The organism is Leclercia sp. G3L (genome assembly GCF_021117075.1).
Taxonomy (GTDB): domain Bacteria; phylum Pseudomonadota; class Gammaproteobacteria; order Enterobacterales; family Enterobacteriaceae; genus Enterobacter; species Enterobacter adecarboxylatus_C.
Map to the genome: position 1 here is coordinate 401,404 of NZ_CP088265.1, position 115,343 is coordinate 516,746.

At 56.9% G+C, this 115,343-nt stretch carries 105 protein-coding genes, 3 tRNA genes, 4 pseudogenes, 1 riboswitch and 1 other annotated feature (2 of these 114 only partly in view); of the genes and pseudogenes, 48 read left to right on the forward strand and 64 right to left on the reverse strand.

Features of this window, described 5'->3' with window-relative positions; genetic code table 11:
• Nucleotides 1-369: the final stretch of a 3-isopropylmalate dehydratase large subunit gene (gene leuC, locus LRS40_RS03315; RefSeq protein WP_156262907.1), read on the forward strand. It extends 1,032 nt beyond the left edge of the window; 369 of the gene's 1,401 nt are visible here — the last part of the coding sequence; its start codon lies beyond the left edge, outside the window; it ends in the stop codon at nt 367-369.
• A gap of 10 nt (nt 370-379) precedes the next feature.
• On the forward strand, nt 380-985 hold the full coding sequence (gene leuD, locus LRS40_RS03320) for a 3-isopropylmalate dehydratase small subunit (protein ID WP_156262906.1): 606 nt from the start codon (nt 380-382) through the stop codon (nt 983-985).
• An 89-nt stretch (nt 986-1,074) separates the two neighbouring features.
• Here leuD and LRS40_RS03325 read toward each other — a convergent pair whose 3' ends face one another.
• From LRS40_RS03325 to sgrT, 3 genes are all read right to left on the reverse strand, one after another.
• Nucleotides 1,075-1,227, reverse strand: a complete 153-nt coding sequence (locus LRS40_RS03325; protein WP_142488218.1) for a Hok/Gef family protein — start codon at nt 1,225-1,227, stop codon at nt 1,075-1,077.
• A gap of 197 nt (nt 1,228-1,424) precedes the next feature.
• Nucleotides 1,425-2,630 (reverse strand): sugar efflux transporter, encoded by a 1,206-nt coding sequence (locus LRS40_RS03330; RefSeq protein WP_231313076.1) that lies wholly within the window; start codon nt 2,628-2,630, stop codon nt 1,425-1,427.
• A gap of 103 nt (nt 2,631-2,733) precedes the next feature.
• Complete coding sequence (sgrT, locus tag LRS40_RS03335; protein WP_142488216.1) at nt 2,734-2,886, reverse strand: glucose uptake inhibitor SgrT; 153 nt, start codon at nt 2,884-2,886, stop codon at nt 2,734-2,736.
• An 87-nt stretch (nt 2,887-2,973) separates the two neighbouring features.
• On the opposite strand from sgrT, the gene sgrR reads away from it, so the two are divergent.
• From sgrR to thiQ, 4 genes are all read left to right on the forward strand, one after another.
• On the forward strand, nt 2,974-4,629 hold the full coding sequence (gene sgrR, locus LRS40_RS03340; RefSeq protein ID WP_231313077.1) for an HTH-type transcriptional regulator SgrR: 1,656 nt from the start codon (nt 2,974-2,976) through the stop codon (nt 4,627-4,629).
• 36 nt (nt 4,630-4,665) lie between these two features.
• Nucleotides 4,666-4,765: riboswitch (TPP riboswitch) on the forward strand.
• A 34-nt stretch (nt 4,766-4,799) separates the two neighbouring features.
• A complete protein-coding gene (gene thiB / locus LRS40_RS03345) occupies nt 4,800-5,783 on the forward strand; it encodes a thiamine ABC transporter substrate binding subunit (RefSeq protein WP_231313078.1) in 984 nt (327 codons plus the stop codon).
• On the forward strand, nt 5,759-7,369 hold the full coding sequence (thiP, locus tag LRS40_RS03350) for a thiamine/thiamine pyrophosphate ABC transporter permease ThiP (protein ID WP_142488213.1): 1,611 nt from the start codon (nt 5,759-5,761) through the stop codon (nt 7,367-7,369). Before thiB ends, thiP begins: the two co-directional genes overlap by 25 nt.
• A complete protein-coding gene (gene thiQ, locus LRS40_RS03355; protein ID WP_231313079.1) occupies nt 7,353-8,048 on the forward strand; it encodes a thiamine ABC transporter ATP-binding protein ThiQ in 696 nt (231 codons plus the stop codon). The genes thiP and thiQ overlap by 17 nt, the downstream gene beginning before the upstream one ends.
• 6 nt (nt 8,049-8,054) lie before the next feature.
• Here the strand turns inward: thiQ and LRS40_RS03360 are convergent, their stop codons facing one another.
• Both LRS40_RS03360 and araC read right to left on the reverse strand, forming a co-directional pair.
• Nucleotides 8,055-8,822 carry a DedA family protein gene (locus LRS40_RS03360; RefSeq protein ID WP_231313080.1) on the reverse strand — a complete coding sequence of 256 codons (768 nt, stop codon included), beginning with the start codon at nt 8,820-8,822 and terminating at the stop codon, nt 8,055-8,057.
• Between the two features lie 129 nt (nt 8,823-8,951).
• Nucleotides 8,952-9,797, reverse strand: a complete 846-nt coding sequence (gene araC / locus LRS40_RS03365) for an arabinose operon transcriptional regulator AraC (RefSeq protein ID WP_142488210.1) — start codon at nt 9,795-9,797, stop codon at nt 8,952-8,954.
• A gap of 335 nt (nt 9,798-10,132) precedes the next feature.
• On the opposite strand from araC, the gene araB reads away from it, so the two are divergent.
• The 6 genes from araB (at nt 10,133) to rluA (ending at nt 20,289) form a co-directional block, all read left to right on the forward strand.
• Nucleotides 10,133-11,842 carry a ribulokinase gene (gene araB / locus LRS40_RS03370; RefSeq protein ID WP_231313081.1) on the forward strand — a complete coding sequence of 570 codons (1,710 nt, stop codon included), beginning with the start codon at nt 10,133-10,135 and terminating at the stop codon, nt 11,840-11,842.
• Nucleotides 11,843-11,852: 10 nt separating this feature from the next.
• Complete coding sequence (gene araA / locus LRS40_RS03375) at nt 11,853-13,355, forward strand: L-arabinose isomerase (protein ID WP_231313082.1); 1,503 nt, start codon at nt 11,853-11,855, stop codon at nt 13,353-13,355.
• Nucleotides 13,356-13,406: 51 nt separating this feature from the next.
• Complete coding sequence (gene araD, locus LRS40_RS03380) at nt 13,407-14,102, forward strand: L-ribulose-5-phosphate 4-epimerase (RefSeq protein ID WP_142488207.1); 696 nt, start codon at nt 13,407-13,409, stop codon at nt 14,100-14,102.
• Nucleotides 14,103-14,223: 121 nt separating this feature from the next.
• Nucleotides 14,224-16,581, forward strand: coding sequence for a DNA polymerase II (polB, locus tag LRS40_RS03385; protein WP_231313083.1), 2,358 nt, complete (start codon nt 14,224-14,226; stop codon nt 16,579-16,581).
• A gap of 129 nt (nt 16,582-16,710) precedes the next feature.
• On the forward strand, nt 16,711-19,617 hold the full coding sequence (rapA, locus tag LRS40_RS03390) for an RNA polymerase-associated protein RapA (RefSeq protein WP_231313084.1): 2,907 nt from the start codon (nt 16,711-16,713) through the stop codon (nt 19,615-19,617).
• A 12-nt stretch (nt 19,618-19,629) separates the two neighbouring features.
• On the forward strand, nt 19,630-20,289 hold the full coding sequence (gene rluA / locus LRS40_RS03395; RefSeq protein ID WP_231313085.1) for a bifunctional tRNA pseudouridine(32) synthase/23S rRNA pseudouridine(746) synthase RluA: 660 nt from the start codon (nt 19,630-19,632) through the stop codon (nt 20,287-20,289).
• Nucleotides 20,290-20,328: 39 nt separating this feature from the next.
• On the opposite strand, the gene djlA is transcribed toward rluA, so the two are convergent.
• Nucleotides 20,329-21,147, reverse strand: a complete 819-nt coding sequence (gene djlA, locus LRS40_RS03400; RefSeq protein WP_032616478.1) for a co-chaperone DjlA — start codon at nt 21,145-21,147, stop codon at nt 20,329-20,331.
• Between the two features lie 239 nt (nt 21,148-21,386).
• Between djlA and lptD the strand changes: the two genes are divergently transcribed.
• From lptD to apaH, 6 genes are read left to right on the forward strand one after another with little or no spacing between them, the layout of a single operon-like run.
• Nucleotides 21,387-23,735 (forward strand): LPS assembly protein LptD, encoded by a 2,349-nt coding sequence (gene lptD / locus LRS40_RS03405; protein WP_231313086.1) that lies wholly within the window; start codon nt 21,387-21,389, stop codon nt 23,733-23,735.
• A gap of 53 nt (nt 23,736-23,788) precedes the next feature.
• A complete protein-coding gene (surA, locus tag LRS40_RS03410; protein ID WP_142488201.1) occupies nt 23,789-25,075 on the forward strand; it encodes a peptidylprolyl isomerase SurA in 1,287 nt (428 codons plus the stop codon).
• Nucleotides 25,075-26,061: a 4-hydroxythreonine-4-phosphate dehydrogenase PdxA gene (pdxA, locus tag LRS40_RS03415; RefSeq protein WP_231313087.1), complete on the forward strand. Its 987-nt coding sequence runs from the start codon at nt 25,075-25,077 to the stop codon at nt 26,059-26,061. Before surA ends, pdxA begins: the two co-directional genes overlap by 1 nt.
• A complete protein-coding gene (gene rsmA, locus LRS40_RS03420; RefSeq protein ID WP_142488199.1) occupies nt 26,058-26,879 on the forward strand; it encodes a 16S rRNA (adenine(1518)-N(6)/adenine(1519)-N(6))-dimethyltransferase RsmA in 822 nt (273 codons plus the stop codon). The genes pdxA and rsmA overlap by 4 nt, the downstream gene beginning before the upstream one ends.
• A 3-nt stretch (nt 26,880-26,882) precedes the next feature.
• On the forward strand, nt 26,883-27,260 hold the full coding sequence (apaG, locus tag LRS40_RS03425; RefSeq protein WP_142488198.1) for a Co2+/Mg2+ efflux protein ApaG: 378 nt from the start codon (nt 26,883-26,885) through the stop codon (nt 27,258-27,260).
• Between the two features lie 2 nt (nt 27,261-27,262).
• Complete coding sequence (gene apaH / locus LRS40_RS03430) at nt 27,263-28,111, forward strand: bis(5'-nucleosyl)-tetraphosphatase (symmetrical) ApaH (protein WP_142488197.1); 849 nt, start codon at nt 27,263-27,265, stop codon at nt 28,109-28,111.
• A gap of 43 nt (nt 28,112-28,154) precedes the next feature.
• Here apaH and folA read toward each other — a convergent pair whose 3' ends face one another.
• The 4 genes from folA to LRS40_RS03450 form a co-directional block, all read right to left on the reverse strand.
• On the reverse strand, nt 28,155-28,634 hold the full coding sequence (folA, locus tag LRS40_RS03435; protein ID WP_039030411.1) for a type 3 dihydrofolate reductase: 480 nt from the start codon (nt 28,632-28,634) through the stop codon (nt 28,155-28,157).
• Between the two features lie 114 nt (nt 28,635-28,748).
• Entirely contained in the window at nt 28,749-30,614 is a 1,866-nt protein-coding gene (kefC, locus tag LRS40_RS03440; protein ID WP_231313088.1) for a glutathione-regulated potassium-efflux system protein KefC, read from the reverse strand.
• On the reverse strand, nt 30,607-31,137 hold the full coding sequence (gene kefF, locus LRS40_RS03445) for a glutathione-regulated potassium-efflux system oxidoreductase KefF (protein WP_231313089.1): 531 nt from the start codon (nt 31,135-31,137) through the stop codon (nt 30,607-30,609). The genes kefC and kefF overlap by 8 nt, the downstream gene beginning before the upstream one ends.
• 363 nt (nt 31,138-31,500) lie before the next feature.
• The gene (locus LRS40_RS03450) at nt 31,501-32,112 is read right to left on the reverse strand and encodes a hypothetical protein (protein WP_231313090.1); all 612 of its coding nucleotides are present in this window, start codon (nt 32,110-32,112) and stop codon (nt 31,501-31,503) included.
• Between the two features lie 211 nt (nt 32,113-32,323).
• Here LRS40_RS03450 and LRS40_RS03455 point away from each other — a divergent pair, with 211 nt between their 5' ends.
• A complete protein-coding gene (locus tag LRS40_RS03455; protein ID WP_231313091.1) occupies nt 32,324-34,357 on the forward strand; it encodes an autotransporter outer membrane beta-barrel domain-containing protein in 2,034 nt (677 codons plus the stop codon).
• A gap of 51 nt (nt 34,358-34,408) precedes the next feature.
• Here the strand turns inward: LRS40_RS03455 and LRS40_RS03460 are convergent, their stop codons facing one another.
• The 11 genes and pseudogenes from LRS40_RS03460 to LRS40_RS03510 form a co-directional block, all read right to left on the reverse strand.
• Complete coding sequence (locus LRS40_RS03460) at nt 34,409-34,642, reverse strand: YgdI/YgdR family lipoprotein (protein WP_142488194.1); 234 nt, start codon at nt 34,640-34,642, stop codon at nt 34,409-34,411.
• A 92-nt stretch (nt 34,643-34,734) separates the two neighbouring features.
• Nucleotides 34,735-35,223 (reverse strand): toxin-antitoxin system YwqK family antitoxin, encoded by a 489-nt coding sequence (locus LRS40_RS03465; protein ID WP_142488193.1) that lies wholly within the window; start codon nt 35,221-35,223, stop codon nt 34,735-34,737.
• Between the two features lie 126 nt (nt 35,224-35,349).
• Complete coding sequence (carB, locus tag LRS40_RS03470; RefSeq protein ID WP_142488192.1) at nt 35,350-38,574, reverse strand: carbamoyl-phosphate synthase large subunit; 3,225 nt, start codon at nt 38,572-38,574, stop codon at nt 35,350-35,352.
• Between the two features lie 18 nt (nt 38,575-38,592).
• Nucleotides 38,593-39,741 (reverse strand): glutamine-hydrolyzing carbamoyl-phosphate synthase small subunit, encoded by a 1,149-nt coding sequence (carA, locus tag LRS40_RS03475; RefSeq protein ID WP_142488191.1) that lies wholly within the window; start codon nt 39,739-39,741, stop codon nt 38,593-38,595.
• A 455-nt stretch (nt 39,742-40,196) separates the two neighbouring features.
• Nucleotides 40,197-41,018 (reverse strand): 4-hydroxy-tetrahydrodipicolinate reductase, encoded by an 822-nt coding sequence (dapB, locus tag LRS40_RS03480; protein WP_231313092.1) that lies wholly within the window; start codon nt 41,016-41,018, stop codon nt 40,197-40,199.
• Between the two features lie 192 nt (nt 41,019-41,210).
• The gene (gene ispH, locus LRS40_RS03485; protein ID WP_231313093.1) at nt 41,211-42,161 is read right to left on the reverse strand and encodes a 4-hydroxy-3-methylbut-2-enyl diphosphate reductase; all 951 of its coding nucleotides are present in this window, start codon (nt 42,159-42,161) and stop codon (nt 41,211-41,213) included.
• The gene (gene fkpB, locus LRS40_RS03490) at nt 42,142-42,612 is read right to left on the reverse strand and encodes an FKBP-type peptidyl-prolyl cis-trans isomerase (protein ID WP_231313094.1); all 471 of its coding nucleotides are present in this window, start codon (nt 42,610-42,612) and stop codon (nt 42,142-42,144) included. The genes ispH and fkpB overlap by 20 nt, the downstream gene beginning before the upstream one ends.
• A gap of 95 nt (nt 42,613-42,707) precedes the next feature.
• A complete protein-coding gene (lspA, locus tag LRS40_RS03495; protein WP_039030431.1) occupies nt 42,708-43,208 on the reverse strand; it encodes a signal peptidase II in 501 nt (166 codons plus the stop codon).
• Nucleotides 43,208-46,024, reverse strand: a complete 2,817-nt coding sequence (gene ileS / locus LRS40_RS03500; protein ID WP_231313095.1) for an isoleucine--tRNA ligase — start codon at nt 46,022-46,024, stop codon at nt 43,208-43,210. The genes lspA and ileS overlap by 1 nt, the downstream gene beginning before the upstream one ends.
• 33 nt (nt 46,025-46,057) lie before the next feature.
• A complete protein-coding gene (gene ribF / locus LRS40_RS03505; RefSeq protein WP_231313096.1) occupies nt 46,058-46,996 on the reverse strand; it encodes a bifunctional riboflavin kinase/FAD synthetase in 939 nt (312 codons plus the stop codon).
• Between the two features lie 7 nt (nt 46,997-47,003).
• A pseudogene (locus LRS40_RS03510) lies at nt 47,004-47,222 on the reverse strand (DUF2575 domain-containing protein).
• A 101-nt stretch (nt 47,223-47,323) separates the two neighbouring features.
• Here LRS40_RS03510 and rpsT point away from each other — a divergent pair.
• A complete protein-coding gene (gene rpsT / locus LRS40_RS03515) occupies nt 47,324-47,587 on the forward strand; it encodes a 30S ribosomal protein S20 (protein ID WP_012015991.1) in 264 nt (87 codons plus the stop codon).
• Nucleotides 47,588-47,644: 57 nt separating this feature from the next.
• On the opposite strand, the gene nhaR is transcribed toward rpsT, so the two are convergent.
• From nhaR to dnaK, 4 genes are all read right to left on the reverse strand, one after another.
• Nucleotides 47,645-48,544, reverse strand: coding sequence for a transcriptional activator NhaR (nhaR, locus tag LRS40_RS03520; protein WP_231313097.1), 900 nt, complete (start codon nt 48,542-48,544; stop codon nt 47,645-47,647).
• 59 nt (nt 48,545-48,603) lie between these two features.
• Entirely contained in the window at nt 48,604-49,779 is a 1,176-nt protein-coding gene (nhaA, locus tag LRS40_RS03525) for a Na+/H+ antiporter NhaA (protein ID WP_142488184.1), read from the reverse strand.
• Nucleotides 49,780-49,951: 172 nt separating this feature from the next.
• The gene (gene dnaJ / locus LRS40_RS03530) at nt 49,952-51,088 is read right to left on the reverse strand and encodes a molecular chaperone DnaJ (protein WP_142488183.1); all 1,137 of its coding nucleotides are present in this window, start codon (nt 51,086-51,088) and stop codon (nt 49,952-49,954) included.
• 86 nt (nt 51,089-51,174) lie between these two features.
• Nucleotides 51,175-53,094, reverse strand: a complete 1,920-nt coding sequence (gene dnaK, locus LRS40_RS03535; RefSeq protein WP_142488182.1) for a molecular chaperone DnaK — start codon at nt 53,092-53,094, stop codon at nt 51,175-51,177.
• A gap of 296 nt (nt 53,095-53,390) precedes the next feature.
• On the opposite strand from dnaK, the gene satP reads away from it, so the two are divergent.
• The 4 genes from satP to LRS40_RS03555 all read left to right on the forward strand — a co-directional run bounded on the left by satP (nt 53,391) and on the right by LRS40_RS03555 (nt 57,215).
• The gene (gene satP, locus LRS40_RS03540) at nt 53,391-53,960 is read left to right on the forward strand and encodes an acetate uptake transporter (RefSeq protein ID WP_231313098.1); all 570 of its coding nucleotides are present in this window, start codon (nt 53,391-53,393) and stop codon (nt 53,958-53,960) included.
• Between the two features lie 253 nt (nt 53,961-54,213).
• Nucleotides 54,214-55,287, forward strand: coding sequence for an iron ABC transporter permease (locus LRS40_RS03545; RefSeq protein ID WP_231313099.1), 1,074 nt, complete (start codon nt 54,214-54,216; stop codon nt 55,285-55,287).
• The gene (locus LRS40_RS03550) at nt 55,284-56,060 is read left to right on the forward strand and encodes an ABC transporter ATP-binding protein (RefSeq protein WP_142488179.1); all 777 of its coding nucleotides are present in this window, start codon (nt 55,284-55,286) and stop codon (nt 56,058-56,060) included. The genes LRS40_RS03545 and LRS40_RS03550 overlap by 4 nt, the downstream gene beginning before the upstream one ends.
• An 18-nt stretch (nt 56,061-56,078) precedes the next feature.
• Nucleotides 56,079-57,215 (forward strand): ABC transporter substrate-binding protein, encoded by a 1,137-nt coding sequence (locus LRS40_RS03555; protein ID WP_231313100.1) that lies wholly within the window; start codon nt 56,079-56,081, stop codon nt 57,213-57,215.
• A gap of 33 nt (nt 57,216-57,248) precedes the next feature.
• On the opposite strand, the gene LRS40_RS03560 is transcribed toward LRS40_RS03555, so the two are convergent.
• From LRS40_RS03560 to tal, 3 genes are all read right to left on the reverse strand, one after another.
• Nucleotides 57,249-58,538, reverse strand: a complete 1,290-nt coding sequence (locus LRS40_RS03560) for an MFS transporter (RefSeq protein WP_142488177.1) — start codon at nt 58,536-58,538, stop codon at nt 57,249-57,251.
• A gap of 123 nt (nt 58,539-58,661) precedes the next feature.
• Complete coding sequence (gene mog, locus LRS40_RS03565; protein WP_077227125.1) at nt 58,662-59,249, reverse strand: molybdopterin adenylyltransferase; 588 nt, start codon at nt 59,247-59,249, stop codon at nt 58,662-58,664.
• Between the two features lie 110 nt (nt 59,250-59,359).
• Nucleotides 59,360-60,313 carry a transaldolase gene (tal, locus tag LRS40_RS03570; protein WP_142488176.1) on the reverse strand — a complete coding sequence of 318 codons (954 nt, stop codon included), beginning with the start codon at nt 60,311-60,313 and terminating at the stop codon, nt 59,360-59,362.
• A gap of 261 nt (nt 60,314-60,574) precedes the next feature.
• On the opposite strand from tal, the gene LRS40_RS03575 reads away from it, so the two are divergent.
• Together LRS40_RS03575 and yaaA are read left to right on the forward strand one after the other, a co-directional pair.
• Nucleotides 60,575-62,005, forward strand: a complete 1,431-nt coding sequence (locus tag LRS40_RS03575) for a sodium:alanine symporter family protein (RefSeq protein WP_142488175.1) — start codon at nt 60,575-60,577, stop codon at nt 62,003-62,005.
• A gap of 66 nt (nt 62,006-62,071) precedes the next feature.
• Complete coding sequence (gene yaaA, locus LRS40_RS03580) at nt 62,072-62,845, forward strand: peroxide stress protein YaaA (RefSeq protein ID WP_156262880.1); 774 nt, start codon at nt 62,072-62,074, stop codon at nt 62,843-62,845.
• A gap of 30 nt (nt 62,846-62,875) precedes the next feature.
• On the opposite strand, the gene LRS40_RS03585 is transcribed toward yaaA, so the two are convergent.
• From LRS40_RS03585 to yjjY, 7 genes are all read right to left on the reverse strand, one after another.
• Nucleotides 62,876-63,163, reverse strand: a complete 288-nt coding sequence (locus LRS40_RS03585; RefSeq protein ID WP_142488173.1) for a DUF2502 domain-containing protein — start codon at nt 63,161-63,163, stop codon at nt 62,876-62,878.
• 282 nt (nt 63,164-63,445) lie between these two features.
• On the reverse strand, nt 63,446-64,732 hold the full coding sequence (gene thrC, locus LRS40_RS03590; RefSeq protein ID WP_156262879.1) for a threonine synthase: 1,287 nt from the start codon (nt 64,730-64,732) through the stop codon (nt 63,446-63,448).
• A 3-nt stretch (nt 64,733-64,735) separates the two neighbouring features.
• On the reverse strand, nt 64,736-65,665 hold the full coding sequence (gene thrB, locus LRS40_RS03595; protein ID WP_142488171.1) for a homoserine kinase: 930 nt from the start codon (nt 65,663-65,665) through the stop codon (nt 64,736-64,738).
• Nucleotide 65,666: 1 nt separating this feature from the next.
• Nucleotides 65,667-68,129, reverse strand: coding sequence for a bifunctional aspartate kinase/homoserine dehydrogenase I (gene thrA / locus LRS40_RS03600; RefSeq protein WP_142488170.1), 2,463 nt, complete (start codon nt 68,127-68,129; stop codon nt 65,667-65,669).
• Nucleotides 68,130-68,154: 25 nt separating this feature from the next.
• Nucleotides 68,155-68,272, reverse strand: a sequence feature (Thr leader region).
• Nucleotides 68,211-68,279 (reverse strand): thr operon leader peptide, encoded by a 69-nt coding sequence (gene thrL, locus LRS40_RS03605; protein ID WP_103181027.1) that lies wholly within the window; start codon nt 68,277-68,279, stop codon nt 68,211-68,213. (Overlaps the previous feature by 62 nt.)
• Nucleotides 68,280-68,490: 211 nt before the next feature.
• Nucleotides 68,491-69,177, reverse strand: coding sequence for a tRNA/rRNA methyltransferase (locus LRS40_RS03610; protein WP_156262877.1), 687 nt, complete (start codon nt 69,175-69,177; stop codon nt 68,491-68,493).
• A 398-nt stretch (nt 69,178-69,575) separates the two neighbouring features.
• The gene (gene yjjY, locus LRS40_RS03615; RefSeq protein WP_001541509.1) at nt 69,576-69,716 is read right to left on the reverse strand and encodes a protein YjjY; all 141 of its coding nucleotides are present in this window, start codon (nt 69,714-69,716) and stop codon (nt 69,576-69,578) included.
• 95 nt (nt 69,717-69,811) lie between these two features.
• Between yjjY and arcA the strand changes: the two genes are divergently transcribed.
• Nucleotides 69,812-70,528, forward strand: a complete 717-nt coding sequence (arcA, locus tag LRS40_RS03620) for a two-component system response regulator ArcA (protein ID WP_231313101.1) — start codon at nt 69,812-69,814, stop codon at nt 70,526-70,528.
• 45 nt (nt 70,529-70,573) lie between these two features.
• Here the strand turns inward: arcA and creD are convergent, their stop codons facing one another.
• From creD to creA, 4 genes and pseudogenes are all read right to left on the reverse strand, one after another.
• Nucleotides 70,574-71,923 carry a cell envelope integrity protein CreD gene (gene creD / locus LRS40_RS03625; RefSeq protein WP_231313102.1) on the reverse strand — a complete coding sequence of 450 codons (1,350 nt, stop codon included), beginning with the start codon at nt 71,921-71,923 and terminating at the stop codon, nt 70,574-70,576.
• A gap of 58 nt (nt 71,924-71,981) precedes the next feature.
• Complete coding sequence (gene creC / locus LRS40_RS03630; protein WP_231313103.1) at nt 71,982-73,406, reverse strand: two-component system sensor histidine kinase CreC; 1,425 nt, start codon at nt 73,404-73,406, stop codon at nt 71,982-71,984.
• A pseudogene (gene creB / locus LRS40_RS03635) lies at nt 73,406-74,095 on the reverse strand (two-component system response regulator CreB). Before creB ends, creC begins: the two are co-directional and overlap by 1 nt.
• A 14-nt stretch (nt 74,096-74,109) precedes the next feature.
• Nucleotides 74,110-74,580: a protein CreA gene (gene creA, locus LRS40_RS03640; RefSeq protein ID WP_231313104.1), complete on the reverse strand. Its 471-nt coding sequence runs from the start codon at nt 74,578-74,580 to the stop codon at nt 74,110-74,112.
• 213 nt (nt 74,581-74,793) lie between these two features.
• Between creA and robA the strand changes: the two genes are divergently transcribed.
• On the forward strand, nt 74,794-75,663 hold the full coding sequence (gene robA / locus LRS40_RS03645; RefSeq protein ID WP_142488164.1) for an MDR efflux pump AcrAB transcriptional activator RobA: 870 nt from the start codon (nt 74,794-74,796) through the stop codon (nt 75,661-75,663).
• Here robA and gpmB read toward each other — a convergent pair.
• The gene (gpmB, locus tag LRS40_RS03650) at nt 75,660-76,307 is read right to left on the reverse strand and encodes a 2,3-diphosphoglycerate-dependent phosphoglycerate mutase GpmB (protein ID WP_142488163.1); all 648 of its coding nucleotides are present in this window, start codon (nt 76,305-76,307) and stop codon (nt 75,660-75,662) included. The two genes, robA and gpmB, sit on opposite strands and share 4 nt — an antisense overlap.
• Before the next feature lie 49 nt (nt 76,308-76,356).
• Between gpmB and yjjX the strand changes: the two genes are divergently transcribed.
• Nucleotides 76,357-76,872, forward strand: coding sequence for an inosine/xanthosine triphosphatase (yjjX, locus tag LRS40_RS03655; protein ID WP_231313105.1), 516 nt, complete (start codon nt 76,357-76,359; stop codon nt 76,870-76,872).
• Nucleotides 76,873-76,913: 41 nt separating this feature from the next.
• Here the strand turns inward: yjjX and trpR are convergent, their stop codons facing one another.
• Together trpR and sltY are read right to left on the reverse strand one after the other, a co-directional pair.
• A complete protein-coding gene (trpR, locus tag LRS40_RS03660) occupies nt 76,914-77,243 on the reverse strand; it encodes a trp operon repressor (protein WP_142488161.1) in 330 nt (109 codons plus the stop codon).
• A gap of 56 nt (nt 77,244-77,299) precedes the next feature.
• Nucleotides 77,300-79,237: a murein transglycosylase gene (gene sltY / locus LRS40_RS03665; protein WP_231313106.1), complete on the reverse strand. Its 1,938-nt coding sequence runs from the start codon at nt 79,235-79,237 to the stop codon at nt 77,300-77,302.
• 220 nt (nt 79,238-79,457) lie between these two features.
• Here sltY and ettA point away from each other — a divergent pair, with 220 nt between their 5' ends.
• Entirely contained in the window at nt 79,458-81,125 is a 1,668-nt protein-coding gene (gene ettA / locus LRS40_RS03670) for an energy-dependent translational throttle protein EttA (RefSeq protein ID WP_231313107.1), read from the forward strand.
• Between the two features lie 96 nt (nt 81,126-81,221).
• On the opposite strand, the gene nadR is transcribed toward ettA, so the two are convergent.
• The 3 genes from nadR to serB are packed head-to-tail and all read right to left on the reverse strand — an operon-like array spanning nt 81,222 to nt 84,855.
• Nucleotides 81,222-82,454 carry a multifunctional transcriptional regulator/nicotinamide-nucleotide adenylyltransferase/ribosylnicotinamide kinase NadR gene (nadR, locus tag LRS40_RS03675; protein ID WP_142488159.1) on the reverse strand — a complete coding sequence of 411 codons (1,233 nt, stop codon included), beginning with the start codon at nt 82,452-82,454 and terminating at the stop codon, nt 81,222-81,224.
• Between the two features lie 35 nt (nt 82,455-82,489).
• Nucleotides 82,490-83,875, reverse strand: coding sequence for a DNA repair protein RadA (radA, locus tag LRS40_RS03680; protein WP_231313108.1), 1,386 nt, complete (start codon nt 83,873-83,875; stop codon nt 82,490-82,492).
• Between the two features lie 11 nt (nt 83,876-83,886).
• Nucleotides 83,887-84,855, reverse strand: a complete 969-nt coding sequence (gene serB / locus LRS40_RS03685; protein ID WP_231313109.1) for a phosphoserine phosphatase — start codon at nt 84,853-84,855, stop codon at nt 83,887-83,889.
• Nucleotides 84,856-84,976: 121 nt separating this feature from the next.
• Here serB and LRS40_RS03690 point away from each other — a divergent pair, with 121 nt between their 5' ends.
• Together LRS40_RS03690 and lplA are read left to right on the forward strand one after the other, a co-directional pair.
• Nucleotides 84,977-85,621, forward strand: coding sequence for a YtjB family periplasmic protein (locus LRS40_RS03690; RefSeq protein ID WP_142488157.1), 645 nt, complete (start codon nt 84,977-84,979; stop codon nt 85,619-85,621).
• Nucleotides 85,622-85,660: 39 nt separating this feature from the next.
• Complete coding sequence (gene lplA / locus LRS40_RS03695) at nt 85,661-86,677, forward strand: lipoate--protein ligase LplA (protein ID WP_231313110.1); 1,017 nt, start codon at nt 85,661-85,663, stop codon at nt 86,675-86,677.
• 74 nt (nt 86,678-86,751) lie between these two features.
• On the opposite strand, the gene deoD is transcribed toward lplA, so the two are convergent.
• The 4 genes from deoD to deoC all read right to left on the reverse strand — a co-directional run bounded on the left by deoD (nt 86,752) and on the right by deoC (nt 91,011).
• Entirely contained in the window at nt 86,752-87,474 is a 723-nt protein-coding gene (deoD, locus tag LRS40_RS03700) for a purine-nucleoside phosphorylase (RefSeq protein WP_010427122.1), read from the reverse strand.
• A 104-nt stretch (nt 87,475-87,578) separates the two neighbouring features.
• Entirely contained in the window at nt 87,579-88,802 is a 1,224-nt protein-coding gene (gene deoB, locus LRS40_RS03705) for a phosphopentomutase (RefSeq protein ID WP_142488155.1), read from the reverse strand.
• Between the two features lie 51 nt (nt 88,803-88,853).
• Nucleotides 88,854-90,176 carry a thymidine phosphorylase gene (gene deoA, locus LRS40_RS03710; protein WP_231313111.1) on the reverse strand — a complete coding sequence of 441 codons (1,323 nt, stop codon included), beginning with the start codon at nt 90,174-90,176 and terminating at the stop codon, nt 88,854-88,856.
• 55 nt (nt 90,177-90,231) lie between these two features.
• Complete coding sequence (gene deoC, locus LRS40_RS03715; protein WP_197090557.1) at nt 90,232-91,011, reverse strand: deoxyribose-phosphate aldolase; 780 nt, start codon at nt 91,009-91,011, stop codon at nt 90,232-90,234.
• A gap of 261 nt (nt 91,012-91,272) precedes the next feature.
• Here deoC and LRS40_RS03720 point away from each other — a divergent pair, with 261 nt between their 5' ends.
• Together LRS40_RS03720 and LRS40_RS03725 are read left to right on the forward strand one after the other, a co-directional pair.
• A complete protein-coding gene (locus LRS40_RS03720; RefSeq protein ID WP_231313112.1) occupies nt 91,273-92,823 on the forward strand; it encodes a YjjI family glycine radical enzyme in 1,551 nt (516 codons plus the stop codon).
• Nucleotides 92,795-93,655, forward strand: coding sequence for a YjjW family glycine radical enzyme activase (locus LRS40_RS03725; RefSeq protein WP_231313113.1), 861 nt, complete (start codon nt 92,795-92,797; stop codon nt 93,653-93,655). The genes LRS40_RS03720 and LRS40_RS03725 overlap by 29 nt, the downstream gene beginning before the upstream one ends.
• Here LRS40_RS03725 and LRS40_RS03730 read toward each other — a convergent pair.
• From LRS40_RS03730 to LRS40_RS03765, 8 genes are all read right to left on the reverse strand, one after another.
• On the reverse strand, nt 93,650-94,432 hold the full coding sequence (locus tag LRS40_RS03730) for a metal-dependent hydrolase (RefSeq protein WP_142488150.1): 783 nt from the start codon (nt 94,430-94,432) through the stop codon (nt 93,650-93,652). The genes LRS40_RS03725 and LRS40_RS03730 overlap by 6 nt on opposite strands.
• Complete coding sequence (locus LRS40_RS03735) at nt 94,429-95,499, reverse strand: patatin family protein (protein ID WP_231313114.1); 1,071 nt, start codon at nt 95,497-95,499, stop codon at nt 94,429-94,431. The genes LRS40_RS03730 and LRS40_RS03735 overlap by 4 nt, the downstream gene beginning before the upstream one ends.
• Before the next feature lie 149 nt (nt 95,500-95,648).
• Nucleotides 95,649-95,810, reverse strand: coding sequence for a DUF1328 domain-containing protein (locus tag LRS40_RS03740; protein WP_002887716.1), 162 nt, complete (start codon nt 95,808-95,810; stop codon nt 95,649-95,651).
• A 124-nt stretch (nt 95,811-95,934) separates the two neighbouring features.
• Nucleotides 95,935-96,552, reverse strand: coding sequence for a molecular chaperone OsmY (osmY, locus tag LRS40_RS03745; RefSeq protein WP_142488148.1), 618 nt, complete (start codon nt 96,550-96,552; stop codon nt 95,935-95,937).
• A gap of 304 nt (nt 96,553-96,856) precedes the next feature.
• Nucleotides 96,857-98,446, reverse strand: coding sequence for a peptide chain release factor 3 (prfC, locus tag LRS40_RS03750; RefSeq protein ID WP_142488147.1), 1,590 nt, complete (start codon nt 98,444-98,446; stop codon nt 96,857-96,859).
• 90 nt (nt 98,447-98,536) lie between these two features.
• Complete coding sequence (gene yjjG, locus LRS40_RS03755; protein ID WP_231313115.1) at nt 98,537-99,214, reverse strand: pyrimidine 5'-nucleotidase; 678 nt, start codon at nt 99,212-99,214, stop codon at nt 98,537-98,539.
• 17 nt (nt 99,215-99,231) lie between these two features.
• Nucleotides 99,232-99,675 (reverse strand): ribosomal protein S18-alanine N-acetyltransferase, encoded by a 444-nt coding sequence (gene rimI, locus LRS40_RS03760; protein ID WP_156262867.1) that lies wholly within the window; start codon nt 99,673-99,675, stop codon nt 99,232-99,234.
• Nucleotides 99,644-100,057, reverse strand: coding sequence for a DNA polymerase III subunit psi (locus tag LRS40_RS03765; RefSeq protein WP_142488144.1), 414 nt, complete (start codon nt 100,055-100,057; stop codon nt 99,644-99,646). The genes rimI and LRS40_RS03765 overlap by 32 nt, the downstream gene beginning before the upstream one ends.
• 102 nt (nt 100,058-100,159) lie before the next feature.
• Between LRS40_RS03765 and rsmC the strand changes: the two genes are divergently transcribed.
• The 4 genes from rsmC to LRS40_RS03785 all read left to right on the forward strand — a co-directional run bounded on the left by rsmC (nt 100,160) and on the right by LRS40_RS03785 (nt 101,647).
• A complete protein-coding gene (gene rsmC, locus LRS40_RS03770; protein ID WP_142488143.1) occupies nt 100,160-101,188 on the forward strand; it encodes a 16S rRNA (guanine(1207)-N(2))-methyltransferase RsmC in 1,029 nt (342 codons plus the stop codon).
• Between the two features lie 140 nt (nt 101,189-101,328).
• Nucleotides 101,329-101,414: transfer RNA gene (locus tag LRS40_RS03775), tRNA-Leu, on the forward strand.
• A gap of 29 nt (nt 101,415-101,443) precedes the next feature.
• Nucleotides 101,444-101,529, forward strand: a tRNA-Leu gene (locus LRS40_RS03780).
• Nucleotides 101,530-101,561: 32 nt separating this feature from the next.
• A tRNA-Leu gene (locus tag LRS40_RS03785) sits at nt 101,562-101,647 on the forward strand.
• 39 nt (nt 101,648-101,686) lie between these two features.
• On the opposite strand, the gene LRS40_RS03790 is transcribed toward LRS40_RS03785, so the two are convergent.
• Nucleotides 101,687-101,917 (reverse strand): DUF1435 domain-containing protein, encoded by a 231-nt coding sequence (locus LRS40_RS03790; RefSeq protein WP_156262866.1) that lies wholly within the window; start codon nt 101,915-101,917, stop codon nt 101,687-101,689.
• 156 nt (nt 101,918-102,073) lie between these two features.
• Here LRS40_RS03790 and fhuF point away from each other — a divergent pair, with 156 nt between their 5' ends.
• On the forward strand, nt 102,074-102,862 hold the full coding sequence (gene fhuF, locus LRS40_RS03795; protein ID WP_231313116.1) for a siderophore-iron reductase FhuF: 789 nt from the start codon (nt 102,074-102,076) through the stop codon (nt 102,860-102,862).
• Nucleotides 102,863-102,922: 60 nt separating this feature from the next.
• Here the strand turns inward: fhuF and LRS40_RS03800 are convergent, their stop codons facing one another.
• Nucleotides 102,923-104,266 (reverse strand): PTS sugar transporter subunit IIC, encoded by a 1,344-nt coding sequence (locus tag LRS40_RS03800; RefSeq protein ID WP_142488140.1) that lies wholly within the window; start codon nt 104,264-104,266, stop codon nt 102,923-102,925.
• A gap of 328 nt (nt 104,267-104,594) precedes the next feature.
• Here LRS40_RS03800 and LRS40_RS03805 point away from each other — a divergent pair, with 328 nt between their 5' ends.
• Nucleotides 104,595-105,053: a YbaK/EbsC family protein gene (locus LRS40_RS03805; RefSeq protein WP_142488139.1), complete on the forward strand. Its 459-nt coding sequence runs from the start codon at nt 104,595-104,597 to the stop codon at nt 105,051-105,053.
• Between the two features lie 44 nt (nt 105,054-105,097).
• Here the strand turns inward: LRS40_RS03805 and bglJ are convergent, their stop codons facing one another.
• The 4 genes and pseudogenes from bglJ to LRS40_RS03825 all read right to left on the reverse strand — a co-directional run bounded on the left by bglJ (nt 105,098) and on the right by LRS40_RS03825 (nt 107,952).
• Nucleotides 105,098-105,733, reverse strand: a complete 636-nt coding sequence (gene bglJ / locus LRS40_RS03810) for a DNA-binding transcriptional activator BglJ (RefSeq protein WP_142490054.1) — start codon at nt 105,731-105,733, stop codon at nt 105,098-105,100.
• A pseudogene (locus tag LRS40_RS03815) lies at nt 105,733-105,906 on the reverse strand (DNA-binding response regulator); the annotation flags it as partial. The gene bglJ and the pseudogene LRS40_RS03815, both read right to left, overlap by 1 nt.
• Nucleotides 105,907-105,945: 39 nt before the next feature.
• Nucleotides 105,946-107,152 (reverse strand): annotated as a pseudogene (locus tag LRS40_RS03820) (IS3 family transposase).
• A gap of 100 nt (nt 107,153-107,252) precedes the next feature.
• Nucleotides 107,253-107,952 (reverse strand): IS1-like element IS1B family transposase gene (locus tag LRS40_RS03825; RefSeq protein ID WP_001390281.1). Its coding sequence is split into 2 segments (ribosomal slippage): nt 107,253-107,711 and nt 107,713-107,952, totalling 699 coding nucleotides; the frame shifts between segments, so codons are not numbered across the junction.
• A gap of 229 nt (nt 107,953-108,181) precedes the next feature.
• On the opposite strand from LRS40_RS03825, the gene LRS40_RS03830 reads away from it, so the two are divergent.
• The 8 genes from LRS40_RS03830 (at nt 108,182) to opgB (ending at nt 115,069) form a co-directional block, all read left to right on the forward strand.
• Nucleotides 108,182-108,958: a threonine/serine exporter ThrE family protein gene (locus LRS40_RS03830; protein WP_142488138.1), complete on the forward strand. Its 777-nt coding sequence runs from the start codon at nt 108,182-108,184 to the stop codon at nt 108,956-108,958.
• Entirely contained in the window at nt 108,949-109,422 is a 474-nt protein-coding gene (locus LRS40_RS03835; protein WP_156262865.1) for a threonine/serine exporter, read from the forward strand. The genes LRS40_RS03830 and LRS40_RS03835 overlap by 10 nt, the downstream gene beginning before the upstream one ends.
• 66 nt (nt 109,423-109,488) lie before the next feature.
• The gene (locus tag LRS40_RS03840; RefSeq protein WP_142488136.1) at nt 109,489-110,130 is read left to right on the forward strand and encodes a TetR family transcriptional regulator; all 642 of its coding nucleotides are present in this window, start codon (nt 109,489-109,491) and stop codon (nt 110,128-110,130) included.
• Nucleotides 110,131-110,162: 32 nt separating this feature from the next.
• The gene (locus tag LRS40_RS03845) at nt 110,163-110,591 is read left to right on the forward strand and encodes an organic hydroperoxide resistance protein (protein WP_142488135.1); all 429 of its coding nucleotides are present in this window, start codon (nt 110,163-110,165) and stop codon (nt 110,589-110,591) included.
• Nucleotides 110,592-110,696: 105 nt separating this feature from the next.
• Nucleotides 110,697-111,236 carry a primosomal protein DnaT gene (gene dnaT / locus LRS40_RS03850; protein WP_231313117.1) on the forward strand — a complete coding sequence of 180 codons (540 nt, stop codon included), beginning with the start codon at nt 110,697-110,699 and terminating at the stop codon, nt 111,234-111,236.
• Between the two features lies 1 nt (nt 111,237).
• On the forward strand, nt 111,238-111,975 hold the full coding sequence (gene dnaC / locus LRS40_RS03855; RefSeq protein WP_156262863.1) for a DNA replication protein DnaC: 738 nt from the start codon (nt 111,238-111,240) through the stop codon (nt 111,973-111,975).
• A gap of 84 nt (nt 111,976-112,059) precedes the next feature.
• Nucleotides 112,060-112,566 carry a DUF2501 domain-containing protein gene (locus tag LRS40_RS03860; protein ID WP_156262862.1) on the forward strand — a complete coding sequence of 169 codons (507 nt, stop codon included), beginning with the start codon at nt 112,060-112,062 and terminating at the stop codon, nt 112,564-112,566.
• A gap of 211 nt (nt 112,567-112,777) precedes the next feature.
• Nucleotides 112,778-115,069: a phosphatidylglycerol--membrane-oligosaccharide glycerophosphotransferase gene (opgB, locus tag LRS40_RS03865; protein WP_231313118.1), complete on the forward strand. Its 2,292-nt coding sequence runs from the start codon at nt 112,778-112,780 to the stop codon at nt 115,067-115,069.
• Nucleotides 115,070-115,185: 116 nt separating this feature from the next.
• Here the strand turns inward: opgB and tsr are convergent, their stop codons facing one another.
• Nucleotides 115,186-115,343 carry the end of a methyl-accepting chemotaxis protein gene (tsr, locus tag LRS40_RS03870; protein WP_231313119.1) on the reverse strand. The gene runs 1,507 nt beyond the window's last position, so only the last 158 of its 1,665 coding nucleotides appear in the window; its start codon lies beyond the right edge, outside the window; its stop codon occupies nt 115,186-115,188.

The following is a 115,343-nucleotide window of genomic DNA, read 5'->3' on the forward strand; positions in this document are numbered from 1 at the left end:
GGCTCCTGCACCAACTCGCGTATCGAAGATTTGCGCGCGGCGGCAGAAGTGGCGAAAGGCCGTAAAGTGGCCCCGGGCGTGCAGGCGCTGGTGGTGCCAGGTTCCGGCCCGGTAAAAGCGCAGGCGGAGGCCGAAGGCCTGGATAAAATTTTCATTGAAGCGGGCTTTGAATGGCGTCTGCCAGGCTGCTCCATGTGTCTGGCCATGAATAACGATCGCCTGAATCCGGGCGAGCGTTGCGCCTCTACCAGCAACCGTAACTTTGAAGGTCGTCAGGGGCGCGGCGGGCGCACACACCTGGTCAGCCCGGCGATGGCCGCGGCAGCCGCAGTGACCGGCCATTTCGCCGATATTCGCAGCCTGAAATAAGGAGACCATCATGGCAGAGAAATTTACCCAACATACTGGCCTGGTGGTCCCTCTGGACGCGGCCAACGTCGATACCGACGCTATTATTCCGAAGCAGTTTTTACAGAAGGTCACCCGCACCGGTTTTGGCGCCCACTTGTTTAACGACTGGCGTTTTCTGGATGACAAAGGCGAAGTGCCGAATCCGGAGTTCGTGCTGAACTTCCCGGAATTCAAAGGCGCGTCGATCCTGCTGGCGCGGGAAAATTTCGGCTGCGGCTCATCCCGTGAGCATGCGCCCTGGGCCCTGACAGACTACGGTTTCAAAGTGGTGATTGCGCCGAGCTTTGCCGATATCTTCTATGGCAACAGTTTCAACAACCAGCTGCTGCCGGTGACCTTAAGCGATGAGCAGGTCGACGAGCTGTTTGCGCTGGTACAGAGCAACCCAGGGATTCGCTTTGTGGTGGATCTGGAAGCGCAGGAAGTGAAAGCCGGGGATAAAACCTATGGCTTTAACATCGATGCGTTCCGTCGCCACTGCATGATCAACGGTCTGGACAGCATCGGGCTGACGCTGCAGCACGAAGATGCCATTGCGGCCTACGAGAACAAGCAGCCGGCCTTTATGAGTTAAATTAATGGCCCGCGATGCGGGCCATTAAAAAGGTGCCTGAGCCAACCAACCACTCTGGAAAGGCGGGGAAACATCTCCCCGCCCTCGCCTTAACGTTTCACTTCGCAAGCTAACACTGCCGCCAGCTCTGTATGGTCCTGTCTGAATCGCAGCTCACACAGCGAGTCGCGAACCATCCAGGTGAAGATCAGTAACGTCATACAGATCATCAACAAACCTAACAGCAGAGTACGTTTTGGCATTCCAGCCTCCTTATTGCTTTCCAGCGATGAAGAGGCTACCCTCATAGGGTCAAGTATGTTTGTTTGGGTAGCCTCACATCAATGTTAAGTTGAGTGGGGCTTTCTTCTGTCTACCCTTCCAGCAATGCCTCAGGCAAACAGCCTCAAGCACCCGCGTGAACTCTATGCGTTATCCGTCCTGCTGTCAGAATGGGCTCTCAATTCGTGAAGCCGCCTTCCAGAATTTCACTCTCTTTTACCCGCCAGGTCAGCACCAGCGCCACCAGCGAAATGGCCGCAATTACCCAGTAAACCACGTAATGACCATAGCTTTGCGCCACCGCGCCCTGAATAATCCCCGCCAGAATCACCCCGGTTGAAATGCTGTTGGTAAACAGGGTAGTGGCCGAACCTGCCCGCCCCGGCATCAGATCCTGAAACCAGAGCATGCCAATCCCGGCAACAATGCCGATAAAGACCGCGTTAAACAGCTGCAGGGCAAGTAACGCTTCGCGGCTGTGAAAGAGGATCAGCCCCAGATAAAACAGCACGCCCGCCGCCACCGCAATCACCATCATCCGCCGTTTACCGAAGTGTTTGACGTAATAACCGGCGAGGATCATCGCCGGGATTTCCAGCCCGGCGGCGGTGCCCATTAAGATCCCGGCGAGCTTGTCCGGCAGGCCCAGATCGCTGCTGATCCACAGCGGCATATCGATGATGTACATGGTGTTGCAGGTCCACATCAGAGTGGAGGCGATAAACAGCCTGCGGACATTTTTGTCTTTCCAGCCGCTGACCTGGGTCACCGGTATCGCACCTGCAGAGTCCACCCGGGAAACGGAGGGCAGCGCGAAGGCGATCAGCCCCAGGCTAACGGCAAAAATGGCCGCCGCAATGGAGAACATGGCGGTAAAGCCATAGTTGAGCGCCAGCATAAAGGCCAGCGGCGGGCCGATAACCCACGCCAGCGACAGCTGGGCACGCATCACCGAGCTGAACATCACGACTTCCCGCGCCGAGCTGTCGGCGTATTCCCGCGCGAGGGCAAACAGCTGCGGCATGGCGGTGTTGGCAAGCGCTGCCAGCAGCACGCCGCAGGTGAGCAAGGTCAGATAGTGACGGTTAAAGGCAAACAGCAGCGCGTTGCCGATCGCCATCGCGCAGCAAAAGAGGATCAGCTTGCGGCGGTCTCCCTGGCTGTCCGATCGCTTCGCCAGCCACAGGCTGACCAGGATCCCGGCGACAGCATTGACGGTGTAAAAAATCCCCACCCAGAAGGGTTGGGCACCCACCTCACGGCTCAGGAACAGGCTCAGGGTCGGGGCCTGCAGCGCACCGGCGACGCCCATCATAAAAGCCACCATTAAAAAGGCGGCATACACACCGTTGAGCCGGCGTCCCATCGTCATTAACCAGAGCATTACCTGTTCCCTTTAGCGCAAGTGAAAACGAAAAAAGCCAGCAGATAATACCTGCTGGCGTGGTGATTCGCACCAATACTCAGTCACACATGATCGAAGCAATTCAGCGTTCCGAGGTCGACGTTGTCACCTCCCACTGCATCAGATCTTCCAGTATTTTCAGCCGCTGCTCTGCACACCGGCGGGCCAGCCAGGACACTCCCTTTGTCGCTGAGAAGTACTGTTGGTAAAACTGATTCGCGGTAGACCTCTTCATATTCACCTCCTCGCTTCATCGAAGTGAATTATTGGCTTAATATAGGGATTAATAAATTGCTGATTTTTTGTCAGGAGTTCCTCTTTTATGCCCTCTGGTCGTCTGCAACAACAATTTATCCGCCTGTGGCAGTGCTGTGACGGCCAGACCCGGGACACCACGCTCAGTGAACTGGCCGAGCTGCTCAGCTGCTCGCGCCGCCATATGCGCACCCTGCTCAACACCATGCAGCAGCAGGGCTGGCTGAACTGGGAAGCCGAAGCCGGACGCGGCAAGCGTTCCCGCCTCACCTTTCTTTATACCGGTCTGGCGCTACAGCAGCAGCGGGCGGAAGATCTGCTTGAACAGGATCGCATCGAACAGCTGGTGCAGCTGGTGGGTGACAAGGCCGCGGTGCGCCAGATGCTGGTCTCCCACCTGGGCCGCAGCTTCCGCCAGGGCAGGCATATCCTGCGGGTGCTCTATTATCGTCCGATGAAAAACCTGTTGCCGGGCAGCGCATTACGGCGCTCCGAAACCCACATGGCGCGGCAGATTTTTAGCGGACTGACGCGCATAAATGAGGAAAACGGGGAACTGGAAGCCGACATTGCCCACCACTGGCAGCAACTTTCCCCGTTGCACTGGCGTTTTTTCCTGCGGCCCGGCATCCACTTCCACCACGGACGCGAGCTGGAGATGGCCGACGTCATCGCCTCGCTGCAGCGCGCCCGTGAGCTGCCGCTCTATTCACATATCACCCGGATCCAGTCGCCCACCGCCTGGACCCTGGATATTCAGCTTTCGCAGCCCGACCGCTGGCTGCCGTGGCTGCTGGGATATGTCCCCTCGATGATCCTGCCGCGCGAATGGGAAACGATGCATAGCTTTGCCAGCCTGCCGGTGGGCACAGGGCCTTACGCCGTCTCGCGCAACAACAATAACCAGCTCAAGATCCGCGCCTTCGATGACTACTTTGGCTACCGGGCGCTGATTGATGAGGTGAACGTCTGGGTCCTCCCGGATATCAACGAAGAGCTTAGCGTCGGCCTGACGCTGGAAGGGCCCACCGAGGGGGAAAAGGCGGTGGAAAGTCGGCTTGAAGAGGGCTGTTACTATCTGCTGTTCGACGCCCGCTCCCACCGCGGGGCTAGCGCCGAAGTGCGTCAGTGGGTAAGCCGGATCCTCTCTCCGGCGAACCTGATCTATCAGGCTGAGGAGGTCTATCAGTCCTACTGGTTCCCGGCGTATGGCCTGCTGCCGCGCTGGCACCACGCCCGCCCGGGACGCGGCGATAAACCGGCCGGACTGGAGAGCCTCACCCTGACCTTCTACCGCGAGCATATCGAACACCGGGTGATCGCCCGAATGATGAGCGAACTGCTGGCCGCCGAGCAGGTGACGCTCAACATTCGGGAGGTCAGCTACGAGGAGTGGTATCGTGGTGAGACGGTGAGCGACATCTGGCTCAACAGCGTCAATTTCACCCTGCCCCTCGACTTCTCGCTGTTTTCACATCTGTATGAAGTCCCGCTCCTGCAGCACTGCATTGGGCGCGACTGGCAGCAGGATGCCGCCGAGTGGCGTGCGGGCGAGATGAACCTTGCTGTCTGGTGCCAGCAGCTGTTGTCCCAGCAGGCGATTGTCCCGCTGATCCACCACTGGCTGATGATCCAGGGGCAGCGCAGCATGCGTGGTTTGCGCATGAACACCCTCGGCTGGTTTGACTTTAAATCCGCGTGGTTTGCGCCGCCGGAACCATAATACTTTCGTAATATTCACCAAATCATTACAATACCGCCGTTCTCAACGGGGTGCTGCGCGCAAGCGTGTGCTGAGAAAATACCCGTCGAACCTGATCCGGATAACGCCGGCGAAGGGATTTGAGGCTGTCGCTCAAAATCCTTTGCCACTCTCAAATACAGAGGTGCAAAGTGTTCAAAACTGTTCTTCCCCTGCTGGCGCTGATCGCGCTGCCTGCCGTTGCCAGCCCTGTCCTGACGGTCTACACCTATGACTCTTTCGCCGCCGACTGGGGCCCTGGCCCGGCGGTCAAAAAAGCCTTTGAAGCCGACTGTAACTGCGAGCTGAAATTCGTGGCGCTGGAGGATGGCGTCTCGCTGCTCAATCGCCTGCGTATGGAAGGTAAGAACAGCAAAGCCGACGTGGTGCTGGGTCTGGATAACAACCTGCTGGAAGCGGCAACGCAAACCGGGCTGTTCGCTAAAAGCGGCGTGGCGACCGATGCGGTTAACCTCCCTGGCGGCTGGAAGAATGACACCTTTGTGCCGTTCGATTACGGCTACTTCGCCTTCGTGTATGACAAAAACAAGCTGAAAAACCCGCCGAAGAGCCTGAAAGAGCTGGTTGAGAGCGATCAAAAGTGGCGCGTGATCTACGAAGATCCGCGCACCAGCACCCCGGGGCTGGGTCTGCTGCTGTGGATGCAAAAAGTGTACGGGGATAAAACCCCGGAAGCCTGGCAGAAGCTGGCGGCCAAAACCGTCACCGTCACCAAAGGCTGGAGCGAGGCTTACGGCCTGTTCCTGAAAGGGGAAAGCGACCTGGTGCTGAGCTACACCACCTCTCCGGCGTATCACATTATTTCGGAGAAAAAAGAGAACTACGCCGCGGCTGATTTTGCCGAAGGCCACTACCTGCAGGTCGAAGTCGCCGCCCGGACCTATGCCAGCAAACAGCCGGAACTGGCGGAGAAGTTCCTGAAATTTATGGTCTCGCCGTCGTTCCAGAATACGATCCCCACCGGCAACTGGATGTACCCGGTCACGAACGTGGCTTTACCGGCCGGTTTCGATGCTCTGGTGAAACCGCAAACCGCACTGGAATACTCCCCGCAGGAAGTAGCCGGGAAACGTGCCGCCTGGGTCAGTGAATGGCAACGCGCCGTCAGCCGCTGATCGCCGGCTGGTTACTCCCGGGGCTGATCGCCGCCATCTTAATGGTGGCCGTCGCCCTGGGGGCATTTCTGGCGCTGTGGTTTAACGCGCCAGCCACCGACGTTACGGCGCTGCTACACGACAGCTATCTGTGGCACGTCATCCGCTTCTCGTTCTGGCAGGCGTTTCTTTCCGCCCTGCTCTCCGTCGTGCCCGCCATATTTCTTGCCCGCGCCCTCTACCGGCGTCGTTTCCCCGGACGGCAGGCGCTGCTGCGCCTGTGCGCCATGACCCTGATCCTGCCGGTGCTGGTGGCGATATTTGGCATCCTCAGCGTCTACGGACGTCAGGGCTGGCTTGCCGCGATCTGCCAGGCCCTCGGGCTGGAGTGGACCTTCTCGCCATATGGCCTGCAGGGCATCCTGCTGGCACACGTCTTTTTCAACATGCCGATGGCGACGCGGCTGCTGCTGCAGGCGCTGGAGAACATCCCCGGCGAGCAGCGCCAGCTTGCCGCCCAGCTCGGGATGCGCGGCTGGTCCTTTTTCCGCTTCGTTGAGTGGCCATGGCTGCGCCGCCAAATTCCGCCCGTTGCCGCGCTGATCTTTATGCTCTGCTTTGCCAGCTTCGCCACCGTGCTCTCGCTGGGCGGCGGGCCGCAGGCCACCACCATTGAGCTCGCCATCTATCAGGCCCTCAGCTACGACTACGATCCGGGCCGCGCGGCGCTGCTGGCGATGGTGCAGATGTTCTGCTGCCTGGGGCTGGTGATGCTGAGCCAGCGGCTGGGTAAAGCCATTGCCGTGGGCAGCAGCCAGCTTGCCGGCTGGCGCGATCCACAGGACAGCCTGCACAGCCGCCTGACCGATGGCCTGCTCATCACCCTCGCCCTGCTGCTGTTGCTCCCGCCGCTGCTGGCGGTGGTGGTGGATGGCCTGAATCTTAATCTGCTGTCGGTGCTCCAGCAGCCGGTGCTGTGGCAGGCGCTCGGCACCTCGCTACGCATTGCGCTGGGGGCGGGGCTTCTCTGCGTGCTGCTGACCATGATGCTGCTGTGGACCAGCCGCGAGCTGTATGCCCGGCAGGCAATGGTGGCCGGGCAGGCGCTGGATCTGAGCGGAATGTTGATCCTGGCGATGCCCGGCATCGTACTGGCGAGCGGGTTTTTCCTGCTGTTCAACAGCACTATCGGCCTGCCCGAGTCGGCCGATGGCATCGTCATCTTCACCAACGCCCTGATGGCCATTCCGTATGCGCTGAAGGTGCTGGAAAATCCGATGCGCGACCTCAGCGCCCGCTACACTCTGCTCTGCGATTCGCTTGGGATGCACGGCTGGCAACGGCTGAAGGTGGTGGAACTCCGCGCCCTGAAACGCCCCCTGGCGCAGGCGCTGGCCTTTGCCTGCGTGCTGTCGATCGGAGATTTCGGGGTGGTGGCGCTGTTTGGCAATGATGATTTCCGCACCCTGCCGTTCTGGTTGTATCAGCAGATTGGCTCGTATCGCAGTCAGGATGGCGCCGTTACGGCGCTGCTGCTGTTGCTGCTGTGCTTTGCGTTATTTACCGTTATCGAAAAAATCCCGGGGCGTGATGCTAACTCTCACTGATGTAACCTGGCTTTATCAGCACCTGCCGATGCGCTTCACGTTGTCCGTGCGCCAGGGCGAACTGATCGCCGTGCTCGGCCCCAGCGGCGCGGGGAAAAGTACGCTTCTCAATCTGGTGGCCGGTTTTCTGCAACCGGCCAACGGCCGCATCACCATTGAGGGCCAGGACCACACCCACACGCCGCCTGCCGCGCGCCCGGTGTCGATGCTGTTTCAGGAAAACAATCTCTTTACTCACCTGAGCGTGCGCCAGAATATCGGTCTCGGTATGCATCCGGGCCTCAGGCTGAACGCCGGGCAACAGCAGAAGCTGGGTGATATCGCAACGCAAATGGGGATTGGCGATCTGCTGGACCGGCTGCCGGGCGAGCTCTCGGGCGGTCAGCGTCAGCGCGTCGCCCTCGCCCGCTGTCTGGTACGCGAGCAGCCGATCCTGCTGCTGGATGAGCCCTTTTCAGCGCTCGACCCGGCGTTACGTCAGGAGATGCTGCTGCTGGTCAAAGAGGTGTGTGAACGCCAGAACCTGACGATGCTGATGGTGTCCCACAGCGTGGAAGATGCGGTTAAAATTGCCCCTCGATCGGTGGTGATTGCCGATGGCCGTATCGCCTGGGACGGCGATACGGAACAGCTGGTTAGCGGCAAGGCCAGCGCGTCGCGCCTGCTGGGGATCCACTGACAGCGGTCAGCGGCTGACGACCTTCAATAAGATCTCGCCGTAGACCGGCATTAGCGGGTGGCGGATCAGCGCCACCAGCGCCGCCACAGCGATACCCAGGGTGACGGGTGCCAGCCAGAACAGGCGCCCGCGCGGCAGGTAATTGCTCAGACGATCCGCAGAGGCTTTTTTGCTGCGCCACAGCCGCCAGCAGAGCCATGCCGCCAGCCATAGAAGCAGCGCGCTCGCCAGCAGCAGCCACTTAAAGCCGCCGCTCTGAACCCCGGCAGGAATATCAATGGCCGCCCCGGCCAGAATGCCTGGCAGGAAGTAGATCGGCGGCCAGAACAGGCAGCCCAGCAGGTTCGGCACGATGAACTTGGTCACTGGCAGATCCAGCATCCCCGCCACCATCGGCACCAGCGGACGCGTCGGACCAACAAAGCGGCCCACCAGAATGGTAAACATGCTGTGCTGGTGCAGGGCATGCTCGGTTTTATCGAGCAGGGCTTTGTTCTTCTTCATGAACGACCAGCGGTGAAGCGGCTTTTTAAAGCGCCAGCCCAGCCAGAATGAGATCCAGTCCCCCAGCAGACACCCGACGATCCCCGCCAGCCACGCCTGCCAGAAGTTAACCTCGCCGCTGCCGATCAGGGCGCCGAGCCCGCTCATCATCACCGTGCCGGGTAAAATCAGTCCGACCAGCGCCAGGGATTCAAGAAAGGCCACTAACGCCACAGCGACAAGCGAGTAAGTAACGGACTGGGTAATGAAATGTTCCAGCAATGCCTGCATAACAGTTCCGGTCAGGTGACGAAGCAGGGATTCTGCGAAGAGAGGCCTGCTGCGTCAAGACAACAATTGTCTGAATAGTTTACCGGGTGTGAACGGCATTCAGCGAATATGTTTAGTTTTATTTACCTTCTATTCACAACCGGCGCGAAATTCGCTCGGGCTGGCGCCTGTGCATTTTTTGAAGACCCGGGAAAAATAGAGCTGATCCTCAAAGCCGACGTTGCGCCCGACGGTAGCAATCGGCATCCGGGTGGTGCTGAGCAGCAGCTTGGCCTGACTGATGCGCTGATCCTCGCGCCAGCTCAGCACGCTTACCCCCAGCTGCTGGCGGAACAGGTGCGACAGACGCGACGGCGACAGGCAGACGTGCTGGGCAACGCTGGCAATATCAAACTGGCTGTCCGCCAGATGATCGCTGATGTACTGGCAGGCTTCGCGCACCCGGTGATCCAGCGGCGGGTTCAGGGATTCGTTGATCGCCTCCATCCGGCGCAGCAGGAGCTGCTCCAGCAGGTTGATTGCCAGCAGCTCGGCATAGCGCCCCCCGGCCTGCCCGGCCTCGATGATCTGGGCGAAGAGTTCACGAAACTGCGGCTGATGGACCTCATCCGGGCGATAAAAGCCGGTATGGGCAAACATCGACGGCCAGGCCAGCCACTCGTGCCAGTAGGCACGGGGACGGAAGTAGACCCACTGGTGATACCACTCCCGGGCATCGGGATGGCGGCCATAGTGGTGAATTTCGCCCGGCGGAAAGAGCAGGATATCTCCCGGACGGCAGACGAAGGTCCGATCGCCATTCTTGATCACCCCCTCCCCGCGCACGGTCAGGTTGAGGATATAGCCCTTCATCCCCAGCGGTCGGTCAACGTAAAAGTCGAGATAGCCTTCGGCCTCAATGGGCGTCAGCCCCGCCACCAGATGCGCGTTAAATGAGTAGCCCGGCAGCAGGGGATCACTTTGCGTTTCAGCCATATTGTCTTTACTCCTGACGGTCCTGAAGGAAACCATTTGTCCATATCAACAGAAGCGGCATAAAAAGGGGCCAGCGAAAGAGCGAAAAGGTATCAGCCCGCTTTTAGGTCCGCCATCTAAACGCTTCCGTTGCGATTTAACCGTAACATCGAGCGGGTCGGCAGTAACAAAAGTGTCTATAACCACGGCAGAAATGTCCACATAGATTATTTGCACGGCGTCACACTTTCCCATGTCACAGCAAAATCATCCATAAGATTAGCGGATCCTGCCTGACGATTTTTCCCCTCACTCTCTAATGTTCATTCATATCTGTTTTTTGATGGAGCAACACCATGGCAATTGCGATTGGCCTCGATTTTGGCAGTGACTCAGTACGCGCCCTGGCAGTGGAGTGCACAACGGGTCAGGAGATAGCAACCAGCGTTGAGTGGTACCCGCGCTGGCAGGAGGGGCGCTTCTGCGATGCGCCGAACAATCAGTTCCGCCATCATCCTCGCGACTACATTGAGTCGATGGAAGCGGCGATCAAAACCGTGCTGGCTGAATTAAGCGAAGCGCAACGCACCCAGATCGTCGGCATTGGCGTGGACAGTACCGGCTCCACCCCGGCCCCGATTGACGCCGACGGCCACGTGCTGGCGCTGCGCCCGGAGTTTGCCGATAACCCGAACGCCATGTTCGTGCTGTGGAAAGACCATACCGCGGTGGAAGAAGCCGAGGCCATCACCCGTTTGTGCCATCAGCCTGGCAAAAGCGACTACTCCCGCTACATCGGCGGCATTTACTCCAGCGAATGGTTCTGGGCGAAGATCCTGCACGTGACCCGCGAGGATCGGCGCGTTGCCGAGGCGGCGGTGTCATGGATTGAGCTGTGCGACTGGGTTCCGGCCCTGCTCTCCGGCACCACCCGCCCTCAGGATATCCGTCGCGGCCGCTGCAGCGCCGGGCACAAATCCCTCTGGCATGAAAGCTGGGGTGGCCTGCCGCCTGCCGCCTTCTTTGACGAACTCGACCCAATCATCAACCAGAACCTCAACTACCCGCTGTTTACCGACACCTGGACTGCCGATATCCCGGTGGGCACCCTGTGCGCCGAGTGGGCGGAACGCCTTGGCCTGCCGCAGCACGTCGCCATCTCCGGCGGCGCATTTGACTGCCATATGGGCGCGGTCGGTGCCGGTGCCCAGCCGAATACGCTGGTGAAAGTGATCGGCACCTCCACCTGCGACATTCTGACGGCGGATAAAGCCAGCGTCGGCGACCGCGCCGTGAAAGGCATCTGCGGCCAGGTGGACGGCAGCGTGGTGCCGGACTTTATCGGCCTCGAAGCGGGGCAGTCCGCCTTCGGGGATATCTACGCCTGGTTTGGCCGGGTGTTGGGCTGGCCGCTGGATCAGCTGGCGGTCGCACATCCGGAACTGAAAACCCAGATCGACGCCAGCAAGAAGCAGCTCCTGCCGCAGCTGACCGAGGCCTGGGCCAAAAATCCATCCCTCGACCATCTCCCGGTGGTGCTCGACTGGTTTAACGGCCGCCGCACGCCGAATGCTAACCAGCGTCTGAAAGGGGTCATTACCGATCTGAATCTCGCCACCGACGCCCCGGCGCTGTTCGGCGGGCTGGTGGCCGCCACCGCCTTTGGCGCACGCGCCATTATGGAGTGCTTCACCGAGCAGGGGATCGCCGTTAATGAGGTGATGGCCCTGGGCGGTATCGCCCGTAAAAACCCGGTGATCATGCAGGCCTGCTGCGACGTGCTGAACCGGCCGCTGCAGATTGTCGCCTCCGATCAGTGCTGCGCCCTGGGCGCGGCGATCTTCGCCGCGGTCGCTGCGGGGATACATGCCGATATCCCGACGGCGCAGCAGCATATGGCGAGCCAGGTGGAAAGCACCCTGCAGCCGCGCCCACAGCAGGCGCAACGATTTGAACAGCTTTATCAGCGCTACCAGCAGTGGGCGAAGAGCGCTGAGCAGCACTATCTCCCTGTCGCCGCCCCGGTTAAGAGCATCCCGGAATCTACGGCAACCCTGACACATTAAGGACACGATAATGACGATTTTTAATAATTATGAAGTGTGGTTTGTGATTGGTAGTCAGCATCTTTACGGGCCGGAAGCCCTGCGCCAGGTGACTCAGCACGCAGAACATGTGGTCAACGCTCTGAATGCGGAAGCAAAACTGCCGTGCAAACTGGTATTGAAGCCGCTGGGCACCTCGCCGGACGAAATTACCCATATCTGCCGCGATGCCAACTATGACGACAAATGCGCCGGGCTGGTGGTGTGGCTGCACACCTTCTCCCCGGCCAAGATGTGGATCAACGGCCTCGCGATCCTCAACAAACCGCTGCTGCAGTTCCATACCCAGTTCAACGCGGCCCTGCCGTGGGACAGCATCGACATGGACTTTATGAACCTGAACCAGACCGCACACGGCGGCCGCGAGTTCGGCTTCATCGGCGCGCGTATGCGCCAGCAGCACGCGGTGGTGACCGGCCACTGGCAGGATAAACAGGCCCACCAGCGTATTGGCTCGTGGATGCGCCAGGCGGTATCGAAGCAGGATACCCGTCAGCTGAAAGTGGTGCGCTTCGGCGACAACATGCGTGAAGTGGCGGTGACTGACGGCGACAAAGTGGCCGCGCAGATCAAATTTGGTTTCTCCGTCAATACCTGGGCGGTGGGCGACCTGGTGCAGGTCGTCAATGAGGTCAGCGACGGTGACGTCGGCGCGCTGGTCGATGAGTACGAAAGCAGCTACCGCCTGACCGCCGCGGCGCAAATCAACGGCGACAAACGCCAGAACGTGCTCGATGCGGCCCGTATTGAGCTGGGTATGAAGCGCTTCCTGGAACAGGGCGGCTTCCATGCCTTTACCACCACCTTTGAAGATCTTCACGGCCTCAAGCAGCTGCCGGGCCTGGCGGTACAACGTCTGATGCAGCAGGGCTACGGCTTTGCCGGCGAAGGCGACTGGAAAACTGCCGCTCTGCTACGCATCATGAAAGTGATGTCGACCGGTCTGCAGGGCGGCACCTCCTTTATGGAGGACTACACCTACCACTTCGAGAACGGCAACGATCTGGTGCTGGGCTCGCACATGCTGGAAGTCTGTCCGTCGATCGCCGTTGATGAAAAACCGATCCTTGACGTTCAGCACCTCGGCATCGGCGGCAAAGCCGATCCGGCGCGTCTGATCTTCAACACCCGCACCGGCCCGGCCATCAACGCCAGCCTGATCGATCTGGGGGATCGTTTCCGCCTGCTGGTTAACTGCGTTGACGCCGTGGAAACGCCACACTCGCTGCCAAAACTGCCGGTGGCTAACGCCCTGTGGAAAGCCCAGCCGGATCTGGCGACCGCGTCCGAAGCCTGGATCGTGGCGGGCGGTGCCCACCATACCGTCTTCAGCCATGCGCTGGATCTCAACGACATGCGTCAGTTCGCGGAGCTGCACGACATCGAGCTGACCGTGATTGATAACGACACCCGTATGCCGGCGTTCAAAGACGCCCTGCGCTGGAACGAAGTCTATTACGGTTCAAAACGTTAACAGGGGAACCTTTGGCCTGCCGCAGGGCGGGCCTTTTTTCCTGGAGGATACATGCTGGAAGATCTTAAACGTCAGGTACTCGAAGCTAACCTGGCCCTGCCGGAACATAATCTCGTCACCCTGACCTGGGGCAACGTCAGCGCGGTCGACCGCGAAGCTGGCGTATTCGTCATTAAACCGTCCGGCGTCGACTACCGGGTGATGACCGCCGACGATATGGTAGTGGTCAGCATCGCCACCGGCGAAGTGGTGGAAGGAACGAAAAAGCCCTCCTCCGATACGCCGACCCACCGTCTGCTGTATCAGGCTTTCCCGTCGATTGGCGGCATCGTCCACACTCACTCCCGCCACGCGACCATCTGGGCGCAGGCCGGGCAACCCATCCCGGCGACCGGCACCACTCACGCTGACTATTTCTATGGCACCATCCCCTGCACCCGCAAGATGACCGATGCCGAGATCAACGGTGAGTATGAGTGGGAAACCGGTAACGTCATCGTCGAAACCTTTGAGAAACAGGGAATCGACGCGGCACAGATGCCGGGGGTGCTGGTTCACTCCCATGGCCCGTTCGCGTGGGGCAAAAACGCCGAAGACGCCGTACATAACGCCATCGTGCTGGAAGAGGTGGCCTATATGGGCATCTTCTGCCGCCAGCTGGCGCCACAGCTGCCGGATATGCAGCAGACCCTGCTGGACAAACATTATCTGCGCAAGCATGGTGCGAAGGCGTATTACGGGCAGTAAAAGCCGCCCGGTGGCCAGATAAGCGCAGCGCCATTCGGCAAAAGCACACTGTATAAAACCCCAGCAAAACACCCACAACCAGGCTATACTCACGCCTGGTTTTGTTTTATGAGACAACAGCGTGGCGCAGGCGCAAGAAGGCTTTTTACTGACCCGACACTGGCGGGATACCCCCCAGGGCACCGAAGTGGAGTTCTGGCTGGCGACCGACAAGGGCCCGCTGCACATCACCCTGCCGCCGCAGGAGTCCGTGGCCTTTATTCCTGAGCCTGACGTCGAAAAAACCAAACAGCTGCTGCGCGGTGAGAACGGCTGGCGGCTGGCCCCCCTTGAACTGAAAGATTTCCAGCGTCGCCCGGTCTACGGCCTCTACTGCCGCGCCCATCGCCAGCTGATGCGCTATGAAAAACTGCTGCGGGAAGCGGGCGTGACTTTGTACGAAGCCGATGTCCGCCCCCCGGAACGCTTTCTGATGGAGCGCTTTATCACCGCCCCGGTCTGGGTGGACGGGACGCCCCGGGGCGATCGGCTGATCAATGCTCGCCTTAAACCCAACCCGCACTATCGACCGCCGCTGAAATGGGCGTCGGTGGATATTGAAACTACCCGCCATGGCGAGCTGTACTGCATCGGGATTGAAGGCTGCGGCCAGCGGGTGGTCTACATGCTCGGCCCGGCAAACGGCGATGCGTCCGGCCTCGATTTTGAGCTTATCTACGTGAACAGCCGTCCGCAGCTGCTCGAGAAACTGAACGCCTGGTTTGCCCGGCACGACCCGGACGTCATTATCGGCTGGAACGTGGTGCAGTTCGACCTGCGGGTGCTGCAAAAGCACGCCGAACGCTACCGCATTCCGCTGTTGCTCGGGCGCGGTAACAGCGAGCTGGAGTGGCGCGAGCACGGCTTTAAAAACGGCGTCTTCTTTGCCCAGGCGAACGGGCGCCTGATTATCGACGGCATCGAAGCGTTAAAATCGGCGTTCTGGAGTTTCTCATCGTTTTCGCTGGAATCGGTGTCGCAGGAGTTGCTCGGTGAAGGCAAGTCCATCGACAACCCCTGGGACAGGATGGACGAAATTGACCGCCGGTTCGCCGAAGATAAACCGGCCCTGGCCACCTATAACCTAAAAGATTGCGAGCTGGTGACGCGCATTTTTCATAAAACCGACATCATGCCGTTCCTGCTGGAGCGCGCCACGGTCAATGGTCTGGCGGTCGACCGGCACGGCGGTTCCGTAGCGGCCTTCAGTCATCTCTATTTTCCGCGTATGCACCGGGCGGGTTATGTGGCCCCGAATCTCGGTGACGTGCCGCCCCAGGCCAGCCCCGGCGGCTATGTGATGGACTCCCGGCCCGGCCTGTACGACTCGGTACTGGTGCTGGATTATAAAAGCCTCTATCCGTCGATCATCCGCACCTTCCTTATCGATCCGGTCGGGCTGGTGGAAGGCCTGGCCCAGCCGGATGAACAGCACAGCACCGAAGGCTTCCTCGGGGCGCGTTTCTCCCGGGAAAAACACTGCCTGCCGGAGATTGTCAGCCAAATCTGGCACGGGCGCGAAGACGCCAAACGTCACGGCAACAAACCCCTCTCTCAGGCACTGAAAATTATCATGAACGCCTTCTACGGCGTGCTCGGCACCAGCGCCTGCCGTTTCTTCGACCCGCGTCTGGCCTCGTCAATTACCATGCGGGGCCACGAAATCATGCGCCAGACCAAAGTGCTGATCGAATCTCAGGGCTATGACGTGATTTATGGCGATACTGACTCGACCTTCGTCTGGCTTAAGGGCGCCCGTAGCGAAGCGGAAGCGGCCGCTATCGGCCAGACACTGATGACATACGTTAACGACTGGTGGCAGGCCCATCTGCAGCAGGCTGGCTTAACCAGCGCCCTGGAGCTGGAGTATGAGAACCACTTCTGCCGCTTCTTAATGCCCACTATCCGCGGCACCGACCAGGGCAGCAAAAAGCGCTACGCCGGGCTTATCCAGGAGGGGGACAAACAGCGGATGGTATTTAAAGGGCTGGAGACCGTGCGCACCGACTGGACCCCGCTGGCGCAGCACTTCCAGCAGGCGCTGTATCTGAAAATCTTCCGCCGCGAGCCCTATCAGGAGTTTGTGCGAGAGACCATTGCCAGCCTGATGGCGGGTGAACTGGATGACCAGCTGGTCTACCGCAAACGCCTGCGCCGCCCGCTGGCGGAGTATCAGCGCAACGTGCCGCCGCACGTTCGCGCCGCCCGGCTTGCCGATGAGGAGAACGTCCGTCTCGGGCGGGCACCGCAGTATCAGAATCGTGGCACCATCAGGTACGTCTGGACCACCAGCGGCCCGGAGCCGATGGATTATCAGCGCTCTCCTCTTGACTATGAACACTACCTCAGCCGCCAGCTACAGCCCGTCGCGGACGGAATATTGCCCTTTATGGACGACGACTTTGCTACACTGATGACAGGTCAGTTGGGGCTATTTTGACAGGTGACGAAATCGCTGCCATCCAGTACCATAGCGCCCTTTCCATTCCCGGACCCATTATTCGATTACCGTCATTTCTGATCGGTGGTTGAACTATTGCCTGTAATTAAAGATTAGAGCCGAACAAATATGCCTTTTACACTTGGTCAACGCTGGATCAGCGACACAGAAAGCGAACTTGGATTAGGAACGGTAGTGGCGCTGGATGCGCGTATGGTCACTCTCCTCTTCCCCGCCACCGGTGAAAACCGTCTGTATGCTCGCAATGATTCCCCTGTTACCCGCGTGATGTTTAACCCGGGCGACACCGTTACCAGCCATGAAGGCTGGCAGCTGAAGATTGAAGACGTAAAAGAAGAGAATGGACTGCTCGCCTACATCGGTACTCGCCTCGATACCGATGAGACCGGTGTGATGCTGCGCGAAGTGCTGCTCGACAGCAAACTGGTGTTCAGTAAGCCGCAGGATCGCCTGTTCGCCGGTCAGATTGATCGTATGGATCGCTTCTCGCTGCGCTACCGCGCCCGTAAGTTCCAGAGCGAACAGTACCGCATGCCGTGGAGCGGCCTGCGCGGTCAGCGTACCAGCCTGATCCCCCACCAGTTAAATATTGCCCATGATGTTGGTCGCCGCCATGCGCCGCGTGTCCTGCTGGCCGATGAGGTCGGTTTAGGTAAAACCATCGAAGCAGGGATGATTTTGCATCAGCAACTGCTCTCCGGCGCGGCCGAGCGCGTGCTGATCGTGGTGCCGGAAACCCTGCAACACCAGTGGCTGGTGGAGATGCTGCGTCGCTTCAACCTGCGCTTCTCCCTCTTTGACGATGAACGCTACGCCGAAGCCCAGCATGACGCCGATAACCCGTTTGAAACCGAACAGCTGGTGATTTGCTCCCTGGACTTTGTCCGCCGCAGCAAGCAGCGTCTCGAGCACCTGTGTGATGCCGAATGGGACATCATGGTGGTCGATGAAGCGCATCACCTGGTGTGGAGCCTCGATGCGCCAAGCCGTGAGTATATGGCGATTGAACAACTGGCCGAGCGCGTGCCGGGCGTGTTGCTGCTGACCGCAACGCCGGAACAGCTGGGTCTGGAGAGCCACTTTGCGCGTCTGCGCCTGCTGGATCCAAACCGCTTCCACGACTTTGAGCTGTTTGTCGAAGAGCAGAAAAATTACCGCCCGGTCGCGGATGCCGTAGCCCTGCTGCTGGCGGGCAAACATCTCTCCAATGAGGAGCTCAATACCCTGAGCGATCTGATTGGCGAACAGGATATCGAGCCGTTGCTGCAGGCCGCTAATAGCGATCGTGAAGGTGCCGATGCCGCGCGTCAGGAGCTGGTTTCCATGCTCATGGACCGCCACGGTACCAGTCGCGTCCTGTTCCGTAACACCCGTAACGGGGTGAAAGGCTTCCCGAAACGTGAACTGCACACTATCCGTCTGCCGCTGCCGACCCAATACCAGACCGCCATTAAGGTCTCCGGCATCATGGGTGCGCGTAAAACGGCGGAAGAACGTGCCCGGGATATGCTCTACCCGGAACAAATTTATCAGGAGTTTGAAGGCGACAGCGGCACCTGGTGGAACTTCGACCCGCGCGTTGAGTGGCTGATGGGCTACCTGACGGCCAACCGCTCGCAAAAGGTGCTGGTGATCTGCGCCAAAGCGACCACCGCCCTGCAGCTCGAACAGGTTCTGCGCGAGCGTGAAGGCATCCGCGCGGCGGTGTTCCACGAAGGCATGTCGATTATCGAACGCGACCGCGCGGCGGCGTGGTTCTCAGAAGAGGACAGCGGCGCACAGGTACTGCTCTGTTCCGAAATCGGCTCCGAAGGGCGTAACTTCCAGTTCGCCAGCCGTCTGGTGATGTTCGATCTGCCCTTCAACCCGGATCTGCTTGAGCAGCGTATCGGCCGTCTGGATCGTATTGGCCAGGCGCACGACATTCAGATCCACGTTCCGTATCTGGAAAAAACCGCCCAGTCCGTGCTGGTGCGCTGGTTCCATGAAGGTCTGGATGCGTTTGAACATACCTGCCCGACCGGTCGTACCATTTACGACAACGTACATAGCGAGCTGACAGGCTACCTGGCGACGCCGGAAAACACCGATGGCTTCGATGATTTGATCAAAACCTGTCGCGAACAGCACGAAGCGCTGAAAGCGCAGCTGGAGCAGGGCCGTGACCGTCTGCTGGAGATCCACTCCAACGGCGGCGAAAAGGCCCAGGCGCTGGCAGAGAGCATCGAAGAGCAGGATGACGATACCAGCCTGATCAGCTTCGCCATGAACCTGTTTGATATCGTCGGTATCAACCAGGACGATCGCGGCGAAAACATGATTGTGCTGACGCCGTCCGATCATATGCTGGTCCCGGACTTCCCGGGCCTGCCGGAAGATGGCTGCACCATCACCTTTGAGCGTGATGTGGCGCTGTCCCGTGAAGACGCGCAGTTCATCACCTGGGAGCACCCGCTGATCCGCAATGGTCTGGATCTGATCCTCTCCGGCGATACCGGCAGCAGCACCATTTCGCTGCTGAAGAACAAGGCGCTGCCGGTGGGTACACTGCTGCTGGAGCTCATCTACGTGGTTGAAGCCCAGGCACCGAAACAGCTGCAACTTAGCCGCTTCCTGCCTGCCACGCCGGTGCGTCTGCTGCTGGATAAAAACGGCACCAACCTGGCGGCGCAGGTGGAGTTTGAGAGCTTTAACCGTCAGCTGAGTGCGGTGAACCGCCACACCGGCAGCAAGCTGGTGAACGCGGTGCAGCAGGACGTGTATACCATTCTGCAGCAGGGTGAACCACAAATTGAGAAAGCGGCGCGCGCATTGATTGACGAGGCGCGCAGCGAAGCGGATGAAAAACTGTCGGCAGAGCTGTCGCGTCTGGAAGCCCTGCGCGCGGTGAACCCGAATATTCGTGACGATGAACTGGCGGCGATTGAGAGCAATCGTCAGCAGGTGCTCGAAAGCCTGAATCAGGCGGGATGGCGTCTGGATGCGCTGCGTCTCATCGTCGTGACGCATCAGTAAGCGGAGCGCAACATGTTGATGGAACCCTACAATCCGCCGCAGGATCCGTGGCTGGTCATTCTGTATCAGGATGAACATATCATGGTGGTCAACAAGCCGAGCGGCTTGTTGTCCGTGCCGGGCAGGCTGGATGAGCACAAAGACAGCGTGATGACGCGCGTTCAGCGCGATCATCCGCAGGCGGAGTCGGTTCATCGTCTGGACATGGCGACCAGCGGTGTGATTGTGGTCGCGCTGACCAAGGCGGCAGAGCGTGAACTGAAGCGTCAGTTTCGTGAGCGCGAGCCGAAAAAGCAGTACCTTGCGCGCGTCTGGGGACATCCACAACCGGCGGAAGGGCTGGTTGACCTGCCGCTGATCTGCGACTGGCCGAATCGCCCGATGCAGAAGGTCTGCTACGAGACCGGCAAAGCGGCGCAAACCGAGTATGAAGTGCTGGAATACGCGGCGGATAACAGCGCCCGCGTGCTGTTAAAACCGATTACCGGCCGCTCGCATCAGCTGCGTGTGCATATGCTGGCGTTGGGTCACCCGATTCTGGGTGACCGCTTTTACGCCACGCCAGAAGCCCGGGGCATGGCGCCGCGTCTGCAGCTGCATGCGGAGATGTTGACCATCACCCATCCGGAATATGGCACGCCGATGACCTTTAAGGCCCCGGCGGACTTTTGACCTGTTGCCCGGCGGCGCTTCGCTTGCCGGGCAATCCTCTTACTTGAAGCCCTTCTGCTCTTTAATGAGCTCGTAAGCTTTTTGAATTTCCTGCGCTTTTTGCTTCGCCATCTCCATCATCTCCGGCGGTAACCCTTTTGCCACCAGCTTATCCGGATGATGTTCGCTCATCAGTTTGCGATAGGCGCGCTTAATGGTCGTCGGCTCATCGGTCGGCTTCACGCCCAGCACGTTACAGGCATCTTCCAGAGTAGGGCCACGCTGCGCCTGCTGCCAGCCGCCACCGCCCGCCTGCTGTTGCTGATAGCCGTCGCCAAACTGCGCGCCGCCCTGCATCATGCGCAGAAACTGATCGAACTGGGTACGGGAAATCCCCAGCTCTTCGGCAATCACGTACAGCACCGCACGCTCGTTCGGGTGGAGCGATCCATCGGCAAACGCTGCCTGAATCTGAATCTCCAGAAACATCCGAATTAAGTCGAATCGCCCGAAGCAGATGCTGCGGAACTGGCGCATTTTTTCGCGCAGAGGATAGTTATCCGCCTTGCCGATGCGAAATGCGTGTTGCGCCGCCGCACGGGAGTCGCCGTGCAGGTTCATACGATCCATAAACAGGCTGGCGATATGGATGTCGGCCTCGGTCACCCGCCCTTTCGATTTGGTCAGATGGCCCATCACCTCAAAGGTCGTGGCAAAAAAAAGTGCCTGACGTTCACGCTGGTTGGCAAACCAGGCCATCTTACGACTTCGAGCTTTATCAAACATATGGCCGATAATCAGCCCCAGAACGATACCCCAGAAGCCCGCGCCCATCAGTAAAGCGAACGCCACGCCGATAATTTTTCCCCAATACTGCATATACTCCCCAAATGGTGATGTATTTGATCCCGCGAACGCCATCATTCCGGTGGCCTGGCCACGGTCAATTGAAGGACATCGCCTATAATTTGCATTATCATACTCGTCATTCAATAACGAGCCTATCACCACGGCTTGTTTACGGGCAGGATTAACGCTGGCACTGTGATGATGAGTAAGATAGTCTCTGACCGTTTGCCAGCGATAAGCCACTGATGACGGAACAATAAATAAAACGTATGAAAAAACGTATCCCCACCCTCCTGGCCACGATGATAGCTACTGCCCTGTACAGCCAACAGGGTATGGCAGCCGATCTCGCCTCGCAATGTCTGCTGGGTGTTCCCAGCTACGATCGCCCGCTGGTTCAGGGTGATACGAACACGCTACCGGTCACCATCACTGCTGACAATGCGAAAGGGAATTATCCTGACGACGCCGTGTTTTCCGGCAATGTGGATATTAACCAGGGCAACAGCCGTTTGCTGGCTGATGAAGTACAGTTGCACCAGAAACAGCCAGAAGGCGCGGCAGAACCGGTACGAACAGTGGATGCACTGGGTAATGTGCACTATGACGATAATCAGGTCATCCTGAAAGGTCCGAAAGCCTGGTCGAACCTGAACACTAAAGATACCAACGTCTGGGAAGGTGATTACCAGATGGTGGGCCGTCAGGGGCGCGGTAAAGCCGACCTGATGAAACAGCGCGGTGAAAACCGTTATACCATTCTGGAGAACGGGACTTTTACCTCCTGTCTGCCGGGATCTGATACCTGGAGCGTGGTCGGCAGCGAAGTGATCCACGACCGCGAAGAGCAGGTTGCGGAGATCTGGAACGCCCGCTTTAAGCTCGGCCCGGTACCGGTCTTCTATAGCCCGTATCTGCAACTGCCCGTCGGTGATAAACGTCGTTCGGGCTTCCTGATCCCGAACGCTCAGTACAGTACCTCCAACTATTTCGAATTCTACCTGCCGTATTACTGGAACATCGCGCCCAATATGGACGCCACGATTACGCCGCACTATATCCATAAGCGCGGCAATATCATGTGGGAAAACGAGTTCCGTTATTTGACGCAAGCGGGCTCAGGCCTGATGGAGCTGGACTATCTGCCATCGGACAAAGTCTATGAAGATGAGCATCCCACCGAGGGCGATCGCCACCGCTGGTTGTACTACTGGCAACATGGCGGGGTGATGGATCAGGTCTGGCGTTTTAACGTTAACTACACCAAAGTCAGCGATCCGAACTATTTCAACGACTTCACGTCAAAATACGGCTCCAGCACCGACGGCTACGCCACGCAGATCTTCAGCGCAGGCTATGCCGTTAAAAACTTTGACGCCACGGTGTCCACCCGCCAGTTCCAGGTCTTCAGCAGCCAGAACGCCAGTACCTATGGTGCGCAACCGCAGCTGGACGTCAACTGGTACCAGAACGATGTCGGTCCGTTTGATACCCGCGTTTACGGCCAGGCCGTGCATTTCGTGAATACCAACTCCGATATGCCTGAAGCTACCCGTATCCACCTTGAGCCGACGATCAACCTGCCGGTGTCGAACGACTGGGCCAGCCTGGATACTGAAGTCAAGCTGATGGCGACCCACTATCAGCAGGACAATCTGGAAACGTACAACGCCAATAACGGCACCCATCTGGAAGAGTCCGTTAACCGTACGCTGCCGCAGTTTAAAATGGACGGCAAGCTGGTCTTAGAGCGCGACATGAACTGGAGTGAGGGTTACACCCAGACGCTGGAGCCGCGCGCGCAGTATCTGTACGTGCCGTATCGCGATCAGAGTAAAATCAATAACTACGACTCTTCATTCCTGCAATCCGACTATAGCGGTCTGTTCCGCGACCGTACCTATGGCGGTCTGGACCGTATTGCCTCGGCCAATCAGGTCACGACCGGCGTCACAACCCGCGTTTATGATGATGCTTCCGTTGAACGTTTTAATGCTTCTGTGGGTCAAATCTACTACTTCACAGAATCGCGTACTGGCGATGACAACATCAACTGGGAGAAAAGCAACAAAACGGGGTCCCTGGTCTGGGCGGGTGACACCTACTGGCGCATGACCGATCGCTGGGGTCTGCGTGGCGGTGTGCAGTACGATACGCGTCTGGATAACATTGCCACCAGCAGTGCCACCATTGAGTATCGCCGTGATGAAGACCGGCTGGTGCAGCTGAGCTACCGTTACGCCAGCCCGGAGTATATCCAGGCGACACTGCCTAACTTTGCTACGTCCGAACAGACCAAAGAGGGTATTTCGCAGGTGGGCGGTACAGCAAGCTGGCCGATCGCCGATCGCTGGTCGCTCGTCGGGGCGTACTACTTTGATACCAATCAGAGTAAGGCGGCCGATCAGATGCTGGGGCTGCAATACAGCTCCTGCTGTTACGCGATCCGTGTCGGTTACGAGCGTAAGCTGAATGGCTGGGATCCTGACAAAGGTCAGAGTGAATACGATAACGTCATCGGCTTTAACATCGAATTGCGTGGTCTGAGTTCCAACTACGGTCTGGGTACGCAGCAGATGCTGCGCTCACCGATTCTGCCGTACCGTAGTTCCTTGTGATGTAATTGATTTACAACGTAATCCGCATTGCGGTTAATTGATATGGAAAAAGTATGAAGAACTGGAAAACGCTGCTGCTCGGTATCGCTATGGTTGCGAATACCAGTTTCGCGGCCCCACAGGTTGTCGACAAAGTCGCTGCCGTTGTGAACAACGGTGTGGTACTTGAGAGCGACGTTGATGGTTTAATGCAGTCTGTGAAGCTCAACGCGGGTCAGGCAGGTCAGCAACTTCCGGATGATTCCACCCTGCGTCATCAGATCCTTGAACGTCTGATCATGGATCAGATCGTTCTGCAGATGGGTCAGAAGATGGGTGTGAAGATCTCTGATGAGCAGCTCGATCAGGCTATCGCTAACATTGCGAAGCAGAACAACATGTCAGCTGACCAGATGCGCAGCCGTCTGGCCTACGATGGCATCAGCTATTCGACCTACCGTAATCAGATCCGTAAAGAGATGCTGATTTCAGAAGTGCGTAACAACGAAGTGCGTCGTCGCGTAACTATCCTGCCACAGGAAGTGGACTCGCTGGCAAAACAGGTAGGCAATCAGAATGATGCCAGCACTGAACTGAACCTGAGCCACATCCTGATCCCACTTTCAGAAAACCCATCATCTGACCAGGTGGCTGAGGCGGAAAGCCAGGCGCGTTCTATCGTCGATCAGGCGCGTAACGGCGGCGATTTCGGTAAACTGGCTATTACCTATTCGGCTGACCAGCAGGCGCTGAAAGGTGGCCAGATGGGCTGGGGTCGTATTCAGGAGCTGCCTTCTATCTTCGCCCAGGCGCTGAGCACCGCGAAGAAAGGCGATATTGTGGGTCCAATCCGTTCCGGCGTCGGCTTCCATATTCTGAAAGTGAACGATCTGCGCGGCCAGAGCCAGAGCATTTCCGTCACCGAAGTGCATGCTCGCCATATTCTGCTGAAACCTTCCCCTCTGATGAATGACGATCAGGCGCGGGCGAAACTGCAGCAGATTGCCGCCGATATCCGCAGCGGTAAAACCTCCTTCGCCAACGCCGCGAAAGAGTTCTCTCAGGATCCTGGTTCAGCGAATCAGGGCGGCGATCTGGGCTGGGCGGCAGCGGATATTTACGATCCGGCCTTCCGCGATGCGCTGATGCGCATGAACAAAGGTCAGCTGAGCGAACCGGTTCACTCTACCTTCGGCTGGCACCTGATTGAGCTGCTGGACACCCGTAACGTAGATAAAACCGATGCGGCACAGAAAGACCGCGCATACCGCATGCTGTTCAACCGTAAGTTCTCGGAAGAAGCGGCAACCTGGATGCAGGAACAACGCGCCAGCGCTTACGTCAAAGTTCTGAGCAACTAATGAAACAACATCGTGTTGTCATCACTCCCGGCGAACCTGCCGGGATTGGTCCCGATCTGGTCGTCCAGCTTGCCCAGCGCAGCTGGCCTGTCGAGCTGGTGATCTGCGCCGACGCCAGCGTGCTTGAAGCGCGGGCGAAGCTGCTCAACCTGCCGCTCACGCTGCTGCCCTATCAGGCAGAAAATACTCCCCTTCCCCAGCAAGCGGGCACCCTGACGCTGATGCCTGTTCCACTGTGCACGCCCGTTGTCCCCGGTCAACTGAGTACCGAAAACGGCCATTATGTAGTGGAAACCCTGGCGCGGGCCTGTGATGGCTGCCTGAGCGGAGAATTTGCAGCACTGATCACCGGGCCGGTGCATAAAGGGGCGATCAACGATGCCGGCGTGGCCTTTACCGGCCATACCGAGTTTTTTGAAGAGCGTTCCCACAGCGAAAAAGTAGTAATGATGCTGGCAACCGAGGAGCTGCGCGTTGCGCTGGCTACCACCCATCTGCCGATCAAAGCGGTTTCCGAGGCCATTACGCCGGATCTGCTGCGCGATGTGATTGCCATCCTGCACCATGACTTACGCACCAAATTCGGTATTGCCGATCCGCACGTGCTGGTGTGTGGCCTGAATCCGCACGCGGGCGAAGGCGGCCACATGGGAACGGAAGAGATCGACACCATCATTCCGGTGCTGGATGAGATGCGGGCCCAGGGGATGAATCTCAGCGGGCCGCTGCCTGCGGATACTCTCTTTCAACCAAAATATCTCGATCATGCAGATGCCGTGCTGGCGATGTACCACGATCAGGGCCTTCCCGTGCTAAAATACCAGGGATTTGGCCGCGGCGTGAACATCACCCTCGGTTTACCCTTTATTCGCACTTCTGTTGACCATGGTACTGCGCTTGATTTAGCGGGCCAGGGGAAAGCAGATGTCGGCAGTTTTATTACGGCGCTTAATCTCGCCATCAAAATGATTGTTAATACTCAATGAATACTCGCGTCCACCAGGGCCATTTAGCCCGTAAACGTTTCGGGCAAAACTTCCTCAACGATCAGTTCGTGATCGAAAGTATTGTTTCGGCTATCAATCCACAAAAAGGCCAGGCGATGGTTGAGATCGGGCCGGGTCTTGCCGCCCTGACCGAGCCGGTTGGCGAGCGTCTGGATGAACTGACCGTCATCGAACTGGACCGCGATCTGGCGGCACGTCTCCAGACGCATCCGTTCCTCGGGCCGAAACTGACGATTTATCAGCAGGATGCCATGACCATGAACTTCGGTGAACTTTCCGAGAAGCTTGGTCAACCGCTGCGCGTGTTCGGCAACCTGCCGTACAACATCTCCACCCCGCTGATGTTCCATCTGTTTAGCTATACTGATGCCATTGCTGACATGCACTTCATGTTGCAAAAAGAGGTCGTCAACCGACTGGTTGCAGGGCCAAACAGTAAAGCGTATGGTCGTTTAAGCGTGATGGCGCAATACTTCTGCAACGTGATCCCGGTTCTCGAAGTGCCGCCATCTGCCTTCACGCCGCCGCCAAAAGTGGATTCTGCGGTTGTGCGTCTTGTGCCTCACAAAACGAAGCCGTACCCGGTTAAAGAATTGCGCGTGCTGAGCCGTATCACTACAGAAGCCTTTAACCAGCGCCGTAAAACGATTCGTAACAGCCTTGGCAACCTGTTTACTGTTGAAGTGTTAGCTCAGTTGGGTATCGACCCGGCAATGCGTGCGGAGAACATCTCGGTAGAACAGTACTGCAAGCTGGCTAATTACATCAGTGAAAATGCGCCGCCGAAGGAGAGCTAAGCCATGATTGATTCGCCCCGCGTATGTGTTCATGTACAAAGCATCTATATTGAGTCCCAGTCCACCCCGGATGAAGAGCGCTTTGTCTTTGCTTACACTGTAACCATTCGCAACCTGGGGCGGATGCCTGTGCAGCTGCTCGGTCGCTACTGGCTTATCACCAACGGCAACGGTCGTGAAATTGAAGTGCAGGGCGAAGGTGTAGTCGGTGAACAGCCGCACATTGATCCCGGCGAAGAGTATCAGTACACCAGCGGCGCGGTGATCGAAACGCCGCTGGGTACCATGCAGGGCCATTATGAAATGGTCGATGCCGACGGCAATGCATTCCGCATTGCCATTCCTGTTTTCCGTCTGGCTGTTCCAACACTCATTCACTAAACATGTCTACATATCTCATTGGCGATGTTCATGGTTGCTACGATGAACTGATCGCGTTGTTAAAGCAGGTGGATTTTACCCCGGGTACGGACACGCTGTGGCTTACCGGCGATCTCGTTGCGCGTGGCCCTGGCTCGCTGGAAGTGCTGCGTTATGTGAAGTCGCTGGGTGACAGCGTGCGGCTCGTCCTCGGCAATCACGATCTGCATCTGCTGGCGGTCTACGCCGGGATCAGCCGTAATAAACCGAAAGACAGGATCACCCCGCTGCTGGATGCGCCTGACGCCGATGAGCTCATTAACTGGTTGCGTCGCCAGCCGTTGCTGCAGGTCGATGAAGAGAAACAGCTGGTGATGGCGCATGCGGGGATTACGCCGCAGTGGGATCTGCAAACGGCAAAAGAGTGCGCACGTGACGTCGAAGCTGTACTCTCCAGCGACTCTTATCCCTTCTTCCTTGATGCTATGTATGGCGACATGCCCAACAACTGGAGCACGGAACTCAGCGGTGTGGCGCGCCTGCGTTTTATCTCCAACGCCTTCACCCGTATGCGCTATTGCTTCCCGAACGGTCAGCTGGACATGTACTGCAAGGATGTGCCGGAAAACGCGCCGACCCCGCTTAAACCCTGGTTTGCGATCCCCGGACCGGTGACGGATCATTACAGCGTGATCTTTGGTCACTGGGCATCGCTGGAGGGCAAAGGCACGCCTGAGGGCATCTACGGCCTGGATACCGGCTGCTGTTGGGGTGGAGAACTTACCTGTCTGCGCTGGGAAGATAAAGCGTACTTTGTTCAGCCGTCGAACCGGCATCAGGATTTAGGCGAGAATGAAGCGGTAGCGTCGTAGAAGAGAGCTGCACCTCTCCCGTCGGGAAAGGTGCAGAAAAACATTAGCGGCGTTCAAGGATCTCAAAGCAGTAGCTATGCGAATTTTGCGCATCCGCATCGTGGAATTCACTGAATACTGATTCCCACTCGTCAGGATCGTAGTCAGGGAAATGCGTATCCCCTTCCACTTCAGCATCAATGTGTGTCAGATATAATTTCTGCGCTTTCGGCAGAAATTGCTCGTACACACGGCCTCCACCAATCACCATTATCTCTTCGGCATCACCGCAGGCAGCAATGGCTTCGTCAATGGATTTTACCCACTCAACACGCTCATCCGTGCCGGGCTGGCTGCTTATTACGATGTTTTTACGGCCCGGCAATGGACGCCCGATTGACTCCCAGGTCAGGCGACCCATTACTACCGGCTTGTTCAACGTTGTACGTTTAAACCACGCGAGATCGGCAGGCAGATTCCACGGCATGGCGTTTTCCATACCAATCACGCGATCTACCGCAAGCGCCGCAATCAGACTGATCATTGATTATTTCCCGGATGCAAAAAATTGCCGCCACTATACGGAAAGCTTAATCTTTCGTCGACTGGCGGCAGAGTAAAGAACAGGAAATTTTTTATATTTGCTGGCAACCCCTCTTCACGCCAGCGGTTTACTCTCCGGCTCGTCTCCCGGATCGCCGGTATGCTTACCCTCTTCCGTTCCCTGCCAGCCGTGACGCTGGGTCAGCGAGAGATGATTACGATCTTCATTGATGATGTCCATCAGCATGGCGCTGGTGCGTTTAACCACCGCCGCGCGTGACGTGGCATCGTTCTCCGCCATTTCAGCCATCTCCTCGAGCATCTCAATATTAAAACGTCGGAACAGGTCTGCCCGCTCCCGGGCCTCATACGCCCCGAGTCCAAGGCTCTCAAGCGCCAGCCGGCCGGATTTCAGCGCCCCTTCAAAGGTTTCACGCTCTGGTGCATCGACACCTGTCTGACGCAGTTTGATGTAATGGTCGATATCGCGCGCGCGGGAGATGATTTTCAGATGCGGGAAATGCGTCTTAGCCAGCTCAACCAGCTGCAGGCTATTCTTCGGATCGTCTATCGCGTTGATCAACACTTCGGCCTTCTGCGCCCCGGCGGACTCCAGTAAATCCACGCGCGTGGCATCGCCGTAAAAGACCTTCATGTCAAACTTACGCAAGGTTTCAATATGGTCGGGATCGTGATCGAGGATGACCATCTTCACGCCACTGGAGAGCAACAAACGGCCAGTAATCTGACCGAAGCGACCAAACCCGGCAATGATCACCCGCGGCTGTTCTTCGTCTATTTCATCCGCCTCGCGCTCTTGTCCGCTGTCGGCCGCTTCCAGGCGGGTCAACACCACCAGCAGCAGCGGCGTCAGCGCCATCGAGAGCGCCACCGCCAGCGTCAGCGCCTTAGCCCACTCCGGATCGAGCACGTTCGCCATGCTGGCCGCGCCAAACACTACAAACGCAAACTCACTCCCCTGCCCCAGCAGCACCGCAAACCAGCGGCGCTGTTTCCCGGGCACCTTCAGCGGACGGGCCACCAGCCAGAGCATCACCATCTTAATCACCAGGAAGCCCACCAGCAGAATGGCGATGCGCAGCGGATGGGTTACTAAGGTCCCGAAATCTACGGACATGCCGACGCCGATGAAAAACAGCCCCAGCAGTAGACCTTTGAAAGGCTCGATATCGCTTTCCAGCGCGTGGCGGTATTCCGAACTCGCCAGCAGGACGCCGGCCAGAAACGCGCCCATCGCCATGGAGAGCCCCGCCTCTTCCAGCATCAGGCCAAAGCCGAAGACCAGGAACAAGGCCACGGCGCTGAACACTTCCCGCAGGCCGGAACGGGCGACAAAGCGCAGCAGCGGTCGGCTAACGTACCGGCCAAGCAGGACCACCAGGGTCAGCGCCCCGGCGACCTTTAATGCCGAAAGCGCAAAGGCGCCGAGGGTGGTGGAGGCCCCGGACACGGCCAGCAGCGGGATCATCGCCACCAACGGAATGGCCGCGATATCCTGGAACAGCAGCACCGAAAAGGCGCTGCGTCCCATCTGGGAAACCGTCAGGTTACGCTCGTTCATGGCCTGCATAGCGATAGCCGTGGAGGAGAGAGCCAGGGTCATGCCGATCAGCTCCGCCACCTTCCAGTCCATGCCCAGCAGGATGCAAAATCCGCCCAGCAGCAGTCCACAGGCCAGCATCTGTAGTGCCCCGCCGCCAAATACCGATGCACGTAGCTTCCACAGACGACGCGGATCCAGCTCGAGGCCAATGACAAACAGCATCAGCACCACACCGATTTCGGCAAAGTGCAGGATCGACTCGGCGTCGGTAACCAGTCGGAATCCCCACGGTCCAATGACGCATCCGGCGATCAGATACCCCAGCACCGAACCCAGGCCGAGGCGTACCGCAACCGGTACAATCAGCGCCGCGGCGCCTAAATAGATCAGCGCCTGAATCAACGTATGGCTATCCATGGTGCGCCTCCTGCCAGTCGAGTAAACGTTGTTTATAGTGCCGGGCCTGTGCCTGCAGCGTTTCGTCGTCACAGACAAAAGTGCAATGCATGGCAAACGGCGGGAGCCAGTTCAGACCGCAATACAGAGCGGTCGCCTGCAGCGGTTGCGCCAGGACGTCAAAACCGGGGAAGGAGCCGATATCAAAATGGCTTTCGCCGCCACCGGTGGTCACGGCCCACAGCAGGCTTTTCCCTCTGAGGGCCTTGCCGTTATGGCCGTATGCCCAGCCGTGAGAGAACACTTTATCGATCCACAGCTTGAGTAGCGGCGGTGTGCTGTACCACTGCATCGGATGCTGCCAGACGATTAAATCGGCTCTGGCGATCGCCTCCTGTTCGGCAGCGATATCGATATTGAAATCGGGATAGAGCTCATAGAGAGAGCGGATCTCTACGCCCTCCAGCGTCCTTACCTGATCGAGCATTCGCTTATTCGCATGGGAGTGATGCGGATAGGGGTGGGCGTAAATAATAAGTATCATGATTAACCTGATTGCACTGCTTTCTTGTTGTGTCAGTCAGTGTAGACAGGAAAGCGAGGCGTTTGAAGGGGTCTGCGGCCGTGATGACGTTAACCGCAACGATTGATAAATGCCTTTGGGTCAAAATCTATTATTTTGATTAGACCCATAATGATAAAAAATAATATTTACCATTAAAATAACACAGCCTAAAACAATACAAAAAATATGATAATAAAATTGAATTTAATCCATATTTTAAAATAAGCACCCATGCTAAAAAATTATATAACTCAATGAATTAAGACTTTATCAATAAATAAAATCCTAAAAGGCCGCCGTTTACAAAAAATTACCTCATTATTAAAGTATGCATCCTTTTAATCACAAAATGGATGTGAACATGAAAAACAAAACTCCGCAATTAAACAGGACAACAAAGTCATTAAAAGCTATTTTCCCAGCTTTATCAGCGTTAATCGTATTTACGCCGCCAATGGTATCCGCAGAAACGACGATCAGCGGATCGACGACTAAAGCTTTGGCTTTCGAAGAAGATGATAAGTACATCATCACTGAAGGCGTCATTATTTCCCCCTCCACTACCGGTCCCTCTGTCTCTGTTCTTGGTGCCGACGTTGTGAGTATCAATAACAGCGGGCAGATTACTGGCTCTGGCGACGGCATGCTGATCCAAACGGGCGGACAAAGAATTACGCTCAATAACAACCAAAATGCGCTGATAAACTCCACCGGTGCCGACGGAATTAACATCGTTAAAATGGGTGGGGAAATAAAAAACGCCGGGAAAATTAGTGGCGCAGAAAATGGCATCAAACTTGAGAAAGATTCAGGTACTGTCAACATTGATAATACGCAAACAGGCGTTGTTGAAGGTAAAACAGCACTCTCAGCCGATACAACTGTCCAGGTCGTTAATAACGGTATTTTCAGTGGCAGTACCGACAATGGTGTAAAGCTTAGCAATGTAGGCATTAGTAACGTTGAGAATAACGGGACAGTCGAAGGTGTTAAAAATGGCGTCATCGTGACCGATAATCACAGCGTTCAGCTCATTAATGCTGGTCTGATTAAGGGCGCAGAAAGTGCAATCACCTTTGCAAGCAATCAAACTAACACGCTAACGTTAAAAACCGGTTCGGTACTTGATGGCGATGTTATCTCAAGCAATTCAAAAACAAACACTTTGTCTTTAAGTGGTCAGGGTTCGGAAGACAGCAATTTCCGCGGCCTCACTGAGGGTGACGGTTTCGCTTCGCTAACGATGAACGGTAAAGACTGGGCCCTGACCGGTAATGTCGATGTGATTGGCTCGGGCGATTCCATCAAGGTCAACAAGGGTAAACTGACTTTCGCTGGCGACGTAAAAAATGGCGCGGGAAATACGCTGGTTGCCAACAACACTACGCTGCAACTGGGCGACGGCGTTAATACTGGCTCTCTGACCGGTACCGTCACCAATAACGGCACTTTCATCTTTAACCAGGGGTCCGATTCCACCTTCACTTCGGACATGACCGGCAGCGGCAGCGTAGAAAAAGTGGATGCCAACCTGTTAACCCTGACAGGCAACAACAGCTACACCGGCAACACACTTCTGCGTAGCGGGACAACCCTGGTAGCCGAAGGCGCAACTCTGGGTGGCGATGGCAACACGGCTACCATCACCGTGCAGGATGGTGCAACCTTCGCCAGCGCAGGTACTGTAAACAACAACGTTGATATCCTCAGCGGCGGCGTGCTGGCGTCATGGAATGCCGTGCAGGGGAACAGCGCTTCCAGCTCTTCTACCCTCAACACTATTAACGGCAACGTCACCAACAGCGGCACGCTGCAGATCGCCGGGCTGAACGACAGCGTGGGCAATAGGTTTACCATCAACGGTGACTACACCGGCGTAAGCGGTAGCCTGATCGCCATGAACAGCGTGCTGGGCGATGACAACTCTGCTACCGACCATCTGACCATCACCGGCAACAGCGCGGGTGAATCTGGTATTCGCATCTCCAATATCGGCGGAGCGGGCGCGCAGACCGTCAACGGGATGCAGGTGGTGAGCGTAGGCGGTAACTCCGATGCCGCGTTTTCTCTCTCCAGACCGGTCGTGGTCGGCGCATGGGAATATAGCCTGAACCAGCACGCTGATGGCAACTGGTACCTGGAATCTTTAGATACTACGCCTGCGCCTACACCGGATCCAACGCCGGATCCAACACCAGACCCAACACCGGATCCAACGCCAGGCCCAACACCAGCTCCAACGCCTTCACCGGCACCGGCACCGGCCAACCTCGCACCTGAAGTGGGCGCCTATTTAGGAAACTACCTCGCCGCCCAGGACATGTTCCTGCATAAACGCGACGATCGCGATCAGCTGACGCTGCGCAATGACGAGGATCTCAACACCTGGATGTACGTCAAAGGCCGCTATCATGAAAATGACGTGGCGGGTGGCAAAGTTAACTATGACACGACTCAGTACGTGATGCAGGTCGGCAGTGATTTCATCAGCAAGAAGATGGATACAGGGGTTCTGCATAGCGGGATGATGTTCGGTGCCGGCCAGGCCAAAACCGACTCGACTTCAACGGGCAGTAAACGTTCTGCGCAGGGTAAAGTGGATGGCGTCAACGTCGGCTTTTACGCTACCTGGCAGGAAGATCAGCAGCTGCGTAAAGGCAGCTACATCGATAGCTGGGCCTCTTTCGGCTGGTATCACAACAAGCTGAGAAGCGATGGTCGCAGCAACGAGTCTTATAACAGCCATGGCTTTGCTGCCTCGCTGGAAGCGGGTCACGCCTGGATTGTTGACTCAGAGAGCGAAAGAACCTGGAAAATCGAACCGCAGATTCAGGCTGTCTATAGCTATCTTGATCAGGAAAATCACACGGACGCTGACGGGGTGCGTATTTCCACCCTCGATAATGACAGCATTCTGGGACGTGTGGGTGTAAAAACCAGCTATTTCAACCAGAAAGATGTGCAGGCGTGGCAGCCTTACGTGGCAGTTAATTGGTTGAAAGGTGCCGGGCAGAACGATATCGCCTTCAACGGCGAAGCGTTCAGCAACGATACCCCGGACGATCGCGGTCAGCTGGAGCTGGGCGTTACCGGCAAGCTGAACGAGACCACGCTGATCTCATTGCGTGCCAGCGGCGAATGGGGTGAAAACAGCTACGACGCCTACGGCGGCCATATCCTGCTCAACCATCGTTGGTAATTGCTTTACTACGACAGGAAGTGCAGTGGCGCAGGCCACTGCACTTTTTTATCAGTTATCCAGCTCACCCATAGATTTAACCTGATCGCGGTTAATCTGCTCGGTTTGCCCGGTTTCCGCATTCTCATATGAGACCAGGCCGGTGTCATCATCTACCTGCGGCTTACCATCGGTGATAATGGTTTTACCGTCGGTAGTTTTCACCGCCTGATTAGATGAACACCCTGCCACGGTAAATAAAGTTGCAGCCGCAAAGACAGAAGCCATCAGTAGTTTGTTTTGCATCGTATTCTCCCTGTTGGTCGTCATTTTTATCATCAGGCTAAACTGTAGCAGAATACGCCATACTCAGGGATAAATGCAGAACACTCTGAAGGTTAGCTTTTCTGCGGGAAGCCATCTTTGTAGATCACCGTCTGCACGACTTTACCGCTCGCGTCATAGGTTTTTGCCTCGCCGTTCGCCACACTCTGTTTGAACGTAATGGTCGAGCGCAGCTTCCCTTCCTGGGTATAGCCCTGTGACAGCCCTTCCGCCTGACAATTAACCAGCGGCGTATGGCTTCTGAGAACGCCGTTCGGGTAATAGACGTCGATATAGTCGTTAAAGCAACGGTTCTTAATGACGGTCTCAAACTTCTTATTACCATTGTCATACTTCTCGACGAGCTTGCCCTCAGGCACGGTATCAGCCACCTTCACCACCGGCGTGGCTAACTTTTTCTGCGGCTCAAGATCGTCCTTTAAGCCTTTTGCATAGTCGGGGGTCATCCCCATTCCATCTATGGTGTTGGTCACCGACGAGGCAAAATCGGCGCAGCCGGCAAGCAGCACCACCAGAGGTATCAACGTAAGGGCCTGTTTCACAGTGAACTCCTTTTTTTCAGGTTCACCGTAAAGTGCGATGTATGCGGGAGCAGCACAACCGCCAAAATTGGTCGGAAAGGGATAAAAAAACCCGCCGTAGCGGGTTTTAAGAACAATCTGAAGCGATTACTTCGCGATCTGCGCGTGCATCTCCTGCACCGAAATCACCTTCTCGGTGGCATCCGCGTTCAGCGCCATGGCTGTCGCGAAACCGCCGTTCAGGGTGGTGTCGTAGTGCACTTTATACTGCAGCGCGCTGCGGCGAATCAGCTTGGAATCTTCAATCGCCTGACGCCCTTCGGTGGTGTTGATGATGTAGGTGTATTCGCCATTCTTGATACGGTCCTGAATGTGCGGACGACCTTCATGCACCTTATTCACCAGACGCGGGTTGATACCGGCTTCACCCAGTACAATCGCGGTACCGTGGGTCGCATCCAGCTCGAAGCCCTGCTTCAGCAGTTTCGCTGCCAGGTCCACTACGCGCTCTTTATCCCCTTCACGCACGGACAGCAGCGCACGACCCTGCTTTTTCATGGTGGAGTTACTGCCCAGCTGCGCTTTAGCGAACGCTTCTGCGAAGGTGCGGCCAACGCCCATCACTTCACCGGTAGAGCGCATTTCTGGCCCTAACAGCGGGTCGACGCCCGGGAATTTGTTGAACGGCAGTACCACCTCTTTCACCGAGTAGTACGGTGGGATGATCTCTTTGGTCACGCCCTGCTGAGCCAGGGTCTGACCCGCCATCACGCGCGCCGCCACTTTCGCCAGCGGAACACCGGTGGCTTTGGAGACGAACGGTACGGTACGCGCCGCACGCGGGTTGACTTCAATCAGGTACACTTCGTTGTCTTTCACCGCAAACTGCACGTTCATCAGACCGCGCACCTGCAACTCGAAGGCCAGTTTCTGTACCTGGTCGCGCATCACGTCCTGAATTTCTTTGCTCAGCGTATAGGCTGGCAGTGAACAGGCGGAGTCACCGGAGTGTACGCCTGCCTGCTCGATGTGCTCCATGATGCCGCCAATCAGCACCATTTCGCCGTCGCAGATGGCATCGACGTCCACTTCCACCGCATCATCCAGGAAGCGGTCCAGCAGCACTGGCGCATCGTTAGAGACGCTGACCGCAGTCTGGAAGTAACGGCGCAGGTCAGCTTCGTCGTAGACGATTTCCATCGCCCGGCCGCCCAGCACGTAAGATGGACGCACTACCAGCGGGTAGGTGATCTCTTTTGCCTTCTCAACCGCCTGCTCAATCGCAGTCACGGTGGCGTTGGCTGGCTGTTTCAGCTTCAGACGGTCAACGGCATGCTGGAAACGCTCGCGGTCTTCAGCGCGGTCAATCGCATCCGGGCTGGTGCCGATTACCGGTACGCCTGCCGCTTCCAGCGCGCGCGCCAGCTTCAGCGGGGTCTGGCCGCCGTACTGCACGATAACGCCTTTTGGCTTCTCGATACGTACGATTTCCAGCACGTCTTCCAGGGTAACCGGCTCGAAGTAGAGGCGGTCGGAAGTGTCGTAGTCAGTAGACACAGTTTCCGGGTTACAGTTGACCATGATGGTCTCGTAACCGTCTTCGCGCAGCGCCAGCGAGGCGTGTACGCAGCAGTAGTCGAACTCAATGCCCTGGCCGATACGGTTTGGACCACCGCCCAGCACCATGATTTTGTCACGGTCAACGGACGGGTTCGCTTCGCACTCGTCTTCATAAGTGGAGTACATGTACGCGGTGTCGGTGGCAAACTCTGCCGCACAGGTGTCCACGCGCTTGTAGACCGGGTGCAGGTTGTACTGGTCACGCAGCTTACGGATTTCCGCTTCGCGCACGCCCGCCAGTTTTGCCAGACGCGCATCGGCAAAGCCTTTACGCTTAAGCATGCGCAGGAAGTCAGCGTCGAGGCCGTTGATACCCAGCTCCGCAACTTTCTCTTCCAGACGCACCAGCTCTTCAATTTGCACCAGGAACCAGCGGTCGATATTGGTCAGGTTGAATACGCCATCGACGGAGAGACCGGCACGGAAGGCGTCGGCGATGTACCAGATACGCTCGGCACCGGCGTCTTTGAGCTCGCGACGGATTTTGGTCAGCGCTTCCGGATCGTCCAGGCTCACTTTCGGGTCGAAACCAGTGGCGCCTACTTCCAGGCCACGCAGGGCTTTCTGCAGGGATTCCTGCTGGGTGCGGCCAATCGCCATCACTTCACCGACGGACTTCATCTGGGTAGTCAGACGGTCGTTCGCACCGGCAAATTTCTCGAAGTTGAAGCGAGGAATTTTGGTCACAACGTAGTCGATAGACGGCTCGAACGAGGCCGGCGTGCGGCCACCGGTGATGTCGTTCATCAGCTCGTCGAGGGTGTAACCCACTGCCAGTTTCGCCGCCACTTTAGCAATCGGGAAGCCGGTCGCTTTCGATGCCAGGGCGGAGGAGCGGGATACGCGCGGGTTCATCTCAATAACAATCAGACGACCGTTCTTCGGGTTAACCGAGAACTGGACGTTAGAGCCACCGGTTTCGACGCCAATCTCACGCAGTACCGCCATCGAGGCGTTACGCATGATTTGGTACTCTTTGTCGGTCAGCGTCTGGGCTGGTGCCACGGTGATGGAGTCACCGGTGTGGATGCCCATGGCGTCGAAGTTTTCGATGGAGCAGACGATGATGCAGTTGTCGTTTTTATCACGCACCACTTCCATCTCGTACTCTTTCCAGCCGATCAGCGACTCATCAATCAGCAGCTCTTTGGTTGGGGAGAGGTCCAGACCGCGTTCGCAGATCTCTTCAAACTCTTCGCGGTTATAGGCGATACCGCCGCCAGTGCCGCCCATGGTGAAGGACGGACGGATGATGCACGGATAACCCACGTCAGCGGCAACCGCCAGCGCTTCTTCCATGTTATGGGCGATACCGGAGCGCGCGGTGTCGAGGCCGATTTTCTTCATCGCCACGTCGAAGCGACGGCGGTCTTCCGCTTTATCAATCGCGTCGGCGGTCGCGCCAATCATGGTCACGCCGAACTCTGCCAGCACGCCCTGACGCTCCAGCTCCAGCGCGCAGTTCAGCGCCGTCTGGCCGCCCATGGTCGGCAGTACCGCATCAGGACGCTCTTTTTCGATGATCTTACGTACCACTTCCCAGTTAATCGGCTCGATGTAGGTCGCATCGGCCATTTCCGGGTCGGTCATGATGGTTGCCGGGTTGGAGTTCACCAGGATAACGCGGTAACCCTCTTCGCGCAGGGCTTTACACGCCTGAGCGCCGGAGTAGTCGAACTCACAGGCCTGGCCGATAACAATCGGGCCAGCGCCAAGGATCAGGATGCTTTTTATGTCTGTACGTTTTGGCATGGTCTTCTCGGCTCCTGATTATTTAGCGGTCTTACGGTATTGCTCAATGAGTTCGATGAAGTGATCGAACAGCGGCGCGGCATCGTGCGGGCCTGGGCTGGCTTCCGGGTGCCCCTGGAAACTGAACGCCGGTTTGTCGGTACGATGAATCCCCTGCAGGGTGCCGTCGAACAGCGACTTGTGCGTTACGCGCAGTGTTGCCGGCATGGAGGCTTCATCCACCGCAAAGCCGTGGTTCTGCGCGGTAATCATCACGGTGTTGTTATCAATATCTTTCACCGGGTGGTTACCACCGTGGTGACCGAACTTCATCTTCACGGTTTTGGCACCGCTCGCCAGCGCCAGCAGCTGATGGCCGAGGCAGATCCCGAAGACCGGAATATCGGTTTCAAGGAAGGTCTTAATCGCGTCGATTGCGTAGTCGCACGGTGCCGGGTCACCCGGGCCGTTGGAGAGGAAGATCCCGTCCGGGTTCATCTTCAGCACGTCGTCTGCCGGGGTTTTCGCCGGCACAACGGTCAGACGGCAGCCACGGTCCACCAGCATGCGCAGGATATTGCGCTTGGCACCGTAGTCATACGCCACCACGTGGAACGGCAGCTCGTCTTCTTTTTTCGCTTCCGGCAGCTCACCTGCCAGCGTCCAGCTACCCTGAGTCCAGCTGTAGGCCTCAGCGGTGGTCACTTCTTTCGCCAGATCCATGCCGTTCAGCCCCGGGAAGGCTTTGGCTTTTTCCTGCGCCAGAGCCGCGTCCAGGTTGTCGCCAGCGATGATGCAGCCGTTCTGGGCACCTTTTTCTCGCAGCAGACGCGTCAACTTACGGGTATCGATATCGGCAATTGCCACGATGTTATGGCGTTTCAGGTAGGAAGAGAGGTCTTCGGTATTGCGATAGTTGCTGGCAATCAGCGGCAGGTCGCGAATAATCAGACCTTGTGCATGTACCTGGGAGGACTCTTCATCAGCGGCGTTAGTGCCGACATTACCGATATGGGGATAAGTTAGAGTGACGATTTGGCGGGAATAGGAAGGATCAGTGAGGATTTCTTGATAACCGGTCATTGAAGTATTGAAAACGACTTCCCCAACCGCCGAACCTGTTGCCCCAATGGCCCGACCGATAAACTGGGTTCCGTCTTCCAGAACCAATAGCGCTGACTTAATCAAAACACCCTCCAGAGAATATTCACTCACTTTATTTGCATATTAATTCATAACCGTAGTACGAAGCAATGCAAATCTGCTGCCAGTGGATTTTCGGCAAACGGCGGCATTCTGGAGATTTGGCGGGGGAAAGTCAACTTAAAAAGTGGGTTTTGTTTGTGGTTTTTACGGCACTGATGAGCAGGAAGGTTGTTAACGGGCAAAAAGATCAACTAAATCACTTAAGAAAACGCTTGCGAGACAGTTTTAGTATAAAGAATTCACCCACAGCCCCAAAAAGTGGACCATTTGGTCAAAATTCACAATATCGAAACAAAAATAATGGAGATAAACCTGATTTATGACCCGCTACTATTAAAAAAAGAACGAAAAAGATAAAATTAAAGGGCAATAAAATATTGCCCTCTGCAATCAACTATTTATGACTGCAATAACCACATCACGAAGGGTAATCATGATTATAAATTGTTAAGATTGAGCACATCTCGCATGTCAAAAAGACCATCTTTTTTGCCTTTCAACCAAATTGCAGAACGAACCGCCCCATTTGCAAAAGTCATACGGCTGGACGCTTTATGGGTGATTTCAACCCGCTCGCCGATATCGGCAAACATCGCGGTATGTTCGCCCACAATGTCACCCGCACGAACGGTAGCAAACCCAATAGTGCCTGGGACACGTTCTCCCGTATGACCTTCCCGGGTGTAGACTGCACACTCTTTCAAATCCTTATCCATCGCCTGAGCAATCGCCTCGCCCATGGCCAGCGCGGTGCCAGAAGGAGCATCGACTTTATAACGATGATGCGCCTCGATGATTTCGATATCGGTGTAATCCCCCATCACCTTCGCCGCTTTCTCAAGCAGTTTGAGCATGACGTTCACGCCCACGCTGAAGTTCGCTGCAAAGACGATAGCAACCTCGTTGGCGGCATCCTGAATAGCCTGCTTGCCAGCATCATCGAAACCGGTGGTGCCAATAACCATTCCTTTGCTATGCTGACGGCAAAACGCCAGGTGAGTCAGCGTACCTTCAGGACGGGTGAAGTCGATGAAGACATCGAAGTCGTCTTTAACCGCCTCAAGGCTGCTTTGTACGGTGACGCCTGACTTACCTGCCCCCGCCAGTTCCCCGGCATCGGCACCCAGCAGCGATGAGCCTTCACGCTCCAGAGCCGCGCCAAGCGTGACGCCATCCATCTGCAATGTCGCCTGAATTAACTGACGGCCCATACGGCCACCCGCGCCAGCAATGGCGACGCGGACCTGTGCATCATGCATAGTTATTCTCTTACGTTAAAATGATGTAAACCGTTTTCAGATTAACCAGCCTCTGTCGATGCCGCTATCCGAAAACGCCAATAATTAGAATTTAATGATAAACAGCGGGAAGTATCAGTAAAAGACATGATTTCGCCGTACAAAGCGGCAAATAAAAAGCCAGCAACGGATGTGCTGGCTTGATTTGGTGGGTTATTCCACTTCCCGGGCGTCGATACGCAACTCTTTCGGCACTTCGAAGACGATATTCTCTTCACGGCCTGCCAGAGGAATAGCTTCCCCGCCGCCCAGCTCCTGCAAACGTGCAATGACGTTCTGTACCAGAATATCCGGAGCGGAGGCACCGGCTGTCACGCCGACGCACTGGGCCTCTTTCACCCAGGCTTCCTGAATATCGGTGGCATCGTCAATCAGGAACGCCGCTTTCCCCATCCGCTGCGCCAGCTCGGCCAGACGGTTGGAGTTAGAGGAGTTTTTCGAGCCGACGACCAGCACCACATCCGCCTGTTCCGCCAGGGCGCGCACCGCTTCCTGACGGTTGGTAGTGGCATAGCAGATGTCATCTTTACGCGGCCCGACGATTCTCGGGAAGCGCTGACGCAGCGCATCGATGACGTCAGAGGTATCATCCACGGAGAGCGTAGTCTGAGTCATAAACGACAGCTTCGCTTCGTTTTTGACGTTCAGTGTCAGCACATCGGCCGGAGACTCGACCAGATACATGCCCCCCTGCGGGTTGCTGTACTGGCCCATGGTGCCTTCCACTTCCGGGTGGCCTGCGTGACCAATCAGGATCGACTCTTCGCCGCGACGGCTGGCACGTGCGACTTCCATATGCACTTTGGTGACCAGCGGGCAGGTGGCGTCAAACACGGTCAGATCGCGATTTTTCGCTTCGTTACGCACCGCCTGGGAGACGCCGTGCGCGGAGAAGATCAGGATCGCGCCATCCGGCACTTCGTCGATCTGCTCAATAAAGATCGCCCCGCGAGCGCGCAGGCTATCCACCACATAACGGTTATGCACCACTTCGTGACGGACATAAATCGGCGCGCCGTAAAGCTCCAGCGCGTTTTCAACAATGCTGATAGCGCGGTCTACTCCGGCACAGAAACCGCGCGGGTTAGCCAACAGGATCTGCATTCACATCCTCCAGTACCGGGTCGATTTCCAGCACTTCAACATCAAAATGGACGGTACGCCCGGCGAGGGGGTGGTTAAAATCGACGGTGATGGAGTCGCCGTTGATTTCACGGATCACGCCAGGCATTTCGCTGCCATCCATAGCGGTAAAGAGCATAATCGCCCCGATTTCCGGTTCGCCCGCATCCATAAATTCACGACGCGAGAAGTACTGGATCAGGTCCGGGCTCGGCACGCCAAACGCGGCATCCGGCTCCAGAGAGAACGATTTTTTCTCCCCCTCTTTCAGCCCCAGCAGCTGCTGCTCAAGACCTTCAGACAGAGAAGTATCGCCAAGACGGAACAGCGCCGGTTTGCCGTTATTGCGGGTGGACTCCGCGGTGGAGCCATCGTCGAGTTTCAGCGTGAAATGAACCAGCATCGCGCTGTTGGTCTGTACGGATTTAGACATGCAGAGTGCTCACTAATTTTGCCCGGTGGCGCTGCGCTTACCGGGCCTACGAGATCGTAGGCCAGTGCAAGCACAGCGCCGCCCGGCGGGTTTTGTTACGCCTGCTCTTTCGCCGCGGGCTTAGGCAAGAAGCCTTCCAGCACAATCAGCGCCGCACCGATACAAATCGCCGTATCGGCCAGGTTGAAGGTGGCGAAGTGCCAGTTGCCGACATAGAAGTCGATCATATCGACCACAAAGCCGTGCCACAGACGGTCGAACAGGTTGCCCAGCGCGCCGCCAATGATCAGCGCGTAGGCGATGTTATTCAGCTTTTGCGTAGCCTTACCGCGGTACATCAGCACCGCCAGCACCACACAGATACCGAGAGCGATACCTGCGAAGAACCAGCGCTGCCAGCCGCCGCTGTCAGCCAGGAAGCTAAACGCCGCGCCATAGTTGCGCGCATAGTGCAGATTAAGCGACGGGAACAGCGGAACCGTATCCCCCAGAGCAAAGTTCTGGAGGATCAGGTACTTGCTGCCCAGATCGATAATCAGCACGACCACCACCAGCCACAGCCAGCGCAGCCCTGTTGAAGAGAGTGATTTACTCATCAGGCAAACTTACGTTTTTCGCCATCACCGGCGACGTTGCTGACACAGCGTCCGCAGATCTCTGCGTGTTCCGCCACCTTGCCGACATCGGTAGTGTAATGCCAGCAGCGCGGGCATTTCTCACCATCGGCTTTCACCAGCGCCACTTTCAGCCCTTTGAGCAGCTCGCTCTGCTGGGCATCCGCGCTCGCGTCGGCATAATCCGCAACATTCGCCCCGGAGGTCAACAGGACAAATCGTAATTCATCGCCCAGCGCCGTCAGCTTCGCCGCCAGCTCAGGTTCAGCGTACAGGGTCACTGACGCTTCCAGAGAGCCGCCCACTTTCTTGTCGGCGCGTGCCTGCTCGATCACCTTGTTCACTTCGCCGCGCACTTTCAGCAGCTCGTCCCAGAAGCCGTCGTTCATGGCTTCGGTCTCTGCCAGGCCAAACAGACCCTGGTACCACTCGCCGGTGAAGACATACTTCTCACGATCGCCTGGCAGGTAGCCCCAGATCTCATCCGCAGTGAAGGACATGATCGGTGCCATCCAGCGCACCAGCGCTTCCGCGATATGGAACAGTGCGGTCTGGCAGCTGCGACGCGCCACGCTGTCCGCTTTGGCGGTGTACTGACGGTCTTTGATGATGTCGAGGTAGAACGAGCCCATCTCGATGGAGCAGAAACGCATCAGGCGCTGCACCACTTCGTGGAAGTCGTAAGACTCATAGGCCTTCAAGATATCTTCCTGCGCCGCTTGCGCGCAGCCTACCGCCCAGCGATCCAGCACCACCATCTCTTCCGGTTTCACCATGTCTTTCGCCGGATCGAACCCGTTCAGGTTCGCCAGCAGGAAGCGCGCGGTGTTACGGATACGACGATAGCTGTCGGCAGCACGTTTCAGGATCTCATCGGACACGGCCATTTCACCGGTGTAGTCGGTTGATGCCACCCACAGACGCAGAATGTCTGCGCCCAGTTTGTTCATCACATCCTGCGGAGAAACGGTGTTACCGATGGACTTGGACATCTTACGGCCCTGACCATCCACGGTGAAACCGTGAGTCAGTACCTGGCGGTAAGGTGCCTTGCCCTTCATGGCGGTAGAGATCATCAGGGATGACATGAACCAGCCACGGTGTTGGTCAGAGCCTTCCAGATACATGTCGGCAGCGTGACCGGCAAACTCAGGACGCACATCAACCACGGAGGAGTGGGTAGACCCGGAGTCGAACCACACGTCCAGGGTATCCGGCACTTTCTCGTAGTTGTCTGCGTCAGCGCCCAGGATGTCGCGCGAGTCGAGATCCCACCACGCCTGAATGCCGTCAACTTCGACGCGCTTCGCTACTTCTTCCATCAGTTCCAGAGTATTCGGGTGCAGCTCCTGGGTCTCTTTATGCACGAACAGAGACATCGGCACGCCCCAGGTACGCTGACGGGAGATACACCAGTCAGGACGGTTAGCCACCATGGATTCGATACGCGCCTGGCCCCAGTCAGGGATCCACTGCACGCCTTTGATCTCAGAAAGCGACTGCGCGCGCAGGCCTTTCTGATCCATGCTGACAAACCACTGCGGGGTCGCACGGAAGATGATCGGTGACTTGTGACGCCAGCAGCACGGATAGCTGTGCTGCATTTTTTCAACGTGCAGCAGCGAGCCGTTGTCGCGCAGCATGTTGACGATGATGTCGTTGGCTTTAAAGACGTTGATGCCGTCCAGGGTCGGATACGTGCCTGGCAGGTAAGCGCCGTCCGGGCCAACCGGGTTAGCGATCTCCAGACCGTATTTCAGGCTGATATTGTAGTCGTCCGGGCCGTGGCCACCGGCGGTATGCACCGCACCGGTACCCGCTTCCAGGGTGACGTGATCGCCGAGAATTGCTGGCACATCGAAATCGAGGAACGGGTGCTTAAAGCGCAAATGCTCCAGCTCGGCACCTTTAACGGTACCCAGAATGCTGTATTCGGTGATGTTCGCGCGTTTCAGCACGCTCTCAACCAGGTCTTTGGCCAGGATCAGCGCACGGCCTTCAACCTGTACCAGCGCATAGTCGAACTCCGCAGAGAGGGAGATCGCGCGGTTAGCAGGCAGGGTCCACGGGGTGGTGGTCCAGATCACCAGCGAGATTGGGCCTTCTACGCCCGGCAGGCCAAATTTGCCCTGCAGCGCTTCCTGATCGACGCCTTCAAAGGCCACGTCGATGGACGGGGAGGTTTTGTCGTAATACTCGACTTCCGCCTCAGCCAGCGCAGAGCGGCAGTCCACGCACCAGTGCACTGGCTTGGCGCCTTTGTGCAGGTGGCCGTTGCCGATGATTTTGCCCAACGCACGGATGATGTTGGCTTCGGTTTTGAAGTCCATGGTCAGGTAGGGGTGCGACCAGTCGCCCAGCACGCCAAGACGGATAAAGTCTTCACGCTGACCATCAACCTGGGTCGCGGCGTATTCGCGGCATTTCGCACGGAATTCAGCGGCGGTGAACTTCTCGCCTGGCTTACCGAACTCTTGCTCCACTTTCAGCTCGATCGGCAGGCCGTGGCAGTCCCAGCCTGGAACGTAAGGCGAGTCAAAGCCCGTGAGGCCTTTGGACTTCACGATAATGTCTTTCAGAATCTTGTTTACAGAGTGACCAATATGAATGCTGCCATTCGCATAAGGAGGGCCATCATGCAGAATGAAGGTTTTTTTCCCTTTTTTGGCTGCACGGATGATGCCGTACAGGTCATCATCGGTCCAACGCGCCAGCATTCCCGGTTCACGCTTGGCGAGGTCGCCGCGCATCGGGAACCCTGTTTCCGGCAAATTCAGGGTTGATTTATAGTCACTCATCAGATTCTCGGTTCCGTATTTATATCTCAGGCATTAAGCCGGGTTTGATAGCCCAAAAATTTCGCGGGCTGTTAACTCATCTCTCGCGATTTGCGCTTTCAGCTCATCAAGCGAGGCGAATCGCTGCTCATTGCGTATTTTTTTACGCAGGATTACATCTATATGGCGACCGTAAAGGTCCATTACAACGTCCAGCAAATGCACTTCGAGCTGCTGGCGTACGCCAGCCACTGTTGGACGGGTACCAATATTGGCCACGCCGGGCAGAGGCTTATCGCCCAGCCCCATCACTTCTACCGCAAAGACCCCTTTTACCGGGGAAACCTGACGGCGCAGCGGTAAGTTCGCCGTAGGGAAACCAATGGTGCGGCCCAGTTCATCGCCATGCACGACGCGCCCGGAAATTGAGAACGGGCGTCCGAGCAGCGTTGCGGCGGCATCCAGGTCGTCTTCCGCCAGCGCCTGGCGTACTGCCGTGCTGCTGATGCGTACGCCGCCTTCGCAAAAGGTCTGGGTGCTGGTGACGTCAAAGCCATACTCCAGGCCAGCCTTCTGTAATAGCAAGAAATCCCCCTGACGACCAGCGCCAAAGCGGAAATCATCTCCCACCGCCAGAAAGCGCACGCCGAGGCGATCGACCAACAGGTCGCTGACAAAATTTTGTGCCGTCAGCGCGGCGAAGCGCCGATCAAAACGCACGCACAGGACATAGTCCACGCCGCACTGCGCCAGGTAACGCAACTTTTCACGCAGGCGGGTCAGGCGCGCAGGCGCCTTCTCGCTGGCAAAAAGCTCCAGCGGCTGCGGCTCAAAAATCATGACTACTACCGGCAGACCTCGTGCCCGCCCCTCTTCACGTAACCCCTGCAACAGCACCTGATGTCCACGATGCACGCCGTCGAAATTACCAATAGTCAGCACACACCCATGCGGGGCCTGACTGAGATTATGTATGCCGCGTATCAGCTTCATGACTGGCTCAAAACAGTGAAAATCGCCAAAGTATACCTTGTACAGCGGTTAAGGTTAACCGGCGATTGTTCACGCAAAACAGAAAGCCGTAATGATTTCATCAGGGTTGCCTTTCATAGCGAAAAAATCTGTCCGCAGATGACGATTTTTATGTCGAAAAGCTGTATTCAGGAGAGACAAGCTGGTAGAATCCTGCGCCATCACTACGTAACGTAGCGTCGCTCATTAACGGCGCTTATTTGCACAAATCCATTGACAAAAGAAGGCAGAGAGGGCATATTCCTCGGCCTTTGAATTGTCTACATAGATCATATTTGGGAGTTGGACTTGGCTAATATCAAATCAGCTAAGAAACGTGCCGTTCAGTCTGAAAAGGCTCGTAAGCACAACGCAAGCCGTCGCTCTATGATGCGTACTTTCATCAAGAAAGTATACGCAGCAATCGAAGCTGGCGACAAAGCTGCAGCGCAGAACGCATTTAACGAAATGCAACCAATCGTGGATCGTCAGGCTGCTAAGGGTCTGATCCACAAAAACAAAGCAGCGCGTCATAAAGCAAACCTGACCGCGCAGATCAGCAAACTGGCTTAATCGCCACTTGTTGTTGCTTGTTTAAAGAACCCGCTTAACGCGGGTTTTTTTATGCCTTCAGATTGCCGGAGGCGTAAACAGCGCCGAGTAGTCACGGTTACAGATACGCTGCACCGCCGGATGCTGAATCATCCTTTCGGCAAATATCGCGTGATACTCCTCCATCACGTTATCCACCCTGCCAATCTCCGTAATCCTGATGTCCGAATAGAGATCCTGCGCGTAAAGCGTCGGGGCAACGAAGATCGCGTTATGCGCTTCGCCAAAGGCTTTCATCAGCGCGGCATCATCGAACTCACCCAGAATTTCCACTTTCAGCCCCTGCGAGTTAAACCAGTTCAGCAGCTTGCGTCCGAGCATGGAGCGTCTGCCTGGCACCAGCAGCCGGCGCTCCTCCAGGCAGGCCGGGAAAGGTTTTTCCGGCGGCGGGTTAATACACCAGAAGCTGACGCTACACTCGCCTATTTTCACCGAGAACAGCCCTTCCTGCTGGGTGGAGTCGATCGGGCAGTCGGAGATAATCATGTCCAGCTTGTGCTGACTCAGCTGCTCCAGCAGCATCTCGTGGGTGGATTCAAAACAGCGCAGGTGGATCTGTTCATCCTCAACCACCGCCGCATCCAGCACGCCGCTGACCAGCCGTTTTGACAGCGCATCCGCGACACCGACGTCAAAGAGCAGGTTCGACTCTTTGCGATAGTTGACGATATCGAGCATCTCCTGGCTCAGGGTGAACATTTTGTCGGCGTAGCGAAACACCAGCTCGCCAAGTTCGCTGGGTTCGATCCCCCTCCCCTTGCGCTTGAATAACTTCCCCTGCAGACGCTCTTCCAGGGCTTTGATCTGTCCGGTAATCGTCTGCGGTGTCAGGTAGAGCGCCTCTGCAGCGCCGACAACCGAGCCCTCTTTATAGACATGCCAGAAGTAGTACAGATGGTTGTAGTTAAGATGAGACATACGATCCTCGCTCCCTGATAGTGTTAATGGGAGGGCGGCCAGTCCCTCCCAAAGTCCCGTTACGCCGGATGCACCTGCCCCGACAATTTCATTTTCAGTAAGGCATAGCCAATAAACGCCGCCAGCAGCGACCCGACCAGGATACCCAGTTTAGCCCAGACGATAAGCTCCGGGGCATGCGGGCCAAACGCCAGCGTCGAGATAAAGATCGACATCGTAAAGCCAATCCCGCACAGCACGCCAACGGCCATGATCTGCCGCCAGGTAGTGCCATGTGGCAACGAGGCCAGCTTCAGTTTCAGCGCCAGCCAGCAGAAGAGGCTGATGCCCAGCGGCTTGCCGATAAACAGGCCGGCAATGATCCCCAACGGTAACATTGAGGTCAGCCCACCGAAAGTCACCCCTTCAAGGGAGACGCCCGCGTTAGCAAAGGCAAACAGCGGCAGGATCATAAAGGCCACCCACGGATGCAGGACATGCTCTAACTGCTTCGCCGGAGATTTTCCTCCCTGCGCCTTCAGCGGCACGAAGAAGCCAATAATCACTCCCGCCAGGGTGGCATGTACGCCCGATTTCAGCACTGCCGTCCACAGAACCACTCCCACCAGCACATAGATGCCGATCCTACGGACATTGAAGATATTCAGCAGCGCCAGCGCCGCAATGGCCGCCGCCGCAACGCCCAGCGACAACACCGACAGCTCGCTGGTGTAGAACAGGGCAATAATGATAATCGCGCCCAGGTCATCGATGATCGCCAGCGCCATCAGGAAAATTTTAAGCGCCATCGGCACGCGGTTGCCCAACAGGGCCAGAACGCCCAGCGCAAAGGCAATGTCCGTCGCGGCCGGGATCGCCCAGCCGTGGCGGGCAACCGGATCCTGATAGTTAAAGGCCAGGTAGATCAGCGCCGGTACGACCATCCCGCCGATAGCGGCAATCACCGGAAACGCAGCGCGCTGGCGGCTGGCCAGGGAGCCCTGTACCAGCTCACGCTTGACCTCCAGGCCTACCAGCAGGAAAAAGACCGCCATCAGCGCATCGTTGATCCACAGCAGCATGTTCTTGTTAATTTCCAGCACGCCGACGCGAAGTTCAACGGGAGTTTCCAGAAAAGCGTGATACAGGTCGCGGGTAGCGCCCAGGTTAGCCAGCAGCATTGCCAGCGCAGCGGCCAGAATAAGAATGATGCCACCGGAGGCCTCATTCTGGAAAAAACGGTGCAGAAGTTTCACTATTACTCTCTCTCTTTACGACAATCCCTCGATAAAACCATCATACTCGTGGAAATTCATCGGTAAAAGCAGGTTAACATTGAGTATGCACTCAGTTTTTTCGAGCTATCTTTTCAACCATAAAAAAGCCCGGAATCGCTTCCGGGCTTTGAGAATAACGTCAGCTCACCGATTAGCGAGTCAAATCGTCAAAGAATTTTTTCACGCCATCAAAGAAGCTTTTGGAGCGCGGGCTGTTGTTCTCACCCGTTGGGCCGCCGAAGCTCTCCTGTAACTCTCTCAGCAGCTGCTTCTGTTTTTCATTCAAGCCAACCGGGGTTTCAACTACCACACGACACAGCAGGTCGCCCTGCGCGCCGCCACGCACCGATTTAACGCCTTTACCGCGCATGCGGAACAGCTTGCCGGTCTGGGTTTCCCCAGGCACTTTCAGGTTTACGCGACCGTCAAGAGTTGGCACTTCGATTTCGCCGCCCATCGCCGCCATCGCAAAGTTGATCGGCACTTCGCAATACAGGTTGTTGCCTTCGCGTTCGAAAATCGCGTGCTGCTTCACCTGCACCTGAACGTACAGATCGCCTGCCGGTGCGCCATGTTCACCCGCTTCGCCTTCGCCAGACAGACGAATACGATCGCCGGTATCCACACCTGCCGGAATTTTAACGGACAGGGTTTTCGTCTTCTCAACGCGACCATGACCGTGGCACTTGTTGCACGGATCCTTGATCAGCGTACCGCGACCCTGACAGTGCGGACAGCTCTGCTGCACCGCAAAGAAGCCCTGACGCATCTGCACCTGGCCGGAACCGTGACAGGTAGGACAGGTCTGCGGCTTGGTACCCACTTTCGCGCCGCTGCCGTGGCAAATGTCGCACTCTTCGAGGGTTGGAATGCGGATCTCTTTCGTTACGCCGCGTACGGCCTCTTCCAGCGACAGCTCCATGTTGTAGCGCAGGTCTGCGCCACGGGCCGCACGCTGACGACCGCGGCCGCCGCCGAAGATGTCGCCAAAGACGTCACCAAAGATATCGCTGAAATCTGCGCCGCCGCCGCCAAATCCGCCGCCGCCGCCCATGCCGCCCTGTTCAAACGCAGCGTGGCCGTACTGATCGTAGGCCGCACGTTTCTGGGCATCGGTCAGGATTTCGTAGGCTTCTTTGATCTCTTTAAATTTGGCTTCGGCCTCTTTGTCACCCTGGTTGCGGTCCGGGTGAAATTTCATGGCCAGGCGCTTATACGCCTTTTTGATTTCACGCTCTTCCGCTGTTTTGGAAACGCCTAAAATCTCGTAATAGTCTTGCTTAGCCATCTTGTTTTATCTGCCCCTAACATGCGTGCACGGGCGGAGAGGAAACCTCTTCGCCCGTGCCAGTGTATTACCCGTTCAAAGGGCGATTATTTTTTGTCTTTCACTTCTTCAAACTCTGCGTCGACAACGTCGTCATCTTTCGCGTTGTTTGCAGAAGCGTCAGCACCCGCGCCAGCCTGCTGCTGTGCGTGTTGCTGCTGCGCGATCTCCATCAGCTTCTCGGAAACCTGAGCCAGCGCCTGCATTTTCGCTTCGATATCGGCTTTGTCTTCGCCTTTCAGGGACGCTTCCAGCGCGCTCAGTGCAGACTCGATAGCGGTTTTGTCGTCAGCTGGCAGTTTGTCGCCGGCTTCTTCAACCTGCTTACGAGTGCTGTGCAGCAGATGGTCACCCTGGTTACGGGTCTGAACCAGCTCTTCGAACTTACGGTCAGACTCGGCGTTTGCTTCCGCTTCGCGAACCATTTTCTGGATCTCTTCTTCGTTCAGACCGGAAGAGGCCTTGATGGTGATTTTCTGCTCTTTACCGCTGTTTTTGTCCTTCGCGGAAACGTGCAGGATACCGTCAGCATCGATGTCGAAGGTGACTTCGATCTGTGGCATACCGCGCGGTGCCGGGCTGATACCATCGAGGTTAAACTGACCCAGATCTTTGTTATCTGCGGCACGTTTACGCTCACCCTGCAGCACATGGATGGTTACCGCAGACTGGTTGTCTTCAGCGGTAGAGAACACCTGGCTGTGCTTGGTAGGGATGGTGGTGTTTTTGGCGATCAGCGCCGTCATCACACCGCCCATGGTTTCGATACCCAGAGACAGCGGGGTAACGTCCAGCAGCAGTACGTCTTTAACTTCACCAGTCAGCACGCCACCCTGAACGGCAGCACCGATAGCAACGGCTTCGTCCGGGTTAACGTCTTTACGCGGTTCTTTACCAAAGAATTCAGCCACTTTCTTCTGAACCATTGGCATACGGGTTTGACCACCCACCAGGATAACGTCCTGGATTTCGGAGACGGACAGACCCGCATCCTGCAGAGCAACTTTCAGCGGCTCGATGGAACGGTTAACCAGGTCTTCAACCAGGCTTTCCAGTTTCGCGCGAGTCACTTTGATGTTCATGTGTTTTGGACCGGTGGCATCTGCAGTGATATACGGCAGGTTCACGTCGGTCTGCTGCGCAGAAGAGAGCTCGATCTTCGCTTTTTCTGCGGCTTCTTTCAGGCGCTGCATTGCCAGCGGGTCGTTACGCAGGTCAATGCCCTGATCTTTCTTAAATTCGTCAACGAGGTAGTTGATCATACGGCTGTCAAAGTCTTCACCACCCAGGTGGGTATCACCGTTGGTCGCCAGAACTTCGAAGGTTTTTTCGCCGTCAACTTCGTCGATTTCGATAATAGAGATATCGAAAGTACCGCCACCGAGGTCATATACCGCGATAGTACGGTTGCCGACTTCTTTATCCAGACCGTAGGCCAGCGCCGCTGCGGTTGGTTCGTTGATGATACGTTTGACTTCCAGACCCGCGATACGGCCCGCGTCTTTGGTTGCCTGACGCTGAGCATCGTTGAAGTATGCAGGAACGGTGATAACCGCTTCAGTTACCGCTTCACCCAGGTAATCTTCAGCCGTTTTCTTCATTTTCTTCAGCACTTCAGCAGAGATCTGCGGCGGTGCCATTTTCTGGCCTTTAACGTCAATCCATGCGTCGCCGTTCTCGGCGCCGATGATTTTGTACGGCATGATGGCTTCATCACGCTGCACTTCTTCGTCCTGGAAGCGACGGCCAATCAGGCGTTTGATCGCAAACAGGGTGTTTTGCGGGTTTGTCACTGCCTGACGTTTAGCCGGCTGACCAACCAGAGTTTCACCATCCTGGGTATAAGCAATGATAGAAGGCGTGGTGCGATCGCCCTCGGCGTTCTCCAGCACACGTGCAGTAGTGCCATCCATAATCGCTACACAAGAGTTGGTAGTACCCAGGTCGATACCAATAATTTTACCCATCTAAACGTCTCCACTAAAAATTCAGTCAACATGTGGTTGTGTACCTGTAATAAGGGCAGAAGGTGCTTTTTCAACTGCCCAGATTTGAATTTTTTCAGGTCCACACACTGCGGTTGACTACAAGATGGGGTCGCAACGGCATGCATCAAGGGGGAAGGATAAAAAAATTTTTAATTTCACCCTGATTAGATCATAGACGGCGTTGATGGCGCCCATTATGATGCCGCGCCCCGCCAGGGAGAATTGGCGTGGGATTCACCATTTCACCATATTAATGATGATTTTTTTGAGGACTTATGGGCAACACTAAGTTGGCTAATCCGGCTCCGCTGGGCCTGATGGGTTTCGGCATGACCACCATTCTGCTGAACCTGCACAATATCGGGATGTTCCCGATGGATGGCATTATCCTGGCGATGGGCATTTTTTACGGCGGTATCGCACAGATCTTCGCGGGCCTGCTGGAATATAAGAAAGGCAATACCTTCGGTTTAACCGCATTCACCTCTTACGGCTCTTTCTGGCTGACCCTGGTCGCCATTCTGCTGATGCCGAAAATGGGTCTGACCGAAGCGGCGAACCCACAGTTCCTGGGCGTCTATCTGGGCCTGTGGGGCGTGTTCACGCTGTTCATGTTCTTCGGCACCCTGGTAGGTAACCGTGCGCTGCAGTTCGTGTTCCTGAGCCTGACCGTGCTGTTCGCCCTGCTGTGTGTGGGCCACCTGGTGGATAACGGCGAAGCCATTATTCACGTGGCGGGCTGGATTGGCCTGGTCTGCGGCGCCAGCGCCATCTATCTGGCGATGGGTGAAGTACTGAACGAGCAGTTCGGTCGCATCATTCTGCCGATTGGTGAAAAACACTGATCCCCCTTCGTGCCCGCCCTGCGGGCACGACATCGCCCCCCTGTGAATGCCCCTTCGCGTTTAAACCCGGTCAATTTTCAGCCACAACAGAAACGATGATTAAACGGGATGGCAATAATCACCTTATTCAATTGATAAGCATTATCATTGCGATTAGTGTGACCCGGCGCATCCCGGATATGGATATCAGGCAGTACCCGACATGGAACGCAAGGGGATGAAACGATTCTGTTGTGTTGCATAAGGTTAACTGATGAATTCCAGCCTTGCCGCCAGCGATCACACTGGCGAATCCATTATCGCGTCACATTACCGTAAGGTTCTCATCCGGCGCTTTGCTCTGGCAGGGGGGCTGTTCTTCTTTATTATTTGCTCCCTGATCCTCGATTTCACACTTGGCCCGTCAGGTATCTCCGTTACCACTCTTTGGCATACCTTAATCAACGCCGCCGCGGCCGACGCCGGGACGCGGGTGATCGTCTGGGAGCTACGGCTGCCGTTCGCCCTGATGGCCGTCGCCGTCGGCATGGCGCAGGGGCTGGCCGGGGCCGAGATGCAGACCATCCTCAATAACCCGCTCGCCAGCCCGTTTACGCTTGGTGTCTCCTCTGCCGCCTCTTTTGGTGCCGCCCTGGCGATTGTGCTCGGTTTAGGCATTCCCGGCATTGCCGATAAGTGGTTCATTCCGGCGAATGCCTTTGTCTTCGCTCTGCTGGCCTGCTTTATTCTGGATGGCATCAGCCGCTGGACCCGCGTGGCGACCTCCGGCGTGGTGCTGTTTGGTATCGCCCTGGTCTTTACCTTTAACGCACTGATTTCCATCCTGCAGTTCGTTGCCAGCGAAGATACCCTGCAGGGGCTGGTCTTCTGGACGATGGGCAGCCTGGCGAGAGCCTCGTGGGATAAGCTGGCGATCCTGGCCGTGGCGCTGCTGATTATCGTGCCGCTGTCGCTGAAGAACGCCTGGAAATTGACGGCGTTACGTCTGGGTGAAGATCGTGCCGTCAGCTTTGGTATCAACGTGAAAAAGCTACGCCTGTCGACGCTGTTACGCATCAGTATTATCTCGGCCCTGACGGTCGCCTTTGTCGGCCCGGTCGGCTTTATCGGCCTGGTGGCACCGCATATCGCCCGCATGATGTTTGGCGAGGATCACCGGTTTTATCTGCCCGGCAGTATGCTGATTGGCGCGCTGGTGCTCTCCCTGGCCTCGGTATTTTCCAAGAACATCGTTCCCGGCGTCATTATTCCCGTGGGTATCGTCACCTCGCTGGTGGGCGTGCCGTTCTTCCTCAGCATTATTATCCGTAACAGGGGGAACGTATGACCGAGGGCCTGCGCGTCCGCGATCTGCACACCGGCTATCGCAAGAAAAAGATCATCAGTGGGCTGAACACCCCATTGCTCCCTCGCGGGCAGATCACCGCCCTGCTGGGGCCGAACGGCTCGGGGAAATCTACCCTGCTGCGCGCTCTGGCTGACCTCAACCCCGCTCAGGGAGCGTTACAGCTCAACGGCGAAGATCTGATGACCTTGCCCGCGGCAAAACGCGCGCAGAAGGTAGTTTATCTGCCGCAATCATTGCCGCAGGGGGTACATCTGCATGCCCTGGAGTCGGTCATCGTCGCCCGCCGGGCCAGCGGCAGCCCTTCTGGTCGCAATGTCGAACAGGAAGCGTATTCCATTCTGGAAAAACTGGGCGTCGCCCATCTGGCGATGAGCTTTCTCGACCAACTCTCCGGCGGACAAAAACAGCTGATTGGCCTTGCCCAGTCCCTCATCCGCGAGCCGGATCTGCTGCTGCTGGATGAGCCCTTAAGCGCGCTCGACCTCAACTACCAGTTCCATGTGATGGATATCGTCGCCCGCGAAACGCGTCTGCGTAATATCGTCACCGTCGTGGTGATCCACGACATCAACATTGCCCTGCGCCATGCGAATTTTGCCCTGATGCTGAAAGGCGGCGAGCTGATTGCCAGTGGCCTGCCGGGTGAGGTTGTCACCCCCGCCAATCTGGCGACGGTATACGGCGTGGATGGCCGGGTTGAATACTGTTCCCGTGGGCTACCGCATGTGGTGGTCGACGGGTTAACGCCATAAGAAGAAGACGGGGAAAACATGACGCTGAAAAAACTCATTGCCGCCGCAGGCGGCCTGGCACTGTTACTTTCACCTTTACTCACCCAGGCACAGAGCTGGCCGGTGACGGTGAAGGATCTGGATAACCGCACGGTCACTGTTGAACACAAGCCGCAGCGCATCATTCTGCAGGACGGACGCGACATCTTCGCTCTGGCCCTGCTGGAGCGTGATAACCCCTTCTCCAGAGTAGTAGCGTGGAACAACCTGCCGAAGAAGCAGGACACCGAAACCTGGAACGTTCTGAAGCGCAAATGGCCGGAAGCGGAGACGATCCTCGACATGAAGTTTTCCGACCAGGGAAATGTCGATCTCGAAACGGTGATCTCTCGCCAGCCCGATCTGATGATTGCCCAGCTTCGCGCTAAGCCGTCGCTGGTGCAGACCGGCGTCCTGGCGCAGCTCGAAGCCCTGCATATTCCGGTTGTCTTCGTGGATTACGAACTGCACCCGGTGGAGAATACCCTGCCGAGCATTGCCCTGCTGGGTAAAGTCATGGGCCAGACCGACCGTGCGCAGGCCTATATCGATTTCTATCAGCAGCGTCTGGATAGGATCCACCAGCGTCTGGCAACGGCCAGCAAAAAACCGCTGGTCTTTATCGAACCGATTGCCGGTGTGGGCGGGCTGGATAACGGCTGCTGCTTCACCCACGCGCGTAACGGCTGGGGCGGGCTGGTCGAAGCCGCAGGCGGGACCAACATCGGTTCGCAGCTGCTGCCGGGGGCAACCGGGAATATCGCGGTGGAAAAGATTATCTCCCTCAACCCGGATTACTACCTGATGACCGGCTCAAAACGTCCGGGCAAAGGCACGGCGATCATCCCGATTGGCTATAACGTCCCTGCAAATGATGTCAGCGCAGCCTTTACTGCCCTGCTGACGCGTCAGGGCGTCGCCAGTATTCCGGCCGTCGCGCAAGGCCACACCGGGGCGCTCTATCACCACTTCTACAACAACCCGTATAACATCGTCGCCATCGAGACGCTGAGCAAAATCTTCTACCCGACGCTGTTTAAGGATGTGGATCCGCTGGCGGACTACCACGCCATTATCAAAAACTTTACCCACATTCCGGATGACAATATCGTCCTGAGCTTTACCCCGTCGCACTAACAAAAAGGCCGGGCACATTGCCCGGCCTTGTCTTTATCCGGCGAGGACCGGCGCTTCTACGGGCTTCTGGCGCAGCCAGAGGCCTAACCCCAGGCCCATCAGCGAGAGCGCCAGCACGTACCAGGCCGGGGCCATTGGCGACACCCCCATCAGCAGGGTAACCGCAATCGGCGTCAGCCCGCCGAAGATGGCGTAGGAGACGTTATACGAGAAGGAGATCCCGGTGAAGCGCACTTCCGGCGGGAAGGCGCGGACCATCACGTACGGCACGGCCCCCACCACGCCGACGCACAGCCCGACCATGCCGTACAGCAGGAACAGCTGCTCAGGATGGCTGCCCGCCAGGTGATAAAATGCCCAGCTCGCCCCGGCAAGAAGCAGGCTGCCGATGATAAAGGTCAGGCTGGAACCGATACGATCCACCGCCAGCCCGGCAATCAGGCAGCCGAAGCACAGCATAATGGTCGCGATGCTGTTGGCCTGCAGCGTTACCGCCGGGGCAAAACCGTACTGTTTTTGCAGCCAGACCGGCGACATCAAAATCACCACCACGATGCCCGCCGACAGCAGCCAGGTGAGCAGCATTGACACCACCACCGCTTTTCTGTGTCTTACCACCACCGCTTTGACCGGCAGCTCCTGCGCCAGCGCCTTGCGCTGCTGCATTTCAAGGAAGACCGGCGTCTCCTGCAGCCAGCGGCGCAGATACATCGCCACCAGACCAAAGGCACCGCCCAGCAGGAACGGAATACGCCAGCCCCAGTCGTGCACCGCCTGTTGGGTCATGCTGGTGTTCACCAGCGTCGCCACAACCGAGCCCAGCAGAATACCGACCGTCAGCCCTGCGGTCAGCGTGCCGCAGGCAATGCCGATCCGCCGGGCCGGAACATGTTCCGCCACAAAGACCCAGGCGCCAGGTACTTCCCCGCCAATCGCCGCCCCCTGCAGGATCCGCATCAGCAGCAGCAATACCGGGGCAATAATTCCCATCGATGCATAGGTCGGCAGCAGGCCGATAGCCAGGGTCGGAACGGCCATCAGCAGAATGCTGAGGGTGAACATCTTTTTGCGTCCCACCAGGTCGCCGAAGTGGGCCATCACGATGCCGCCCAGCGGACGCGCCAGATACCCGGCGGCAAAAATGCCAAAGGTCTGCACCTGACGCAGCCATTCAGGGATATCAGCCGGGAAGAACAGCGCCCCGACGACAGCCGCGAAAAATACGAAAATAATGAAGTCATAAAACTCCAGCGCGCCGCCGAGTGCGGCCAGCGTGAGAGTCTTATAATCCTGACGATTGAGAGGCCGGTTGTAATGTGACATAGCGAACCATTATGGGCTGAATTGTTGAGTTATATTTACAGCTATCGTAAAGAAAAAATTACTATACCGTAAATCAATTAGCCCGCTACTTCCGTTACAGCTTATGTCACATTATTGTTAATTTCAGGAGATTGTTTCACGTCTCGCGCTTTTCGGGCGAAAAGCTGCTACCACCTGCGGATCGGTTTCGACGTAAGGCCCCTCAAGAAGCTGTACACAATAAGGTACACTGGCGAAGATACCTGCGACCACCACCTTACCGTCGGCCTCTTTCACCCCTTCCAGCGTCTCTTTAATCGACTTTGGCTGGCCCGGTAAATTGAGGATCAGCGCCTGCTTGCGGATCACCCCCACCTGACGGGAGAGGATCGCCGTCGGCACAAAGTGCAGACTGATCTGGCGCATCTGTTCGCCAAAGCCCGGCATTTCACGATCGGCGATGGCGAGAGTCGCATCCGGCGTCACGTCGCGACGCGCCGGACCGGTACCGCCGGTAGTCAGCACCAGGTGGCAGCTCATTTCATCAACCAGTTCACACAAGGTTTGCTCGATGATCGCCTGTTCATCGGGGATCAAGCGGGTTTGCACCTCAAAAGGGGTGGTCAGGGCAGAAGCCAGCCAGGCTTCCAGCGCGGGGATGCCTTTATCTTCATAGACACCGCTGGAGGCGCGATCTGAGACGGAAACTAAGCCAATGCGTAAGGTATTCATATCCATTCCATTCAAACAATACAGATTGAGGGAATGATACACGCAGCAGGAGGATTCAGACAGGGAACAAGAGAAGTAGCGTGACCGGAGGCCCGGTCACGCGGGAATGATTACAGCAGTTCGCCGATCATTTTTTCCAGTTTTTCCTGGTCGATAGCAAACTTACGGATACCGTCCGCCAGTTTGTCTACCGCCATTGGATCCTGGTTGTGCTGCCACAGGAATTCGGATTCAGTGATGCGCTCAGGACGGGCTTTCACTTCGCCGCTGAAGCTCAGCTTACGCTCGATCGCGCCTTCGCTTTCTGCCAACTCTTTCAGCAGCGCAGGTGCGATGGTCAGGCGGTCACAGCCAGCCAGCTCCAGGATTTCGCCCACGTTACGGAAGCTTGCGCCCATCACCACGGTTTCATAGCCGTGCTGTTTGTAGTACTCGTAAATCTCGGTAACGGAAACCACGCCTGGATCTTCAGACGCCGCGTACTCTTTCTTGTCGGTATTGGATTTGTACCAGTCCAGAATACGGCCAACGAATGGAGAGATCAGGAACACGCCCGCTTCTGCACAGGCACGCGCCTGAGCGAAGGAGAACAGCAGGGTCAGGTTACAGTTGATGCCCTCTTTTTCCAGCTGTTCTGCAGCGCGGATGCCCTGCCAGGTGGAAGCCAGTTTGATCAGGATACGGTCGTTGCTGATGCCAGCATCGTTGTACAGCTTGATCAGGCGTTTGGCTTTGGCGATGGACGCTTCGGTGTCGTAGGACAGACGCGCATCCACTTCAGTCGAGATACGGCCCGGAACCAGCTTCAGAATTTCCAGACCAATGTTAACGGCCAGTTTGTCGGTAGCATCCACTACCTGCTGTGCACGATCGCTGCTCTGGCTTTTCGCCCAGGCAACGGCGTCGTCGATCAGTTTGCGGTATTCAGGGATCTGTGCAGCGTTAAGGATCAGAGAAGGGTTCGTTGTGGCATCCTGCGGCTGGTACAACTTCATTGCCGCGATATCTCCGGTGTCAGCGACAACAGTCGTGAACTGACGAAGGGAGGTTAATTTATCCGTCATGATAGTGTTTCTCTTTAACTTGCCCTGGATAATTCGCGTTACCAGCAGGATGCCAGAAACGGAAAAATGACAGGTTTACTTGTTAGGGGGATGTAACCGGTCTGCCCTGATGATAACACGACGGAAGGTCAGCGCAACCGCAGACAATGCGCTGAAGGATCCTGTGATAAACTTGGCAAAATTCCGCACTGCTAATTACCTGTTTACTCACTCATTAGTAGCGATTACCTATGCACTTTGGCATCAACAAGAGGGACGTTAATGCCTGATTATCTGTCGTTTATTAATGAAATCCTGTGGGGTTCGGTGATGATTTACCTGCTGTTTGCGGCAGGTATCTGGTTCACTTTTCGCTGCGGTTTTATTCAGTTTCGCTCTATTCCCCAGCTGCGCAATAATCTGAAAAACAGCCTGAGCCCCCAGCCGGGAGGTTTAACCTCGTTCCAGGCGCTCTGTACCAGCCTGGCGGCCCGGGTCGGCAGCGGTAACCTGGCCGGGGTCGCGCTGGCGATCTCGGCGGGCGGACCGGGGGCCATCTTCTGGATGTGGATGACCGCCATCATCGGCATGGCCACCTCCTTTGCCGAGTGTTCGCTGGCCCAGCTGTATAAGGAAGCGGATAAACAGGGGCAGTTTCGCGGCGGCCCGGCCTGGTATATGGCCCGCGGCCTCGGTATGCGCTGGATGGGCGTGCTGTTTTCTCTCTTTTTACTCGTCGCCTACGGTCTGATCTTTAATACCGTTCAGGCCCACTCCGTTGCCCACGCCCTGCGTTTCGCCTTCAACTGTCCGGAATTTATCACCGGCGGCGTGATGGCGCTGTTCACGCTGGTGGTGATCCTCACCGGCATCAAAGGCGTTGCCCGGCTGATGCAGTGGATGGTGCCGGTGATGGCGCTGCTGTGGGTGATCGCCAGCATGGTGGTCTGTGCCTGGCATGCCGACCAGCTACCGGCGGTCTTTACCCTGATCGTAAAAAGCGCCTTTGGCTGGCGTGAAGCCGCCGCAGGTGCGCTGGGCTATACCCTGAGCCAGGCCCTGACGGCCGGTTTTCAGCGCGGAATGTTTTCCAACGAAGCGGGCATGGGGTCAACTCCCAATGCCGCTGCTGCCGCAGCCTCCTGGCCCCCTCACCCGGCCTCCCAGGGGATCGTGCAGATGATTGGCGTCTTCGTTGATACCATCATCATCTGTACCGCCAGCGCGATGATCGTGCTGTTGGCAGGGCCGGTGGATCTCCCGGCCAATACCGCAGGCGTGCAGCTGATTCAACAGGCGCTGGTCAATCTCACCGGAAGCTGGGGTGCCGACTTCGTGGCCTTTATCATCCTTTTGTTCGCTTTCAGCTCCATCGTGGTGAACTACATCTATGCCGAAAACAACCTGATCTTTTTGCATCCCGATGCCAGGAAATCCCGCTGGCTGTTACGGGGTGGCGTAGTGCTGATGGTGCTGCTCGGCTCCCTGTTAAGCCTGCCAGTGGTCTGGCAGCTGGCGGATATCATTATGGCGCTGATGGCAATCACTAACCTGACGGCGATCCTGCTGCTCTCCCCGGTCATTACGCTGATTGCCCGGGATTACCTGCGCCAGCGGAAGCTGGGGGTCCAGCCTGTTTTTGATGTCTCGCGTTATCCCGAGATCGCTTCGCAACTGGCCCCTGGCGCCTGGGATGATTTGCCGCGTCAATAACAGCCATCGATCAATCGAGGCGGTTTTTTTGTTAAAATCGCACCAAATCTCCTGCAAGGACTGGATATGCTGATTCTGATTTCACCTGCTAAAACGCTCGACTACCAGAGCCCACTCGCCACCGAGCGTTATACCCAGCCTGAACTGCTGGATCACTCGCAACAGCTGATCCGCGAGGCACGCAAGCTTTCAGCGCCGCAAATTGCAACCCTGATGAGCATCAGCGACAAGCTGGCGGATCTTAATGCCACCCGCTTCCACGACTGGCAGCCGGATTTCACGCCTTCGAACGCACGCCAGGCGATTCTGGCCTTCAAAGGCGACGTCTATACCGGCCTGCAGGCGGAAACCTTCAGCGAGGCTGACTTTGATTTTGCCCAACAGCATTTACGCATGCTCTCCGGCCTGTACGGTGTGCTGCGTCCCCTGGATTTGATGCAACCCTACCGTCTGGAGATGGGGATCCGTCTGGAGAACGCGAAAGGCAAAGATCTCTATCACTTCTGGGGCGAGACCATCACCGACAAGCTGAACGATGCATTGCAGGCGCAGGGCGACAATGTCCTGATCAACCTGGCGTCGGATGAGTACTACAAATCGGTAAAACCGAAAAAGCTGAACGCGGAGATCGTTAAGCCGGTGTTCCTCGATGAGAAGAACGGCAAGTTCAAAGTGATCAGCTTCTACGCCAAAAAAGCGCGCGGACTGATGAGCCGTTACATCATTGAAAATCGTCTGACGCAGCCAGAGCAGCTGAAGGCATTTAACAGCGAAGGCTATTTCTTTGACGAGGAAGCGTCAGGGAAAGGTGAGCTGGTGTTTAAGCGCCACGAGCAGTAATGCAAAACCCCGCCGGTTGGCGGGGTGAGTTTAATGATGTTTCCGGTCCGGCCCGGGACGATGGTCATCATGACGATCGTGATGGCGATTATCATGATGCTCGCCATGCGGACGCCAGCGGTTGTCGCGCCACTCGTAGTGAGACTTCCACCAGTCATTGTCACGCCAGCGGCCGCCATCCCAGTGATGGCCCCGATTATCCCGATCGCCAATCTGCAGTTTGACCGCCGGTACCAGGGTGATCTCAGCGGCCTGAACCGCCATCGGAGCCACCAGCATCAGCGAAAGTGCGATAAGTGCAGGTTTCAGTTTAGACATAGGTTACTCCTTATTATTCTTGCCCGATGTGGGCCGATGTAAGGAGATTACGTGAGGGGCGGGGAGGATGTTATTCTCTGCAATCCTATTCTGTAAGTCACCGCATTTATTGGGAATTTCTGCTTTTTCCCTGCTAGTTTTCTCCTTAATTTCTCCATAAAAAAGCCGGGTGGCGATGGCGCGCACCCGGGCTGGATTTTTGCCGGGCGGCGTCTTCGCCTTACCCGACCTACAAATGCTTTGCGTAGGCCCGGTAAGCGTAGCGCCACCGGGCAAACAGGCTTACCCGCGGGTCATCATCAACTGACGCAGCGCGGCGAAATCGGCCGGCAGGTTGTGCGACAGCAGCGGCAGATCGGCACGCTCGGCCAGCTCTTTCGGCAGCGGCAGCGACTCACCGAGGATCTCGTCCACGCTCTCCTTAAACTTCGCCGGATGGGCGGTGCCGAGGAACAGGCCGTACTCGCCCGGGTTCAGCTGATCGCGCAGAGCGCGATACGCCACCGCCGCGTGCGGCTCGGAGGTGTAGCCCACCTGCTTCAGCTCACGCATGGTCTCTCTGGTGGTGTCGTCCGTTACCGCAGCATAGCCCAGCTCATTGAGACGCCAGATTTTACGGCGGAACAGCTCTTCCACGCGCGGCCAGTTGTTAGGCTGTGACACATCCATCGCATTGGACAGGGTGGCCTGAGTAGTGTTTGGCGTCCACTTGCCCTCTTTCAGGAAACGCGGCACCGTGTCGTTGGCATTGGTGGCAGCGATAAAGCGTTTCACCGGCAGGCCCAGTGACTTCGCCAGCAGGCCGGCAGTCAGGTCGCCAAAGTTACCGCTCGGCACCGAGATCACCAGCTGGTTACGCGCTTCCTGCGGCAGCTGGGCTACCGCTTCGAAGTAGTAGCAAATCTGCGCCAGCAGGCGGCTGATGTTGATGGAGTTGGCGGAGTTAAGACCCAGCGCCACCTTCAGCTCTTCGTCGTCGAAGGCCTGCTTAACCAGCGCCTGGCAGGCATCGAAGTCCCCGTCGATGGCGACGGTTTCAATGTTGCCGCCGAGGGTACAGAACAGTTTTTCCTGCAGCGGGCTGATTTTGCCCTGGGGATAGAGGATCACCACGCGCACGTTTTTCAGGCCATAGAAGGCATGCGCAACTGCCGCACCGGTATCGCCGGAGGTCGCGGTCAGAATGGTAACCGGCTTATCGCCGCTGATATGGGTCAGCATCTGCGCCATAAAGCGCCCGCCAAAATCTTTAAACGCCAGCGTCGGACCGTGGAACAGCTCCAGACAGCCGACGTCCGGCTCAACCTGGCTTACCGGTGCCGGGAAAGCAAAGGCAGCGCGGACGCGCTCCTCCAGCAGCTCCTGCGGGATTTCGTCCCCGATAAACGCGGAGAGAATTTTGGTGCTGCGGGTAACGAAATCCTGTTTCAGCATCTCGTCGATTTCGGTCAGACCAAACTCCGGCAGGTCGTGCGGGAAGAACAGCCCCTGGTTTTTGCCCAGACCTTGTGTGACGGCCTGTGCAAAGCTCACTTGCTCGTTATGATCTTTAAGATTGTAGAGTTTCATTGTTTATCCCAGTACTCGTGCGCCGGCCGTATCCAGACGGCAAATATGAACAAAGCCTTCCTGATTTTGCAGGTAATTTTTCCCCAGCCACTCCGCGACCCGCTGCGCCGTATCCGGTTTGTCGCACAGGGCAAACAGGGTCGGACCGGAACCGGAAATACCGCAGGCCAGGGCGCCGATATCCAGCGCCGCGCTACGCGCTTCGTTGAAGCCAGGCAGCAGTTTGGTGCGGTATGGCTCGGCAATAACATCTTTCATCAGTTTTGCCGCCAGTAGCGGCTGACGGGTATAGCAGGCATGAATAAAGCCAGCCAGATGACGACCGTGCGCAATACAGTCCTGACGGCGGTACTGCGCTGGCAGTATGGCGCGCGCTTCGGCGGTCGACACTTTAATGCCCGGGTAGGCAAGCACCCACAGCCACTCGTCAAAGCCTGGCACCTGTTGGCTGATGATGCCGTTCTCTTCAATCATCAGCTGCATGCCGCCCAGGAAACAGGGGGCGACGTTATCGTAATGAATGCTGCCAGAGATGCGCCCTTCCAGCTCGCCCATCAGGGCCAGCAGGCGGGTGTTATTCAGCGGCTTGCCGCAGTGCTCGTTCATCGCCACCAGCGCGGCCACCACCGAACAGGCACTTGAGCCCAGCCCGGAGCCAATCGGCATGCTTTTTTCCAGGGTCATGGCAACCGGCACGTTTTTACCGATCTCCTGACAAAAACGCTCCCAGCACTGATAAACGATATTCTCACGCGGATCGGACGGCAGCTTGCTGGCGAAACGCCCGACGTTGCTCAGACTGAAACTGTCTGCGGCCTCAACCGTGACAGTATCCCCCAGCGATGAACCATCCACCGGCGTCACCGCCGCGCCCAGCACATCAAACCCGACGCTCATATTGGCGCTGGAAGCCGGGGCATAAACTTTAACCATGTTAAACTCCTAACTTCCATGACAGGGTACGCAGCAGATCGGCAAACACGCCCGCCGCCGTCACATCGTTCCCTGCGCCATAGCCGCGAAGGACCAACGGCAGTGGCTGATAATAGTGGCTGTAAAACGCGAGGGCGTTTTCGCCATTTTTCACTTTGAACAGCGGATCGTTACCGTCTACCGCCGCCATCTTCACCCGGCAGACGCCGTCTTCTTCGATGTTGCCAACATAGCGCAATACCTTCCCTTCATCACGGGCTTTTGCAACGCGGGCTGCGAAGGCGTCATCCAGCTGCGGCAGATTCGCCATAAAGGTCGCCACATCGCCGGAGTCGTCAAAGCTTTCTGGCAGAACCGGCTCGATCACGATATCCGACAGCTCCAGCTCACGTCCCGTTTCACGGGCGAGGATCAGCAGCTTACGCGCCACGTCGGTTCCGGAGAGGTCGTCACGCGGATCCGGCTCGGTGTAACCCAGCTCGCGCGCCACTTTGGTCGCTTCTGACAGGCTCATCCCTTCGTCCAGCTTGCCGAAGATAAAGGAGAGCGAGCCCGACAGGATGCCGGAAAAACGCTGCAGTTCATCACCGGCATTGAGCAGGTTTTGCAGGTTTTCGATAACCGGCAGCCCCGCGCCGACGTTGGTGTCATAGAGGAACTTACGGCGGGATTTCGCCGCCGCGTGGCGCATCTGATGGTAGTAATCCATCGACGAGGTGTTGGCCTTTTTGTTCGGCGTGACCACATGGAAGCCTTCACGCAGGAAGTCGGCGTACTGATCGGCCACCGCCTGGTGCGAGGTACAGTCGACAATCACCGGGTTCAGCAGATGATACTCTTTCACCAGACGGATCAGGCGGCCCAGATTGAACGGCTCTTTCGCCTCCGCCAGCTCTGCCTGCCAGTTCTCGAGGTTCAGCCCGTGAACATTGGTCAGCAGGGCTTTGGAGTTTGCAATGCCGCAGACGCGCAGATCGATATGCTTTTTCTTGAGCCACTCTTGCTGACGCTTGAGCTGCTCCAGTAACGCACCGCCCACGCCACCGACGCCAATCAGGAACACTTCAATGACCTGATCGGTGTTGAACAGCATCTGATGAGTGACGCGTACGCCGGTGGTAGCATCGTCGTTATTCACCACCACGGAGATGGAGCGCTCTGAGGAGCCCTGGGCAATGGCGACAATATTAATGTTCGCCCGCGCCAGCGCCGCAAAGAATTTCGCCGAGATGCCGCGCAGAGTGCGCATGCCATCACCCACCACAGAGATGATCGCCAGATGCTCCTGGATGGCAATGGGCTCCAGCAACTCTTCTTTCAGCTCGAGGTAGAACTCCTCCTCCAGCGCCCGACGGGCCCGCAGGCAGTCCACCTGCGGGACGCAGAAGCTGATGCTGTATTCGGAAGAAGACTGGGTGATCAGCACTACCGAGATGCCGTTGCGCGACATAGCGGCAAAGACGCGTGCCGCCATCCCCACCATGCCTTTCATACCCGGCCCGGAGACGTTGAACATCGCCATGTTGTTGAGGTTGGAGATGCCTTTAACCGGCAGGCCGTCCTCGTCATTACTGGCACCAATCAGCGTGCCTGGCGCCTGCGGATTACCGGTGTTTTTAATCAGGCATGGGATCTGGAACTGGGCGATGGGGGCAATGGTGCGAGGATGAAGAACTTTGGCGCCGAAGTAGGAGAGCTCCATCGCCTCCTGATAAGACATCGACTTCAGCAGACGGGCATCCGGCACCTGGCGCGGGTCGCAGGTATACACGCCGTCGACGTCGGTCCAGATCTCGCAACAGTCGGCACGCAGACAGGCGGCCAGTACGGCGGCAGAGTAGTCGGAGCCGTTACGGCCCAGCACCACCAGCTCCCCTTTTTCATTCCCGGCGGTGAAGCCCGCCATCAGGATCATATGGTCAGCAGGAATTTTGCCTGCCGCAATGCGACGGGTAGATTCGGCAATATCTACGGCGGATTCGAGGTAATGGCCAACAGCGAGCAGTTTTTCAACCGGATCGATCACCGTGACGTTATGGCCACGTGCTTCCAGCAGACCCGCCATGATGGCGATAGAGAGTTTTTCACCGCGGCAGATCAGCGCCGCGTTAATGCTGTCCGGGCACTGCCCCAACAGGCTGATACCATGCAGAACGTGTTTAATCTGGGCAAACTCTTGCTCAACAAAAGCTTTCAGCTGGGCATGCGGAAAGCCAGGTTGGGCATCCGCCAGGCCCTGCAGCAGGTTAGCAAAGATCTGCTCTGCGTCGCTGATGTTCACCAGTGCATCCTGACCCCCAATGGTCTTTTCAATCATCGCCACCAGGTGGTTGGTAATTTTAGCCGGGGCAGAGAGTACCGTCGCCACCTGCCCCTGCCTGGCATTGCTCTCCAGGATGTCGGCAACACGCAGAAATCGTTCTGCATTTGCCACTGATGTACCGCCGAACTTCAACACTCGCATGGTTGTTACCTCGTGATCTTTAGCCGAAAAAAAAGCCCGCACTGTTCAGGTGCGGGCTTTTTTCTTTCTTTCCTGTACGCGTCAGCCCGCACCGTTACCTGTGGTAATGATGATGGTTGTGGTAATGGTGGTGATGCTGATGCGTTTCATGGATGTTGTGTACTCTGTATTATTATCTGTCTGTGCTGTCTACCTCTATTGGTTAAAGCATACGTGCCGCTAAGTCAACGAATTTCTGATTTAAGCGCCTTTCCCGATCCTGTCACGCCGCGCTGTCTGAGATTTTATTTCTGCCCGGATCGGGCCGTATGCAACCCATAGTCTGGAATATTTAACCATAACTAAAAGATATGACGGACTTTTACTCTGCCAGCTTTTTTTCGATATCATGCAGCAATCGGTGCAACATTGCCGTGTCTCGCTGAGCTAACAGGCCCAGCCGCTGCTGTAGCCACTCCACCATTTTTTGATCGTCAGCGACGTTCAGCGATGTCAGCAGACGATCGGTGCGCGCACGTAAAGCGGCAAGCTGGTTTTCATCTACGTCGGCCACCGGGGCAACCGGCATTTGCATCAGAGAGGCTAATTGATAGCAATACACCATCACCGCCTGACCTAAATTCAACGACGGGTAATCCGCCACCATCGGCACGCCGGTCAATACATCTGCCAGGGCGAGCTCGTCATTGGTCAGGCCGGAATCTTCGCGCCCGAAAACCAGCGCCATCTTCGGCATCCACTGGCTTTTCTCTGCCATCAGCGGCACTAGTTCAGCCGGCGTGGCATAGTAATGAAACTTCGAACGGCCGCGGGCAGTGGTGGCAACCGTAAAAGAAATGTCGTGCAGCGCGTCTGCGAGCGTTTCATAAGTCGTTAAATTATCGAGAATATCTCCCGAGCCGTGCGCAACACGCCGCGCCGCCGGATCGTTCTGGGCGTCACTGGCAACGATACGTAGATCGGTAAACCCCATGGTCTTCATGGCGCGCGCGGCGGCACCGATGTTTTCTGCTCTTGCGGGGGATACCAGTACGATTGACAAATGCATTTATGCTCTCTTTTTAAGCAGTTAGCCGACAAAAATGTGATGGACATCATCATATTACGCGGCACGAATTTACAAAATTGCAACACAAATCACCGAAATAGCGTTTCACTACAAATTAAAATTACTAAACTATTTCATCAGTGAACCTTACGCGATAATGTTACAGAATAGCACTTATCCTTATGTTTAATAATGATAATGCTTTCTTTTACCGGGTGTTGACATTGGATTCGCCTTGTTTATTAATTAATGAACGCAACTGGTTGGTTTATTGAAAAAATGTGACAAAGGCTAGCAATCCGCTACGATGATTTCATCAAACTGTTAACGTGCTACAATTGAATTTGATATATGTCAACGAAGCGTAGTTTTATTGGTGTCCGGTGCCTCTTAACCTGTTATGTTGCTGTTAAAATGGTTAGGATGACAGCCGTTTTTGACACTGTCGGGTCCAGAGGGAAAGTACCCACGACCAAGCTAATGATGTTGTTGACGTTGATGGAAAGTGCATCAAGAACGCAATTACGTACTTTAGTCACGTTACGCCGGTCATGTTAATTTGTGGCATGTATCAGGCAGGTCAGGGACTTTTGTACTTCCTGTTTCGATTTAGTTGGCAATTTAGGTAGCAAACATGCAGACCCCGCACATTCTTATCGTTGAAGACGAGTTGGTAACACGCAACACGTTAAAGAGCATTTTCGAAGCAGAAGGCTACGATGTCTTTGAAGCGACCGATGGCGCAGAGATGCATCAGATCCTTTCTGAAAATGATATCAACCTGGTCATCATGGACATTAACCTGCCGGGTAAAAACGGCCTTCTGCTGGCGCGCGAGCTGCGCGAGCAGGCGAACGTTGCGTTAATGTTCCTGACCGGCCGCGACAATGAAGTTGATAAAATTCTTGGCCTGGAAATCGGTGCGGATGACTATATCACCAAACCTTTTAACCCTCGCGAGTTAACCATTCGTGCACGCAATCTGCTGTCCCGCACCATGAACCTGGGCACGGTCCGCGAAGAGCGTCGTAGCGTAGACAGCTACAAATTCAACGGCTGGGAACTTGATATTAATAGCCGTTCGCTGGTGAGCCCTCAGGGCGACCAGTACAAACTGCCGCGCAGCGAATTCCGCGCCATGCTGCACTTCTGCGAAAATCCGGGCAAGATCCAGTCCCGTGCAGAACTGCTGAAAAAAATGACCGGCCGTGAGCTGAAGCCGCACGACCGCACCGTTGACGTTACCATCCGCCGTATTCGTAAACACTTCGAATCCACGCCGGATACCCCAGAAATCATCGCCACCATCCACGGTGAAGGCTATCGTTTCTGCGGCGACCTGCAGGAGTAATCCCGCAGATCGGCCATAAAAAAACGGCGCTTTCGCGCCGTTTTTTTATTTCCATAACCGCATCGCATCCTTATCCGGTTCGGCTGGTGGCTCCGGGCGCTTCGGCTGGGAAAGCGAGTACCAGTCAAAGTGACGGGTGAGATACATCACTGCGAACAACGCCAGTGCCAGAACGGCCGAACCCAGCAGCAGTGCGCTGTCTTCCGAACGCAGCAGGAACCACATCACCACGTCCAGCCCCAGCAGCGCCACCACAAACATGCCGCTGCGTCTCCAGCTTTTCAGCACCGCCTGCAGATAAACGCCGTTCATCACCGCTCCCACCAGGCTGGCAATAATCCAGGCGGGTGTAAAACCAACATGCTCTGACAGCGCCAGCAGCACCAGATAGAACAGCACCAGCGACAGACCGACCAGCAGATACTGCATCGGATGCAGGCGCAGCCCGGTTAAGGTTTCAAAGACAAAGAAAGCCATAAAGGTCAGGGCAATCAGCAGAATGGCGTACTTAATCGCGCGGTCCGTGAGCTGATACTGATCCGCGGGGGTGGCGACCGTCACGCTAAAGGCCGGGATAGTCTGCCATTCGGGCGTCTCCCTGTCGTTGAACCAGCCCGCCAGGTTGTTGGCAAACCAGCTGCTTTTCCAGTTCGCCTGGAAGCCCGAGTCGCTAATCTGGTGCTTAACCGGCAGGTAGTCACCCATAAAACCCGGATGCGGCCAGTTGCTGGTCAGGGTCAGTTCGCTGTTGCGCCCCACCGGAACCACTGCGAAACTGCCGGTGCCCGCCAGATTCAACGACATCTCCAGGGTGAAGGTTTTAAGCGCCAGCGCGTTGTCGGTCAGGGGCATATGGATGCCGGATAACGCCCCGTGCACACCTGAGCCGGGCTCAATGCTTAAGGTCTCACCGTTGATTTTTGACGCGCTCACCGCGCCAATTCCGCGCGCATCACCGACGCCAACCACGATAAAAGGCTGCCCCAGGGTCATGGTTTCACCCTTCAGCTGCGCCAGTTTATCGGTATTAAACTGGGCTTTGATCCTGAGATCGGTGTTCCAGATTTGCCCGTCATAGATGCCGATATTGCGCGTCTCAACGTGCTGATTACCTTCGACTAACAGCGACTCCGGCAGTATGAAGTGCATATAGCTTTTCTTATACTCAACTTTTTTCTCGTCCTCCAGCTTGTAGTAAATCTCCGTCACCGGAATGGCGATCAGCGGGCCAACCAGCTGCTGTGGGCCACTGGTGCTTTGACGCAGCGTGTTTTCGACCGCGTTGCGGTAGCTCTCGCGCTCCGAAATCAGATTACCCACCATAAACAGCGGGACGAGTAACAGCAGAATGCACCCCAACAGGGTGCTGACTTTCCATAACAGGGGGGATTTCATAGTGGCTCTCCTTTGTGATGAAGAGAGCCTAACTGCGCTATGTGGGGCCAGTTTGAAGTTATGTGAAGGGACGGTGAAGTGTCAGCGTGGCCGTCACGCCGACTTCGGGCCGGTTTTGCAAATCGATGCTGCCCTGATGCAGACGCGCTACCTCCTGCACAAAGGCCAGCCCGAGCCCGCTGCTTTTCAGCCCGTTCGAGCGCGGGAGCGAGTAGAAGCGTTCAAAAATCCGCGCCAGGGCGTAATCCGGGATCCCACCGCCGCTGTCGGTTACGGTGATGTTCACCTGCCTGTGGGCTTCCGTGGCCGCAAGCTGGATTGCTCCACCCGGCGGGGTGAAGTCGATAGCATTGTCCAGCAAATTGCCCAGCGCCTGCTCAAGCAGCTCGGGATCGCCCGCCACGCGGCACGAAGTGCCCTGAAATGTCAGGGTGATGTTTTTCGCTGCCAGCGTTGCCGCGCGCGCATCGGCAAGCCGCGTAAAGAGTACATCAACGCTGACGCTCACCGGGACAATCTCTATCCGATTCTCAAGACGAGCCTGGGCGAGGAGCTTTTCCACCAGCGACTGCATGCGCGCATTTTGCACCAGGATATTGTCGATAAACCGCGCGGCCACCTGAGACGGCGGCTGTTCGGCCAGAATTTCCGCCGCGCCGCGAATTGCGGCCAGCGGACTTTTCAGCTCGTGGGTAAGCGCATGAACATAGTGTTCAATGTAATTCTTCCCCTCGAGGCGAATACGCATATTCTCCAGCGCCTGTGCCAGCTTGCGGAGTTCGCTGCTGCCCGGATCGGGCAACGGCAGCGGGGTATCGCTGGTGACCGAGTCGGCATAGCGCGACAGGGTGTGAATCGAGCGGTTGATCCACCAGGCCACGGCCAGGCCAATCAGCAACGCAATGCCCAGCAGCGCCCCGCCGGCCCAGAGGATCCGCCGCTCGCTGCGCTTGATGACCGGCGCCATTGCGCTATTGGGCTTTCCGACCGACAACACGCCGATGATCCTGCCCCGATCGACCACCGGCGCGGCAACGTACATCACCGTACTCTCGGGATCGTCCGGGTTGCCCGGGGTGCTGCGGGCGCCATATTCACCACGCAGGGTCAGCCAGACGTCGTTCCAGCGCGAGTAATCCTTTCCCACCGCAAGGCCAGCGGAATCAAACACCACCCGGCCCTGGGCATCGGTCATGTAGACATGATACTCGTTGCGCACTTTGTGAATGCCGCCGATGTTGGCGCGAAAGGGTCGCTGATGGAGCTGCGAAAAGGCCTGCGCCAGCCTGCCCTGCTGCGCATCACCCGAAAGCAGATCCTCCCGTCCGACTTCGGCCAGCAGCGTGGCGGTGTCGATCAGCGTCCCTTCCGTTGCCCTGCGCACGCCGGGCTTCACCTCCTGGACAAAGATCGACAGCACAAACCACGCGGCGATGGCCACAATCAGGAAGTACCCCAGCAACAGCCGCATGCCGATGCGCATTAATACAATCCCAGGCTGTAGCCCATGCCGCGGTGGGTGCTGATGGGAGAAAGCCGATCGTTCACCGCCCGCAGCTTGGCCCGCAGGGTTTTAATATGGGTGTCGACGGTGCGATCGAAGCTGTCGCCCTCCTCCCCCCAGACTTTATCCATCAGCTGCTGCCGGGAATAGACGCGGCCTGGTGCATGCAGCAGCGTTTTGAGCAGCAGGAATTCGTAGCGCGTCAGCGGCAACGGCTCTCCGCACCAGCTGATGCGGGCGGCGGGCTCGTTCAGCTTAAACTGGCCGATACGGACGATTTCAGACAGCGCAGCGGATTTTTGCATCCGCCGTAAAATCGTTCACACCCGGGCGCACACTTCCCGGGGCGAGAAGGGCTTGGCAACATAATCATCAGCCCCGATCTCCAGCCCGAGCAGCTTGTCCACCTCATCGCTGCGGGCCGTCAGGAACAGCACCGGCAGCGCGGGATGCTGCGCCAGCAGCTGGCGGCACAACTCAAAGCCGCTGATGTCCGGCAGGCCGACATCAAGAATGGCCAGCGCCGGGATCTGCCGGCGCGCCTCCTCCAGCACAGGCAGGCCGCGTTCGAAGGCCTTCACTGCAAAGCCCTCCTGTTGAAGCATGTAGATCAGCGTTTCAGCGATACTGATTTCGTCTTCAACCAGCCAGACCACGGGTTGCTGCATGGGGTATTCCTGACTTAATGCCACGGCATAATCGGCACCGCGCTCAGCGCATTTTTTGGCGATCCCTCCACGACCTTATCCGAGTAGGCGAGATAGGCCAGCGCGTTACGCTTCGCATCATAGAAACGTACGACCTGCAGTTTTTTGAACACCAGTGAGGTGCGTTTCTGGAATACGACTTCGCCCCGCGACTTGCCGTTTTTGATCTTATCGCTCAGCTCAACCGGCCCCACCTGCTGACAGGAGATCGCCGCATCGGAAGTGTCTTCCGCCAGCCCCAGTCCGCCTTTGATACCGCCGGTTTTCGCCCGGCTGATATAGCAGGTGACGTTTTTCACATCGGGATCGTCAAAGGCTTCAACGACAATTTTATGGTCGGGCCCGAAAACCTTAAATACGGTATCAACGGAACCAATTTCTTCTGCCTGCGCGGCATGACCGGTTAATAACAGCAGCGTGGTGAGGATCAATGTCTTGTATTTCATATTGTTACCATATTTAAAAATTGCATTGAGTCATTATTCAACAATCATATGAAAAAAAGCAGCAAGATCACAGGATTAGAATATATCCTTCCGGAATTGAGGGCGAAACGCATTTAAGCGCAAAAAAAACACTGAATGCTAAAACATCAAAAAATGCTATTATCCGCTAACCTGTTAGCAGGGTATCTGCTGTATTAAGGATGAGGATAGTATATGGATCAGGCTGGAATTATTCGCGATCTTCTTACCTGGCTGGAAGGCCATCTGGACCAGCCTTTGTCACTCGATAATGTGGCGGCAAAAGCGGGATATTCTAAGTGGCATTTACAACGGATGTTCAAGGATGTCACCGGTCACGCTATCGGCGCCTATATCCGCGCGCGTCGTCTTTCCAAATCCGCCGTGGCGCTTCGCCTGACTGCGCGTCCTATTCTGGACATCGCCTTACAGTATCGCTTTGATTCGCAGCAGACCTTTACCCGCGCGTTCAAAAAACAGTTCTCGTTGACCCCTGCGCTCTATCGCCGCTCGCCGGACTGGAGCTCGTTCGGTATGCGTCCGCCGCTGCGTCTGGGCGAGTTCGAAATGCCGAAGCACGAGATGGTCACCCTGCCGGAAACTCACCTGGTCGGCACGACCCAAAGTTACTCCTGCTCGCTGGAGCAGATCTCCGAATTTCGTCATCAGATGCGTGTCCAGTTCTGGCGTGATTTCCTCAGCCACGCCCCGGCCATTCCGCCATTGCTCTATGGCCTGAACGAGACGCGTCCAAGCCTTGAAAAAGATGACGAGCAGGAGGTCTTCTACACCACAGCGTTAACGCCTGAGATGGCCAACGGCTATATTCAGGGCTCGAAACCGGTGGTACTGGAAGGGGGTGAATACGTGATGTTCACCTATGAAGGGCTGGGAACCGGCGTGCAGGACTTTATCATGACGGTCTACGGTACCTGCATGCCGATGCTGAACCTGAATCGCAGAAAAGGTCAGGATATTGAGCGTTACTATCCGTCAACGGATGTTAAGCCGGATGAACGCCCAATCGATTTGCGCTGCGAATATCTGATCCCCGTTCGCCGTTAACGCTGCAGCTCATCTAACGCAGGGGCATCGAGATGCGAGATATCCCCTGCCATCTCCACAATCCAGCCTGACGCCAGCCACGGACTCTGCTGATAGTCGATGCGGGAAAGCGAGCAGTTACGCAGACGCAGGCGGCGCTCAGCCCATGCCGGCAGCCCGAGGATCGTACTGACCAGGCAACCTAACGCCATACCGTGACTGACCAGCAGCGGTCGACTGCCCTCGGGCAGCTCCAGACAGGCCGCCAGCGCCGCGTGCATACGCTCGCTCAGCTCCAGCATCGATTCACCTTCCGGTATGCGACCCTCTTCAGTGCCGTTAACCAGCGTGCGACGCCATGCCTCTTCCTCTTCGGTCAGGGTATCAATAAGGCGCTGTTCCAGCACCCCCATATCCAGCTCGCGCAGGCGAGCATCCACAGTGACATCGCAGCCGCAGGCCTGCGCGATAATCTCTGCTGTGCGTCGCGTGCGACCTAAATCGCTGGCGATGATATGGGTGATGCCCAGTGTTCTGGCGCGTTCGCCAACCTGACGGGCCTGTTCCTCGCCCTTGGCAGTAAGTGGACTGTCTGACTGGCCTTGAATACGTCGCTCGGCGTTCCACTGCGTTTCACCGTGGCGAACAAGGTATACCTGTAACATGCTTTTTTTCCGTTATACTGCGATGATATTTTTAGAGTTAGGCTTAATTATGCACCAGGTTGTCTCTGCTACCACTAATCCTGCCAAAATTCAGGCAATTCTAAGGGCATTTGACGAGATCTTCGGCGAAGGATCCTGCCATATTGCGTCCGTCAGCGTCGAGAGCGGCGTCCCGGAACAGCCATTCGGCAGCGAAGAAACACGCGCTGGCGCACGAAACCGCGTGGCGAATGCCAGAGCCGCCTGTCCCGAAGCGGACTTTTGGGTGGCGATTGAAGCGGGCATTGACGAAGGCGCAACCTTTAGCTGGGTGGTGATCGAGAGCCGGGATTGGCGCGGTGAAGCGCGCTCGGCCACTCTGCCGCTACCGGAGTTCATTCTGGATAAAGTGCGCGAAGGTGAAGCGCTCGGCCCGGTGATGTCGCAGTACACGGGCATCGATGAGATTGGCCGTAAAGAGGGGGCGATTGGGGTCTTTACCGCCGGGGTGCTGACGCGCTCAAGCGTTTACCACCAGGCGGTGATTCTGGCGTTGAGCCCGTTTCATAATGCGATTTACCGTTAATTGCCGCAGCATTGCCGGATGGCGGCTTCGCCTTATCCGGCCTACGGTTTGCCCTCAAGCAATACCTGTTCGAGCCAGTGGCGCAGCTCAACCGGCGCCGATTTCAGGCTGTTCGATCCGCGGGTGATGGTTGCGATCCCCGCTCCCAGCTCGCTTTTCAGCTCACGCTGGCTCATCTCGCCGCGCAGCAACTCCTCGATGATCCGCACCCGCGTGCCCAGCGCCTCGCGCTCGTCGGGGGTGAGCATCAGCTGCAACAGCGGCAGATGCAGGTCCTGTTCATAAGACTGGCGAAGTAGCTCCACAAAACGAAGCCACTCCTGATGACGTTGCTCGGCCATAGCCGATGAATAAGGGGAATGCTGGGTCATGTTATGCCGCCTGTTGTACTCTTAAACGAGTACAAGCATAACATAACCCACACCGATCAGTAACGTCGCTGCCACTCACTGTCGCTCATCAGGGCATCTTTCTGTCCCATGAAGTAGCGATAGTAAGCATCATACGCCAGCACGTTCTTCACATAGCCGCGGGTTTCCGAGAACGGAATGCTCTCGACAAAGGCCACCGCGTCGATGCGTCCGGCGCTGTTGCCAAGCCAGGTGCGCACCCGTCCCGGGCCAGCGTTATAAGCTGCTGACGCGAAGATGCGGTTATCACCGAACTGGTTGTAGACGCTCTGCAGATAGGTAGTGCCAATGTTGATGTTGGTTTCGGGATCCAGCAGCTGCGACGGACTGCTGTAGCCCGGCAGATTAAACTTCTTCACCGTATGGGCGGCGGTGGCAGGCATCACCTGCATCAGACCGCTGGCCCCCACCGGCGAGCGCACTTTCGGGTTCCAGGCGCTCTCCTGGCGGGCGATCGCCATCGCATAGCTCTGCGGAATGTCTTTCCCGCTGGTGTAACGATCGAAGAGATCTTTATAGGCCAGAGGGAAACGCTCTTCGAGATGATCCCACAGCTTGCCGGCGATCGTCGCCTGCACGCTCAGATCCCACCAGCGGTTATCGAAGGCATAGCGCGCCAGCTGGGCTTTCTCCTGTACGGTGCGGCTGGTAACCAGATTGGCCCATTCACTGCGGGCGGTGTTATCCAGATTCCAGTACATCAGCTCGCGCACCCGCGCCATTTCCGGCCCGTTTACCAGCGCCGCGTTGACGCCGGCCGGCGCTTTATCAATCCTGAGGCTGTACTCTTCGCCAAGGCGCTGAGCCGCCGCCATCGGATAGAAACCACGCTGCTGCATCAGGGCATGCAGAATCGATTTCGCCTCGTCGTCGCGCCCCCGCTCCAGCAGGAGATCGGCCTGCCAGTAGCGCCATTCATCTTTCTCTTTAGCTTCCATTGGCAGACGCGCCAGCCAGGTGTTCAGGCCGCGGCGATCGCCGTTGCCCAGCGCCATACGCACCCGTCGCTCCACCAGCGAGGTGGACTGCGACCGCATAATCGCATCGTCGCGCCAGCGGGCCTGTTCATCAGTGACATCGCTGCCCATCAGTCGCCACGCCACGATATCGCGCAGCTCCTGGGTCTGATCTTCATTCAGCTGCTGGGCCTGGGCCAGGGTCGGGATCATCAGCCGGGCATTTTCCACGTCGTCCCGCGCCACGCTGGTAAAGGCCACCGCCGCCATCTGACGGGTAAAATCGGTAGCCCCGGTGTTGCGGGCAAAATCCATCACCGTCTTCGGATCGTTTGCCAGCTGGATTAAGGCGCTGGAAATGGTCTGATACTCCGGCGGCATCTGCCCGGCGAGGGTGGTCACCAGGCGGGTGTTGCCCGCTTTCATCGCCAGGCGGATCCGCTCGAGATACGCCAGCGGATCCTGTTTGCCGGACGCGCGCCAGGCGCCGAACAGCGAGTCACAGGCGTTGGGCTGGCTTTTCCCGGTCAGCCACAGCTCTTTGGCGCCGTTCCAGGCCTCTTCCTGCTGACCCGTCGCCCACTTCGCATAGTAGTAGTTACACTGCGCTTCGGTGGTGCCCGGCTTCTCCGGGCTAAAGGCCAGCAGGCCACGCCAGTCTTCACGACGCGCCAGCTCGTTCACAAATCGCGACTGTAAGGTGCGGGCGGGCGGCAACGTCGGGTTGGCCTGAATAAAGTTTTTGACGGTGATCGTCGGCTGGTTCATCAGATCGTCGGTCAGCTGACGGTATTCCAGATACGGATACAGCGGATAGTCTTTCAACGTCGGCATCAGGGCCTGCACCGTCTCCATCTGTCGCTGATCCCACGCCTGTTTGATCTGTGCATAGCGGTTACGTTGTTCATCCAGTGAATCGGCTCGCGCCGCGCTGCTGATGGTCAGCACGCAGACGCTGGCAGCAAGCACTCGCCAGGCCACCTGTTTGGCTTTTACCACACGCTCGTCCTCTGTTAATCGTCATTAAATGCAGCATCGTGCCGCGCAAAAGCGTAATTAACTTATGCTAACCAGGCATCCTCTAATGCGCCACGTCATGGACACATTTTTACCTTTCTTGCGCGCTTTAACACTCCCGGCGTCGATGGCTGGGATTAGGCAGGGAAAAAGGCTACACTTCGCCACTATTCTCATCACGATAAAAGAGGCGAAGTCCAACGTGGCTCAATTCGTTTATACCATGCATCGTGTCGGCAAAGTGGTACCGCCGAAACGTCATATTCTCAAAAATATCTCGCTGAGCTTCTTCCCGGGCGCAAAAATCGGTGTTCTGGGTCTCAACGGTGCCGGTAAGTCCACCTTGCTGCGCATCATGGCGGGCATCGATACAGACATCGAAGGTGAAGCCCGTCCACAGCCAGGCCTCAAAATCGGTTACCTGCCGCAGGAACCGAAGCTGAATCCTGAGCACACCGTTCGCGAGTCCGTTGAAGAAGCCGTTGCCGAAGTGGTTAACGCGCTGAAAGGACTGGATGAAGTGTACGCGAAGTACGCCGAGCCGGATGCCGACTTCGATAAGCTCGCGGCCCAGCAGGGTAAATTTGAAGAGATCATCCAGGCACATGACGGTCACAACCTGAACGTGCAGCTGGAGCGCGCGGCCGATGCCCTGCGTCTGCCAGACTGGGATGCCAAAATTGAAAAACTGTCCGGTGGTGAACGCCGCCGCGTCGCGCTGTGCCGTCTGCTGCTGGAAAAGCCAGACATGCTGCTGCTCGACGAACCGACGAACCACCTGGATGCGGAATCCGTCGCCTGGCTGGAGCGCTTCCTGCACGACTTCGAAGGGACCGTTGTGGCGATCACCCACGACCGTTACTTCCTCGATAACGTCGCGGGCTGGATCCTGGAGCTGGACCGCGGAGAAGGTATTCCGTGGGAAGGTAACTACTCCTCCTGGCTGGAGCAGAAAGATCAGCGTCTGGCGCAAGAAGCTTCTCAGGAAGCCGCTCGTCGCAAGTCGATTGAGAAAGAGCTGGAGTGGGTTCGTCAGGGCGCGAAAGGCCGTCAGTCTAAGGGCAAGGCCCGTCTGGCACGCTTTGAAGAGCTGAACAACGCCGAATACCAGAAACGTAACGAAACCAACGAACTGTTCATTCCACCTGGAGCCCGTCTGGGTGACAAAGTGGTTGAAGTCAGCAACCTGCGTAAATCCTACGGCGATCGCGTGCTGATCGACGACCTGAGCTTCTCGGTACCGAAAGGCGCAATCGTGGGCATCATTGGCCCGAACGGCGCGGGTAAATCCACGCTGTTCCGCATGATGTCCGGTCAGGAAGCGCCTGACAGCGGCACCATCACTCTGGGTGAAACCGTGAAGCTGGCCTCCGTTGACCAGTTCCGTGACGCAATGGACAACAGCAAAACCGTATGGGAAGAAGTCTCCGGCGGGCAGGATATCATGCGTATCGGCAACACCGAGATGCCAAGCCGTGCCTACGTGGGCCGCTTCAACTTCAAAGGTGTCGATCAGGGTAAACGCGTGGGCGAGCTGTCCGGCGGTGAGCGTGGTCGTCTGCACCTGGCTAAGCTGCTGCAGGTTGGCGGTAACGTCCTGCTGCTCGATGAACCGACCAACGACCTGGACATCGAAACCCTGCGCGCGCTGGAAAACGCCATGCTGGAGTTCCCGGGCTGCGCGATGGTTATCTCGCACGACCGTTGGTTCCTCGACCGTATTGCGACCCACATTCTGGATTATCAGGATGAAGGTAAAGTGGAGTTCTTCGAAGGTAACTTCACCGAATACGAAGAGTACAAGAAACGCACGCTGGGCACCGACGCGCTGGAGCCGAAGCGTATCAAGTACAAGCGTATCTCGAAATAAAAGCACTGATTGCCGGGTGGCAGCTTCGCCTTACCCGGCCTGGGAAACCGTAGGCCCGGCAAGCATAGCGCCGCCGGGCAATTAGCGGCAGAAGCGTTACCCCTTCTCCCCCATCATCTCTTTCACCAGCTCCACGCAGCGCAGGAAGCGGGCGTCATAATCTGCCTCTTCCACATGCACAAAGTCGATATTGTTCGCTTCCAGCATCTCCACCAGCATGGTCTGGAACTCTTTCCTGTCCACCGAGCTGCCCAGGCTGCGCATCCCATCTGCCACCCACGGCGTGTTGTTCTCCAGCAGGATCACCAGATCAAAGCGGTACTCGTCGATCAGCGCCTGCACAAAGGGGTGCTCGCGCCCCTCGTATTTTTTACAGAACGCCTGGGTGGTGACGAAGTCGGTATCGACAAACGCCACTTTATTAGCGTATTTCACCGCAAAATCAATGTACTGGGCGTGTCCGAGCGCAATTTTGTCGTAGTCGGAATACTGCAACGCCATCTCATCGCCGCCGAGGTGCGAGAAGACATAGTCCCGGCCATACTCCCAGGCGCTGGTGGTGTTGAAGATGTTCGCCAGCTTGTTGACCAGCGTCGATTTGCCGCTGGACTCCCCGCCGAGGATCGCCACGGTACGCACGAAGAACGGCTTCACCTCTGTCGGGATATACTCCCAGTAGCGGAACGGGTTCTCTCGGATCTGTGCCCCGCTGATGTTCATAAAGGTGCGTTTAGGATCGATCAGCACCGTTTCTGTACCCAGGTGCTGGGGATACTGCGAGGCATCAGACTCTTCAGAAGTGTAGATCCAGTTAGGCTGGATCCCTTTCTCTTCCATGAACGCTTTTATGCCGTTGCTCCACACGTCCCAGCCGTGGGGATAGGGTTCCATCCCCTCTTCGTTAAAGGCATGAATGCGGATGTTTTTCTGGTACTTAAAGGTCTGTAGCAGCCAGCGCAGGCGGTCAGAAACGGTAGGCTGCTGGGACATGGCGCTGGCTTCGAACAGCTCGCGGTCGCGCTTGTCATCGTAGCCCATGATGATATGCAGTTCGTCCACCTGGCTACAGGCGCGCTGGATCAGATAGACATGGCCGGTATGCAGCGGATAAAACTTGCCGAACACCACGCCGATGTTCTTCTGCATCCGCGGGAATTCGAGCCCCAGAAAGCGATGCAGCGCTTCCAGCTTCTGCGCGCTGGGGCTTTTGATTTTGGCATTCAGCAGCTGGCTTAAATAGCCCTTGGTCATACCGCTGGCTTCCGCCACCTGCTGCAAGGTACAGCCCTTCTGGCGGATCGCGGTCTTGATATAGTCAAATGACGACATAAATTACGGTGCCTCCTGCAACAACGAATACGTAATTATAAGTCGTCAAAGACACTTAGCGCATCAGAGAGTTTTTTAACGGGGAAAACCGTCATCCCTTCCGGCAGCTTTTTCGGCACGTTAGCGGCGGGCACAATCGCCCGACGGAAGCCGTGTTTTGCCGCCTCGGAGATACGCTCCTGGCCGCTCGGCACCGGACGGATCTCCCCGGCCAGCCCGACTTCGCCAAAGACTACCAGATCCTGCGGTAGCGGACGGTCGCGCAGGCTGGAGACCATCGCCAGCAGCAGCGCCAGGTCGGCACTGGTTTCGGTGACTTTAACCCCACCGACCACGTTCACAAACACGTCCTGATCCGCCATCTGCAGGCCGCCGTGACGGTGCAGCACCGCCAGCAAAATCGCCAGACGGTTTTGTTCCAGGCCCACCGCAACGCGACGCGGGTTACCCATCATCGAATGATCGACCAGCGCCTGGATCTCCACCAGCAGCGGGCGCGTCCCTTCCCAGACCACCATCACCGAGCTGCCGGAGGTGACTTCATCGCCGCGGCTCAGGAAGATGGCCGACGGGTTGCTGACTTCACGCAGCCCCTGCTCGGTCATGGCAAACACGCCCAGCTCATTCACCGCGCCGAAGCGGTTTTTATGGCTGCGCAGGGTACGGAAACGGGTGTCGGCGTCGCCGTCCAGCATCACGGAGCAGTCGATACAGTGCTCGAGCACTTTTGGACCGGCCAGGGCGCCATCTTTGGTGACGTGACCGACCATGATGATCGCCACCCCGCGGGTTTTGGCGAAGCGCGTCAGGTAGGCCGCGGTCTCACGCACCTGGGCGACGCTGCCCGGCGAGGACTGCACGTCGGCCATGTGCATCACCTGGATGGAGTCGATCACCATTAGCTTCGGCTGCTCTTCTTCGGCAATCATGCAGATCTGCTCGATGCTGGTTTCGGAGAGCATATTCAGGTCCTGGGTCGGCAGCGCCAGGCGGTGCGCGCGCATCGCCACCTGCTGCAGCGACTCTTCCCCGGTAACGTACAGGGTCTTCATCTGCGACGCGAGCTTGCACAGGGTTTGCAGCAGCAGGGTGGATTTCCCGGCCCCCGGGTTGCCGCCAATCAGAATGGCGCTCCCCGGTACCACGCCGCCCCCCAGCACCCGGTCGAACTCCTTAAACCCGGTGGAGAAGCGCGGCAGGGCTTCAAGGCTGATATCGGAGAGCTTCTGCACTTTCGATACGCCCGCGTTGCCCGCATAACCGCTTAGACGCTCGTTACGGGCAACGGTGGGTGAAGCGGCAACTCCGCGCACTTCGGTGATGGTGTTCCAGGCATGACAGGCGCTGCACTGCCCCTGCCAGCGCGGATAATCCGCACCACATTCATTACAGACAAATGCGCGTTTTGGAGCTTTCGCCACGTTTTACCTCTTTATTTCTGATTCACGCTGCCGGAGAGAATGCAGAACACCCCCATCAGGTCAGCATGACGGATAATGACTTCCGTCTTTTCGTTCACGGTCGGTTTGGCATGGTAAGCAATGCCAAGCCCGGCCACTTTGATCATAGGCAGATCGTTCGCGCCGTCGCCAATCGCCACGGTCTGGGCAACCGGGATATCATATTTTTCCGCCAGACGCGTCAGGGTGCTGGCCTTGAACTGAGCATCGACAATCTGGCCGATCACGTTCCCGGTCAGCTTCCCGTCCCTGATCTCCAGTTCGTTGGCGACCACGGCATCCAGACGCAGCTTGTCGCGCAGATACTCGGCAAAGAAGGTAAACCCGCCGGAGGCGATGGCCACTTTCCAGCCCAGGGTTTCCAGCTTCAGCACCAGCTGCACCAGACCGGGCATCAGGGGCAGCTTTTCGCGCACCTGCATAAGAATATTGGCGTCGGCATCTTTCAGGGTTGCGACGCGCTGTTTCAGGCTGGCGGTGAAGTCCAGCTCGCCGCGCATGGCGCGCTCGGTCACTTCGGCCACCATCTCGCCGGTACCGGCCAGTTTGGCGATCTCGTCGATGCATTCGATCTGAATGGCGGTGGAATCCATGTCCATCACCAGCAGTCCCGGGGTTTTCAGATGCGGGATTTTACCGAGCGGGGCGATGTCCAGCCCGGCATCGTGCGCCAGACGGGTGGCGCGCTGGGTCAGGGAACCGGCCAGACGAATGACCTGGTAATCTTCCACGCACCAGGCGGCGACGATCACCATCGCTGCCCCCAGCTTGCTCTGATACTGGGTTAACTGCTGTTTATCCAGGCCGCGTCCATACAGCAGCCAGCCGCTACGGCCCGCATGGTAATCCAGTGGCATTACCTCATCACCACTTAATGAGAGCGGCAATCCTGGCCATAAAGAGACATCGTTGGGCAGGTCGCACCAGGTAATGTTTGGCATTAAAGCTCCTGTAAAATCGTTCGCGCCGGGAATCATCCAGGGGGGGAAAATAACGCATGAGGCTACCTTGTAACCATCACTTCTGGCAACATTAACCCCGAAAATTTTCAGCAGGTGGAATATGGCTCGTGCAAAACTGAAATTCCGGCTTCATCGTGCCGTGATTGTCCTCTCCTGTCTGGCCCTGTTAGTGGCGCTGATGCAGGGCGCATCCTGGTTCAGCCAGAATCACCAACGCCAGCGTAACCCGCAGCTTGAAGAGCTGGCGCATACCCTGGCGCGCCAGGTGTCGCTCAACATCGCCCCGTTGATGCGTACCGAAACGCCGGATGAAAAGCGCATTGCGCAGGTGCTGCGGTTGCTGACCGACGAGAGCCGCATTCTCGATGCCAGCGTCTATGACAATGAAGGCGAGCTGATCGCCCGGGCAGGCGAGCATGTCGAGGTGCGCGACAGGCTGGCGCTGGACGGTAAAAAAGCCGGCGGCTACTTTAATCAGCAGCTGGTGGAGCCGATTCAGGGCAAAAACGGCCCGCTCGGCTACCTGCGTCTGACCCTCGACACCCATACCCTGGCCACCGAGGCAAAACAGGTGGATAACACCACCAACATCCTGCGCCTGATGCTGCTGCTGTCGCTGGCGATTGGCGTGGTGCTGACCCGCACGCTATTGCAGGGCAAACGCACCCGCTGGCAGCAGTCGCCGTTCCTGCTTACCGCCAGCAAGTCGGTGCCCGAAGAGGAAGAGAGCGACAAGAAGGAATAGTGTTAAAGTAGCCAGACGATTCAGAAAAGGAACTTTGCCATGACGACGTTACGCCTGCTTATCTCTGACTCTTACGATCCCTGGTTTAACCTTGCGGTGGAAGAGTGCATCTTTCGCCAGATGCCCGCCACGCAGCGGGTGCTGTTCCTGTGGCGCAACGCCGATACGGTGGTCATTGGCCGGGCGCAAAACCCGTGGAAAGAGTGCAACACGCGACGCATGGAAGAGGACAACGTGCGCCTGGCGCGTCGCAGCAGCGGCGGCGGCGCGGTGTTCCACGACCTCGGCAATACCTGCTTTACCTTTATGGCGGGGAAGCCGGAGTACGACAAAACCATCTCCACCAACATCGTGCTTAGCGCACTACAGGCGCTGAGGGCGACGGCGGAAGCGTCCGGGCGCAATGACCTGGTGGTGAAAACCCCAGAAGGTGACCGGAAGGTCTCCGGATCGGCCTATCGCGAAACCATGGACCGCGGTTTCCACCACGGCACCCTGCTGCTGAATGCCGATCTCAGCCGCCTGGCAAACTACCTCAATCCCGACCAGAAAAAGCTGCAGGCCAAAGGTATCACTTCCGTGCGCGGCCGGGTGGCGAATCTGGTGGATCTGCTGCCGGGCGTGACCCACGACCAGATCTGCGACGCGATCCGCGAGGCATTTTTCGCCCACTATGGCGAACGCGTGGAAGCGGAAGTGATCTCCCCGGACAAGACGCCGGATCTGCCAAACTTCGCTGAGACCTTTGCCCGCCAGAGCAGCTGGGAATGGAACTTCGGCCAGGCCCCCGCCTTCTCGCACCTGCTGGATGAGCGTTTCACCTGGGGCGGCGTGGAACTGCACTTCGACGTCGAGAAGGGCCATATCACCCGCACGCAGGTGTTTACCGACAGCCTGAACCCGGCCCCGTTAGAAGCCCTTGCGGCCCGTCTGCAGGGCTGTCTGTACCGGGCGGATATGCTGCAGCAGGCGTGCGATGCGTTGATCGGCGATTTCCCGGAGCAGGAGATGGAGTTGCGGGAGCTGTCGGCCTGGATTGCGCGGGCGGTGCGATAATAAAAAAGCCCGCTGACGCGGGCCTGTAAACCGTAGGCCGGGTAAGGCGAAGCCGCCACCCGGCACAACAGCTCTTACTCTTTATCGCCCAGCAGAACGGATTCCAGCGCGATTTTGATCATGTCGTTGAAGGTGGTCTGACGCTCAGCGGCAGTGGTCTGCTCGTGAGTACGGATATGGTCAGACACGGTGCAGATGGTCAGGGCTTTCGCACCGAACTCAGCCGCCACACCGTAGATGCCTGCCGCTTCCATTTCCACGCCCAGGATGCCGTATTTCTCCATCACGTCGAACATCTCGCCGCCGTCCGGCGCGTAGAACAGGTCCGCAGAGAAGATGTTACCCACGCGTGCTTCAACGCCCAGCGCTTTGGCAGCGTCAACCGCGTCACGCACCATGCCGAAGTCTGCAATCGCCGCAAAGTCATGATCTTTGAAACGCATGCGGTTAACTTTGGAATCGGTGCAGGCACCCATGCCGATAACGATGTCACGCAGCTTAACGTCCATACGCACGGCGCCACAGGAGCCCACGCGGATGATTTTCTTCACGCCGAAATCGGTGATCAGCTCTTTGGTGTAGATGGAGCAGGATGGGATACCCATACCGTGGCCCATTACGGAGATTTTGCGGCCTTTGTAAGTCCCGGTGAAGCCCAGCATGCCGCGCACGTTGTTCACTTCACGCACGTCTTCGAGGAAGGTTTCTGCAATGTGCTTCGCGCGCAGCGGGTCGCCAGGCATCAATACGACGTCAGCGAAATCACCCATCTCTGCATTAATGTGAGGAGTTGCCATCTTCAGTTCCTTTTAATTTGAATTTTTTTGCCCGGTGGCGCTTCGCTTACCGGGCCTACGGTTTTGTAGGCCGGGTAAGGCGCAGCCGCCACCCGGCAATGACATCAGAACATGGCCTTGCCATATTCCATGTCGGACGTACCAAAGTATTTCGCGATGGTCTGGCCGATGTCCGCGAAGGTTTCACGGTGGCCCAGCGAGCCTGGTTTGACTTTCGGACCGTACACCAGCACCGGAATATGCTCACGGGTGTGGTCGGTACCGGTCCAGGTCGGGTCGCAGCCGTGGTCCGCGGTCAGGATCAGAATGTCATCTTCCCCTACCAGCTCCATCAGCTCCGGCAGACGGCGGTCGAACAGCTCCAGACCCGCAGCATAGCCTGCAACGTCGCGACGGTGACCCCAGGAGGAGTCGAAGTCCACGAAGTTGGTGAAGACGATAGTCTTGTCGCCCGCTTCCTTCATCTCTTTCACGGTAGCGTCGAACAGCGCATCCAGACCGGTGGCTTTCACTTTTTTGGTGATACCGCAGTTGGCGTAGATATCCGCGATTTTACCCACGGAAACCACCTGCCCCTCTTTCTCATCAACCAGTTTCTGCAGCACGGTCGGTGCGGGTGGCTCAACGGCCAGGTCGTGACGGTTGCCGGTACGCTGGAAGTTACCCGCTTTGTCGCCCACAAACGGACGCGCGATGACGCGACCAATGTTGTAGCCGCCTTCGGTCAGCTCTTCACGGGCGATTTCGCACAGCTCGTACAGGCGATCCAGGCCAAAGGTCTCTTCGTGACAGGCAATCTGGAATACCGAGTCCGCCGAGGTGTAGAAGATCGGTTTGCCGGTTTTCATATGCTCTTCGCCGAGCTGGTCCAGGATCACGGTACCGGAAGAGTGACAGTTGCCGAGGTAGCCTGGCAGGTTGCCACGCTCAACCAGCTTATCCAGCAGCTCCTGCGGGAAGCTGTTTTCGTGGTCAGAGAAATAGCCCCAGTCGAACAGAACCGGTACACCGGCGATTTCCCAGTGCCCTGACGGGGTGTCTTTCCCGGAAGAGAGCTCGTGCGCCCAGGCGTATGCGCCCACCACTTCCGCGTTGCCATCCATACCCGCGGCAACCTTGCCGGTGGAGCCTTCGTGGGCTTTCACCAGGCCCAGACGGGTCAGGTTTGGCAGATTCAGCGGGCCTTGACGGCCGTTATTCGCTTCGCCTTTTGCACAGGCTTCTGCGATGTGACCCATGGTGTCTGCACCCGTGTCACCAAAGCGATCTGCGTCTTCTGTAGCGCCGATGCCGAATGAGTCCAGCACCATAATAAATGCACGTTTCATATGTTCTCCGTACTCAGTGCTTCATAAAAAAGCGATCAGATCAGTATACCGCTATTCGGTAATGCGACGATAGACGGTCGGTGTGCTTTCTGGCGCTTTATCTGCCAGGGTGATGGCCGCTTTCACGGCTTTCGCCGCATCCTGCCAGCTGTTTTCATCTTTCGCGTGGATCATCGCCAGCGGACGTTGACCGTCAACGCTGTCGCCCAGACGGGCCATCTCGGTGAAGCCGACGCTGTAATCAATGGTGTCGGAGGCCTGACGACGACCGCCGCCCATCGAAACGACCGCCATACCCAGCGCGCGGGTGTCCATCGCCGAGACAAAGCCTTCGGTGTCCGCGTACACCGCTTTGCTGAGCATCGCGGTCGGCAGGTATTTGGCGTAGTTTTCCACGAAGTCGGTTGGGCCTTTCTGCGCGGCGACCATCCGGCCAAAGATATCGGCCGCTTTGCCGTTATCCAGCACCGCCTGCAGTTTGGCGCGGGCCTCGGCGTCATCTTTCGCCAGGTTGCCTGAGATCAGCATCTCGACGCACAGCGCCATGGTCACGTCGAACAGACGCGGGTTACGGTATTCGCCGGTCAGGAACTGCACCGCTTCGCGCACTTCGACGGCGTTACCGGCGCTGGAGGCCAGAACCTGGTTCATGTCGGTGAGCAGCGCGGTGGTGCGCACGCCTGCACCGTTGGAGACGCCAACGATCGCTTCGGCCAGTGCGGCAGAGAGTTCATAGGTCGGCATAAAGGCGCCGCTGCCCACTTTCACGTCCATTACCAGCGCATCCAGCCCTTCAGCCAGCTTCTTGGCGAGGATAGAGGCGGTGATCAGCGGGATGGAGTCGACGGTCGCGGTAATGTCACGCGTGGCGTAAAAACGCTTATCCGCCGGGGCGAGGGAGCTGGTCTGGCCGATAATTGCCACACCAACGTCCTTAATAATTTCGCGGAAGCGATTGTCATCCGGGAAGATATCGAAGCCCGGAATGGCTTCCAGTTTGTCGAGCGTGCCGCCGGTATGGCCAAGGCCGCGCCCGGAGATCATCGGAATATAGCCGCCGCAGGCAGCGACCATTGGCCCCAGCATCAGCGAGGTGACATCCCCCACGCCGCCGGTGGAGTGTTTATCCACGATTGGGCCATTGAGGTTAAGGCTCTTCCAGTCCAGAACGGTTCCTGAATCCCGCATCGCCATGGTCAGCGACACGCGCTCCGGCATCGCCATATCGTGGAAGAAAATGGTCATCGCCAGGGCCGCAATCTGCCCTTCAGAGATGGTATTGTCGCGAATGCCGTTGATAAAGAAACGGATCTCTTCGTCGCTTAAAGCATGACCATCACGTTTTTTACGAATAATTTCTTGTGCGAGAAACACGGTAACCTCCCGAAAGTAGGCCGGGTAGGCATCGCGCCACCCGGCAATTCAAATCTTAGTAGCTGCTTGCGCTCTTACCGTCGCCGTGACCCAGCGCTTTCAGCAGGCTGGCCAGCAGGCTGGAGGCACCAAAGCGGTAGTGACGGGAGTCAGCCCAGTCGGCACCGAACAGCTCGTCGGCAATCGCCAGGAACTGCTGCGCATCTTCAGCGGTACGCACGCCGCCCGCCGGTTTGAAACCTACGGTTTTTTCCACGCCCATATCGCGGATCACTTCCATCATGATGCGTGCGCTTTCCGGGGTGGCGTTGACCGGCACTTTACCGGTAGAGGTTTTGATAAAATCAGCACCCGCTTTGATGGAGATTTCAGACGCTTTACGAATCAGCGCTTCTTCTTTCAGCTCGCCGGTTTCGATGATCACTTTCAGCAGCACGTTTGCCGCAGCGCAAGCCTCTTTACAGGCTTTCACCAGATCGAAGCCTACCTGCTCGTTGCCCGCGATCAGCGCGCGGTACGGGAAGACCACGTCCACTTCGTCAGCACCGTAAGCGATAGCGGCGCGGGTCTCTGCCAGCGCGATCTCGATATCGTCGTTACCGTGCGGGAAGTTAGTGACGGTCGCGATGCGCACGTCCGGCGTCCCCTGCTCTTTCAGGGTCTTACGCGCGATCGGAATGAAGCGCGGATAGATACAGACAGCGGCGGTGTTACCCACTGCGGTTTTCGCCTGATGACACAGGGCGATCACTTTCTCGTTGGTGTCGTCGTCATTCAGGGTGGTCAGATCCATCAGTTTCAGGGCGCGCAGGCTGCTTGCGGTTAAATCGGTCATAACATTCTCCCGGCGTAAAGCCGTAAAATTTTACCTTGCGGGTCTGTGAGTATTCTAACATCCACCCGCATTCTCACTTCGACATTCATCACAGTTAATGAAATATGCGTACAAATTTGCATAACCATAATGAGATCAACTTCAAATAATTTCGCTACAACTGCTGATTAAAGCGTCAGGCACACGCGCAGGATCAAAGGCGGCCGACGGGACTCTTTCTACAATCCTTCCCCATCACTGCAGAAGAATAAGGAAGCGACCATGTCCCCATCCAGCCCCGATGCCCTGCAACAACGTTGCCAGAAAATTGTGACAAGCCCGGTGTTAAGCCCCGAACAAAAACGCCACTTTCTGGCGCTGGAGGCGGAAAACAACCTGCCTTATCCGACGCTTCCCCCTGAAGCGCGTCAGGCGCTGGAGGCGGGATTTATCTGCGATATGTTTGAGGGCCACGCGCCGTACAAGCCGCGCTATGTGTTACCCGACTATGCGCTGTTCCTGAAACAGGGCTCGGAGTGGCTGGAGCTGGAAGGGGCGAAGGATCTGGACGATGCCCTGTCGCTGTTAACCATCCTCTACCACCATGTTCCGTCCGTGACCGGCATGCCGGTGTTCCTCGGCCATCTCGATTCGCTGTTGCAGCCGTATGTTAGAATTCTAACACAAGAAGAAATCGATATTCGAATAAAACGTTTCTGGCGCTATCTCGACCGCACCTTGCCGGATGCCTTCGTGCATGCCAATATTGGCCCGGCCGACGGCCCGGTGACGCGCGCCATTTTGCGCACCGATGCAGAGCTTAAGCAGGTTTCCCCCAATCTGACCTTTATTTATGACCCGGCGATCACCCCGGACGATCTGCTGCTGGAGGTAGCCAGCAACATCTGCGAATGCAGCAAGCCCCATATCGCCAACGGGCCGATAAATGATAAAATTTTCACAAAAAATGGCTTTGGCGTGGTCAGCTGTTACAACTCTCTGCCGCTGGCGGGCGGAGGCAGCACTCTGGTGCGCCTCAACCTGAAAGCCATCGCCGATCGGAGCGATACCCTGGAGGATTTCTTCACCCGCAGGCTGCCGCACTACTGCCAGCAGCAGATCGCCATCATCAATGCCCGCTGTGACGTCCTGAACCAACAATCCGGCTTCTTTGAGAATAGCTTCCTGGTTAAGGAAGGGTTGATCGATCCCGACCGTTTCGTGCCGATGTTTGGCATGTATGGCCTGGCCGAGGCGGTGAACGTGCTGTGCGAAAAAGCCGGGATGAAGGGGCGCTACGGCAAGGACGACCGGGCCAACGCGCTGGGGTACCGCATCAGCGAGCAGCTGGCGGCCTTTGTGGAAAATACCCCGGTCAGACATGGCTGGAAACAGCGCGCTATGCTGCATGCCCAGTCGGGGATCAGCTCTGACGTCGGCACCACGCCGGGGGCGCGCCTCCCCTATGGCGAGGAGCCCGACCCCATCAGCCATCTGCTGGCGGTGGCGCCGCACCATCGGCACTATCACGCCGGGATCAGCGACATCCTGACCCTGGACGAAACCATCAAGCGCAATCCGCAGGCGGTGGTGGAGCTCTGCCTGGGCGCCTTCCGCGCCGGGATGCGCGAGTTCAGCGCCAATATCTCGGGTAACGATCTGGTGCGCGTCACCGGCTATATGGTGCGTCTCTCCGATCTGGAGAAATACCGCGCCGAAGGTTCACGCACCAACACCACCTGGCTGGGTGAAGAGGCCGCCCGCAACACCCGTATCCTGGAGCGCCAGCCGCGCGTGATAAGCCATGAACAACAGATGCGCTTTAGTCAGTAAGGTTATCCCGTTCTCCTGCGTCGACGGGCCCGGCAGTCGCCTGGCCCTGTTTCTGCAGGGCTGTAACCTGCGCTGCAAAACCTGCCACAATCCGTGGACGATAGGACGATGCAACGACTGCGCCGCCTGCGTACCGCACTGCCCGCATGATGCACTGAACATTCAGGCCGGTCGGGTCTGGTGGGATGATGCGCATTGCCAGCAGTGCGACACCTGCCTGCAGATTTGCCCGCAGCAGGCGACGCCCATGGCGCTGCGTTTAAGCGTGGAGGAGGTGATGGAGCAGGTCCGCAAGGTGTCGCCCTTTATCTCCGGCATCACCGTCAGCGGCGGGGAGGCCACCACCCAGCTGCCGTTTCTGGTGGCGCTGTTTACTGCCCTGAAAGCCGATCCGCAGCTACAGCATTTGTCCTGTCTGGTAGACAGCAACGGCCTGTTAAGCGAAACCGGCTGGCAAAAACTGCTCCCGGTATTTGACGGGGCGATGCTGGATCTCAAGGCCTGGGACAATGAACATCACCGCTATCTGACCGGGCGCGACAACACCGTCATCAAGCACAGCATCCGCTGGCTGGCCGCCCACAACCGGCTGAGCGAGCTGCGTCTACTGGCGATCCCGGAGCACAGCGATTATCTGACGCACCGCCGGGAACTGGTCGCTTTTATCCACCGGTTAGGGGACGTGCCCGTCCGGATCAACGCCTTTCATGCGCACGGCGTCTACGGTGAAGCCCGGCACTGGCGGAGCGCCACGGCAGAGGATGTCGAACCGCTGGCCAGGGTGCTGGAGCGGGAGCGGATCAGGGTGATCCGCCCGGCGCTCTACTTATAACGGCAGATCGAACAGCGTGCGGGTGTTGTTCAACAACGCCTCCGCGATCTCATCCGCGGGCTCGTCACGCAGTTCGCACAAGGTGGCAAACACCCGCGCCGCCTGCTCAGGGCGGTTAGGCTGGCCCTGAAAACCGTTGAGGGGCATGTCGGGGGCATCCGTTTCAAGCAGCAGGGCGGAAAGCGGTAATTGCGCCATCACATCCCGGGTTTTACTGGCCCGGGGATAGGTGATGGTGCCGCCAACGCCAATTTTATACCCCATCTCCACGAAGCGCTGCGCCTGCTGCAGGCTGCCGGCAAAGCCGTGTACCACCCCGGTGCGCGGCAGATCCTGGCGCTTAAGGTGCATCGCCAGTTTGTCATGGGTGCGTCGGGAATGGAGGATCACCGGCAGATCGTAGCGTTTCGCCAGCTTCAGCTGCGCGTCGAGGATCGCCTCCTGACGTTCGAAGTGGGGATCCTCCCGATAAAGATCGAGACCGATCTCCCCCACCGCCACCAGCCTCTCCGGTCGCGCCGCCAGGATCGCTTCCAGCTGGTCAAGATGCTCGTCGCGATGAGATTCAATCACAATCGGGTGCAGGCCCAGGGCCATATAGAGCGCAGGGAAGCGCGCACCGAGACGCAGAACGCGATCGATGCTCGCCACATCAATGGCCGGCACCACAATCGCCGTTACCCCCGCGTCGGCGGCACGCTGAATGCTGGCGGGTTCATCGTCAGTAAAAGGAGGAAAATCAAAGTGGCAATGGGTATCGATAAAGCGGTAAGTCACGCCAGATCCTCGTTATCAAACAGGGTGTCATTGGCCTCAGGCGCAATCACCAGCGGCGTGGTGACCACGTCGTTGGCCACGCTCGCCGGGGGAACCACCACCGGGGCGGGAGTGATGAGCTGCTGATGGCGGCGCAGCGGCGGGCGTTCGGCCAGCAGCTTGCCCACCGTGGCCAGGAAATAGCGCCCGCACAGGCGCCCGGTTTTGTAGTCGTCCCGCAGGGCGGGTATGCGGCTGCCCAGCGCCATGCTGTTGAGCGGGCGCGGGGGATAAATTTCAAAGATCCTGAGCTTGCCCGGCGGCTTCTCTATAAAGCGCTGGATAGTGTGGTAGCTGGCCTCATGGTGTGCAACCAGGTTCAGCATCGGTTGCAGGCTGCTGTCGCCCAACCAGCGCTCCATCCGCTTAAACCACTGCGGCGTATAGTACATTTGCGATGGCACGGTGCGGATCACCACGATGGTCTGGGCCCCGCGTCGGGCCGCCTCCTGCACCGGGATCGCGTCGCTGACCCCGCCGTCCAGATAGGCGATGCCGTCCAGCGCCGCGCCGGTGCGGTAGAAACCGGGGATGGCGCTGGAGGCGCGAAGGATGTCCAGCCAGTTCTCTTTTTGTGGGGAGAAATAGCTGGCCGAGTAATCGTCGCCGCGACAGGCGCACATCCAGAGAGCTTTTCCGGTATCGAAAAGGCGCGAGGCGGTGTCCATCGCCAGCGGCATTTGACTGGCGGTAGCATCCAGCAGCCAGTCGAGATCGATAAGATTCCCGCCGCGCACAAAGCGCAGCGGATCGAAGAAATTGCGGGAAGTGGTGTAGCGCATGATCACTTTGCGGGCGTAACCCGGCTGATTGCAGACGTAGGCCGAGAGATTCTGCGCCCCGGCGGAGGTGCCGAAATAGAGGTCGAATGGATTAAACTGCGCGCGCATAAATTCGTCCAGCACGCCAGCCGTGAAGATCCCTCGCTGTCCGCCGCCCTCACACACCAGGGCAATCTGGCCTGGTCGAAAAGGTTTAAGCGCCAGCGGCGCAATGTTGCCGAGCGTTACCGGAATTCGCTGCCCCACCTCTGCTTTCCTGTTTTTTTATTTGTTCTGTCCCTACACAGTAGCGTACACCCGGTGTTTTACTCAAATCGGATGCGGGCAAACGTCAGCCATAAAAAAAGGCTCATGCTGTGCATGAGCCTTTTTCGTCAACGTACCCATAACCTGAGCTATGGACGACGGCGTCCGGTAAACAGGCTAACCAGGAACAGGATAATACCGACGACGAAGACAATTTTCGCCGCGCCCGCCGCTGTACCTGCCAGACCACCAAAACCCAGAGCGGCGGCAATTAACGCGATAACCAGAAAAATAATGCCCCAACGAAACATAAGACTCTCCTTAACCATAGTTAATGTCGACCGCATGGTGAGCGCTCAGGTTGCTCACGGCGATATCTAAGGTGTAATTCTTATCTCGCCTTCTGGCCTCAGCCAGAAGGACGATTGTCGTGTTTTATTTAACTTTCAGATCGTTTTTAACGCTTTTCACGCCATCAATGGCTTTTGCGATGCTCTCGGCACGGTCACTTTGTGCCTTGGAATCCACCGTACCGCTCAGCTGAACCACACCGTCGGTGGTTTCAACCTTCACTTTACGTGATGGCACGATGTCATCAGCTAACAGTTTAGCTTTGATTTCGCTGGTGGTTGCAGTATCGCCGGCATAGCCTTTGGCGGACTGCTCTTTGCCGTCACGCACGTGCAGTTTGTCGCTGACGGAGGTCACACCCTCTACCTTTTTCGCCACGGCAACGGCTTTTTCAGCCTGCGCCTGGCTTTCGACAAAGCCACTCAGCGTGACCACGTTTTTCTCGGTTTCTACGGAAATATCGGTGCTCTTGATATCATCAGCGTCTACCAGTGCAGCTTTTACTTTTGCTGTGATAGAGCTGTCGTCCATGAAGTTACCGACTTTATTCATAGAGTTATCGATTTTTTCCCCTGCGGTGTTCGCTGCGGATTGCGCTTTATCCGTGGTCGTGGTTTCCGCCATTGCAGAACCGCATACCAGAGCGCTACCCATCATCACCGCCAGCAGAGTTTTCGAAATCGTCAGTTTTTTAGTATTCATCGATGTATTCCTGTGGTTTGCTCCGAATTCGAGCGTCAAACATCACGTGTAAGTAGTCTTTCATACTACCAATCAACACTCGGGCGAGATGAGAACCTTATCAACACGCATTGAGTGGAGCTTTCATCTGCGCCCGGTGTTAAACACTGAGTTAAATATAGATCACTCTCGGCGCGCTGCTTTCAGAATCGGCTAAAAAATGACCAACAAGTAACAAAAGATGATGAATTAAGAACATTCCGCAAGGGATTAAAAAGGCAGGGATTTAAGCAGAGCACGGCGGCTGCCGTGCTCTGAGAAGGGATTAGTGCTCGCGGGTTTTACGGAACTGAACGTCCGGGTAACGATCGTGTGCCAGGTTCAGGTTAACCATGGTTGGGGCGATATAGGTGAGGTTATCACCGCCATCCAGCGCCAGCTGGATCTCGTTCTTGCGCTTAAATTCTTCGAATTTCTTCACGTCAGAACACTCAACCCAGCGCGCCGTCGCCACGTTGACCGATTCGTAAATCGCTTCAACGTTGTATTCGCTCTTCAGGCGGGCTACGACCACGTCGAACTGCAGCACCCCAACGGCGCCGACAATCAGATCGTTATTGGAAATTGGACGGAACACCTGCACCGCACCCTCTTCCGACAGCTGAACCAGCCCTTTCAGCAGCTGTTTCTGCTTCAGCGGATCCCGCAGACGGATACGACGGAACAGTTCCGGCGCGAAGTTCGGAATACCGGTGAACTTCATCATCTCGCCCTGGGTGAAGGTGTCACCAATCTGGATGGTACCGTGGTTATGCAGACCAATGATGTCGCCCGGGTACGCCTCTTCTACGTGAGAACGGTCGCCGGCCATAAAGGTCAGCGCATCGGAGATCACCACGTCTTTACCGGTACGCACCTGGCGCAGCTTCATGCCCTTTTCGTACTTACCGGACACCACGCGCATAAAGGCCACGCGGTCACGGTGTTTCGGGTCCATGTTGGCCTGGATCTTAAACACGAAGCCGGTGAACTTCTCTTCGCTGGCGACCACTTCCCGGGTGTCGGTGTTACGCGGCATCGGCTGCGGCGCCCACTCCACCAGACCGTCCAGCATATGGTCGACGCCGAAGTTACCCAGCGCGGTACCGAAGAAGACCGGGGTGATTTCACCCGCGAGGAACAGATCCTGGTCAAACTCGTGAGATGCGCCTTTTACCAGCTCCAGCTCGTCACGCAGCTGCTCTGCCAGCTCATCGCCGACCGCCGCGTTCAGCTCCGGGTTATCCAGCCCTTTAACGACGCGTACTTCCTGGATGGTGTGACCTTTACCGGTCTGATACAGGTAGGTTTCGTCTTTATAGAGGTGGTAGACGCCTTTAAACAGCTTGCCGCAGCCGATTGGCCAGGTGATCGGGGCACAGGCGATCTTCAGCTCGCGCTCCACTTCGTCCATCACCTCCATCGGATCGCGGATGTCGCGGTCGAGTTTGTTCATAAAGGTAAGGATCGGCGTATCGCGCAGACGGGTCACTTCCATCAGCTTGCGGGTACGATCTTCAACGCCTTTTGCGGCATCGATAACCATCAGACAGCAGTCCACCGCCGTCAGGGTACGGTAGGTATCTTCGGAGAAGTCTTCGTGCCCCGGGGTATCGAGCAGGTTCACCAGGCAGTCGTGATACGGGAACTGCATCACGGAGGTGGTGATTGAGATACCACGCTGCTTTTCCATCTCCATCCAGTCAGATTTTGCATGCTGGCTGGAGCCACGGCCTTTTACCGTACCGGCGGTCTGGATCGCCTGTCCGAACAGCAGCACCTTTTCGGTGATGGTGGTTTTACCGGCATCCGGGTGAGAGATAATGGCAAAAGTACGGCGCTTCGCCACCTCTTGCAGATAAGGAGACAACGTCATAATAGAATCTTCTATAAAAAGCGCGGCAGCAGGCCACGCATCATGAATACGAAAATGCGGCTATTTTACCCATCAATGGGGGGCAGGCAATCAATGTTTACACAGGAGTTGCTCCAGTTCGCTCAGGGAGGCCACGGTCCAGGTCGGTTTGATTCCCTCCGACAGGGGGCGGTTGTGCGCATTCAGCCAGCAGGTAGACAGCCCGGCATTCATCCCGCCAAGGATATCGGACTCTGCCGTATCGCCCACCATCAGGACTTTTGATCGGTCAGGATTGCCCGCCTGGGCCAGCGCATAATCAAAGATTTTCGCTGCCGGTTTGGCCACGCCTACCTGTTCGGAGATCACTAATAAATCAAAATAGTCACGAAAACCGGTGCGTTCCAGGCGGATCTGCTGCAGCGCGGTAAAGCCGTTGGTGATGATCCCGAGCTTCGCCTTTCCTTTAAGGGAGGCAAGCAGCGACGCGGCGCCCGGCAGCGGGGCGCAGATTTCAGCCATCGCGTTAAGGAAAGCATGGTTCAAATCGCCAGGCGGAACGTTCAGGCGCTCGGACCAGCCCTGGAAACGTTGATGCTGCAGGTGTAACGCGGTGATCGCCCCGTTCTGGTAATCCACCCACAGCGGTTTGTTCACCATCTGGTAATCCTGGAAATCTTCAGCGGTAAAGGTCACGCTGTAGTCGAGAAACATCCGCTGTAAGCCGCCAAACGCATCGAAGGTAAACAGCGTTTCGTCAGCATCAAAGAAAATCCAGTCCCAGTTCATCGTTACAACCTTTTTAGTTATCCAAGCGGCAGAGCCATGATGATGGCGTCTTCACGTCCTTCTGCGGTGGGGTAATAGTTACGGCGGATCGTCGCCTCATTGAAGCCCAGGCTTTCATAGAGTGCGATGGCGGCGGCGTTCGAGGCCCGTACTTCCAGCCACAGCGTGAAAACGTCTCGTGCTTCCAGCTCGCGAATTAAATGTTCCAGCAGCTCTCTGCCCAGCCCACGGCGCTGAAAGGCAGGATCCACGGCGATGTTAAACAGCGTCGCCTCATCCAGAACGACCTGCGTAATGGCGAAAGCCGCCAGGGTATTATCGACATCCAGCCGATAGTTGAGGTAGCGCTCGCCCTGGTTGCTGGCAAACGTTTTTTCACTCCACGGAAAGGCGTGGGCGCGTTTTTCGATGTCAAAAGCCTGCGCTAAATCAGTCGTCGTGAGGGAAGAAATTGTGTTCATGTTCGCAGATTTGTTGCCACAGCGCGCGACGTGCCGCCGGGTTAGCGTTAAGTTCGTCCAGTACCGGGGTGGCCAGGTTGCCGCCCTCCAGCGTTATCTCTTCCATCACGCCCAGCTGCCAGCTGTTACAGCGTCCCTCAGGGGGCAGCATGGCTACGCGCTCGGGCGTCAGCTGCAGCACCTGATCGGCACTCAGCTTAAGTGCGCGCAGCACGTCGGCAATCAGCGGCTCGCTCAGCGCGGGCAGGCTCTGCGCCACCATCACCAGACGAACGTGCGCCGGAAGCGAGATGGCGATTTCGCCCTGCAAGGCCGCCGGGCGGCGCAACGCCCACTGGGTGATGCCCAGTTGCTGTAATTGCCTGTCTCGTCGGGATGCCATTGCGAAAACTCCTGTCTGTCAGGCGCGCAAATATAGCAAATGTGTCGAATCTGCGCCATCTACCTACTATAATCCCCGCCTGAGTTTATTGAGGAACAATTCATGTCTGCATTTACCCCGGCAAGTGAAGTCTTGCTGCGCCACAGTGATGATTTCGAACAAAGCCGTATTCTGTTTGCCGGAGATATGCAGGATGACCTGCCTGCCCGTTTCGAGTGCGCCGAAAGCCGCGCGCACACCCAGCAGTATCACCACTGGCAGGTGCTGAGCCGCCAGATGGGCGAGCGCGTCCGTTATAGCCTGGTAGCGGAACAGAGCGACGTGGCGGACTGCGATACGCTGATCTACTACTGGCCGAAGAACAAGCCTGAAGCCCAGTTCCAGCTGATGAACCTGCTCTCCCTGCTGCCGGTGGGCTGCGACATCTTCGTAATCGGTGAAAACCGCAGCGGCGTGCGCAGCGCCGAGCAGATGCTGGCGGAGTACGCCACGCTGAACAAAGTTGACAGCGCCCGTCGCTGTGGCCTGTACCATGGCCGGCTGGACAAAAAACCGACCTTCGACGCGGAAAAATACTGGGGCGAGTACCAGCTGGATGGCCTGACCATCAAAACGCTGCCGGGCGTCTTCAGCCGTGACGGTCTGGACGTCGGCAGCCAGCTGCTGCTCTCCACCTTCACGCCGCATACCAAAGGCAAAGTGCTGGATGTCGGCTGTGGCGCGGGCGTGCTCTCGGCCGTACTCGCCAGCCACTCACCGAAAGTGCGTTTAACCCTCACCGATGTCGGCGCGTCTGCCATTGAAGCCAGCCGCGCGACGCTTGCCGCAAACGGCATTGAGGGCGAAGTATTTGCCTCCAACGTGCTCTCCGACGTGACCGGCCGTTTCGATATGATCATCTCCAACCCGCCGTTCCATGACGGGATGGAAACCAGCCTCGAAGCGGCACAAACGCTGATCCGCACCGCAGTGCGCCATCTGAACAGCGGCGGCGAGCTGCGTATCGTGGCGAACGCCTTCCTGCCGTATCCGAAAGTGCTGGATGAAGTCTTCGGCTTCCACGAAGTGCTGGCCCAGACCGGCCGCTTTAAGATCTACCGCGCGATCATGACCCGTCAGGCGAAGAAATAACGTCTCCCTCCGGCCTGATCTGCCCGATCAGGCCATTTTTGCAACAAAAAAAACATCCAGCACAATTATCAGTTGACGAACAGCTGAAAACATCTAGAATGCGCCTCCGTGGTTGCGATACTTTTTTGTATCGTTGGTATGCGAAGGTGGCGGAATTGGTAGACGCGCTAGCTTCAGGTGTTAGTGTCCTTTGGATGTGGGGGTTCGAGTCCCCCCCCTCGCACCAACAACCATGATTGATATTGCTCGCACTGGGCGAAGGTGGCGGAATTGGTAGACGCGCTAGCTTCAGGTGTTAGTGTCCTTAGGATGTGGGGGTTCGAGTCCCCCCCCTCGCACCAACGAGGCGATATCAACAAAATAAGATGACTGTGCGAAGGTGGCGGAATTGGTAGACGCGCTAGCTTCAGGTGTTAGTGTCCTTAGGATGTGGGGGTTCGAGTCCCCCCCCTCGCACCAATTATCTTATCTCTCCTGACGTTCTCTCTTGTTATCCCTTCAGTTCAGATTCATCGCCAGAACCCACATTCCCGCAATAAGCGCTACACATGATGGCAGCAGCACAAAGTGCCGAAGTTGTTTATGCCAGATCATGGCGGATGACATCAGCAATCCCGACACGATAATCAGTTTCCAGACCGCCAGCGACAGATCGGTAAAGGCCAGCCCGGCAATCATCGCCCCCGGCAGTATCACTCCCCATCCACTCCCTAACGCTCTGCTCAACATGATCCGTCTCTCACTTCGATAATGATAACCAATATCATATGATATAATTTCTCATTTGTCAGCGTAGGACGTAATTGTGTAAAAAATCTTGCGCACGGTTTTATCTATAGTTAGGATTGGCAATCATTATCATTTAGATTTTTATCCAGCCCAATTATGGCCATACGCTCTGCACACGTCATTGAGAATGTTATCTGGCAAACCCGCCTTCCGTCCGGGCCTTCAGGGCTTGCGGATGCGGTGCGTGACGCCATTGCCGAGACGCGTGCACATATGCTGGATGTCATCAAGCTGGATGAGCCCCCTCCGCATCACGCCCTGACGCTGGCGCAGTGGCAACGCCCTGCTGAACTGCAGTCGTTGCTGGCGACCTACTCCGATCATATCTACCGCAATCAACCGACGCTGGCGCGCGAGAATAAGCCGCTGCTGTCGCTGTGGGCGCAATGGTATATCGGGCTGATGGTGCCGCCGATGATGCTGGCCCTGCTTACCCAGGATGTGGCGCTGGATCTCTCCCCTGAACATTTCCACGTTGAGTTTCACGAAACCGGGCGCGCCGCCTGCTTCTGGATCGACGTCCAGGAAGACAGCCACACAACCTCGCTTTCTGCGCAGCAAAGAATAGAGGTGCTGATTACCCGGGCACTGATCCCGGTGGTTGAGGCGCTGGAAGAGACGGGTGAGATCAACGGCAAACTTATCTGGAGCAATACCGGGTATTTAATTCACTGGTATCTGAACGAAATGAAAACCCTGCTGGGTGATGAGAAGGTCGACGCGCTGCGCCAGGCCATTTTCTTCGCTCGTCAGCTGTCGGATGGACGTGATAACCCGCTTTACCGCACTGTGGTTCCGCGCGACGGGCTGCTGGTGCGCCGCACCTGCTGTCAGCGCTATCGCCTGCCGGATGTTCAGCAATGCGGCGACTGCACGCTTAAATAGTTCCGTGCGGGCTTGAGGGCACACACTAAAACGGCAACCTGGGTTGCCGTTTCGCTTTTATTACGCCACCTGCTGACTTTCCTCTTCGGCACGCTGGGCCTCTTCAGCCTCCTGCGCCAGCAGCTGCTTCTCGTACACTTTAAAGAACGGGTAGTAGATGATGGCGGAGACCAGGGCTAACAGTACCACCAGTACCGCCGCACGGAAATCCCAGCCCAACGCCCATGCCGCACCCACCGGTGCAGGCGCCGTCCACGGCACCACGGAGATCACGCGGCCAATCAGATCCAGCTTCATCGCGGCCCACGCCAGCACCGCATTCACCATCGGAGCCAGCAGGAACGGAATGAAGAACACCGGGTTCATCACGATCGGCGTACCAAAGATCACCGGCTCGTTAATGTTGAAAATACTCGGCACCACGCTCAGACGGCCAATCGAACGCAGGTGCGCCGAGCGGCTGCGCAGGTAGCAGAACACCAGCCCCATTGTTGCTCCGGAGCCGCCAATCACAATGAAGAAGGTCCAGAACGCCTCCATAAAGATGTGCGGCAGCGGCGCGCTCTGCGCCAGCGCGGTCTGGTTCATCCCGAGGTTAGTCAGCCAGAACATCTGCAGCATCCCGGAGACAATCGCCGCCCCGTGAATGCCTGCAAACCACAGCAGATGACCAATCAGCACCGCCAGCAGGATCGCCGGCAGGGAGTCCGCTGCGGAGACCAGCGGCTTAAAGATGGCCATAATCGCCTGCGGGATCAGCATGCCAAACTCAGACTGGATGAAGAGGCTCAGCGGATAAAGGGTTAACACCACTACCAGCACCGGAATCAGCAGATCGAAGGAGTTTTTGATCATCGGCGGCACCTGATCGGGCAGGCGGATACCGATATTGTGCGCCTTCAGAAAACGCATCATCTCCACACAATAGATCGCCACCAGAATGGCGGTGAAGATCCCCGTCCCACCGAGGCTGTCTACCGGCAATGCACCTTTGGTTTTTGGCGCAGCAATCAGCAGGAAGGCCATCAGCGACAGCATGGCGCACATGAAGGGATCGAGCTGGTGCGACTTAACGTAGTGTTTGCCGAGGTTGTAGGCGATAGCAGCACATATATAGAGTGACATCACCCCCATCGTCATATCGAAGGGGGTCAGGATCTGGCCTTCAAACTGTTTCGCCATATCCAGCCAGGCGCGGGCAAAGCCCCAGGTGGTGTCCGGTGAAAATGGCGGGTAGGCAAAAACTAATAAGAACGAGCCGACGATCATAAACGGCATGGCGGAGATAAAACCGTCGCGGATCGCCATCACGTGACGCTGGGAAGAGATGCGTCCGGCAATGGGGCTGACATAGTTTTCAACAAAGCGGAATATCAGGTTAAACGCAGCATGGTTGGCAGACATAACGGCTCTCCTGTCAGACGATCGTTTCGGGCGCGATTACGCCGCACGGTGTTCCATATACCACTTTCACCACCTTGCTGGTTCGTATACCAGCGGTACTGCTCAAACGGATAGGTTTCATAATCGACTCTTATTATTGGATACAGGGGAAATGACGTAATCAGTATTAATCTCTGCTTCACGGTCTGCAACCGGTTACTGTAACCGGTTTCCGTGAATGTGAAGAGGATCCAGAAATCGCTGATGTTGGAGTTTTGTTACTTAGGGAATATTTACAGAGCATAATTTCTTATGACAGATTACGCAGAGTATTTTTCTGGAGGAAACAATGAGTTTGCAGTCTGTGCGCCAGTTTTTTGCTGACCATGCCCCTGACGTTGAAGTCATCGAGCTGGGTCAAAGTACCGCTACCGTTGCGCTGGCTGCCGAGGCGCATAATGTCGCGCCGGGTCAGATAGCGAAAACGCTGTCGCTGAAAATTAAAGATGAGGTGATTCTGGTTGTTGCCAAAGGTGACGCGCGCCTGGATAACAAAAAGCTGAAGCAGACGTTTGGGGCGAAAGCCCGCATGCTGAGCAGCGATGAAGTGGTGACGATTACCGGACATCCCGTTGGCGGCGTATGCCCTTTCGGGCTGGAAAATCCGCTGGCGATCTACTGCGATGTTTCGCTCAGGGAGTATGCCGAAGTCCTGCCCGCCGCAGGTGCCATTCACAGCGCGGTGCGCATCTCCCCACAGAGAATGGCCGAGCTCACTAAAGCAACCTGGGTGGACGTCTGTCAGTAAAATCCGAGCCAGATCCAGGTCTGGCGCGGGCGGGAGATCCTGGATCAGGACTGAAGTGCAGAGAGGAAGCGTGGTGTCCGGTGATCCGGTACCGGGAAATGCGTCAGAATATCGGCCGCATCCAGTAACCCCACGTCGGAGTGCACGCCAAGTTTCATCATGGCATTAAATTTATGCGCACGAATAGTTTTGATGTTGCGTTCCAGTCGGGTGGCAATTTCCTGGATGGAAAAGCCACACGACATAAATTGCAAAATGGCGCGTTCGGTCGGGCTTAGCAACCGTCCGCGATGAATGTTCCAGTGATTGCTTATGCTGTCATTCACCCGTCGGGTCTCATTCAACAATTTACCCAGCTGCTCCTGTAGAGCGGCCAGCGGATCGGATTTGAGAACGATCCCGTGCAGACGTGAAGGGGAAAGCTGATTCATCAGGCTCGCTTCTCGCGCGTCTGAGGCCAGTACAATTCGCTGAATCATACCGTGGGTGGCAGCCACCTCCTTGAGACACACCAGACAGTTGCGCCGCTCTTCTCGCTCATCAGAGAGTGAATAAATCAGCGATGAATACGGGACAAAATTAAGTGTGGACTGAAAACTGGCGATGTTACTAAACAGATGTATTTCGTAGCCATTAAGTGATGGGTTGGCAAAAAGATGCTTCAACCCCATAGCACTCATCATGCACTTTTCGACGATAGCGATATGTCTTTTTGTAGCGCTCTTTTCCATTCGTCTTGCTCTCCATAGGCTGAGAATAAACTCAGCTCTTTCATTCCCTTGGTGCTATTAATCCACGCATACATTTCGGCATTACTGGTTAAGGAGAGTCGTCTCATCGCGCTATTTTTTTGCGTGATCTTGACCCGCCATCTCCGGACAGCTTTTGTATCTTAAGTTAACGATGTCCGCTGCCGCCGATATTCCCTCGGGGAGTGATATCCCAGCGCGCTGTGCGGGTGGTTTTCATTGTAATGTGTGAACGCTGCTGCAAGGTTTCGCAGGGCTGTTCTCACATCTGGTTTTGCCATGAACGCGATATAGTCTTCCTTCATCGTCTTCACGAACCGTTCGGCCATGCCATTGCTCTGCGGGCTGCTCACCGCTGTTGTACACGGCTCCAGATTCAGCTCTCTGGCGAACCTCCGCGTTTCATGCGCGGTATATGCTGAACCGTTATCCGTCAGCCATTGAACCGGTGTGGTCGGCAGCCCGTCGCCGAAGCGCTTTTCCACCGACCTCAGCATCACATCCTGCACCGTCGAACTGTCGTAGCCTCCTGTGCTCGCTGCCCAGTCTATGGCTTCTCTGTCGCAGCAGTCCAGCGCGAACGTGACCCGCAGCTTCTCACCGTTGTCGCAGCCGAACTCGAAGCCATCTGAACACCAGCGCATATCGCTTTCTGCCACCGCGATTTTGCCCTTATGTTCACGCTTCGACCGCTCTGGTTTGTCATGCAGTAACAGCAGATTATGCTCGCTCATAAGCCGGTAAAGCCGTTTGGCGTTCACGGGGGCAGTCCCTCTGTACGACGTTGCGTACGCAGGATGCCCCACACACGGCGATAGCCGTAACTGGGCATATCGCTGATGATATCGAGGATCTCTGACAGTATTTCAGCGTCTGCTTCGTCATCACGCCGGTTACAGCGCCTGTCCTGCCAGTCGGCAGAACGGTTAATTCGCAGTGACAGCTGCGCACGCGACACGCCCATGGTGCGGCTGACCAGGGCTATTCCCCGTCCTTTGGCAACAAGGGCGCGTGCGCTATCCATTTTCGCGACTGAGCGTACTCCACGGCTTCTTTCAGGATCTCAACTTCCATCGTCTTCTTGCCCAGCAGGCGCTGAAGCTCCCGGACCTGCTTCAGAGCAGCAGTAAGCTCAGAAGCTGGAACAACTTCTTCTCCGGCCGCAACGGCGGTGAGGCTGCCTTCCTGATATTGCTTCTTCCACTTAAACAGCAGGCTGGGCTGGATGCCATGCAGGCGGGCGACATGGGAGACATTCATGCCCGGCTCCATCGTCTGCTGGATAATGGCGATCTTCTCCTGAGGAGTTTTACGTTTACGGACTTCTTGTCCTAACAGGATCCCGGTCATCTCAAAATTGGCGTTAGTGTTAGACATATATTCAAGCCTATCTCTTATCTGGAGATACAGCTACTGTCTGGTGTTTCAGGGGGCTGGTAATGACTCCAACTTATTGATAGTGTTTTATGTTCAGATAATGCCCGATGACTTTGTCATGCAGCTCCACCGATTTTGAGAACGACAGCGACTTCCGTCCCAGCCGTGCCAGGTGCTGCCTCAGATTCAGGTTATGCCGCTCAATTCGCTGCGTATATCGCTTGCTGATTACGTGCAGCTTTCCCTTCAGGCGGGATTCATACAGCGGCCAGCCATCCGTCATCCATATCACCACGTCAAAGGGTGACAGCAGGCTCATAAGACGCCCCAGCGTCGCCATAGTGCGTTCACCGAATACGTGCGCAACAACCGTCTTCCGGAGCCTGTCATACGCGTAAAACAGCCAGCGCTGGCGCGATTTAGCCCCGACGTATCCCCACTGTTCGTCCATTTCCGCGCAGACGATGACGTCACTGCCCGGCTGTATGCGCGAGGTTACCGACTGCGGCCTGAGTTTTTTTAAATGGCGGAAAAATCGTGTTGAGGCCAACGCCCATAATGCGGGCGGTTGCCCGGCATCCAACGCCATTCATGGCCATATCAATGATTTTCTGGTGCGTACCGGGTTGAGAAGCGGTGTAAGTGAACTGCAGTTGCCATGTTTTACGGCAGTGAGAGCAGAGATAGCGCTGATGTCCGGCAGTGCTTTTGCCGTTACGCACCACCCCGTCAGTAGCTGAACAGGAGGGACAGCTGATAGAAACAGAAGCCACTGGAGCACCTCAAAAACACCATCATACACTAAATCAGTAAGTTGGCAGCATCACCAATATATTAATATAAAAAGCATAGAGATTAATAATTATTGAGGCTGTTTTTCACTAATACAGCGAGCACGAATCTGCTTAAACCTTGATCTGACCCAGAGCAAGCGACACCGGGTTGTGTGCTAAAAGTAGACATCAGGATCATCCAATCGTCACTCTCTCCTCAGGGCAACAGATGCAGGCAGATCAATCATCACAACGCGCCGCCACGCGACTGTGTATTCAGTGCGGCCTTTTTTTATTGCAGCACGGCGCAGAAAGCGCCCTGGTCGAGGAGCTCTCCACCCGTCTGGGGCTGGCGCTGGGCATGGACAGCGTGGAGAGTTCAATCTCATCCAATGCCATCGTGCTGACCACCATTAAAGCGGGCCAGTGTCTGACCTCAACGCGCAAAAACCACGATCGCGGGATCAACATGCACGTGGTGACCGAAGTGCAGCACATCGTCATTATGGCGGAACATAAGCTGCTGGATGCGCAGGGGATCGAAAAACGCTTCAGCCAAATCAAGCCGCTACGCTATCCGCGCTGGCTGGTCGTGCTGATGGTCGGTCTCTCCTGCGCCTGCTTCTGCAAACTCAATAATGGCGGCTGGGACGGCGCCTTTATTACCTTTATCGCCAGCTTCCTCGCCATGTATGTACGCCAGCTACTGACGCACCGGCATTTGCACCCGCAAATTAATTTCTGCATTACCGCCTTTGTCGCGACAACGGTTTCCGGTTTGTTGCTGCGGATACCCGCCTTCACCAGCACGCCGACCATCGCCATGGCCGCCAGCGTGCTGCTGCTGGTGCCGGGATTTCCGCTGATTAATGCCGTGGCCGATATGTTTAAAGGGCACATCAATACCGGCCTGGCGCGCTGGGCGATTGCCAGTTTACTGACGCTCGCCACCTGTATCGGGGTGGTGATGGCCATGACCTTATGGGGGCTCCGCGGATGGGCGTGATCGATTTTCTGTGGGCGCTGGCCCAGGACATGATGCTGTCGGCCATCCCGGCAGTGGGGTTTGCCATGGTGTTTAACGTCCCCCGCCGCGCGCTGCCGTGGTGTGCACTGTTGGGGGCGATAGGGCATGGCTCGCGCATGGCGATGATGACCGCCGGGCTGAATATCGAATGGTCGACCTTTATGGCCTCAATGCTGGTCGGCAGCATCGGGATCCAGTGGTCGCGCTGGTATCTGGCCCACCCCAAGGTCTTTACCGTCGCCGCGGTCATTCCGATGTTTCCGGGCATTTCGGCCTATACCGCGATGATTTCGGCGGTAAAAATCAGCCATTTTGGCTACAGCGAAGCGCAGATGATCATGCTGTTAACCAACTTCCTGAAAGCCTCGTCGATTGTCGGCGCGCTCTCCATCGGGCTGTCGATCCCCGGGCTCTGGCTCTACCGCAAGCGCCCCCGGGTCTGAGAGTTGTGTTATCCCGCTGGCATGGCGATAATCCTCTGTCCTCATGTGGCTAAGTAAGGAACGGATGTGTCTACCCCTGACAGCGAACACGCAGAAAACAGCGACGGATCCCGCCTGAAAGATAAAATTTTTCTCAGCGCCCTCTCGCTGTTTGCCGAGTACGGACTGAACGGCGCGCGCATGGAGCAGATTGCCGAGAAGGCAGGCACCACCAAACGCATGGTGGTGTATCACTTTAAAACCAAAGAAAACCTCTATTTGCTGGTGCTGGAGTATGTTTACACCCAGATCCGCGCCAGTGAAAAGCAGCTCAGTCTGGATGCGCTGCCGCCGGTTGAAGCCCTGGTACATCTGGTCGAAACCACCTTTGATTATCATGCTGACCACCCGGACTACATCCGTATTATCTGCATGGAGAACATGCAGCGCGGGCGGTTTATGCAGCAGTCGGCGCTACTGCGCCAGGTGAATCGCAGCGCGCTGGATCTGCTGGAAACGATCCTTGAGCGTGGCAAAGCGAAGCAGCTGTTTAACCAGACGGTGAACGCCCGCGATTTGCACCGCCTGATCAGCAGCTTCAGCTTTCACTATGTGGCCAACAGCTACACCTTCACCCTGCTGTTTGAGGACGGGGCCGATGAGCTGGCCCAGCGTCAGCACTACCGAAAGATGGCGGTTCAGGTTGCCTTGCGTTATACCTGTCCATAGCTTGCACACAACCCTGAAATAAGGAACCTGCCATGTCTTTAGATAAAGTTGTCTATACCGCCAAAGCCAAAGCCACCGGGGGCCGTGATGGCCGCGCGACATCGTCCGATGGCGTTCTGGATGTCAAACTGGGTGTCCCCAAAGAGATGGGCGGCGCGGGCGGTGAAGTGACCAACCCGGAACAGCTCTTTGCCGCAGGCTATTCAGCCTGTTTCCTCGGCGCGATGAAATTTGTGGCTAACCGCGACAAAATCACCCTGCCGCAGGATGCCTTTATCGAAGGGGAGGTGGGGATCGGTCCGCTGCCAACCGGGTTTGGTATTGAAGCGAAACTGAATATCCACCTGCCGGGGATGGACGCCGCCGAGGCGAAAAAGCTGGTCGATGCGGCGCATATTGTCTGCCCGTACTCCAACGCCACCCGCAACAATATTGATGTGACGCTGAACATTATCTCCTGATTTTTCAGGGGGGCAGAGAGCGGTTGTCAGACCCCTGCCTGCCCCCTCCTCTCTGTGCTACCATAAGCCCATATCACGTCCGCAGTAATCCAGTAGAGAAGTATTATGTCCTCCAGAATCCTGACCACCAGCGTCACTGGCATTGATGCCTTTATGCACGATCCCCGCGGCGTGCTGGCCAATGCTGAAGGCGGTACTGTCGCCGTTTTTGCCGATAACACACCGGCTTTTTATGCGATCACGCCCCAGCGTCTGGCCCAGCTGCTGGAGCTGGAAGCGCGCCTGTCGCGCCCGACCAACGATGTCACTCTGGATACGCAATTCTTCGACGAACCCACCAGCGCGCCGGTTGCGGTGCCGATGGGCAAATTCGCCATGTATAACGGCTGGCAGCCCGACCCCGATTTTCAACGCCAGGCAGCGCTGTGGGGCATCGCCCTCACCCAGCCTGTTGCCCCAGAAGAGCTGGCCGCCTTCACCGCTTACTGGCAGGCGGAAGGGAAGGTCTTCCATCATATCCAGTGGCAGCAAAAGCTTGCGCGTAGCGTGCAGATCAACCGGGCCAGTAGCGGCGGGCCACAAAAACGCGATATTAACGCCATTTCCGAACCGGATAATCAGATCCCACCGGGATTCAGAGGGTGATATGAAAAACGTCGGTGATTTAATGAAACGGCTGCAAAAAATGATGCCAGCCAATATCAAACCCACTTTTACGACGGGCGAAGAGTTACTGGCTTGGCAAAAGGAGCAGGGAAAACTACGTTCTGAAGCGTTGACCCGTGAAAACCGCGCCATGAAAATGCAGCGCACCTTTAACCGATCCGGCATCCGTCCCCTGCATCAGAACTGCTCGTTTGATAACTACAGGGTTGAGAACGAAGGGCAAATGACAGCCCTGCAGAAAGCCCGCCAGTATGTGGAGGCATTTGACGAAAGCATCGCCAGTTTCATCTTCTCAGGCAAACCTGGAACTGGTAAAAACCATCTTGCCGCCGCCATCTGCAACGAGCTGCTGCTGCGTGGTAAATCGGTACTTATCATTACCGTGGCGGATATTATGTCCGCCATGAAAGATACTTTCGCCAACCGTGACACCAGCGAAGAACAGCTGCTTAACGATCTGAGTAACGTTGACCTGTTGGTCATTGATGAAATTGGTGTCCAGACGGAATCGCGCTACGAGAAGGTGATTATTAACCAGATCGTCGATCGTCGCTCCTCCTCCAAACGCCCGACCGGCATGCTGACTAACCATAAAATGGACGAGATGACCCGTCTCCTGGGTGAACGCGTCATGGATCGAATGCGTCTCGGCAACAGCTTATGGGTAAACTTTAACTGGGAAAGCTACCGCGACCGCGTTACCGGTAAAGAGTATTAGGATATTTTCCCGGGAAGTCGGGTGCCGCGGGGGTTTATACTGCCAGCCATTCCGCCCCGGCGGGCCATCGACAGAGTAGCCTTTATGAAAACACATTTTCTTCTCAGCGCAGCCTTAAGCGCCCTGCTGGTCACCGGCGCGGCACAGGCGGCCTCCTCCTGGCAGGATACGCTCAACAGCGCCGCCAGCCAGCTTAGCGCGGGCAACAACAGCACCAGTACCACCACATCCCAGAACGGCGGCCTCTCCCTCTCCTCGCTGACCGGACTGCTCAACAGCGGCACCGAGTCGCTCAGCGCCAGCAACATGAATAACGCGGCCGGGATCCTTGAATACTGCGCCAAAGAGAAGCTGGCCTCGATGACCGATGCCACCAATATTAAAAATCAGGTATTAGGGAAACTGGGGCTGGAAACCCCGCAAGAGCAGCAGCAGGACACCAACTATCTGGAAGGGATCCAGGGTCTGCTGAATGCGAATAACGGCGAGCAGCTTAATCTGGAAACCATCGGCAACACGCCGCTGGCGAAAAAGGTCAAAGCCCAGGCCTGTGATTTTGTCCTGAAACAGGGACTCAGCTTTATCTCCTGATCCCCCTGCGCCGCGACGAGAGTCGCGGCCTTTATACCTTCTGCATAAAGCGACGCCCGTCAAACATTGCGTTTTCTAAACCAAATCCTAACAACAGCACAATTCCGTGACACTACAATTGCAGCTAAATGGCATCGCCATTACATTGTATAACCCAAAAATTATACAGTTAGTCCGCTAACCAGCGACTGCCCTTATTGAGGATAAGTTGTTGTCAGAGTTTATTTCTGTTGCCCTGTTTATCGCCTCGGTGGTGATTTATTCCCGCAAGGCGGGCCGTAATACCTGGTGGTTTGCCGTCACCCTTCTGGTGCTGGGGCTTTTTGTCGTTTTAAACATTACTCTCTACGCCAGCGACTATTTTACCGGGGATGGTATTAACGATGCCGTCCTCTATACCCTGACCAACAGTCTGACCGGCGCTGGGGTTAGTAAGTACATACTTCCGGGTGTTGGCGTGGTGGTTGCGCTGGTGGGCGTGTTTGCCCTGCTGGGCTGGATCCTGCGCCGCCGCCGTCATCATCCGCATCACCTCGGCTACAGCCTGCTGGCGCTGGTGCTGGCGCTCGCCTCGGTGGATGCCAGCCCGGCGTTCCATCAGATCACCGAGCTGGTGAAATCGCAGTCGCGCGACGGCGATCCCGACTTTGCGGCGTATTACAAAGAGCCGGGCAAAACGATCCCCAACCCGAAACTCAACCTCGTCTATATCTATGGCGAAAGTCTTGAGCGCACCTATTTCGATAATAATGCCTTCCCGGACCTCGCCCCGGAACTGGGTGCCATTAAGAACGAAGGGATCGATTTCAGCCACACCGCACAGCTACCGGGCACCGATTACACCATCGCCGGGATGGTCGCGTCTCAGTGCGGCATCCCGCTGTTCGCGCCCTTTGAAGGCAACGCCTCGGCCTCGGTCTCCAGCTTCTTCCCGAAGAATATCTGCCTTGGCGATATCCTGAAAAATTCCGGATACGAGAACTATTTCATGCAGGGTGCCAACCTGCGCTTCGCCGGGAAAGACGTCTTCCTGCAGTCCCACGGCTTTGACCACCTGTACGGCGCAGAGGAGTTAAAAACCACCGTCGCGGACCCGGCATACCGCAACGACTGGGGCTTCTACGACGACACGGTGCTGGATGAAACCTGGAAAAAATTCGAGGAGCTGTCGCAGTCCGGTAAACGCTTCTCGCTGTTTGCCCTGACGGTAGATACCCACCACCCGGATGGCTTTATCTCCCGCACCTGCCAGCGCAAGAGCTACGCGATTGACGGTAAACCGAATCAGTCGTTCAGCGCGGTGGGCTGTAGCCAGGAGCATATCGCGGCGCTGATCGAAAAAATCAAAGCCTCGCCGTACTTTAAAAATACGGTCATTGTGGTCTCTTCCGATCATCTGGCGATGAAGAACACCGCCTGGGATGCGCTCAACAAGCAGGATCGCAGCAACCTGTTCTTTATCCTGCGTGGCGACAAACCTCAGCAGGAGGTCATGGCCGTTAAGCGCAACACTATGGATAACGGCGCAACGGTGCTGGATATTCTCGGCGGGGATAACTTTATCGGCCTCGGCCGCAGCAGCCTCTCCGGGCAGTCGCTGTCAGAGGTATTCATCAACATGAAGGACAAAATGCTGGCGTGGAAACCGGACGTTATCCGCCTGTGGAATTTCCCGAGAGAGCTGAAAGATTTCACCATCGACAGTCAGAAAAGCATGATGGCGTTCTCAGGGAGCCACTTCCGTCTGCCGCTGTTGCTGCGCGTCTCCGATAAGCGCGTCGAACCGATGCCGGAAAGCGAATACTCCGCCCCGCTGCGCTACCAGCTGGCCGACTTCGCCCCGCGGGATAACTTCGTCTGGGTCGATCGCTGCTACAAGATGGGTCAACTGTGGTCGCCGCCGCTGGCGCTCTCCACCGACTGGTGTGTTTCTCAGGGCCAGCTGGGTGGCGAGCAAACCGTGCAGCGTGTCGATAAAGCGCATTGGAAGGGCAAAACGGCCTTTAAAGATACCGTCATCAATACTGACCGGTATCAGCATAACGTTGATACGCTGAGAGTGTCCGATAACGATATTCGCTACAAAGCTGATAGCTTCATCTTTAACGTCGCCGGTGCGCCGGAAGAGGTGAAGCAGTTCAGCGGCATTTCCCGCCCGGAATCCTGGGGACGCTGGTCTAACGCCCAGCTGGGGAATGAGGTGAAAATCGAATACAACCAGCCGCTGCCGACGAAATTCGACCTGGTGATCACCGCCAAAGCCTGGGGGCCAAACGCCAATAAACCTATTCCGGTGCGGATAGGCGATAAAGAGCAAACCCTGACCCTCGGTAATGAGGTCACCACTACCACGCTGCATTTCGACAACCCGTCGCGCAGCAATACGCTGGTGATTGTGCCTCCGGCACCGGAATCTACCAACGAGGGGAATATCCTGGGTCACTCTCCGCGCCAGCTGGGGATCGGCATGGTGGAGATCAAAGTGGTGAACGCCGAAGGGTAACGAGCATTGCCCGGCGGCGCTGCGCTTGCGCGGGCCTACGGTCTTGTTGGCCGGGTAAGGCGAAGCCGCCACCCGGCAACTAAAAGCGCCCTGCCTGAACAGGGCGCTTTTTTACATCAGAAGGTTTCCCAGTTATCACCGCTGTCGGAAACGGCCGCTTTACGCGTCGTTAACGGCGTTGCGACGGTTTTTACCGCCGCGTGCGCGCGGGCTTTCTGCTGCTCCTGCTGAATACGGAACACCGCTACCGCCTGAGTCAGGCGGCTCGCCTGCT

Excerpts from the sequence above, each read along its gene's own strand:
- dnaK (WP_142488182.1), bottom strand. The coding sequence starts at position 53,094 with ATGGGTAAAATTATTGGTATCGACCTGGGTACTACCAACTCTTGTGTA.
- araA (WP_231313082.1), top strand. The coding sequence starts at position 11,853 with ATGACGATTTTTAATAATTATGAAGTGTGGTTTGTGATTGGTAGTCAG.
- LRS40_RS03845 (WP_142488135.1), top strand. The coding sequence starts at position 110,163 with ATGTCTTTAGATAAAGTTGTCTATACCGCCAAAGCCAAAGCCACCGGG.
- LRS40_RS03860 (WP_156262862.1), top strand. The coding sequence starts at position 112,060 with ATGAAAACACATTTTCTTCTCAGCGCAGCCTTAAGCGCCCTGCTGGTC.
- LRS40_RS03545 (WP_231313099.1), top strand. The coding sequence starts at position 54,214 with ATGAATTCCAGCCTTGCCGCCAGCGATCACACTGGCGAATCCATTATC.
- sgrT (WP_142488216.1), bottom strand. The coding sequence starts at position 2,886 with ATGAAGAGGTCTACCGCGAATCAGTTTTACCAACAGTACTTCTCAGCG.
- LRS40_RS03835 (WP_156262865.1), top strand. The coding sequence starts at position 108,949 with ATGGGCGTGATCGATTTTCTGTGGGCGCTGGCCCAGGACATGATGCTG.
- LRS40_RS03460 (WP_142488194.1), bottom strand. The coding sequence starts at position 34,642 with ATGCAAAACAAACTACTGATGGCTTCTGTCTTTGCGGCTGCAACTTTA.
- tal (WP_142488176.1), bottom strand. The coding sequence starts at position 60,313 with ATGACGGATAAATTAACCTCCCTTCGTCAGTTCACGACTGTTGTCGCT.
- LRS40_RS03325 (WP_142488218.1), bottom strand. The coding sequence starts at position 1,227 with ATGCCAAAACGTACTCTGCTGTTAGGTTTGTTGATGATCTGTATGACG.
- LRS40_RS03575 (WP_142488175.1), top strand. The coding sequence starts at position 60,575 with ATGCCTGATTATCTGTCGTTTATTAATGAAATCCTGTGGGGTTCGGTG.
- fhuF (WP_231313116.1), top strand. The coding sequence starts at position 102,074 with ATGGCCATACGCTCTGCACACGTCATTGAGAATGTTATCTGGCAAACC.
- LRS40_RS03690 (WP_142488157.1), top strand. The coding sequence starts at position 84,977 with ATGGCTCGTGCAAAACTGAAATTCCGGCTTCATCGTGCCGTGATTGTC.
- LRS40_RS03725 (WP_231313113.1), top strand. The coding sequence starts at position 92,795 with ATGAACAACAGATGCGCTTTAGTCAGTAAGGTTATCCCGTTCTCCTGC.
- apaG (WP_142488198.1), top strand. The coding sequence starts at position 26,883 with ATGATTGATTCGCCCCGCGTATGTGTTCATGTACAAAGCATCTATATT.
- thrB (WP_142488171.1), bottom strand. The coding sequence starts at position 65,665 with ATGGTTAAAGTTTATGCCCCGGCTTCCAGCGCCAATATGAGCGTCGGG.
- nadR (WP_142488159.1), bottom strand. The coding sequence starts at position 82,454 with ATGTCGTCATTTGACTATATCAAGACCGCGATCCGCCAGAAGGGCTGT.
- araD (WP_142488207.1), top strand. The coding sequence starts at position 13,407 with ATGCTGGAAGATCTTAAACGTCAGGTACTCGAAGCTAACCTGGCCCTG.
- dnaJ (WP_142488183.1), bottom strand. The coding sequence starts at position 51,088 with ATGGCTAAGCAAGACTATTACGAGATTTTAGGCGTTTCCAAAACAGCG.
- deoB (WP_142488155.1), bottom strand. The coding sequence starts at position 88,802 with ATGAAACGTGCATTTATTATGGTGCTGGACTCATTCGGCATCGGCGCT.
- osmY (WP_142488148.1), bottom strand. The coding sequence starts at position 96,552 with ATGAATACTAAAAAACTGACGATTTCGAAAACTCTGCTGGCGGTGATG.
- dnaC (WP_156262863.1), top strand. The coding sequence starts at position 111,238 with ATGAAAAACGTCGGTGATTTAATGAAACGGCTGCAAAAAATGATGCCA.
- robA (WP_142488164.1), top strand. The coding sequence starts at position 74,794 with ATGGATCAGGCTGGAATTATTCGCGATCTTCTTACCTGGCTGGAAGGC.
- LRS40_RS03450 (WP_231313090.1), bottom strand. The coding sequence starts at position 32,112 with ATGCCTACATTGCTAAGCTTTACACCATTGTCGGTACTGCCACTGAAA.
- rapA (WP_231313084.1), top strand. The coding sequence starts at position 16,711 with ATGCCTTTTACACTTGGTCAACGCTGGATCAGCGACACAGAAAGCGAA.
- surA (WP_142488201.1), top strand. The coding sequence starts at position 23,789 with ATGAAGAACTGGAAAACGCTGCTGCTCGGTATCGCTATGGTTGCGAAT.
- lptD (WP_231313086.1), top strand. The coding sequence starts at position 21,387 with ATGAAAAAACGTATCCCCACCCTCCTGGCCACGATGATAGCTACTGCC.
- satP (WP_231313098.1), top strand. The coding sequence starts at position 53,391 with ATGGGCAACACTAAGTTGGCTAATCCGGCTCCGCTGGGCCTGATGGGT.
- LRS40_RS03800 (WP_142488140.1), bottom strand. The coding sequence starts at position 104,266 with ATGTCTGCCAACCATGCTGCGTTTAACCTGATATTCCGCTTTGTTGAA.
- LRS40_RS03830 (WP_142488138.1), top strand. The coding sequence starts at position 108,182 with ATGCAGGCAGATCAATCATCACAACGCGCCGCCACGCGACTGTGTATT.
- creD (WP_231313102.1), bottom strand. The coding sequence starts at position 71,923 with ATGAAATCCCCCCTGTTATGGAAAGTCAGCACCCTGTTGGGGTGCATT.
- djlA (WP_032616478.1), bottom strand. The coding sequence starts at position 21,147 with ATGCAGTATTGGGGAAAAATTATCGGCGTGGCGTTCGCTTTACTGATG.
- creC (WP_231313103.1), bottom strand. The coding sequence starts at position 73,406 with ATGCGCATCGGCATGCGGCTGTTGCTGGGGTACTTCCTGATTGTGGCC.
- araC (WP_142488210.1), bottom strand. The coding sequence starts at position 9,797 with ATGGCTGAAACGCAAAGTGATCCCCTGCTGCCGGGCTACTCATTTAAC.
- LRS40_RS03805 (WP_142488139.1), top strand. The coding sequence starts at position 104,595 with ATGAGTTTGCAGTCTGTGCGCCAGTTTTTTGCTGACCATGCCCCTGAC.
- deoC (WP_197090557.1), bottom strand. The coding sequence starts at position 91,011 with ATGACCGATTTAACCGCAAGCAGCCTGCGCGCCCTGAAACTGATGGAT.
- deoD (WP_010427122.1), bottom strand. The coding sequence starts at position 87,474 with ATGGCAACTCCTCACATTAATGCAGAGATGGGTGATTTCGCTGACGTC.
- rluA (WP_231313085.1), top strand. The coding sequence starts at position 19,630 with ATGTTGATGGAACCCTACAATCCGCCGCAGGATCCGTGGCTGGTCATT.
- bglJ (WP_142490054.1), bottom strand. The coding sequence starts at position 105,733 with ATGAGTGCTATGGGGTTGAAGCATCTTTTTGCCAACCCATCACTTAAT.
- LRS40_RS03790 (WP_156262866.1), bottom strand. The coding sequence starts at position 101,917 with ATGTTGAGCAGAGCGTTAGGGAGTGGATGGGGAGTGATACTGCCGGGG.
- yaaA (WP_156262880.1), top strand. The coding sequence starts at position 62,072 with ATGCTGATTCTGATTTCACCTGCTAAAACGCTCGACTACCAGAGCCCA.
- arcA (WP_231313101.1), top strand. The coding sequence starts at position 69,812 with ATGCAGACCCCGCACATTCTTATCGTTGAAGACGAGTTGGTAACACGC.
- dnaT (WP_231313117.1), top strand. The coding sequence starts at position 110,697 with ATGTCCTCCAGAATCCTGACCACCAGCGTCACTGGCATTGATGCCTTT.
- ribF (WP_231313096.1), bottom strand. The coding sequence starts at position 46,996 with ATGAAGCTGATACGCGGCATACATAATCTCAGTCAGGCCCCGCATGGG.
- LRS40_RS03360 (WP_231313080.1), bottom strand. The coding sequence starts at position 8,822 with ATGCAGGCATTGCTGGAACATTTCATTACCCAGTCCGTTACTTACTCG.
- LRS40_RS03765 (WP_142488144.1), bottom strand. The coding sequence starts at position 100,057 with ATGGCATCCCGACGAGACAGGCAATTACAGCAACTGGGCATCACCCAG.
- lplA (WP_231313110.1), top strand. The coding sequence starts at position 85,661 with ATGACGACGTTACGCCTGCTTATCTCTGACTCTTACGATCCCTGGTTT.
- araB (WP_231313081.1), top strand. The coding sequence starts at position 10,133 with ATGGCAATTGCGATTGGCCTCGATTTTGGCAGTGACTCAGTACGCGCC.
- serB (WP_231313109.1), bottom strand. The coding sequence starts at position 84,855 with ATGCCAAACATTACCTGGTGCGACCTGCCCAACGATGTCTCTTTATGG.
- dapB (WP_231313092.1), bottom strand. The coding sequence starts at position 41,018 with ATGCATGATGCACAGGTCCGCGTCGCCATTGCTGGCGCGGGTGGCCGT.
- rsmC (WP_142488143.1), top strand. The coding sequence starts at position 100,160 with ATGTCTGCATTTACCCCGGCAAGTGAAGTCTTGCTGCGCCACAGTGAT.
- LRS40_RS03585 (WP_142488173.1), bottom strand. The coding sequence starts at position 63,163 with ATGTCTAAACTGAAACCTGCACTTATCGCACTTTCGCTGATGCTGGTG.
- leuD (WP_156262906.1), top strand. The coding sequence starts at position 380 with ATGGCAGAGAAATTTACCCAACATACTGGCCTGGTGGTCCCTCTGGAC.
- carB (WP_142488192.1), bottom strand. The coding sequence starts at position 38,574 with ATGCCAAAACGTACAGACATAAAAAGCATCCTGATCCTTGGCGCTGGC.
- thrC (WP_156262879.1), bottom strand. The coding sequence starts at position 64,732 with ATGAAACTCTACAATCTTAAAGATCATAACGAGCAAGTGAGCTTTGCA.
- kefF (WP_231313089.1), bottom strand. The coding sequence starts at position 31,137 with ATGATACTTATTATTTACGCCCACCCCTATCCGCATCACTCCCATGCG.
- creA (WP_231313104.1), bottom strand. The coding sequence starts at position 74,580 with ATGAAATACAAGACATTGATCCTCACCACGCTGCTGTTATTAACCGGT.
- pdxA (WP_231313087.1), top strand. The coding sequence starts at position 25,075 with ATGAAACAACATCGTGTTGTCATCACTCCCGGCGAACCTGCCGGGATT.
- apaH (WP_142488197.1), top strand. The coding sequence starts at position 27,263 with ATGTCTACATATCTCATTGGCGATGTTCATGGTTGCTACGATGAACTG.
- kefC (WP_231313088.1), bottom strand. The coding sequence starts at position 30,614 with ATGGATAGCCATACGTTGATTCAGGCGCTGATCTATTTAGGCGCCGCG.
- rsmA (WP_142488199.1), top strand. The coding sequence starts at position 26,058 with ATGAATACTCGCGTCCACCAGGGCCATTTAGCCCGTAAACGTTTCGGG.
- mog (WP_077227125.1), bottom strand. The coding sequence starts at position 59,249 with ATGAATACCTTACGCATTGGCTTAGTTTCCGTCTCAGATCGCGCCTCC.
- thiQ (WP_231313079.1), top strand. The coding sequence starts at position 7,353 with ATGCTAACTCTCACTGATGTAACCTGGCTTTATCAGCACCTGCCGATG.
- LRS40_RS03560 (WP_142488177.1), bottom strand. The coding sequence starts at position 58,538 with ATGTCACATTACAACCGGCCTCTCAATCGTCAGGATTATAAGACTCTC.
- lspA (WP_039030431.1), bottom strand. The coding sequence starts at position 43,208 with ATGAGTAAATCACTCTCTTCAACAGGGCTGCGCTGGCTGTGGCTGGTG.
- trpR (WP_142488161.1), bottom strand. The coding sequence starts at position 77,243 with ATGACCCAGCATTCCCCTTATTCATCGGCTATGGCCGAGCAACGTCAT.
- folA (WP_039030411.1), bottom strand. The coding sequence starts at position 28,634 with ATGATCAGTCTGATTGCGGCGCTTGCGGTAGATCGCGTGATTGGTATG.
- LRS40_RS03740 (WP_002887716.1), bottom strand. The coding sequence starts at position 95,810 with ATGTTTCGTTGGGGCATTATTTTTCTGGTTATCGCGTTAATTGCCGCC.
- LRS40_RS03550 (WP_142488179.1), top strand. The coding sequence starts at position 55,284 with ATGACCGAGGGCCTGCGCGTCCGCGATCTGCACACCGGCTATCGCAAG.
- ileS (WP_231313095.1), bottom strand. The coding sequence starts at position 46,024 with ATGAGTGACTATAAATCAACCCTGAATTTGCCGGAAACAGGGTTCCCG.
- yjjX (WP_231313105.1), top strand. The coding sequence starts at position 76,357 with ATGCACCAGGTTGTCTCTGCTACCACTAATCCTGCCAAAATTCAGGCA.
- ispH (WP_231313093.1), bottom strand. The coding sequence starts at position 42,161 with ATGCAGATCCTGTTGGCTAACCCGCGCGGTTTCTGTGCCGGAGTAGAC.
- LRS40_RS03610 (WP_156262877.1), bottom strand. The coding sequence starts at position 69,177 with ATGCATTTGTCAATCGTACTGGTATCCCCCGCAAGAGCAGAAAACATC.
- LRS40_RS03720 (WP_231313112.1), top strand. The coding sequence starts at position 91,273 with ATGTCCCCATCCAGCCCCGATGCCCTGCAACAACGTTGCCAGAAAATT.
- nhaR (WP_231313097.1), bottom strand. The coding sequence starts at position 48,544 with ATGTCTCATCTTAACTACAACCATCTGTACTACTTCTGGCATGTCTAT.
- rimI (WP_156262867.1), bottom strand. The coding sequence starts at position 99,675 with ATGAACACAATTTCTTCCCTCACGACGACTGATTTAGCGCAGGCTTTT.
- LRS40_RS03330 (WP_231313076.1), bottom strand. The coding sequence starts at position 2,630 with ATGCTCTGGTTAATGACGATGGGACGCCGGCTCAACGGTGTGTATGCC.
- yjjG (WP_231313115.1), bottom strand. The coding sequence starts at position 99,214 with ATGAACTGGGACTGGATTTTCTTTGATGCTGACGAAACGCTGTTTACC.
- thrA (WP_142488170.1), bottom strand. The coding sequence starts at position 68,129 with ATGCGAGTGTTGAAGTTCGGCGGTACATCAGTGGCAAATGCAGAACGA.
- sgrR (WP_231313077.1), top strand. The coding sequence starts at position 2,974 with ATGCCCTCTGGTCGTCTGCAACAACAATTTATCCGCCTGTGGCAGTGC.
- fkpB (WP_231313094.1), bottom strand. The coding sequence starts at position 42,612 with ATGTCTAAATCCGTACAGACCAACAGCGCGATGCTGGTTCATTTCACG.
- gpmB (WP_142488163.1), bottom strand. The coding sequence starts at position 76,307 with ATGTTACAGGTATACCTTGTTCGCCACGGTGAAACGCAGTGGAACGCC.
- prfC (WP_142488147.1), bottom strand. The coding sequence starts at position 98,446 with ATGACGTTGTCTCCTTATCTGCAAGAGGTGGCGAAGCGCCGTACTTTT.
- thiP (WP_142488213.1), top strand. The coding sequence starts at position 5,759 with ATGGCAACGCGCCGTCAGCCGCTGATCGCCGGCTGGTTACTCCCGGGG.
- LRS40_RS03555 (WP_231313100.1), top strand. The coding sequence starts at position 56,079 with ATGACGCTGAAAAAACTCATTGCCGCCGCAGGCGGCCTGGCACTGTTA.